Annotated in this window: 85 protein-coding genes, 3 tRNA genes and 3 pseudogenes (1 of these 91 only partly in view); 45 read left to right on the top strand and 46 right to left on the bottom strand. The window is 71.2% G+C overall.

All coding sequences use genetic code 11. The features are described from left to right. From AC1DW8_RS20965 to AC1DW8_RS20975, 3 genes are all read right to left on the bottom strand, one after another. Positions 1-2,236: the 5' portion of a DNA cytosine methyltransferase gene (locus AC1DW8_RS20965; RefSeq protein ID WP_478095761.1), read on the bottom strand. 746 nt of this gene lie to the left of the window's left edge; the window shows 2,236 of its 2,982 coding nt (coding positions 1-2,236); its start codon is at positions 2,234-2,236; its stop codon lies beyond the left edge, outside the window. A 177-nt stretch (positions 2,237-2,413) separates the two neighbouring features. After that, complete coding sequence (locus AC1DW8_RS20970) at positions 2,414-3,913, bottom strand: DNA cytosine methyltransferase (RefSeq protein WP_478095762.1); 1,500 nt, start codon at positions 3,911-3,913, stop codon at positions 2,414-2,416. 418 nt (positions 3,914-4,331) lie between these two features. Then, a tRNA-Phe gene (locus AC1DW8_RS20975) sits at positions 4,332-4,405 on the bottom strand. Positions 4,406-4,643: 238 nt separating this feature from the next. On the opposite strand from AC1DW8_RS20975, the gene AC1DW8_RS20980 reads away from it, so the two are divergent. Next, positions 4,644-5,210: a YceI family protein gene (locus tag AC1DW8_RS20980; protein ID WP_056771795.1), complete on the top strand. Its 567-nt coding sequence runs from the start codon at positions 4,644-4,646 to the stop codon at positions 5,208-5,210. Positions 5,211-5,314: 104 nt separating this feature from the next. Here AC1DW8_RS20980 and AC1DW8_RS20985 read toward each other — a convergent pair whose 3' ends face one another. After that, positions 5,315-5,836, bottom strand: a complete 522-nt coding sequence (locus tag AC1DW8_RS20985; protein ID WP_043647959.1) for a hypothetical protein — start codon at positions 5,834-5,836, stop codon at positions 5,315-5,317. A gap of 159 nt (positions 5,837-5,995) precedes the next feature. After that, entirely contained in the window at positions 5,996-7,018 is a 1,023-nt protein-coding gene (locus AC1DW8_RS20990) for a M12 family metallopeptidase (RefSeq protein ID WP_478095763.1), read from the bottom strand. A gap of 190 nt (positions 7,019-7,208) precedes the next feature. Here AC1DW8_RS20990 and AC1DW8_RS20995 point away from each other — a divergent pair, with 190 nt between their 5' ends. Further along, complete coding sequence (locus tag AC1DW8_RS20995; RefSeq protein ID WP_478095764.1) at positions 7,209-7,790, top strand: dihydrofolate reductase family protein; 582 nt, start codon at positions 7,209-7,211, stop codon at positions 7,788-7,790. A gap of 99 nt (positions 7,791-7,889) precedes the next feature. On the opposite strand, the gene AC1DW8_RS21000 is transcribed toward AC1DW8_RS20995, so the two are convergent. Beyond that, positions 7,890-10,028 (bottom strand): MMPL family transporter, encoded by a 2,139-nt coding sequence (locus tag AC1DW8_RS21000; protein WP_056822447.1) that lies wholly within the window; start codon positions 10,026-10,028, stop codon positions 7,890-7,892. Between the two features lie 199 nt (positions 10,029-10,227). Here AC1DW8_RS21000 and AC1DW8_RS21005 point away from each other — a divergent pair, with 199 nt between their 5' ends. Further along, the gene (locus AC1DW8_RS21005; protein ID WP_056771780.1) at positions 10,228-11,664 is read left to right on the top strand and encodes a GuaB1 family IMP dehydrogenase-related protein; all 1,437 of its coding nucleotides are present in this window, start codon (positions 10,228-10,230) and stop codon (positions 11,662-11,664) included. Positions 11,665-11,803: 139 nt separating this feature from the next. Here the strand turns inward: AC1DW8_RS21005 and AC1DW8_RS21010 are convergent, their stop codons facing one another. The 3 genes from AC1DW8_RS21010 to AC1DW8_RS21020 are packed head-to-tail and all read right to left on the bottom strand — an operon-like array spanning position 11,804 to position 14,874. Beyond that, positions 11,804-12,514 carry an HAD family hydrolase gene (locus AC1DW8_RS21010; RefSeq protein ID WP_235508505.1) on the bottom strand — a complete coding sequence of 237 codons (711 nt, stop codon included), beginning with the start codon at positions 12,512-12,514 and terminating at the stop codon, positions 11,804-11,806. Further along, entirely contained in the window at positions 12,504-13,790 is a 1,287-nt protein-coding gene (locus AC1DW8_RS21015) for a fatty acid desaturase family protein (RefSeq protein ID WP_478095765.1), read from the bottom strand. Before AC1DW8_RS21015 ends, AC1DW8_RS21010 begins: the two co-directional genes overlap by 11 nt. A gap of 13 nt (positions 13,791-13,803) precedes the next feature. Continuing rightward, on the bottom strand, positions 13,804-14,874 hold the full coding sequence (locus AC1DW8_RS21020) for a ferredoxin reductase (RefSeq protein WP_056822441.1): 1,071 nt from the start codon (positions 14,872-14,874) through the stop codon (positions 13,804-13,806). A gap of 99 nt (positions 14,875-14,973) precedes the next feature. On the opposite strand from AC1DW8_RS21020, the gene AC1DW8_RS21025 reads away from it, so the two are divergent. After that, on the top strand, positions 14,974-16,164 hold the full coding sequence (locus AC1DW8_RS21025; protein ID WP_056771772.1) for a PucR family transcriptional regulator: 1,191 nt from the start codon (positions 14,974-14,976) through the stop codon (positions 16,162-16,164). 119 nt (positions 16,165-16,283) lie between these two features. Here AC1DW8_RS21025 and AC1DW8_RS21030 read toward each other — a convergent pair whose 3' ends face one another. The 11 genes from AC1DW8_RS21030 to AC1DW8_RS21080 all read right to left on the bottom strand — a co-directional run bounded on the left by AC1DW8_RS21030 (position 16,284) and on the right by AC1DW8_RS21080 (position 24,186). Continuing rightward, positions 16,284-17,240, bottom strand: a complete 957-nt coding sequence (locus AC1DW8_RS21030) for a D-2-hydroxyacid dehydrogenase family protein (protein WP_478095766.1) — start codon at positions 17,238-17,240, stop codon at positions 16,284-16,286. 117 nt (positions 17,241-17,357) lie between these two features. After that, positions 17,358-17,430: transfer RNA gene (locus AC1DW8_RS21035), tRNA-Glu, on the bottom strand. A gap of 116 nt (positions 17,431-17,546) precedes the next feature. Further along, positions 17,547-18,593: a PHP domain-containing protein gene (locus AC1DW8_RS21040; protein WP_478095767.1), complete on the bottom strand. Its 1,047-nt coding sequence runs from the start codon at positions 18,591-18,593 to the stop codon at positions 17,547-17,549. Between the two features lie 39 nt (positions 18,594-18,632). Beyond that, entirely contained in the window at positions 18,633-19,514 is an 882-nt protein-coding gene (locus AC1DW8_RS21045; RefSeq protein ID WP_478095768.1) for a hypothetical protein, read from the bottom strand. Beyond that, positions 19,511-20,014, bottom strand: coding sequence for a SigE family RNA polymerase sigma factor (locus tag AC1DW8_RS21050; protein ID WP_235508504.1), 504 nt, complete (start codon positions 20,012-20,014; stop codon positions 19,511-19,513). The genes AC1DW8_RS21045 and AC1DW8_RS21050 overlap by 4 nt, the downstream gene beginning before the upstream one ends. A gap of 171 nt (positions 20,015-20,185) precedes the next feature. Further along, positions 20,186-20,734, bottom strand: coding sequence for an NUDIX domain-containing protein (locus AC1DW8_RS21055; protein WP_478095769.1), 549 nt, complete (start codon positions 20,732-20,734; stop codon positions 20,186-20,188). 105 nt (positions 20,735-20,839) lie between these two features. Further along, complete coding sequence (locus AC1DW8_RS21060; protein ID WP_478095770.1) at positions 20,840-21,319, bottom strand: nitroreductase/quinone reductase family protein; 480 nt, start codon at positions 21,317-21,319, stop codon at positions 20,840-20,842. A 118-nt stretch (positions 21,320-21,437) separates the two neighbouring features. Next, complete coding sequence (locus tag AC1DW8_RS21065; protein WP_478095771.1) at positions 21,438-22,046, bottom strand: methylated-DNA--[protein]-cysteine S-methyltransferase; 609 nt, start codon at positions 22,044-22,046, stop codon at positions 21,438-21,440. Beyond that, positions 22,039-22,539, bottom strand: coding sequence for an RNA polymerase sigma factor (locus AC1DW8_RS21070; protein ID WP_478095772.1), 501 nt, complete (start codon positions 22,537-22,539; stop codon positions 22,039-22,041). The genes AC1DW8_RS21065 and AC1DW8_RS21070 overlap by 8 nt, the downstream gene beginning before the upstream one ends. A 106-nt stretch (positions 22,540-22,645) precedes the next feature. Then, entirely contained in the window at positions 22,646-23,158 is a 513-nt protein-coding gene (locus AC1DW8_RS21075; RefSeq protein WP_056822422.1) for a methylated-DNA--[protein]-cysteine S-methyltransferase, read from the bottom strand. Then, positions 23,155-24,186, bottom strand: a complete 1,032-nt coding sequence (locus AC1DW8_RS21080; RefSeq protein WP_200961747.1) for a cation diffusion facilitator family transporter — start codon at positions 24,184-24,186, stop codon at positions 23,155-23,157. The genes AC1DW8_RS21075 and AC1DW8_RS21080 overlap by 4 nt, the downstream gene beginning before the upstream one ends. A 135-nt stretch (positions 24,187-24,321) precedes the next feature. Here AC1DW8_RS21080 and AC1DW8_RS21085 point away from each other — a divergent pair, with 135 nt between their 5' ends. Both AC1DW8_RS21085 and AC1DW8_RS21090 read left to right on the top strand, forming a co-directional pair. Beyond that, the gene (locus AC1DW8_RS21085; RefSeq protein ID WP_056771749.1) at positions 24,322-24,516 is read left to right on the top strand and encodes a CsbD family protein; all 195 of its coding nucleotides are present in this window, start codon (positions 24,322-24,324) and stop codon (positions 24,514-24,516) included. A gap of 191 nt (positions 24,517-24,707) precedes the next feature. Beyond that, positions 24,708-27,113, top strand: a complete 2,406-nt coding sequence (locus tag AC1DW8_RS21090; RefSeq protein WP_478095773.1) for a phosphoketolase family protein — start codon at positions 24,708-24,710, stop codon at positions 27,111-27,113. Between the two features lie 63 nt (positions 27,114-27,176). Here the strand turns inward: AC1DW8_RS21090 and AC1DW8_RS21095 are convergent, their stop codons facing one another. The 3 genes from AC1DW8_RS21095 to AC1DW8_RS21105 are packed head-to-tail and all read right to left on the bottom strand — an operon-like array spanning position 27,177 to position 30,380. After that, the gene (locus AC1DW8_RS21095) at positions 27,177-27,965 is read right to left on the bottom strand and encodes a DeoR/GlpR family DNA-binding transcription regulator (protein WP_056772691.1); all 789 of its coding nucleotides are present in this window, start codon (positions 27,963-27,965) and stop codon (positions 27,177-27,179) included. Between the two features lie 10 nt (positions 27,966-27,975). Next, the gene (gene pdxA, locus AC1DW8_RS21100; protein WP_056771742.1) at positions 27,976-28,983 is read right to left on the bottom strand and encodes a 4-hydroxythreonine-4-phosphate dehydrogenase PdxA; all 1,008 of its coding nucleotides are present in this window, start codon (positions 28,981-28,983) and stop codon (positions 27,976-27,978) included. Beyond that, positions 28,980-30,380 (bottom strand): four-carbon acid sugar kinase family protein, encoded by a 1,401-nt coding sequence (locus AC1DW8_RS21105; protein ID WP_478095774.1) that lies wholly within the window; start codon positions 30,378-30,380, stop codon positions 28,980-28,982. The genes pdxA and AC1DW8_RS21105 overlap by 4 nt, the downstream gene beginning before the upstream one ends. 248 nt (positions 30,381-30,628) lie before the next feature. On the opposite strand from AC1DW8_RS21105, the gene AC1DW8_RS21110 reads away from it, so the two are divergent. The 9 genes from AC1DW8_RS21110 to AC1DW8_RS21150 are packed head-to-tail and all read left to right on the top strand — an operon-like array spanning position 30,629 to position 39,612. Continuing rightward, positions 30,629-32,257, top strand: coding sequence for an ABC transporter substrate-binding protein (locus tag AC1DW8_RS21110; protein ID WP_056771736.1), 1,629 nt, complete (start codon positions 30,629-30,631; stop codon positions 32,255-32,257). Between the two features lie 28 nt (positions 32,258-32,285). Next, positions 32,286-33,218, top strand: a complete 933-nt coding sequence (locus AC1DW8_RS21115; protein WP_056771735.1) for an ABC transporter permease — start codon at positions 32,286-32,288, stop codon at positions 33,216-33,218. Beyond that, positions 33,215-34,168, top strand: coding sequence for an ABC transporter permease (locus AC1DW8_RS21120; protein ID WP_056771732.1), 954 nt, complete (start codon positions 33,215-33,217; stop codon positions 34,166-34,168). The genes AC1DW8_RS21115 and AC1DW8_RS21120 overlap by 4 nt, the downstream gene beginning before the upstream one ends. Next, on the top strand, positions 34,165-35,004 hold the full coding sequence (locus tag AC1DW8_RS21125; RefSeq protein WP_478095775.1) for an ABC transporter ATP-binding protein: 840 nt from the start codon (positions 34,165-34,167) through the stop codon (positions 35,002-35,004). The genes AC1DW8_RS21120 and AC1DW8_RS21125 overlap by 4 nt, the downstream gene beginning before the upstream one ends. Next, positions 34,997-35,845: an ATP-binding cassette domain-containing protein gene (locus AC1DW8_RS21130; RefSeq protein ID WP_478095776.1), complete on the top strand. Its 849-nt coding sequence runs from the start codon at positions 34,997-34,999 to the stop codon at positions 35,843-35,845. The genes AC1DW8_RS21125 and AC1DW8_RS21130 overlap by 8 nt, the downstream gene beginning before the upstream one ends. After that, a complete protein-coding gene (locus AC1DW8_RS21135; RefSeq protein WP_478095777.1) occupies positions 35,842-36,834 on the top strand; it encodes an aldo/keto reductase in 993 nt (330 codons plus the stop codon). The genes AC1DW8_RS21130 and AC1DW8_RS21135 overlap by 4 nt, the downstream gene beginning before the upstream one ends. Next, on the top strand, positions 36,831-37,634 hold the full coding sequence (locus AC1DW8_RS21140; protein WP_478095778.1) for an HpcH/HpaI aldolase family protein: 804 nt from the start codon (positions 36,831-36,833) through the stop codon (positions 37,632-37,634). The genes AC1DW8_RS21135 and AC1DW8_RS21140 overlap by 4 nt, the downstream gene beginning before the upstream one ends. Further along, positions 37,631-38,872, top strand: a complete 1,242-nt coding sequence (locus tag AC1DW8_RS21145) for a sialidase family protein (protein ID WP_478095779.1) — start codon at positions 37,631-37,633, stop codon at positions 38,870-38,872. Before AC1DW8_RS21140 ends, AC1DW8_RS21145 begins: the two co-directional genes overlap by 4 nt. Then, on the top strand, positions 38,869-39,612 hold the full coding sequence (locus AC1DW8_RS21150; protein WP_478095780.1) for an SDR family NAD(P)-dependent oxidoreductase: 744 nt from the start codon (positions 38,869-38,871) through the stop codon (positions 39,610-39,612). The genes AC1DW8_RS21145 and AC1DW8_RS21150 overlap by 4 nt, the downstream gene beginning before the upstream one ends. A gap of 204 nt (positions 39,613-39,816) precedes the next feature. On the opposite strand, the gene AC1DW8_RS21155 is transcribed toward AC1DW8_RS21150, so the two are convergent. From AC1DW8_RS21155 to AC1DW8_RS21170, 4 genes are all read right to left on the bottom strand, one after another. After that, a complete protein-coding gene (locus tag AC1DW8_RS21155) occupies positions 39,817-41,010 on the bottom strand; it encodes a thiolase family protein (RefSeq protein ID WP_478095781.1) in 1,194 nt (397 codons plus the stop codon). Between the two features lie 73 nt (positions 41,011-41,083). Next, positions 41,084-41,156 (bottom strand) — tRNA-Lys (locus AC1DW8_RS21160). Positions 41,157-41,281: 125 nt separating this feature from the next. After that, the gene (locus AC1DW8_RS21165; RefSeq protein WP_156415412.1) at positions 41,282-41,908 is read right to left on the bottom strand and encodes a hypothetical protein; all 627 of its coding nucleotides are present in this window, start codon (positions 41,906-41,908) and stop codon (positions 41,282-41,284) included. Positions 41,909-42,030: 122 nt separating this feature from the next. Then, on the bottom strand, positions 42,031-42,966 hold the full coding sequence (locus AC1DW8_RS21170; protein ID WP_478095782.1) for an LPXTG cell wall anchor domain-containing protein: 936 nt from the start codon (positions 42,964-42,966) through the stop codon (positions 42,031-42,033). Positions 42,967-43,121: 155 nt separating this feature from the next. On the opposite strand from AC1DW8_RS21170, the gene AC1DW8_RS21175 reads away from it, so the two are divergent. Further along, complete coding sequence (locus AC1DW8_RS21175; RefSeq protein WP_056822401.1) at positions 43,122-43,643, top strand: YbhB/YbcL family Raf kinase inhibitor-like protein; 522 nt, start codon at positions 43,122-43,124, stop codon at positions 43,641-43,643. A gap of 94 nt (positions 43,644-43,737) precedes the next feature. On the opposite strand, the gene AC1DW8_RS21180 is transcribed toward AC1DW8_RS21175, so the two are convergent. Both AC1DW8_RS21180 and AC1DW8_RS21185 read right to left on the bottom strand, forming a co-directional pair. After that, complete coding sequence (locus tag AC1DW8_RS21180; RefSeq protein ID WP_478095783.1) at positions 43,738-44,526, bottom strand: sigma-70 family RNA polymerase sigma factor; 789 nt, start codon at positions 44,524-44,526, stop codon at positions 43,738-43,740. 125 nt (positions 44,527-44,651) lie between these two features. Continuing rightward, positions 44,652-44,966, bottom strand: a complete 315-nt coding sequence (locus tag AC1DW8_RS21185) for a pyridoxamine 5'-phosphate oxidase family protein (RefSeq protein WP_156415408.1) — start codon at positions 44,964-44,966, stop codon at positions 44,652-44,654. Positions 44,967-45,050: 84 nt separating this feature from the next. Here AC1DW8_RS21185 and AC1DW8_RS21190 point away from each other — a divergent pair, with 84 nt between their 5' ends. From AC1DW8_RS21190 to AC1DW8_RS21200, 3 genes are read left to right on the top strand one after another with little or no spacing between them, the layout of a single operon-like run. Next, positions 45,051-45,803, top strand: a complete 753-nt coding sequence (locus tag AC1DW8_RS21190; RefSeq protein ID WP_478095784.1) for a (Fe-S)-binding protein — start codon at positions 45,051-45,053, stop codon at positions 45,801-45,803. Next, a complete protein-coding gene (locus tag AC1DW8_RS21195; protein ID WP_478095785.1) occupies positions 45,800-47,290 on the top strand; it encodes a lactate utilization protein B in 1,491 nt (496 codons plus the stop codon). The genes AC1DW8_RS21190 and AC1DW8_RS21195 overlap by 4 nt, the downstream gene beginning before the upstream one ends. Next, the gene (locus AC1DW8_RS21200; RefSeq protein WP_056771699.1) at positions 47,287-47,907 is read left to right on the top strand and encodes a LutC/YkgG family protein; all 621 of its coding nucleotides are present in this window, start codon (positions 47,287-47,289) and stop codon (positions 47,905-47,907) included. Before AC1DW8_RS21195 ends, AC1DW8_RS21200 begins: the two co-directional genes overlap by 4 nt. Here the strand turns inward: AC1DW8_RS21200 and AC1DW8_RS21205 are convergent. Next, positions 47,900-48,751: a hypothetical protein gene (locus tag AC1DW8_RS21205; RefSeq protein ID WP_235509521.1), complete on the bottom strand. Its 852-nt coding sequence runs from the start codon at positions 48,749-48,751 to the stop codon at positions 47,900-47,902. The genes AC1DW8_RS21200 and AC1DW8_RS21205 overlap by 8 nt on opposite strands. A gap of 52 nt (positions 48,752-48,803) precedes the next feature. Between AC1DW8_RS21205 and AC1DW8_RS21210 the strand changes: the two genes are divergently transcribed. The 4 genes from AC1DW8_RS21210 to AC1DW8_RS21225 all read left to right on the top strand — a co-directional run bounded on the left by AC1DW8_RS21210 (position 48,804) and on the right by AC1DW8_RS21225 (position 51,681). Beyond that, positions 48,804-49,415: a hypothetical protein gene (locus tag AC1DW8_RS21210; RefSeq protein ID WP_056771694.1), complete on the top strand. Its 612-nt coding sequence runs from the start codon at positions 48,804-48,806 to the stop codon at positions 49,413-49,415. Between the two features lie 260 nt (positions 49,416-49,675). Continuing rightward, positions 49,676-49,876, top strand: a complete 201-nt coding sequence (locus AC1DW8_RS21215; RefSeq protein ID WP_478095786.1) for a hypothetical protein — start codon at positions 49,676-49,678, stop codon at positions 49,874-49,876. Positions 49,877-50,048: 172 nt separating this feature from the next. After that, the gene (locus AC1DW8_RS21220) at positions 50,049-50,669 is read left to right on the top strand and encodes a DUF47 domain-containing protein (protein ID WP_056771690.1); all 621 of its coding nucleotides are present in this window, start codon (positions 50,049-50,051) and stop codon (positions 50,667-50,669) included. A 7-nt stretch (positions 50,670-50,676) separates the two neighbouring features. Beyond that, complete coding sequence (locus AC1DW8_RS21225) at positions 50,677-51,681, top strand: inorganic phosphate transporter (RefSeq protein ID WP_056771687.1); 1,005 nt, start codon at positions 50,677-50,679, stop codon at positions 51,679-51,681. 132 nt (positions 51,682-51,813) lie between these two features. On the opposite strand, the gene pstB is transcribed toward AC1DW8_RS21225, so the two are convergent. The 5 genes from pstB to AC1DW8_RS21250 form a co-directional block, all read right to left on the bottom strand. Then, positions 51,814-52,590, bottom strand: coding sequence for a phosphate ABC transporter ATP-binding protein PstB (gene pstB, locus AC1DW8_RS21230; RefSeq protein WP_056771683.1), 777 nt, complete (start codon positions 52,588-52,590; stop codon positions 51,814-51,816). Positions 52,591-52,610: 20 nt separating this feature from the next. Further along, complete coding sequence (gene pstA, locus AC1DW8_RS21235) at positions 52,611-53,576, bottom strand: phosphate ABC transporter permease PstA (RefSeq protein WP_056771680.1); 966 nt, start codon at positions 53,574-53,576, stop codon at positions 52,611-52,613. Beyond that, positions 53,573-54,562, bottom strand: coding sequence for a phosphate ABC transporter permease subunit PstC (pstC, locus tag AC1DW8_RS21240; protein ID WP_478095787.1), 990 nt, complete (start codon positions 54,560-54,562; stop codon positions 53,573-53,575). The genes pstA and pstC overlap by 4 nt, the downstream gene beginning before the upstream one ends. A 130-nt stretch (positions 54,563-54,692) precedes the next feature. Continuing rightward, positions 54,693-55,814 carry a phosphate ABC transporter substrate-binding protein PstS gene (gene pstS, locus AC1DW8_RS21245; protein ID WP_056771675.1) on the bottom strand — a complete coding sequence of 374 codons (1,122 nt, stop codon included), beginning with the start codon at positions 55,812-55,814 and terminating at the stop codon, positions 54,693-54,695. A gap of 260 nt (positions 55,815-56,074) precedes the next feature. Further along, entirely contained in the window at positions 56,075-57,022 is a 948-nt protein-coding gene (locus tag AC1DW8_RS21250) for an NUDIX hydrolase (protein WP_056772684.1), read from the bottom strand. Positions 57,023-57,157: 135 nt separating this feature from the next. Between AC1DW8_RS21250 and AC1DW8_RS21255 the strand changes: the two genes are divergently transcribed. Beyond that, positions 57,158-57,556, top strand: coding sequence for a nuclear transport factor 2 family protein (locus AC1DW8_RS21255; RefSeq protein ID WP_056771672.1), 399 nt, complete (start codon positions 57,158-57,160; stop codon positions 57,554-57,556). 93 nt (positions 57,557-57,649) lie between these two features. Here AC1DW8_RS21255 and AC1DW8_RS21260 read toward each other — a convergent pair whose 3' ends face one another. Next, entirely contained in the window at positions 57,650-60,022 is a 2,373-nt protein-coding gene (locus AC1DW8_RS21260; protein WP_478095788.1) for an RNA degradosome polyphosphate kinase, read from the bottom strand. A 44-nt stretch (positions 60,023-60,066) separates the two neighbouring features. Beyond that, positions 60,067-61,038 (bottom strand): mycothiol synthase, encoded by a 972-nt coding sequence (gene mshD, locus AC1DW8_RS21265; RefSeq protein WP_478095789.1) that lies wholly within the window; start codon positions 61,036-61,038, stop codon positions 60,067-60,069. Positions 61,039-61,305: 267 nt separating this feature from the next. On the opposite strand from mshD, the gene AC1DW8_RS21270 reads away from it, so the two are divergent. Further along, on the top strand, positions 61,306-63,147 hold the full coding sequence (locus AC1DW8_RS21270; protein ID WP_478095790.1) for a bifunctional metallophosphatase/5'-nucleotidase: 1,842 nt from the start codon (positions 61,306-61,308) through the stop codon (positions 63,145-63,147). A gap of 57 nt (positions 63,148-63,204) precedes the next feature. Here the strand turns inward: AC1DW8_RS21270 and AC1DW8_RS21275 are convergent. Next, positions 63,205-63,810 (bottom strand): annotated as a pseudogene (locus tag AC1DW8_RS21275) (winged helix-turn-helix domain-containing protein); the annotation flags it as partial. A gap of 66 nt (positions 63,811-63,876) precedes the next feature. Between AC1DW8_RS21275 and AC1DW8_RS21280 the strand changes: the two are divergent. Together AC1DW8_RS21280 and AC1DW8_RS21285 are read left to right on the top strand one after the other, a co-directional pair. Next, positions 63,877-64,167 (top strand): MoaD/ThiS family protein, encoded by a 291-nt coding sequence (locus AC1DW8_RS21280; protein ID WP_478095791.1) that lies wholly within the window; start codon positions 63,877-63,879, stop codon positions 64,165-64,167. Positions 64,168-64,173: 6 nt separating this feature from the next. Next, positions 64,174-65,010, top strand: a complete 837-nt coding sequence (locus AC1DW8_RS21285) for a hypothetical protein (RefSeq protein WP_478095792.1) — start codon at positions 64,174-64,176, stop codon at positions 65,008-65,010. Between the two features lie 39 nt (positions 65,011-65,049). On the opposite strand, the gene AC1DW8_RS21290 is transcribed toward AC1DW8_RS21285, so the two are convergent. Next, on the bottom strand, positions 65,050-65,421 hold the full coding sequence (locus tag AC1DW8_RS21290; protein WP_056771650.1) for a DsrE family protein: 372 nt from the start codon (positions 65,419-65,421) through the stop codon (positions 65,050-65,052). 23 nt (positions 65,422-65,444) lie between these two features. Here AC1DW8_RS21290 and AC1DW8_RS21295 point away from each other — a divergent pair, with 23 nt between their 5' ends. From AC1DW8_RS21295 to AC1DW8_RS21335, 9 genes are all read left to right on the top strand, one after another. Continuing rightward, positions 65,445-65,942, top strand: coding sequence for a heme-binding beta-barrel domain-containing protein (locus tag AC1DW8_RS21295; RefSeq protein ID WP_030199640.1), 498 nt, complete (start codon positions 65,445-65,447; stop codon positions 65,940-65,942). Between the two features lie 28 nt (positions 65,943-65,970). Further along, positions 65,971-67,014, top strand: coding sequence for a CAF17-like 4Fe-4S cluster assembly/insertion protein YgfZ (gene ygfZ, locus AC1DW8_RS21300; RefSeq protein ID WP_056771648.1), 1,044 nt, complete (start codon positions 65,971-65,973; stop codon positions 67,012-67,014). A 35-nt stretch (positions 67,015-67,049) separates the two neighbouring features. Then, entirely contained in the window at positions 67,050-67,904 is an 855-nt protein-coding gene (locus AC1DW8_RS21305; protein ID WP_056771646.1) for a beta-keto acid cleavage family enzyme, read from the top strand. Between the two features lie 192 nt (positions 67,905-68,096). Next, positions 68,097-68,585 (top strand): helix-turn-helix domain-containing protein, encoded by a 489-nt coding sequence (locus AC1DW8_RS21310; protein WP_056822376.1) that lies wholly within the window; start codon positions 68,097-68,099, stop codon positions 68,583-68,585. A 1-nt stretch (position 68,586) separates the two neighbouring features. Next, positions 68,587-69,612, top strand: coding sequence for a hypothetical protein (locus tag AC1DW8_RS21315; RefSeq protein WP_478095793.1), 1,026 nt, complete (start codon positions 68,587-68,589; stop codon positions 69,610-69,612). Positions 69,613-69,721: 109 nt separating this feature from the next. Then, a complete protein-coding gene (locus tag AC1DW8_RS21320; protein ID WP_478095794.1) occupies positions 69,722-70,714 on the top strand; it encodes an asparaginase in 993 nt (330 codons plus the stop codon). A 30-nt stretch (positions 70,715-70,744) separates the two neighbouring features. After that, positions 70,745-71,170, top strand: coding sequence for a D-aminoacyl-tRNA deacylase (dtd, locus tag AC1DW8_RS21325; protein WP_478095795.1), 426 nt, complete (start codon positions 70,745-70,747; stop codon positions 71,168-71,170). Positions 71,171-71,256: 86 nt separating this feature from the next. Next, positions 71,257-71,571, top strand: a complete 315-nt coding sequence (locus tag AC1DW8_RS21330; protein WP_478095796.1) for a DUF2516 family protein — start codon at positions 71,257-71,259, stop codon at positions 71,569-71,571. Positions 71,572-71,646: 75 nt separating this feature from the next. Continuing rightward, positions 71,647-72,111, top strand: coding sequence for a phosphomannose isomerase type II C-terminal cupin domain (locus AC1DW8_RS21335; RefSeq protein ID WP_082619379.1), 465 nt, complete (start codon positions 71,647-71,649; stop codon positions 72,109-72,111). A 109-nt stretch (positions 72,112-72,220) separates the two neighbouring features. On the opposite strand, the gene AC1DW8_RS21340 is transcribed toward AC1DW8_RS21335, so the two are convergent. Beyond that, positions 72,221-73,156, bottom strand: a complete 936-nt coding sequence (locus AC1DW8_RS21340; protein WP_056771634.1) for an MEDS domain-containing protein — start codon at positions 73,154-73,156, stop codon at positions 72,221-72,223. 150 nt (positions 73,157-73,306) lie between these two features. Further along, a complete protein-coding gene (locus tag AC1DW8_RS21345) occupies positions 73,307-74,107 on the bottom strand; it encodes a class I SAM-dependent methyltransferase (RefSeq protein ID WP_478095797.1) in 801 nt (266 codons plus the stop codon). 96 nt (positions 74,108-74,203) lie between these two features. On the opposite strand from AC1DW8_RS21345, the gene mshA reads away from it, so the two are divergent. From mshA to AC1DW8_RS21360, 3 genes are read left to right on the top strand one after another with little or no spacing between them, the layout of a single operon-like run. Further along, complete coding sequence (mshA, locus tag AC1DW8_RS21350) at positions 74,204-75,553, top strand: D-inositol-3-phosphate glycosyltransferase (RefSeq protein WP_235509520.1); 1,350 nt, start codon at positions 74,204-74,206, stop codon at positions 75,551-75,553. After that, a complete protein-coding gene (locus tag AC1DW8_RS21355) occupies positions 75,550-76,092 on the top strand; it encodes a type III secretion system chaperone family protein (protein ID WP_056771629.1) in 543 nt (180 codons plus the stop codon). The genes mshA and AC1DW8_RS21355 overlap by 4 nt, the downstream gene beginning before the upstream one ends. 23 nt (positions 76,093-76,115) lie before the next feature. Continuing rightward, positions 76,116-76,859 carry a phosphoglyceromutase gene (locus AC1DW8_RS21360; protein WP_442276279.1) on the top strand — a complete coding sequence of 248 codons (744 nt, stop codon included), beginning with the start codon at positions 76,116-76,118 and terminating at the stop codon, positions 76,857-76,859. 49 nt (positions 76,860-76,908) lie between these two features. On the opposite strand, the gene AC1DW8_RS21365 is transcribed toward AC1DW8_RS21360, so the two are convergent. The 3 genes and pseudogenes from AC1DW8_RS21365 to phoU form a co-directional block, all read right to left on the bottom strand. Next, positions 76,909-77,733, bottom strand: coding sequence for a hypothetical protein (locus AC1DW8_RS21365; RefSeq protein ID WP_478095805.1), 825 nt, complete (start codon positions 77,731-77,733; stop codon positions 76,909-76,911). Between the two features lie 42 nt (positions 77,734-77,775). After that, positions 77,776-77,868 (bottom strand): annotated as a pseudogene (locus tag AC1DW8_RS21370) (hypothetical protein); the annotation flags it as partial. Between the two features lie 97 nt (positions 77,869-77,965). Beyond that, positions 77,966-78,625 (bottom strand): annotated as a pseudogene (gene phoU, locus AC1DW8_RS21375) (phosphate signaling complex protein PhoU); the annotation flags it as partial. 278 nt (positions 78,626-78,903) lie between these two features. Between phoU and AC1DW8_RS21380 the strand changes: the two are divergent. Both AC1DW8_RS21380 and AC1DW8_RS21385 read left to right on the top strand, forming a co-directional pair. Beyond that, a complete protein-coding gene (locus tag AC1DW8_RS21380; protein WP_478095798.1) occupies positions 78,904-80,199 on the top strand; it encodes a sensor histidine kinase in 1,296 nt (431 codons plus the stop codon). A 62-nt stretch (positions 80,200-80,261) separates the two neighbouring features. Beyond that, positions 80,262-80,945, top strand: a complete 684-nt coding sequence (locus AC1DW8_RS21385; protein WP_020145710.1) for a response regulator transcription factor — start codon at positions 80,262-80,264, stop codon at positions 80,943-80,945. A 79-nt stretch (positions 80,946-81,024) separates the two neighbouring features. Here the strand turns inward: AC1DW8_RS21385 and AC1DW8_RS21390 are convergent, their stop codons facing one another. Next, positions 81,025-81,546, bottom strand: coding sequence for a hypothetical protein (locus AC1DW8_RS21390; protein ID WP_478095799.1), 522 nt, complete (start codon positions 81,544-81,546; stop codon positions 81,025-81,027). 308 nt (positions 81,547-81,854) lie between these two features. On the opposite strand from AC1DW8_RS21390, the gene AC1DW8_RS21395 reads away from it, so the two are divergent. From AC1DW8_RS21395 to ispF, 4 genes are all read left to right on the top strand, one after another. Continuing rightward, entirely contained in the window at positions 81,855-82,337 is a 483-nt protein-coding gene (locus tag AC1DW8_RS21395; protein ID WP_020145708.1) for a CarD family transcriptional regulator, read from the top strand. A gap of 49 nt (positions 82,338-82,386) precedes the next feature. Continuing rightward, positions 82,387-83,058, top strand: a complete 672-nt coding sequence (gene ispD, locus AC1DW8_RS21400; protein ID WP_478095804.1) for a 2-C-methyl-D-erythritol 4-phosphate cytidylyltransferase — start codon at positions 82,387-82,389, stop codon at positions 83,056-83,058. 112 nt (positions 83,059-83,170) lie between these two features. Continuing rightward, positions 83,171-83,968, top strand: coding sequence for an SDR family oxidoreductase (locus tag AC1DW8_RS21405; protein ID WP_478095800.1), 798 nt, complete (start codon positions 83,171-83,173; stop codon positions 83,966-83,968). Then, the gene (gene ispF, locus AC1DW8_RS21410) at positions 83,968-84,486 is read left to right on the top strand and encodes a 2-C-methyl-D-erythritol 2,4-cyclodiphosphate synthase (RefSeq protein WP_478095801.1); all 519 of its coding nucleotides are present in this window, start codon (positions 83,968-83,970) and stop codon (positions 84,484-84,486) included. Before AC1DW8_RS21405 ends, ispF begins: the two co-directional genes overlap by 1 nt. A 30-nt stretch (positions 84,487-84,516) precedes the next feature. Here the strand turns inward: ispF and AC1DW8_RS21415 are convergent. Next, the coding region (locus tag AC1DW8_RS21415) for an IS30 family transposase (protein WP_478095802.1) at positions 84,517-84,749 on the bottom strand (233 nt) is incomplete at its 5' end.

An 84,749-nucleotide genomic window follows, 5' to 3' on the forward strand; every position in this document is an offset into this window, starting at 1 on the left:
CCGCACCTTCCTCCTCAGGTGTGCCCAACAACATTGCGCGAGCGACTCCCAGCTTTCCGAGCTGACGCTCCGCTCCGGCCAGGAGGATGTTCAAACCGATGAGCGAGATCGTCTCTCCAGTCGATTCACATTCGGCCGACCACGGCGCGTCGAAGACATCCGCCAGGGCCGCACCGAGCTTCGTCTTGGAGAGCCGAGTGTCAAGTTCAGGAGCAAGGCCGTGCGCCAGGTTGATGAGCACGCGCTTGTGCTCCTTGCTCCCGGGCCCGAGCCATTCAGGTCCGGACTTGGTCAGCGCGCTGATCCTGTTAACGGCCTCGATCTTCGACTGTGCTGGCTGGAACGCCAGCCACTCAGGTCCGCCTAGCTTCCCTGGTCGCTGTCCAGCCAACCGCCGGAGGGAGTTCTCGTGATAGGCCTCGGTCGCGCCTTCGAGCAGTGCGTTAAGACCGTCGAGGTTCACCCTGTTGAGGTCCTCGTAGGAGGGTCGCCACTCGACGCGGAGCACTTCCGCGATCTGCTGAGCCATGCGGGCGTTCGTGCGGGCGACGTCGATGTCAAGCGCGAGGGCATCCCGCAGTGCGAGGATGGCGCGCTTCTCACCCCGTGTGCCACCTTCTGCAGCGCCCGTCAGCGAGAAAATCCGCGTCACTGCCTCCGCGACCGTCGCCGCGGGCAGAAAGAACATCGGATCAGCGGGCGCGGCGCGCCCTCGCTCGATGTAGGACCAGCTGGGCGGCGGCGGGGAAGCGTGAGCGAACTGTGTGCGATGGACTGTTGGAGGACGTGAACGGGAAAGAGCCTTTCCAACTGGGGGCTTCGCCTTACTTGGCCCAATTGTCGTGACTGTTGCGGACTTGGGCTCATGAAGCATGGCTGCTCTAGCGAGCGCGTCGCCCGTCGGATTGAGAGGCGCACTCAAGACGGCGCGCACCAGGCCACGGGGCAGGTCGGACGCGTCGCGCTCGACGTGCGTGCGGAACACGTGCCACGCCGCTCCCACTGCGACGCTATTGCCCACCTGCCTGTACGAGGCAGAGTCCCGCTGGCCAGCGAAGGAGAAGGTACGACTGAAACCTTGAAGGCGCGCTGCCTCGTGAGGAGTCAGTCGGCGGCGACGGCTGCCGATGACCGAGTTCTGCGTGATAGCCACAGGAGTGGCGAGGTAGGTAGGCGCCTTGGCTCGGATCCCGGAGGGCCGGAAGTGCATGACCGTTCCCCACAGGGAGCCTGTGTCGTGAGCCTGCCATTCGAGCTTGCGTCTTGACTCGGGGAACGTAGCGAAGATGGGGTTCGCGCGCTTCCATTCCCGCATCACGTCCCGGTGCTCGTCGTAGAAGCGGGCGTTCTTGACCAAAATCTGCGACTTCCAACTAGGCAGTTCTTCAAGGTCGAACGGATCTAAGCCACGCTCCGGGATCCAGGCGTCAGCCCATAGTGGGAAGCCAGGGAGGCGGACGCCCCGAGACGACCACATCCGCTGGACGAGGTCGTCCCACACATCAACCCACGTTGTCTCTTCGGCGGTCAGCTGGTACCTGGAGAGCTCTGCGATGGATGAGTCGTCGTCCAGGATCCATTCGGCACTCCAGTCGTGGACGTTCCAGTCCTCGACGGGGGCACGGACCACTGTCGGCGGAACGTCCGTCTCGCTCAGCGCACGCTCCCGGCCGACGTAGGTGCCCAGGATGAAGACTCGTTCCCGGACCTGCGGCGTCCCTCCGAGAGAGGGTGGGAGGAGATGTGGGGAGAACACCGATGGTGTCGATGAGACGCGGTAACCGATCTCGCGCAGCGTCTGGATGATGACGTCCCACTCATGCGTGTGCCGTGGCCCAGCGATGTTCCGCACGTTCTCGAGAAGGACAACAGCCGGCGTGCGGTCCTCGAGGACGCGGGCGATGTTCCAGAAGAGCGTCCCCCGTACCTCGTCCATGCCCCGCTGGTAACGAGACCCCGAAAACGGTTGGCACGGAAACCCTGCGGCGAGGACGTCGTGTGCCGGGACGTCGACCGGGCCGTCATCGGGAGTCGCCATGGTGATGTCGGTGTTGACCACAGGGTGCCGCGACTCGGGCAGCGGTTCTACCCAGTTGCGAAGGTAGGTACCGCGCGCCTCTCGGTCGCTCTCGGACACGTAGACGCACCGTCCGCCGGCGTGATCCAGCATGGCGTGGAAGCCGCCGATGCCCGCGAAGAGGTCTGCGTAGGCAAACGGTGCGGAGTGTGTCGCCATGTCGGCAAACGTAGCCGAACTCAATCTCGTGCGCGCAGGTGGTCAGGTCAGCGCAGGCGAACGTTGCGTCAGGCACGTCGAGGACTTCTAGATGGGTGGTATGAGAAGTTCCATCTTCGGGAAGCCTTGACGCCTACCCAGCAACCGACCCGTAGCCGGCATCTGTGGCGAGCCCGGTTAGTTTGTGGCTCCCCGCGCTGGGACGTGTCTAGCAAGAATCTCATTTGGCCGCAACGGCGCTGTCTTGGCCGCCTTCAGAATCCGGCGGCCCTCGGGCGTCCTGCTCAGGATGCTGGCGTCCCGCTTGACGTGCTCTCGGAAGACGTGCCACACAGCGCCTACGTTCACGCCGTTGCCCATCTGCTTGTACGTCGCCGAGGCGGGCTGGTCCGGGAAGACGAAAGTGTCAGGGAGACCTTGAAGGCGCGCGGTTTCGCGGGGGGACAGTCGTCGCTCACGTGGCCCAACGATCGACGTCTGGGTGATCGCGACGAGCGCGGGAAGGTAGGTGGACTGCTTGGCTCGGATACCTGAGGGGCGGAGATGCATGACGGTGCGCCACAGATCTTTTTCACCCTGGGCTTGCCACTCGAGTTTGCGGCGGGACGCCGGAAACCTGTCCGTGAAGACACCCCAGTAGTGCGCCCACGGGATTATGGCCTCGTAGTGCCGCGCGAACATGTCGTGGTTCTTCGCGAGATGTGACTGCTTCCACGCTGGGAGGGTCCCGTCGATGACGGGGCGCGTGACCCGCGCCGGAACCTTTATCGTCTGCGCGCTCCACTTGATCCGCTTGGCCTCCGGGAAGTCAAGCCAGGCGTCTGCCCAGATCGGGTGTCCGGGCAAGTGACGGTCGCCCATCAACGGGCGCATGATCTTGACGAACTCGTTCCAGGCGTTGATCCAGTGCATCTCGGTGTCCGAGAGCTCGCAGCCGGGAACGTTGTGAGCGTCGTCAAGCAGGTCTTCGAGGTGCCAACCGTGCGTGAGGCTGCGCGCTTGGAACCAGTCTCCGTCGAACTGCCGCCGTACTTCGTCGGACCATACGAAGTCGAGTGTCGGCTCCGCGGGGAATAGGTCAGTCATCGCCGCCACGGGGGCAGGACCGCCGAGCTCGTCGTACTTGGCCGCGAGGTCGGGGGCGTGGGTAGCGGTGATGAACACTCGCTCACGCACCTGAGGCGCGCCCCCCATGGCGGGGGGCAGCAGGTGGGGCGAGAAGATCGCGGCCTCATCCGAGACGTGGTATCCCTCTTCGCGGAGGACGTCAATAATGGTGTCCCACTCATGTTGATGTCTGGGTCCGATTAGGTTCCGGACGTTCTCCAGGATCACCAGTTTGGGGTGGTGCGCACGAATGATCGAGGCGATGTTGAAGAACAGAGTCCCTCGCGTCTCATCCATCCCGCGCTGCGCTCCCGACTTCGAGAACGGCTGGCAGGGGAACCCCGCACACAGAACGTCATGTTCGGGAACGTTCATGATGTCACGGTCTTCGTCCGCGTCCTCAGTGATGTTGCCGAGCGCCGGGTGACCCCAGTTCGCTTCGTAGACGTTGGCTGCCTGCTTGTCGATCTCCACCGCGTACACGCATTCCCCCCCGTAGGCCTTCAGCGCGGCGTGGAAGCCGCCGACGCCGGCGAACAGGTCGATGAATCGGAACTTGGGGGTCGCCACGACCATACTTTAAGCCATTCGAGCTGATGTTCGACCGAAGCCGGGCGGTGTGTTGCTCGAGGCGCCACGGACGTTCGTCTGTTCCTGTGTCGCGGCCACGCCTGATCGGTTGAGCCGGCAGCGTCGAAACTGCCGAGTTGCTCCGCACGCGAGTGATGAGTCGAGCGCTCGGTCGTGATTCATGTCCAGCGTACGGTCCGGGAGGGCCGGTCACCGCGCATCGTGTAGCCCAAGCCACGCAGGGACCAGTTTCTTGACGTCAAGACGTCGTGCGATGAGTCGTGCGATAACTCCGGGCGAGCGTCGGCGTGTCGCGGTCATTCACGGTCATTGGCGACCGCCCGGAGGCGACCCGCCAATGAGTCACAGGAACGGCAAAACCGCAGGTCAGAGGCTTCTGACCTGCGGTTTCGGGTAGTGGCCAGGGGCGGGGTCGAACCGCCGACCTTCCGATTTTCAGTCGGACGCTCGTACCAACTGAGCTACCTGGCCGCGACAACGAGTGGAACTATAGCCGACCCCTCGGGGCATCAGGCAAACCGCCCGCGGCTGGCGCATCGCGTGCGTGTGCGGGATCGTCGGGGGGTATGGGAAGGACGGCCGGCGGGGGCTCAGGGCCGGGACTCCGTGCTCCGCACTTGCCAACGAACGAGGCGATAGTGAAAGATTCAAGCACCCTGGGTCGTGAGAGGATGCCGCGACTCATCCATCGACCTGCAGGGGAGAGACCATGACCGACCACGGATCCGCGTTGAGCGGGGACTGGGACTTCGACCCGGCCCACACCCGTATCGGCTTCTCGGCCCGGCACGCGATGGTGACGACGGTGCGCGGCTCCTTCAACGACGTGACCGGCCGCCTCTACGCCGACCTCGACGACATGGCCAAGTCCTACGCCGAGGTCGTCCTCAAGGCCTCGAGCGTCGACACCCGCAACCAGCAGCGTGACGACCACCTGCGCAGCGCCGACTTCTTCGACGTCGAGAAGTGGCCCGACATCCGCTTCGAGAGCACGCAGATCGAGGAGGTCGAGGAGAACGCCTACATGGTCTCCGGCAACCTGACGATCCGCGACGTCACCAAGCCCGTCACGATCCCGATCGAGCTCATCGGCGTGCAGACCGACGCCATGGGTGCCCTGCGGGCCGGCTTCGAGGGCTCGCGCCGGATCAACCGTCGCGACTTCGGCCTCGAGTGGAACATGCCGCTCGACGCCGGCGGCGTCCTCGTCTCCGAGAAGATCTCGCTCGAGTTCGAGATCTCCGCCGTCAAGCGCGGCACCGACCAGCAGGCCTGATCAGCAGGGCTGACCAGCAGGGCTGACCAGCAGGGCTGACCAGCAGGGCTGACCAGCAGGGCTGACCAGCAGGGCTGACCAGCTGGGCTGACCAGCTGGGCTGATCAGGCCCCCGGACCCTTCGTGCGCACGTCGGCGACGTGCGACATCGCCTCGCGCAGCTCGCCGAGCCAGTCGCTCTCGTGCTGCCCGACGAGCTTGACGCACCAGGCCAGCGCCTCGGCGCGGGACCTGGCGACGCCGGCATCGACGAGCGTGTCGAGGACGAGTCGCTCCGGCTGACGCAGCCGGGTCATCGCCGGCGCGGCGACGTGCGTGAACAGCTCCGTGCGGTCGCCGACGCGGACGGCCCACGACACCTTGCGCTCGAAGCGGTGCTCGGCCTCGCGGGCGATCTCGATGCGACGACCGCGGGTGTCCTCGCGGAACGCCTTGGCGCGCCCGGCGCGGGCCTCGTCACGCTCGGCGTCGCTCGACCCGTCGGGCAGGTCGACGTCGGTGACGGTGAGGACGACGGTGATCTCCTCGCGGTCGACAGTGATCTCGGGCGGCGTGCTGCGCCACTCCTCGGGCAGGCGGCCGACGAACCAGCCGCGCACCCGCTCCAGTGCTTCGTTCGTAATCATGTAATCAGGATTACTCCATTACGAGCGATCGTCAACGCCTTACGCCGGAGGCAGAGCGCGAGGACGTATGCCGCCGGGTGGCGTGCAGACGGCATACGTCCTCGGTGGAGGGCGTGGCGTGGCCCGAAGGGCCGTCGGGGCTCCGTGGCGCGAACCGGCTCAGCGCCGGCGGACCCGGATCGAGTAGGCGCCGGTCCCGCTCGGCCGGTAGTGGCGCACCTGGGCGACGTAGCGGCCCGGGGTCAGCCCGGCGCGCACGCGCGCGTTGACGCCGTACCCGCTGTCGTCGTCCTCGCCGACGAGGTCGGTGTCGCTGTTCGGTCCGAAGAGCGAGAGGTAGACGTCGGTCGAGCCGCGGGTCGTCACCTCGTAGAGCCCGTCGCTCGCGACGTCGAAGGCGTAGAGGTCTTCCTCGCCCGCGGCGCCGATCGAGCCCTCGACCTTCGGGCCGTCGACCGTCAGGGTCGCGGCGTCGGTGACGACGGGAGCACCCTTGGGGTACATGGCTGCTCCCGCGACGAACGCCTTGTCGAGCGACGACAGGTCGTCGTTGGCGTGCGTCGCGACGCCGTTGAGGGTCCACGTCGCCGGGAACGCGTAGAGCATGATCGAGTCGGGGTCGAACTGCGTCCCCTTGATCTGGTCGACGGCGTACTTCATGAAGACGTTGTGGCGCACCTTCGCCTCGTCCCAGCGGTTCGGGGGGCCCGCGAGGGCCGCGATGACGACCGGCTCGTTCCACTGGATGCCACCCTCCGGGTTCGAGTGCTCGTGGGCGAGCCCGATGGCGTGGCCGAACTCGTGCCCCGCGGTGCCACCGTCGAGGAAGCCGAGGTTCATCGTCGCCTCGTTGCTCGGGATGCCCTTGTTGTCGGTGCCGACGTAGGACCACGCGCCGTCGGTCGGGTCGAAGGAGATGCGAAGGTCGGCGTTCGGGTGGTTGCCGAAGTCGAAGGAGATGTTGCAGGCGGCCTGCCACCACGCGGCCTGCTCACGGGCCTTGGTCTGCTGCGCGGGCGTGCCCTCGAGGAAGCGGACGGTGAGCGTCGTGCCGTTCATCCACGCCTTGCCGATGGGCGAGATCGCGCGGTCCGCGCCGTCCGGGCCACGCTCGCGCCGGTGAGGGCGCATCAGGTCCTTGGGAAGGATCCGGTCGAAGCACACGTGCGGTGCATCCGTCATGGCGTTCCCCCAATCGGTCCGGGGCGCAGTCGCGTCCATCGTCCATCGTCCTCCCGCGCGCGCTCGCGCACAGCCGAACGGGCGTATGCCGTGTGGTTGCCCTGGGGGGCCGCTGCGGGCCGGTTGACTCCTGCACGAGCGACAGCCCACGATGGATGATTTGGGGCACCTCAGAGCAGAGGAGAGCGCCGTGGGCACGGTGGTCATGTACGGCTCGGTGTCGGTGGACGGCTTCGTCGCGGACGAGAACGACCAGCCCGGACCGCTGTTCGACTGGTTGTCCGACGGTGACGTCCCGTTGGACGAGAGTGGCGAGCTGCAGGTGTCGCAGACGTCCTACGACTACATCCGGCCGTACTGGGACCAGATCGGGGTGACACTCGTCGGCCGCCACGTATTCGACCTGACGGACGGCTGGGACGGGAAGCCTCCGAGCGGCATCGACCACGTGGTCGTCGTGACGCACCGGCCGCCGCCCGACGGCTGGGACCCCGAGGCGCCGTTTCACTTCGTCGACGGCATCGAGGCAGCCATGGCCCAGGCGCAGGAACTTGCGGGTGACCGCATCGTCGAGGTCGCCGCTGGTGACGTCGGGGGCCAGATGCTCGCCGCGGGCCTCGTCGACGAGGTGCGCATGGACGTCGTACCCGTCGTGCTCGGGTCCGGCAAGCGCTACTTCGGCTCGGTCCACGCCCAGCACCTGCTGGAGGATCCCGACGTGGTGATCCAGGGCGACCGGGTGCTGCACCTGCGCTACCGGGTGCGCCGTTGACCGATCCGAGCGGGTGACACCGGATCGGCCTCCGGCTGCGCCTGCGCGTCGCTGCCCCGTGCCCGACGCGCCAGCCGACATCCAGCTGGCGACGACCGCTCAACCCTGAAGAGCCGGTTCGGCGGCGGGCTCGGGACGCTCTGCTGCTGCGGTGGTCGCGGCATCGGTGCGGGCGAGCCGGCTCGGCCACCACATCCGTGCCCCAATGTCGAGGTTGAGGGCGGTGACGAGGACCGAGCGGACGATCAGCGTGTCGAGCAGGACGCCGAGTGCCACGGCGAAGCCGATCTCGGCGAACGCGACGATCGGCATCGTCGCGAGCACCGCGAAGGTGCCGGCCAGCACGAGCCCCGCCGACGTGATGACCCCGCCCGTCGCAGCGAGCCCCACGAGCGACCCGCGCCACGTCCCGACCTTCTTCGCCTCCTCGTGGACTCGGGTCATGAGGAAGATGTTGTAGTCGATGCCGAGGGCGACGAGGAAGACGAAGACGAAGAGCGGGAACGAGGAGTCGGCGCCGGCGAACCCCAGCACGTGCCGGAAGACCAACGCGGACAAGCCGATTGCCGCTCCGAAGGAGAGCAGGACCGTCCCGATGAGGACGAGTGGTGCGGTGAGGGCGCGTAGCAGGAGCACGAGGATGAGCAGGACGACGCCGAGGATGACGGGGATGATCCGCTCGTTGTCGTCGGAGCTGGCCCGGAGCGTGTCGACGCGGGTCGCCGTGTCACCTCCCGCGATGGCGTTCGCACCCGGCACGGCCGCGATGGCCGTCCTGATCCGGTCGAGCGCCGCGGTCGCCGCGTCGGAGTCCGGGGCCGAGGTGAGGGTGGCCTGGATGAGCGAGCGGCCGTCCCGAGTCACCGGGTCGGTGACCGTGTCGACGCCGTCGACCGCCTCGAGCGACGACCGCACCTGGGCGGCGGCGGCCTCGTTCGCGAGGACGAGGACCGGGGACCCCCCGCCGGCGGGGAAGTGCTTCGCGACGATCTGCTCGCCGATCACCGACGGCGGCGTCGTGTAGTAGGAGTCCTTGTTCTGCAGCCCGACCGCGTTGAGCTGGAGCACCCCGAGCGACGCGATCGCGAGCAGGAGCGACGTCACCACCCAGGTGCGTCGCGGTGCCCGGGCGATCCGGGCGCCGACGCGGGCCCAGACCCCGTCGCGGGTGCCGTCGACGGAGCCCAGGGTCGGGCGGACGGGCCAGAAGACCCACCGGCCCAGGACGACGAGCAGGGCCGGCAGCAGCGTCAGCATGACGAGCAGGGCGACGGCGATGCCGATCGCGGCGACGGGGCCCAGTCCCTTCGTCGAGCTCATCGACGCGAAGAGGAGGCAGAGCATGCCGGCGACGACCGTGGCACCCGAGGCGAGGATCGCCGGGCCGGCGCGGTGCAGGGCAACCGCCATGGCCTCGTGCCGGTCGGCGTGACGGCGCAGCTCCTCGCGGTAGCGCGCCACGAGGAGCAGCGCGTAGTCGGTACCGGCGCCGAAGACGATGACCGTGAGGATGCCGGAGCTCTGTGCGTTGACCGTGAGGGTGTCGCCATCAGCGAGGAAGTAGATGACGCCCTGCGCGACGAACAGGGCGGTGCCCGCCGAGACGACGGGAAGGAGCCAGAGGATCGGGCTTCGGTAGGTGATGAGCAGGATGAGGATCACGACGGCCATCGCGCTGTAGAGCAGCTTGCCGTCGATGCCGGAGAACGCCTCCGACGAGTCCGCGCCGTAGCCGACCGGCCCGGTGACGTGCATCGAGAGACCGGCGGGCCCGTTGGCGGCGATGTCGCGCATCTGCGTCGCCGTGGTGCTGAGGGAGTCCCAGCCGGCTTCCCCGGCGTCGACCGGGACGATGACCTGGAGCGCCTGGCCGTCGGCGGACGGGATCGGGCCGACCGAGTCGCGCTTGACCGGCTCGAGGGCGTTGAAGCGCACGACCTGCGCGGTCACGGCAGCGAGGTCGGCCGGCGTGACGCCGCTCGGCCGCTCGTAGACGATGACGGCGGGGAACTCGTTGGTGCTCTGGAATGCCGAGATCTGGTCGACGACCTGGGTCGACTGGGCGTCCGCGGGAAGCCAGGACGCGGCCTCGTTGTTGAGGACCGACTGCAGCTTCGACGACGGGCCGGCGAGGAAGCCGACCACGACGATCCAGAAGCCGACGACGAGCCACTTCGTCACCCGGGAGGACGGGATTCGCGCAAGCCGCCCGACATCGCCGATCCTGTTGTCATTCATGGCATTTGCCCCCTACCGGAGTCTGCCGCGCAGTCGCGGCCCCATCAACGCTAGGGCCGCCGACAGCCGCGCGAACAGGGGTTGGGGCCAGGTTGGGGGTCCACTTCAGGGTCAGGTGGGGGAGGACCCTGACCCCCGGGCCCCGTCAGGGGCGGGTGCCGACCGCCGCTCGCACCGGAACCGCCTACCATGGGTTCCCGTGCAGTTCCTCAACGGTCTCCAGCCCCAGCTCGACCTCACCTACGACGACGTCTTCATGGTGCCCAGCCGCTCGTCGGTCACGAGCCGCCTCGACGTCGACCTGTCGTCGGTCGACGGCTCGGGCACGACGATCCCGCTCGTCGTCGCCAACATGACCGCCATCGCCGGTCGGCGCATGGCCGAGACCGTCGCCCGACGTGGCGGCATCGCCGTCATCCCGCAGGACATCCCCGTCGAGGTGGTCCGCGACGTCGTCGGCTGGGTCAAGCAGCGCCACCTCGTCCACGACACGGCGATCACCCTCGAGCGGCACATGACCGCCGGCGAGGCGCTCGTCCTCATCGGCAAGCGGGCCCACGGTGCCGCAGTCGTCGTCGACGGTCCGAAGCCCGTGGGCATCGTCACCGAGAAGGACCTGACCGGCGTCGACCGCTACACGCAGGTGCACGACGTCATGCACGAGGACATGGTCGTGCTGCCCGACTCCATCGACCCGCAGGAGGCCTTCGAGCGGCTCTCGGCTGCGCGGCGCAAGGTCGCCCCCGTCGTCTCCGAGCACGGCGAGCTCGTCGGCATCCTGACCCGGGGTGGTGCGATCCGAGCCGGTCTCTACCAGCCGGCCGTCGACGACAGGCAGCGCCTGCGCGTGGCCGCCGCGGTCGGCATCAACGGTGACGTCGCGGCCAAGGCCGCCGAGGTGCTCGACACCGGCGCCGACGTCCTCGTCATCGACACCGCCCACGGGCACCAGGACAAGATGATCGACGCGTTGCGTGCGGTGCGCGCGCTCGACCCGCAGGTGCCGGTCGTCGCCGGCAACGTCGTGTCTGCTGCCGGCACACGTGAGCTGATCGAGGCGGGTGCCGACGTCGTCAAGGTCGGGGTGGGCCCGGGGGCTATGTGCACGACCCGGATGATGACCGCGGTCGGTCGGCCACAGTTCTCGGCCGTGCTCGAATGTGCCGCGGCCGCAAGGGAGCTCGGCAAGCACGTCTGGGCTGACGGTGGAGTGCGGCACCCGCGCGACGTCGCCCTCGCGCTCGCGGCAGGCGCGTCCAACGTCATGATCGGTTCGTGGTTCGCAGGCACGCTCGAGTCGCCCGGGGACCTCTACACCGACAACGACGGGCGCCAGTACAAGGAGTCGTTCGGCATGGCGAGCAGCCGGGCCGTGCGCAACCGCACCGCGACCGACACGGACTACGACCGCGCCCGCAAGTCCCTCTTCGAGGAGGGCATCAGCACGGCGCGGATGTACATCGATCCCGCGCGCCCCTCCGTCGAGGACGTCATCGACGAGATCGTCGCCGGGCTGCGCAGCAGCTGCACGTATGCCGGTGCGCGCACGCTCGAGGAGTTCCACGAGCGGGCCGTCGTCGGGCTCCAGAGCACGGCCGGCTTCGCCGAGGGGCGCCCGCTCCACACCTCCTGGTGACGCCGGCGCCCGACGGCGCCCGACGGCGGCGGACGATCGGCGCGAGACCTGCCGCATGATCCGCCGTCCGGTGTGGTGATCACCCCGCCGAAGCGCGGACCTTCACGCGGTCACCGCTCGGAGGCGACGGCATACACGATCAGTGGCGCTTGCGGCCGACCTCGACGATGCGCCAGCCACGCTCGCGCGCGAGCTCTCGCAGCTCACGATCGGGGTTGACCGCGACGGCCTCGCCAACGCGCTCCATCATCGGCAGGTCGCTGACCGAGTCGCTGTAGGCGACGCACCGCGCGAGGTCGTAGCCGCGCTCGGCAGCCAGCTTCTCGATCTCGATGACCTTGCCTGCGCCGTAACAGAACTCGCCGGTGAGGTGCCCGGTGTAGCGGCCCTCCTCGTCGAGCTCGCTGCGCGTGGCGACGGCGCCCTCGAGCCCTAGCGCGGCCGCGATGCGGCTGACGAGCTCGATGGGGGAGGCTGACACGACGATGCGGTCGTGGCCGGTGGCGCGCGCCTCGGCGAGCAGGCCCATCGAGGCCGGGATCGCCTTGCGCACGATGCCCGGCGTGATCGCGTCGGTCAGGTGGATGATGTCGGACTGCGGGATGCCGGCCACCGCCCGGAGGATGCGCTCGCGCAGGGCCTCCGAGCCCTCGTCGGTGGATCCCTTGCGGTGGAAGGAGATCGCGTTGAGGGTGTCCTTGACGAGGTCCTTCCACGGCACGTGACCGCCGCGGAAGGCGGCGATCGCGAGCGGGTAGTTGGCAGAACCTCTGATCAGGGTGCGGTCGAGGTCGAAGAAGGCGGCCGTCGGCACCGGTCGTGCCGACGACACGGCAGCCTCAGCCGACACGGGCCACCATCGGCAGGGCGGGACGCCGCGGCGGGACCGGGGCGTTGACGGCGCGGGCGGCGTTCTTCGGCAGCGGTCGCGGCCGGTTCGGCAGGGCGAGGCGGAAGACCTTGGCCCACGCCTGGTAGACCTGCTTGGGCAGCGGGCCGGTCGTGTACGGCAGGCCGTAGCGCTCGCAGATCTCACGCACCTCGACCGCGACCTCGTGGTAGCGGTTGCTCGGCAGGTCGGGGAAGCAGTGGTGCTCGATCTGGTGGCTGAGGTTGCCGGTCATGAGGTGCATGAGCTTGCTGCCAGAGATGTTGGCCGAGCCGAGCATCTGGCGGATGTACCAGTCGCCGCGGGTCTCGCCCTCGATCTCCTCCTCGGTGAACGTGTCGACGCCGTCGGGGAAGTGGCCGCAGAAGATGACCGAGTGCGCCCAGACGTTGCGGATGGCGTTGGCCGTGAAGGTGCCGATGAGCGCCTGCTTGCCCGAGCCGAAGGGGACGGCGGCGAGCGGGGTCGCGGCGTAGTCCTTCGTGAACTGGCGAACGACCTTGCGGCCCATGGCCTTGAGGTCCTTCTTGAGGTCGTCCTTGGACTTCTCGCCGTCCTTGACCGCTTCGAGCTCGAGGTCGTAGATGGCGATGCCCCACTCGAAGAACGGCGCGAGGATCATGTTGTAGAGCGGGTTGCCCAGGTTGCCGGGGTGCCACGGCTGGTCCTCGTCCATGCGCAGGATCGAGTAGCCGACGTCCTTGTCCTTGCCCAGCACGTTGGTCCACGTGTGGTGCAGGTCGTTGTGCGTGTGCTTCCAGGCGGCCGCCGGGGTGACGAAGTCCCACTCCCACGTCGTGGAGTGGATGTCGGGGTCGCGCATCCAGTCCCACTGGCCGTGCAGGACGTTGTGGCCGATCTCCATGTTCTCGAGGATCTTCGCGACGCTGAGCATCGCGGTGCCGGCGACGAACGCGGTGCGCTTCTTCGAGAAGAGCAGCGTGGCGCGGCCGGCGACCTCGAGGGTGCGCTGGACGCGGATGACGCGGCGGATGTAGGCGGCGTCGGCAGCACCACGCGTCGCGATGACGCGGTCGCGCAGGGCGTCGAGCTCCTTGCCGAGCTGCTCGACGTCGGCGTCGCTGAGGTGCGCGGCGGCGCTCGGCCGCTTGGCGGGTCCGCCGGACGCCGCGAGGACCGGCTTCCGGTTCCGGGTCGTCGGGGCGGTGCCCTCGGCGGCGCCGGTGGCGGCGGCCTCGAGGGGCGTCGTCGTCGGTCGGTTCGTGGTGGCTGTCATGGTGGTTCCCTTCTCAGATGTCCAGGTGGACGGGTCCGGCGGCCGCGTTGACACAGGTCTGGATGAGCTCGCCCTCGTCACCGTGGACCTCGCCGGTGCGCAGGTCGCGGACCTTGCCCGCGACGAGCGGGACGAGGCAGCTGCGGCAGATGCCCATGCGGCATCCGCTCGGCATGACGACGCCGCAGTCCTCGCCGGCTTCGAGGAGGGGGACGTCGCCGGCCGCCTCCACTTCCTTGTCGGACTTCTCGAACGTCAGCAGCCCGCCCTCGCCGCCGGAGCCCTCGAGCAGGACGGGCGCGAAGCGCTCGATCGTGAGGCCCGCGTGCGTCGCGTCGTCGCCGTCGCGCTCCCACAGCTCGGTGGCCGCGTCGAGGAAGTCCGTGGGTCCGCAGGCGTATGCCGCCCGCTCGCGCCAGTCGGGACAGAGCGTCTCGAGGTCGGTGACGTCCGACAGGTCGAGGCGGCGCCCGCCCTCCTCGCGCGTGAACCAGTGGCGGACCGTGAGGCCGGGGAACTGGTCGGCGAGCTCGAGCAGCTCGTCGTGGAAGAGCGCGTCGTCGCGGGTGCGCGCCGAGTGGACGAGGACGACGTCGGCGTCGGGCCGGCGGGGCACGAGCGTGCGGATCATCGACATGACGGGCGTCAGACCGCTGCCGGCCGTCAGCATGAGGAGCGGGCGGGGGTGCTCGGGGAGCACGAAGTCGCCCTGCGGGGTGTCGAGGAAGAGGATGTCGCCGACCTTGGTGCTGCGGGCCAGGGCCGTCGAGACGAAGCCGATCGCGGTGACGGTGATGGCGGGGTCGTGGCCGACGGCGGCCGACAGGGAGTAGCTGCGCCACTGGCGCACGCCGTCGATCTCGACGCCGATGCGGGCCCACTGGCCGGCGGCGTGGGGGTTCCAGCCGCGGCCGGGACGGAAGTGGATCGTCGTCGAGTCGGGGGTCTCGCGGACCACCTTCGTGACGACTCCGCGCAGCTGTCGGGCCGAGGCCAGCGGGTTGACCAGATTGATGATGTCCTCGGGCGCGAGCGGGGTCGTCAGGATCGACGCCACACGCCGGAGAGCTCTGATCTGGGTCATCCTCCTATGGTCCTCGCCGAGGGGCTTCCGGATCTTGGGGTGGCGCGTACTCTTTGGGGTAGGAAACTGTTGCGTGACGACAAAAGGCAGGAGGCCGAAGTGGCGTACGCCACGTCCGACCCGCCGTGGTTGTCTCTCCCCGCCGAAGTGACGACCGTGCTGCGTCCCGTCGTGACCGACATCGTCGAGGCGATCATCGAGGGCATCCCGCGCGACGTCCCGGTCTACGCGATGCCGATGGAGGGCCGTTTCGGGCAGGGCGTCCGGCGCGGTGTCACGGTCGCCCTCAACCGCTTCCTCGACCTGCCGGGGACCCGCCTGCAGGCGCTGTCCGAGGACGGCAAGTGGGTCTACGAGAACCTCGGTCGCGGGGAGGTGCGCTCCGGGCGGAGCCTCGAGTCCCTCCTCGCCGCCTACCGCTACGGCGCGCGCGTCACCTTCCGCGCGATCTCGCGCACCGTCGACGTGTCGCAGCTGCCGCCCGACGTGCTCCTCTCGCTCGGCGAGTCCCTCTTCGCCTACATCGACGAGCTGTCCGCGGCCAGCGCGCAGGGCTACGCCCAGGAGCAGTCCGAGCGCGCCGGTGAGCAGTTGCGGCTGCGCGGCGAGCTGCTCGAGATGATCCTGCGCGGCGACTCGAGCGACGGGGGCGTGGCACGTCTCGCGGCGGCCGTCGGCTGGACCCTCCCGGAGGTCGTCGTCGTCGCCCTCGTGCCCTTCCCGCACGTCGACGGGCTGCGCGGTGCGCTCGGCCCCGACGGCCTCGTCACCGAGCGAGGCACGGACGTCCTCATCGTCTTCCCGTTCCTCAGCCGCAAGGCGCGTCGTCGCGACCTCGAGCGCGCGCTTCGGGGCCGGCGCGCCATCGTCGGGCCGGCGCGCCCGTGGCAGCAGGCGGGTGAGTCGCTGCACCTCGCGACGGCGGCGGGGGCCCACGGCGTCGCGCCCGGACCGGACCGGCCGGACGCCGACGGCGCCCCCGTGTGGGTCGAGGACCACCTCGCCGAGCTCGTCGTCCTCGCCGAGCCGCTCGCCACGGACGATCTCGCCCGCACCCGCCTCGCGCCCTTGGACGGCCTGCGACCGGCCGTGCGCGAGCGCCTCACCGAGACGCTCCTGTCCTGGCTGCGCCACCAGGGCCAGCGTGCCCCGATCGCGGCCGAGCTGTTCGTCCACCAGCAGACCGTCGGCTACCGCGTGGCGCAGCTCAAGGAGCTCTTCGGCGAGGCGCTCGACGACCCCGAGGTCCGCTTCGAGCTCGAGCTCGTGCTGCGCGCCGGCCACCGCTGAGGTCACGGGCGCGGTCGGGCCGGCCGGACGGCATACGCCGTCGGGCAGGTCGTGCGCGCGATCGCGCGGCTCGGGTCGCCGGGGCGCAGCCGCCGCGCGACCTCGCGCCCGACGAGCGGTCAGAGCGTGCGGATCGGGGAGCCGTCGAGGTATGCCGTCACGTCCTCGACGACGCCGGCCCAGAACGTCGCGTAGACGTCACGCGTCACGTAGCCGAGGTGGGGCGTCAGGAGCGTGCGCGGTGCGGTGCGCAGCGGGTGGCCGACGGGGAGAGGCTCCTCGTCGAAGACGTCGAGGCCGACGCCCCCGAGGTGACCGCGCCGGAGGGCCGCGAGCAGGGCTCGCTCGTCGACGATCGGGCCACGGGAGGTGTTGACGAGCAGTACGTCCGGGCGCAGGAGCGCCAGCTCGCGCTCGCCGACGAGGCCGCGGGTCCCCTCGGCGAGGACGAGGTGGATCGAGACCACGTCGGACCCGGAGAGCACGGCGTCGAGGGAGGCCGCCCGGACTCCCGCCTGCTCGGCGCGCTCAGCCGTGAGGCTCCGGCTCCAGGCGACGACGTCCATCCCGAAGGCGCGGCCCACGGAGGCGACCTGCGTGCCGATGCGGCCGAGCCCGAGCAGACCGAGCGTGTGCCCCGCGAGGTCGCGGCCGACCGTCGTCTGCCAGCCGCCCTCGCGCACGGCGGTGGCCTCGGGGACGAGCTGTCGTGCCAGCCCGAGGACGAGGGCCCACGTCAGCTCGGCAGGGGCGGTGGCGAGGCTCTCGGTGCCGCAGACGGTGATGCCGGCGGCGGTGGCCGCGGCGACGTCGATGCTCGGGTTGCGACGGCCGGTCGTCACCACGAGCCGCAGGCGGGGGAGCGAGGCGAGCACGGCGGCCGGGAGCGGGGTGCGCTCGCGCATGACGACGACGGCGTCGTAGCCGGCCAGTCGCTCGACGAGGGCGCCGACCTCGCTGACGTGGTCGCGGAAGACGTCGACGGTGCACGGAGAGCTGGGGTGGTCCGTGACCGGAGACCAGTCGGCGCTGGACAGGGCGACGCCCTGGTAGTCGTCGAGCACCGCGATCCGCACGGTCCCCAGCGTACGAGGCGCCGGACATGCGAGAAGCGCCGCTCTCTGATGAGAGCGGCGCGCTAACCAACTGCGCTACGGGGCCTTACTGGGTGGTGCGTGTCGAACTGTACTGCGTATCCCCAACGGGATTCGAACCCGTGCTGCCGCCGTGAAAGGGCGGAGTCCTAGGCCGCTAGACGATGGGGACCTGCCCGACCTATCCGTTGGGACGTCGAAACTATATGGGAGATTCTGGCACCGTCCAAATCGGCTCCGAACCCCCGTCCTGGGGCGGCCGGATCGCCTCCGGGACAGTCTCTCCGATCAGCCCTTGGCCCACGCCCGGACCTCGTCGACGGGCCACGTCGTGACGATGCGCTCGGCCGGGATGCCGAGGCGCTCGGCGCGCTCGCAGCCGAGCGACTTCATGTCGAGCTGCCCCGGGGCGTGCGCGTCGGAGTCGATGGTGAAGAGGCAGCCGAGGTCGCGCGCCAGCTCGATGAGCTCGTCGGGCGGGTCGCACCGCTCGGGACGCGAGTTGATCTCGACGGCCACGTCGTGCTCGAGGCAGGCGCGGAAGACCTTCTCGGCGTCGAACTGCGACGGCGGACGCTTGCCGCGGTTGCCCGTCACGAGCTGGCCGGTGCAGTGGGCGAGGACGTTGGTGTGCGGGTTGCGCACGGCGGCCACCATGCGGGGCGTCATCTCGAACGAGGGCTGCCGCAGCTTGGAGTGGATCGAGGCGGTGACGACGTCGAGCTGGTCGAGCATGTCGTCGTCCTGGTCGAGCGTGCCGTCGAGGTGGATGTCGACCTCGATGCCCCGAAGGAGCGTGAACGCGTCGCCGAGGCTCGCGTTGATGGCGTCGACACGCTTCAGCTGGTCGGTGAGGCGGGCCCGGCTCAGGCCGTTGGCGACGGTGAGGCGCGGCGAGTGGTCGGTCAGCGCCATCCACTCCTGCCCGAGCTCGACGGCGGCGAGCACCATCTCCTCGATCGGGCTGCCGCCATCACTCCAGTTGGAGTGCGCGTGGAGGTCTCCGCGGAGCGCGGCGTAGAGCTCGGCGCCCCCGGTCGTCAGCGGCGCGCCGTGCTTCTCCTCGGCCGAGACGAGGTAGGCCGGCAGGACGCCGCGCACCGCCTGGCCGATGATCGCGGCGCTCGAGTCGCCGATTCCCTTGATCTGCTTGAGGGTTCCGGCCTCGACGCGCTCCTTCAGCTCATCGTCGCTGATGAGCGTGATCGCCTCGATGGTCTTGCGGAACGCGTCGACGCGGTAGCTGCTCTCGCGGCCGCGCTCGAGGAGGAAGCAGATGCGTCGCAGCGCGTCGAGCGGGCTGATCGGTGCCTGCGGAGGGGTCGGCTGCTCCATGTCGAGCAGCCTAATCGCGGCGGCCGACGCCGCGCCCTGCTACTGCTGCAGGGGCGGCAGCGTGCTCCCGTCGGGGAACTTGCCCGGGGGCGTCTGGGTCGCCGGGACGACCCGGACGATGTCGCCGTACTGCTGCGCGATGACGCCGGCCGAGGAGCCCTCGTCGGCCATCACGAGCACCCGGTCGGTGCGGGCGTCCTGGGTGACGGCGATGATCTCGATCCCCTTGGAACGCCAGAGCATTCGCTGGTCGACGATCTCCTTGGCGACCTTCTCCTTCTCGGCCAGGGTGTGCTTCATGACGATGAACTCCACATCGGTCGGTGACGGCATCGCGGCGGTTACGAAGGCCTCGAGCTCGGCGTCGTGCCGGGTGACGACGACGGCCACACGGGCACCGGCGGCGTCGGCGGCATACGCCCCCGAGAAGACGTCGGGCCAGCGCGCGGCCACGGTGGGTTCGACGGCGGTGAAGGCGTTCGTCTGCCGCGTCGAGAGGGTGCCGAACCAGCGCGTGGTGTCGCGGGCGGGCGGCGCCGACGGCACGAGGTCGACGGCCGTCGGAGGCAGGCTGCCGCTGAGGGTCCCGGGTCCGCGAGCGCCGTTGTCGGCACCTGCGCTCCCGGTCGCGTCCTTCATGACCTCGGGCGCCGAGCCGGCGCTCGCGGTGCTCGACGACGCGCCGTGGTTGCCGGCCGCCCAGGAGGCGCCGACGGCACCGACGACGACGAGTGCGGCAGCGGCGCCGAGGAGCGTCGAGCGCCGGCGTGAGGTGCGCGCCCGTCCGCGCATCAGGGCGCGCTGGGCGAAGAGGTCGTCGCGGGGTGGTTCGAGGTCGTTCATCGTGGACAGCGCCTTTCGCAGCTGCAGCTCGCCTTCCTCCGGCGCAGCGCCGGGTCCGCTCGTGGTGTCGTCGCTCATGGAAACGCTCCCGCCCCGGTCAGTGGTGGTTCGGCGAGCCGGTCGCGCAGGGCGGCGAGCCCGCGCGAGATCTGGCTCTTGATGGTGCCCTCGGCCACGCCCGTGCACTCGGCGATCTGGGGCACCGTGAGGTCCTCCCAGAAGCGGAGGACGAGGACGGCACGCTGCTTCTCGGGGAGGTCGCGCAGCAGGTCGGTGAGGGTCATCGCGAGCTCGCGGTCGTGGTCGGTCGTCTCCGGCTCGGGCGCCTCGTCGGTGAGGACCTCGCGCCGCCGTTTGCGCTGGTCGTTGAGGTAGAGGTTCATCATCGTGCGTCTCGTGTAGGCGGTCTCGGCCCCCGTGGCGATGCGAGGCCAGGCGACGTAGACCCGCGCCAGGGCCTCCTGGACGAGCTCGTCGCCGTCGGCCCAGTTGCCGCAGAGCAGGTAGGCGCGTCGGCGCAGCATCGTCTGCCGCTCCTCCACGAAGCTGCGGAACGCCGCCTCGTCCCTCCGTCTCATGTGCTCCCGCCGGTCCCGGTCGTCATCGGTGGTGCCGATCGTCTGGCTGTCAGTGTCGTACACCCCCTAGACACAACGGCACGGCGAACCGTTGCACTCGGGTCTCGATCCACCGCGATGGCGTATGCCGGGTGGCCCGGTCGTCGGGGCGTCGCGGGCTCGCGGGAGGGTTCAGGAGACCCGCCCGAGGGCGACGAGCGCGAGCATGAGCGCGGCGATCGTCTCGCCGTCGGTGATCGCGCCGTCCCGGACGAGACCGATGACCTCGCGGACCGGGACGCGCCGGACGTCGCGGATGCCCTCCTCGGCGCGGGCCGCGCTGGCGGGGGCGCCGGGGACCCGCGCGAGCCCGGTGGCGAGGTAGACGACCTCGGGCGCGCGGCACACGCCGTTGAGGGCGTTCATCGTGCCGATCTCCCTCCAGTCCCGGGCCACGAGCCCGGTCTCCTCGGCGAGCTCCCGCCGGGCGGCCACGAGCGGGTCCTCACCGTCGGTGCCGCCGGCGGGCACCTCGACGGAGGTGCCGACGGTGTGCCGGTCGACCGTGACGAGGACGACCTCGTCGGCCTCGGTGAGGGCGACGACGAAGACGGCGGGGCGTTGCAGCTCGACGACCCCGTAGATGCCGTCGGTGCCGTCGGGCCGGGTCACGGCGTCCTCCCGGACCCGGATCCACGGGTTCTCGTAGACGACCGTCGTCGCTCGCACGGGCCAGCTCACGACGGGTCTCCGAGGCGCATGCCCCGATCGTGCCACCCGTTCCCCTCGAGTGAGCGCCCCGTCCCACTCGAGTGAGCGCCCCGTCCCGGCGGGTGGGGTCGAGCCTCAGTCGAGGAGCGTGATGAGCACGATGGCGCGGCCCGCCGTGCCCGCGCGCACCTCGTCGAGCGTCGGGGGCCGGTCGACGTTGACCTTGAGGGCGACGCGGTTGGCACGCTTGGGTCCGAGCTCCTTGAGGAGCCGGTCGAAGATCTCCGCCACACGGTCGGGGTCCTCCTCGAGGACCGCGTGCGCACGGCGTCGACGCCCGTCGATCGTCACCTCGAGGTCGGCCCCGCCGCGCAGGTTGGCGCGCCAGGCGCCGCCCCCGTAGGTCATCAGCTGCCCGTCGAGCTCGTGGCGGCCGACGGGGACGTCGTAGACGCGGCCAGAACGCCGTCCGGTCACGTGCAGCACCAGCAGGCCCTTGCTCGCGATGCCGTGCAGCGGAGACGAGAGAAGCCCGCGCAGCACCGGGTTGACGATCTTGACCATCGCGGCGGGCGCCAGGGCCTCCTCGACCGCGGGCTTCGGCGTGTCGGTCACGGCCTCAGCATGACACCGCGGACGCCGACTCCGAGGCCGATCGCCGAACCCGCCCCCAACCCACTCGAGCGAGCGCCCCGTCCCACTCGAGTGAGCGCCCGGTCACGGCAGACGCAGGTCAGGCGGCGTGCTCGAGGGCGAGGAGGCGCTCCTTCGTCTGGAGACCGCCCAGGTAGCCGCCGAGGGACCCGTCCGACCGGAGGACGCGGTGACACGGAACCACGATGGGCAACGGGTTCGTCGCGCACGCCGACCCCACGGCCCGCACGGCCCGTGGGCTGCCGGACGCCACGGCGACCTCGCCGTAGCTCTCGGTCGAGCCGTACGGGATCTCGCTCAGGTGCCGGAGCACGGTGAGCCGGAAGCCGCGTGCCAGCCGCAGGTCGAGCGGGACGTCGAAGCCCTGCCGTCGTCCCGTGAAGTAGTCGTCGAGCTCGCGCGCCAGCGGATCGAGTCGGTCGCCGCCGCGGAGGATCCGCGAGCCGACCGACGACCCGAGCGACTCGAGGACCCGGTCGTGGTCCTCGATCTCGAAGGCCAGGCGTACGACCCCGAGCTCTGTCGCGGCGAGCAGGAGCGACCCGACGGGCGAGTCGACGAGGCGGTAGGTCACGTCGACGGCGGACTCCGCAGAGGCGCGGTCGACGAGGGCTGCGTGGAGGACGGTGAGGCGCTCGGCCTCTCCGGAGGCGGCCTCCGTGAGGAGCTGGATCGGGTTGTCAGACATGGTTGCTCACCCTTCCGTCGGTGGCGTAGGTGGACCGGAGCCGCGCGATGCCGTCGGCTGCCGCGCGGCGCGCTGCCGCGGGCGTGCCACCGACGATGCGGGCGACCTCGGGGTGGGGCAGGCCCGCGACGTGGTGGTAGGCCACGCAGAGGCGCTGCTTCTCGGGGAGTGCGGCGACCGCCGTCCAGAGGTCCCCGTCGGGCAGGGCCTCCTCAGGCTGGTCGACGCGTGGGGCCGCGGTGTCGGGCACCGCCGCGACCGGGACCGCGTGACGGGCGCCCGCTCGGGCGACGTCGACGGCCTTGCGGTGCGCGATGGTGACGAGCCACGCCCGGACGTTCGCGTCGTCGGGGAGGTCGGGCCACGCGCGCAGGGCCGAGAGGAAGGTCTCGGACCACGCGTCGTCGGCCTCGATCGGGCCGAGCACGGCGCGGCAGACGCGCAGCACGACGGCCCCGTGCTCGGTGACGGCCTGCTCGAACGGTCGCTTCATGCCCTGTAGACGCTCCGGCCCGCGGAAGTGTGAGGTCCCAGTGTGACGGACGGGGCGGCCCGCTCACTCGAGTGGGGCGGGGCGCTCACTCGAGTGGGGGGAGGGGTCAGAAGAGGCGGCCGGAGTCGGCGGCGGGGGGCTCCTCGAGCGCGAGGAGGAAGCGCTTGCGACCCAGCCCGCCGGCATACCCCACGAGGGAGCCGTCGGCGCCGATGACGCGGTGGCACGGCACGACGACGGCGATCGGGTTGCGTCCGTTGGCCGTGCCGACGGCCTGGGCGAGGTTGCGGTCGCCGAGCGCCCGCGCGAGGTCGCCGTAGCTGCGCGTCTCGCCATAGGGGATCTCGCGCAGCAGCGCCCACACCTTCTGGTGGAAGACGTCGCCGCGCGGGGCGAGCGGCAGGTCGAACTCGGTCAGGGCACCGGTGAAGTACGCGGCGAGCTGCACCGCGGCCGCCGCGAAGGGCTCGTCGGCCGGGTCACCGGCCTCGCCGAGGACGTCGGGGTCGTCAGGGCGGTACTTCGCGGCGTCCATGAGCAGGTGCGTGATGGCGCCGTCCTCGGCGACGACGGTCAGCTCGCCGATGGGCGAGGGGAGGACGACGTGCGCACGGCTCATGCCTGCTCGTCGCCTCGCGTCGCCGCCCCGTGGGACGCGACGATGTCGTCGTGGGTCGGGATGGGGAACTCGGCCGCGTAGTCGCCGTAGGCACGCGGGTCCTCAGAGGGCTCGAGGTGGCAGGTCAGGGCGATCTCGCCGAACTCGCGGTGGACGGCCTCCTCGACCTCCTCCATGAGGTCGTGCCCCTGCTGCACCGTCCACGCGCCGGGCACGAGCACGTGCACCTCGGCGAAGCGGTGGTGGCCCGAGACGCGGGTGCGCAGCGCGTGGAAGTGGACCTCGCGCGTGACGAACCGGGCGAGGATCTCGGCGATCGCGCTGTTGTCCTCCTTGGGCATCGAGATGTCCATGAGGCCCTCGGTGGACTCACGGATGAGCTTCCAGCCGGTCCAGATGATGTTGATGCCGACGAGGAACGCGATGACCGGGTCGAGACGTGCGATCCCCGTGAGGGCGACGAGCACGACACCGATGACGACCCCGGCGGACGTCCACACGTCGGTCATGAGGTGCTTGCCGTCGGCCGTCAGCGTCAGCGAGCGGTAGCGGCGCCCGGCGCGCAGCAGCACGACGGCCACCGCGCCGTTGACCGCCGAGGCGACGACCGAGATGGCGAGGCCGATGCCGACGTTCTCGATCGGCTGCGGGTGCAGGAAGCGCTCGACCGCGGTGTACATGATGACGAGCGCGGCGACGAAGATCATCATCCCCTCGACCGCCGCCGAGAAGTACTCGGCCTTGGTGTGGCCGAAGTGGTGGTTCTTGTCGGCCGGCATCGCGGCGACCTTGAGCGCGATGAGCACGGCGATGGCGGCGACGAGGTTGACGACCGACTCGGCCGCGTCGGACAGCAGGCCCACCGAGCCGGTGATCCGCCACGCGATCACCTTGAGCGTGATGGTGACGATCGCGGCCGCGATGGAGAGGTAGGCGAACCGGCTCAGGTCGCGGGTCTGGGGCGCGCGACCGGACGGCGTGGACGCTTCGGGCTGGTCCGCCGCGGGACTCGGGTTCGCTGACACCACCCCAGTGTCGCAAAAGGTGCCGACGCCCTGTGACGTGCGACGCCCCGCTGGACGTCGGTGGTCCGGATCTGGTGGCGATCGACGGCGACCGGGTAGGGGGAGAGGTATCTGATCTACGGCGAAAGGAGCCCTGACATGGGTACCGAAGACAAGGCCAAGAACATGGGTGAAGACCTGAAGGGCAAGGCCAAGGAAGCCACCGGAAAGGTCACCGACAACGAGCGACTCGAGGCCGAAGGCAAGACTGATCAGGCCTCGGCGGACCTCAAGCAGCGGGGCGAGCAGCTCAAGGACGCGGGCGAAGACGTCAAGGACGCCTTCAACCGCTGACCTTCCGGAGCGGGGTGGGCCGGTCCCGACGGGGGCCGGCCCACTGCTCTGTCCGGCCGCGCCGGTCGACGAGGGCGTATGCCGTCCCGCCCGGTCGCGCGGTCGCGGGACCTTCGACCCCTTGTCAGCAGGGCGCCCGTCGGTGAGGCTCGTGGGGACGCACGATCGCCGACCCCTCGAGAGGCCCTGCCGTGACGACGAGCCAGACCCCCACGACCGCCACCGTGCCGGCCCCGACCGTCGACGAGATCGCGTCGATGGACGCGTGGTGGCGGGCCAACAACTACCTGACGATCGGGCAGATCTACCTCCAGGACAACGCGCTCCTGCGTCGGCCGCTCGTGCCGGACGACATCAAGCCACGCCTGCTCGGACACTGGGGCACGAGCCCCGGGCTGTCCTTCGTCTACGCGCACCTCTCGCGCATCATCCGGCACACGGGTCAGCAGGCGATCTACCTCACCGGCCCCGGCCACGGTGGTCCCGCGCTCGTCGCGGCCGGCTACCTCGAGGGCACGTACTCCGAGATCTACCCCAAGGTGACGTGCGACGAGGACGGCGTGCGCCGCCTCTTCCGCCAGTTCTCGGCGCCCGGCGGCATCCCGAGCCACGTCTCCGTCACGACGCCGGGCTCGATCCACGAGGGTGGTGAGCTCGGCTACGTCCTCGGCCACGCCTTCGGTGCCGTCATGGACAACCCCGACCTGCTGGCGCTCGCCGTCGTCGGTGACGGGGAGGCCGAGACGGGCCCGCTCGAGGGCTCCTGGAAGGGCATCTCGTTCCTCAACCCGCGGCGCGACGGTGCGGTGCTGCCGGTCCTGCACCTCAACGGCTACAAGATCGCCGGGCCGACGGTGCTCGGCCGCAAGGACCCGGCCGAGGTGCGCAGCCTCCTCGAGGGGCACGGCTACGACGTGCTCGAGGTCGAGGGTGACGACGTGCCGGGCATGCACGAGCGCTTCGCGGAGACGCTGGCGACGGCGTACGGCCGGATCCGCGCCATCCAGCAGGACGCACGGGCGGACGGCTGGACGATGGGGGAGCGGCCTCGGTGGCCACTCATCGTGCTGCGCACGCCGAAGGGGTGGACCGGGCCGGAGGAGGTCGACGGCATCCCGGTCACGGGCTCGTGGCGCTCGCACCAGGTGCCGCTCTCGGGTGTCAAGGACAACCCCGAGCACCTCGCGGTCCTCGAGACGTGGCTGCGCTCCTATCGGCCCGAGGAGCTCTTCGACGAGTCGGGCAGGCCGACCGACGTTGTGCTGCAGACCAACCCGGAGGGCGACCTGCGGATGAGCGCCTCCCCGCACGCGAACGGCGGGGTCCTCACCACCGAGCTCGACATCCCCGACTTCCGCGACTTCGCACGGGACGTGCCCTCGCCGGCGGCGGCCCGGGAGGAGTCGACGCGGGCCCTCGGCGAGCTGATGCGCGAGCTCTACGTGCGCAACCCGACGACGTTCCGGCTCTTCAGCCCCGACGAGACGAACAGCAACCGGGTGGGCGCCGTCTTCGACGTGTCCGACCGGATGACGGCCGAGCGGGTGCTCGAGCAGGACGAGAAGCTCTCGCACGACGGGCGGGTCATGGAGGTGCTCTCGGAGCACTCGTGCCACGGTTGGCTCGAGGGCTACACGCTGACCGGCCGGCACGGGCTCTTCGCGACGTACGAGGCCTTCGCGATGGTGAGCGCCTCGATGACGGTGCAGCACAGCAAGTGGCTGCAGGAGGCCAACAAGCTCGACTGGCGGGCCAAGGTGCCGAGCCTCAACATCCTCCTGACGTCCACGGCGTGGCGCAACGACCACAACGGCTTCTCGCACCAGGGCCCCGGCCTCATCCAGACGGTGCTCAACGCGCGCGGCGAGGTGTCGCGGATCTACCTCCCGCCGGACGCGAACTGCCTTCTCTCGGTGGCCGATCACTGCTTCCGGTCGAAGAACTACGTCAACCTCGTCGTCATCGACAAGCAGCCGCAGCCGCAGTGGCTGACGATGGACGAGGCCGTCGCCCACTGCGCGGCCGGGGCGGGCATCTGGGACTGGGCCGGCACCGACGACGGCGACCGCGACCCCGACGTCGTGCTCGCCTGCGCGGGCGACGTCGTGACGATGGAGGTCGTCGCCGCGGCCCAGATCCTCAAGGAGAAGCTGCCGCAGCTGCGCGTGCGCGTCGTCAACGTCGTCGACCTCATGACCCTGCCGCGCGTGCGCAGCCACCCGCACGGCATGGACGACGTGCGCTTCGGTGAGCTCTTCACCGACCACGTCGACGTCGTGTTCGCCTTCCACGGCTACCACGGCGCCATCCACCAGCTCGTCCACGGGCGGCCCGACGCCGACCGCTTCCACGTGCGCGGCTTCAGCGAGGAGGGCACGACGACGACGCCGTTCGACATGGTGGTACGCAACGGCGTCGACCGCTACTCCCTCGTCATGGATGCCATCAACAACGCCGGTCGCCAGGTGCGTGGGTCGAGCGAGGTCAAGGCCTGGTGCCAGGCCGAGCTCGACAGGCACCACGAGTACATCGTCGAGCACCTCGAGGACATGCCGGAGGTGCGTGACTGGGTCATGACGACGGTCGTCGAGGACTGACCGCCCGCCACGACCCCAGAGGGCGTATGCCGCCCACCCGGCTGGGCGGCATACGTGGCCTCGTCAGTCGCGTCGGGGTGCGATGACGACCTCGATGCCGTTGTCGCGGAAGGCTCGCAACGCCACGGGATCGGCGGACTGATCGGTGACGAGGGTCCACGTGCGGGGCATGACGGCCCACGCGTGGAACGGTGACTGGCCGAGCTTGTCGGCGTGCGCGAGGACGTAGGTGTGCTCGGCGCGACCCATCATGAGCTCCTTGAGCCGGGTCTGCTCGAGGTCGGCCTCGCAGATGCCGCGCTCGGCGTGCACGCTGTCGGCGCCCATGAACGCGCGGTCGAAGGACAGTCGCTGCACGGCGGCCTCGGCGAGCGGTCCGACGAAGGCCTGGCTGAGCGGGCGCAGCCGGCCGCCCAGGGCGATGACGTCGATGCCGACGCTGTCGGCGAGCGTACCCATGGCGCTGATGCCGGCCGTGACGACGGTCAGCTCGGTCAGCTCGGGCGTCTTGGTGATGGCGTCGGCGAGCGCGCCCATCGTCGACCCGGCGTCGAGGAGCACCGTCTCGCCGGGCTCGATCTGGTCGGCGGCCCAGCGGGCGATGTCGCGCTTCGCCGCGTGCGCCTCCCCGAGACGCTGGCGCAGCGAGGCCTCGGGATGGTGGGCCAGGCTCATCACACCGCCGTAGGTGCGGGCCAGCTTGCCCTGGGCGGTCAGCTTGGCGAGGTCGCGCCGGATCGTCGACGCGGTGACGCCGAGCTGGTCGGAGAGCTCCTCCACGCTCGCGAGCCCACTGGTGGTGGCGAGGCGGACGATCTCGCCCCGACGCGTCTGTGCGGTGTGCTTCGCCACGCTGGGCACCTTAGGCGTCCACGGGCCGTGGCGCCATCTCCGCGCCGAGGCGCAGCGCCTCGATCATCGAGCGGTGGTCGGCGATGCCGGTGCCGGCGATGTCGAAGGCCGTGCCGTGGTCGACCGACGTGCGGATGACGGGCAGACCGATCGTCACGTTGACGCCCGCCTCGAGGCCGAGCACCTTGACCGGCCCGTGGCCCTGGTCGTGGTACATCGCGACGACGAGGTCGTAGTCGCCGCGACCGGCGAGGAAGAAGAGCGTGTCGGCCGGTAGGGCGCCGTGCACGTCGATGCCGTCGGCGCGGCAGACCTCCACGGCGGGGTCGATCTTCTCGGCCTCCTCGCCGTAGCCGAAGAGGCCGTTCTCGCCGGCGTGCGGATTGATGCCGCAGACGCCGATCTTCGGGGTCGGGTTGCCGGCGTCGACGAGGGCCTGGTGGCCCCGACGGATGACGCGCTCGACGAGACCGGGCTCGATGCGGTTGACGGCATCGATGAGGCCGATGTGGGTCGTCACGTGGATGACCTTGACCCTCTCGGTCGAGAGCATCATCGAGACCTCGGGCGTGCCGGTGAGGTGGGCGAGCAGCTCGGTGTGGCCGGGGAAGACGTGGCCGCCGGCGTGCAGCGCCTCCTTGTTGAGCGGCGCGGTGCAGATGGCCTGGACCTTGCCGGCCATCGCGAGCTCGGACGCGACGCGGATGTAGTGGTAGGCGGCGTCGCCGGCGACGGCCGACAGCTGCCCGAAGGGGAGGTCCGCCGGCAGCAGCGCGAGGTCGATGACGTTGATGCGCCCGGGGATCTCGCTCGCCTCCTCGACGTCGTCGATGGTGACGATGTCGACGGGGACGCCGGCGATGTCGGCGGCCTGCTTGAGACGCAGCGCGTCACCGACGACGACGACGCGCGCCATCGTCGCCACGTGCGGGTCGGCCAAGGCCTTGACGATGATCTCGGGGCCGATGCCGGCGCCGTCTCCCATGGTCACGGCGATGCGGGGAAGGGCGACGCTCATGAGTTCTCCTCGGTGGTCGCGCCGGGGGTGGCGCGGGGTGCGGTGGTGGTCGATGAGGTGCGGTGGTGCGGGGCCTGCGGCGGCACGGTGGTGGGCCCCAGCAGGTGCTCGACGACGCGGACGAGCGAGGTCGGGTCGCCGAAGCTGCCCGGGCGCGTGACGACGAGCCGCCCACCGGGGCGCCGGCTCACGACGGTGCCGGTCTCGACCTCGGCGACGACGTCGAGAGCGGGCACGTCGAGGCGGTCGAGGACGGCGCGGGCGGTCTCACCGCCGGAGAGGAACGCCGCGTCGAAGTGGTCGAGCACGGGCGAGACCGCGGCGGCGAGGGACTCGGTCAGGGCACGCGACCGGCTCGGGTCGGCGGGGGCAGCGGGGTCGAGCGCCACCACGACGACGCCCTCACGGGCGCGCTCGGCGAGCTGGACGCATACGGCCCCCGGGTCGGCCAGGAGGCGGTCGGGCTGCAGCAGCACCGTGTGCGCGGAGCGCGCAGCCGAGAGCCGCTCGAGCTGGGCCGGGAGTCCCGGCGCGCGCGAGCCGAGCACGAAGAGCACCGCCGCACCGTCGCCCAGGGCTGGACGTTCGCCATGGTGCAGTTCCAGGGCGGAGTCGGGGCTGTCGGTCGCTGGAAGTGCGCCATGGCGCGGTTCCCGGGGCAGGGCCCGCACGGCCGCGTCGGCCAGGGCTCCGGAGCCGACGAGCAGCGTGTCGGAGCCGAGGGCCGCGCTCGCCCTGACGGCGGCGGCGTGGACGACATCGAGGTCGGCGTCCGTCACGGCGTCGCAGACCGCGACGAAGCCGGTGCGGGTGGCCTCGTCGAGGGCCGCCGTGACCGCCTCGACGCCGCGCAGCACGGTGGTGTGCGGGACGAGCACGGTGGCCAGCGGGTGCAGGGCCGCGGCCACCCGGTCCGGCGCCGGGGTCGGCTCGACGGCCCAGAGGTCGGTGTGGTGCAGCGGCGTGCCGCCGACGTGGAGCACGCCGTCGACGACGACGCGCTCGAGCGCGGGGTTGGCGACGGCCACGACCGGTGTGCGCTGCAGCTCCTCGGCGAGGGCGGCGACCTCCGCGGCGACGTGTCCCCGGAGCAGCGAGTCGACCTTCTTGACGACGACCGGTGCCGTCGTGACGAGGGCTGCGGCTGCGCGAACCGCGCGCACGGCCTCCGCGTGGGGGAGACGGCGCGAGTCGGTGTCGACGGTGAGGACGGCGAGTGGGTCGTCTGCTCCGCCCGGGGTGCGCACGTCGGGTCGGAGACCGGAGGCGGGTGCGATGGGCGACGACGAGGCCGAGAGAACGACTGTACTGCGCGAAACGCGCATGAGAGCGTGGGATGCGCACTCTGCGGCGCCGCTCAGATCATCGGCGACGATGCCCAGGGCGAGTGCCTTCACGTTCTCCTCCTCACGGTGTTTCCTGTGCGTTTCGTGCTGTGCGACAAGGAGATTGGCGACCCTGCCGATGGGGATGAAGGGTGCCGCGGCGTGCTCCGGGAGCGCACCGGACGGCATACGAACAACCGTCCCTTCACAAAAAACGCTACAGGTATTGCGCGAATCGCGCAATGGTGCGAAGGTGGTCCAACCCGAGGGGCGCAGCGTGCGCCGCCGACGGGGAGGCCACCGCTCAACGAGGAGTCCCGATGCCCCAGCAGCCCGCTCTGCTTCCCACGTCTGACCAGCCGACGCGGGAGGTCTCGCGTCGCTCGATCCTCAAGCTCGCCTCGCTGGCCGGCGCCGGAGCGCTCTTCGCTCCCGCGCTCGCCGCCTGCGCCGGGCCCAAGTCCGCCACCACCGCGAGCACTGCCGGGGCAGGGGCTGCGGGGGGCACACTGAGCATCGTGCTCAACCGCAACCTGGTCAGCCTCGACAACAAGCTGAACCAGTACGACGCGGCCGTCACCGTGCAGCGCGCCGTGCGTGAGGCCCTGACGAAGATCGGCGACAAGCTGACCCCCGAGCTCGTCCTCGCCGAGTCGTTCGAGCAGACCAAGCCCACCGAGTGGACGGTCAAGCTGCGCAACGACATCCACTACTCCGACAAGTCGAAGGTCACGGTCGAGGACGTCGAGACCGCGCTCAGGCTCTACTTCGAGGTCAAGGCCGGCTACGTCGCCTCGCAGTTCCCCGAGCAGCCGACCTTCACCAAGGTCGACGACACGACCTTCACCCTGACGACCAAGAGCCCCGTCGTCTCGCTCAACTCGCTGATGTCCAACATCCTCATCACGCCGGCCAAGGACAACAAGGCCGAGGAGCTCGGCACCGGCCTCGGCACCGGACCGTTCACCATCGCGAGTGCCGACTCCGGCACCGGCACCTACCGCCTCGTGCGCAACGACAACTACTGGGGCACGCCGGCCAAGCTCGAGACGGTCAACGTCGGCTACCAGGAGGAGGAGGGCGCGCGCGTCATCGCCATCACCTCCGGCCAGACCGACGTCATCGACACCATCACGCCCGAGTCCGCGACGTCGCTCAAGACGAACGCCGACATCGACGTCATCGAGACCCCGGGCACGCGCCTGATCCACCTCTTCTACAACTTCCGCAAGCCGGCCGGCAGCCCGCTCGCCAACCCCAAGGTGCGCGAGGCGCTCACCTACGCCGTCGACCACGAGTCGCTCATCAAGGCGCTCATGAACGGCCAGGTCAACTCGGCCGAGGGTGTCGTCCCGACGACCCTCGCGGGCTTCGCGAAGACCGGTGAATACACGTACGACCCTGCCAAGGCCAAGCAGATGCTCGCCGACAACGGCGCGTCCGGGCTCAAGGTGCGGATCATCTGGGAGGACTCCGAGTTCGCCGGTGCCTCGCGCGTGCTCGAGGCCATCTCGCAGATGTTCGCGGCCGTCGGTGTCACCGCTGAGCTGAAGATGATCCCCAAGGGCGGCGAGATCAACGCCTGGCGTCGCGGCGAGGCCGGTGACTGGGACATCCTCGCCAACGGCTACGGCAACCAGACCGGGCTCGCGCTGACCAACCTGCAGGGCCAGTACGGCGGCACGGCGGAGAAGGAGAAGACGCGCGACACCTACCACGGCTTCGTCGTCCCCGAGATCACCGCCCTGCTCGACCAGGCCGCCGCCGAGAGCGACGAGGCCAAGCGCAACGACCTGCTCAAGCAGGCCCAGGAGAAGATCTGGGCGCAGTGGCCCGCAGTGTGGGCCTGGACGCCGAACAACGTCCTCGCCAAGCGCAAGCGCGTCCAGAACCTCAACCTCCGGGCGACGAACTCCTACGACCTCGCCGCCGTGACCGTCTCCGGCTGATCCCAGCCGACCAGACCAAGGTGATCCCATGCTCACGTACGTCCTCAAACGAGTCGGCCAGACGGTCCTGACGGCCTTCCTGGCCGTGGCGACCGTGTTCGTCCTGCTCCGCATGGCCCCGGGCGACCCCGCGGCCAACTATGCGCCGCCGAACCCCAGCTCGGAACAGCTCGAGGCGATCCGCCAGCAGTTCGGGCTCGACCAGCCGATCCCCGTGCAGTTCTGGACGTTCCTGCAACACCTGTTCCAGGGCGACGTCGGCACGTCGTTCTTCTTCAAGCGCCCCGCGCTCGACGTCGTCCTGGAACGCCTGCCCTACACGATCACCCTCGCGGTCGCGGCGATCGTCGTCACGTCGGTCGTCGCGATCCCGTTGGGGGTGTGGATGGCGCGCCGCAACAACACGGCTCCCGAGCTGGGGGCCAACATCGGCACCATCGCCGGTCAGTCGATGCCGGACTTCTGGATCGGCTTCGTACTGCTCATCCTCTTCGCCGTGAACCTCCACTGGTTCGCACCGTCGGGGTTCGACTCGGCCGCCTCGATCATCCTGCCGACCCTCACGATCGCGATCCTCCAGATCGCGCTCATCTCCCGGCTCGTGCGCCGGGAGATGGTCGTCAACCTCGCGTCGCCCTACCTGACCGTCGCCCGGTCCCGCGGCGTGTCCGAGCGTGCGCTGACCTGGCGCTACGCCTTCGCCAACGCCGCCTTGCCGGTCGTGACCGCGCTGGGCACCCGCTTCGCGGCGATGCTCAACGGCGTCGTCATCGTGGAGGTCGTCTTCAACTGGCCGGGCGTCGGCGAGCTCGTCGTCAACGCGCTCAAGCAGCGCGACTTCCCGCTGATCCAGGCGACCGTCCTCGTCACCGTGCTGCTGGCGCTCGCCGTGCAGCTGCTCGTGGACCTGCTCTACCCGCTCATGGACCCGCGGGTCCGACTCGGAGAGGCCAGCTCATGACCACCTCGACGAACCTGCCCGGCCACCCGCAGGTGCCGAACCTCGCCGAGGTCCCCGGCTCCATCCTCGGCCGCGAGTCGGCCGTGACGAAGGTGCTGCTGCGCCGGTCGGCGGCGGCCCGCCGGGCCCGCTACAGCACCGTGAAGATCTGGGTCGGGGCGATCTGCGCCGGTGTCGTCGTCATCCCCGTGGTCCTGGCCAACGTCCTCCCGCTGCCCGACCCGATCGTCGGTCGGCTGAGCGAGTCGTCGCTGCCACCGTTCAGCGCGGGCCACCTGCTCGGCACCGACCCCAACGGACGCGACCTCCTCTCGCGCATCCTCCACGGTGGCCAGACCTCCCTCGTCATCGGCTTCCTCGCGATCTTCGTCTCGGGGCTCTTCGGCATCGTCGCCGGCGCCGCGGCCGGCTACTTCGGCGGCTGGGTCGACACGATCATCTCGCGACTGCTCGAGGCGCAGATGGCATTGCCGCTGCTGCTCATGCTGCTCCTCGTCGTCGCGCTCTTCGGCCCGTCGATCCCCGTCATCACGCTCGTCATCGCCTTCGCCCAGTGGCCCGAGCCGGCGCGCATCACCCGCGCCCTCGTGCTCGTCGAGCGGGAGAAGCCGTACGTCGCGGCCGCGCGGGTGCTCGGACTGCCGAAGCTCTCGATCCTCAGCCGGCACGTCGTCCCCAACATCCTCCAGCAGGTGCTCGTCGTCGTGCTCCTGCTGCTCGCCCAGGCCGTGCTGCTCGAGAGCGCCCTGTCGTTCCTCGGAGCGGGCGTCCAGCGGCCGTACCCCACGTGGGGCGGCATCATCTCCGACGGACGCGAGCTCTTCGTCACCGGCAAGCCCTGGCTCGTCACCGTGCCCGGCGTGGCCATCGCGCTGCTCGTCGTCGGCGTCAACCTCGTCGGAGACGGCCTGCGCGACCGGGTGCGCCGCGCGAAGGGAGACCAGACATGAGAGTCCTCGAGGTCACGGACCTGCAGGTCGAGCTGCTGACCGGGACGAGCGTCGTGCGTGCCGTCGACGGCGTCAGCTTCCACATCGACCAGGGCGAGACGGTGACGATCATCGGCGAGTCCGGCTCGGGCAAGTCGACGACGGCGATGGCGATCCTGCGCCTGCTGCCCGACGACCTCGCGGTCATCTCGGGCGAGGCCCGCATCGGCGGCCAGGACGTCACGGGCAGTCGGAAGGTCATCGACAAGCTCCGCGGCCGGGCCGTGGCGCTCATCCCGCAAGACCCCATGACGGCCCTCAACCCGATCCGCACCATCGGCCGGCAGATGACCGAAGCCGTCCGGATCAAGTATCCCGACCTCGGCCGGGCGGAGGCGAAGGCGCGGGCCCTGTCGCTCATGGAGCAGGTGCACATCCGCGACCCCGCCAAGCAGTTCGACGCCTACCCGCACCAGCTCTCGGGCGGCATGCTCCAGCGCGTCCTCATCGCGATGGCGGTCTCGACCGACGCCGACCTCATCGTCGCCGACGAGCCGACGAGCGCGCTCGACGTCACGGTGCAGGCGGGCATCCTCGACCTGCTCCTCGAGCTGCAGGAGCAGACGGGCATCGCGCTGCTGCTCATCACCCACGACCTCGGCGTGGCGAGGCTCATGAGCGACCGCGTGCACGTCATGAAGGCGGGCGCCTTCGTCGAGGGCGGCCCGGTCACCGACGTCGTCGACCACCCCCAGCACCCCTACACCCAGAAGCTGCTCGGAGCGATCCCCGAGCTCGGCCCCTGGGAGGACCCGGGCGCCCGCGAGCCGCTCGTCAAGGAGGCCAGCCATGGCTGAGGACCTGCTCACCGTCAGCAACCTCGTCGTCGAGTACGGCACCGGCAAGGACGTCTTCCGCGCCGTCGACGACGTGTCCTTCAGCGTCCCGCGCGGCGGCACCCTCGCCATCGTGGGGGAGTCCGGCTGCGGCAAGTCGACGATCGCCAAGGCGCTCGTCCGGCTGCTGACGCCGACCTCCGGTGTCATCGACCTCGACGGCACCGACCTCGCCCGGCTCTCCGAGAAGCAGCTGCGCCCGATCCGCCACCGGGTGCAGATGGTCTTCCAGGACCCGTACGGCTCGCTCGACCCCCACCTGACGGCGCAGGAGATCGTCGCCGAGCCGATCCGGGTGCGCGGGGAGAAGTCGCGCAAGGCCCAGCGCGACAAGGCGGCCGCGCTCATCGAGCGGGTCGGACTGCCGCGCACGGCCCTCGAACGCAAGCCCCCCGAGTTCTCCGGCGGGCAGCGCCAGCGCATCGGCATCGCCCGGGCGCTCGCGTCCGGTCCGGAGCTGCTCGTCTGCGACGAGGCGACGAGTGCGCTCGACGTCTCCGTCCAGGCACAGGTCCTCGAGCTGCTCGCCGACATCCAGGCCGAGACGGGCCTGACCTACCTCTTCATCTCGCACAACCTCGGCGTCGTCCGTGCCATCTCGCAGGACGCGGTCGTCATGCGCGCCGGCCGGATCGTCGAGAGCGGGCGCACCGACGACCTCCTCTCGCGGCCGCAGGAGGAGTACACCCAGCGCCTGCGCCGCTCCGCGCTCGAGCCGGGGCTCATGACCGGCATCAAGCCGCGTCACCTCATCCGCCACATCGCCGCCTCCCGCACGGCCGAGACCGAGAAGGCCTCATGACGACCGCAGCCCTCCCGACCACCGACCTGCCGGGTCTCGACCGACCGCTCTCGCGACTCGTCCTCGGGACCATGACGTTCGGCGACACCGTCGACGTCGACACGGCCCGCACCATGGTCGACACCGCGCTAGACGCCGGCATCACCTCGATCGACACCGCCAACGGGTATGCCGCCGGGCGCAGTGAGGAGATGCTCGCCGAGATCCTCGTCGGCCGGCGTGACGCCGCGACGATCGCGACCAAGGCCGGCATCTACCCCGGCGACGCGGGTGACGCCCCGCTCCTCTCGGCCGCAGGCCTGCGGGCCTCGCTCGAGGCCAGCCTGCGCCGGCTGCGCACCGACCACGTCGACGTCTACTACCTCCACCAGCCCGACCGCTCAGTGCCGATCGACGAGACCGTCGCTGCCCTGGGCGAGTTCGTCAAGGAGGGCACGGTCCGCGCGATCGGTGTCTCGAACTTCTCGGCCTGGCAGATCGGCGACGTCTTCGCGGCGTGCGACGCCCTCGGCACGCCACGACCGATCCTGGCCCAGCAGCTCTACAACCTCGTCGCCCGTCGGATCGAGGCGGAGTACTCCGAGTTCGCGACGAGCAAGGGCCTGGCGACCATCGTCTACAACCCGCTCGGCGGCGGCCTGCTCACCGGTCGCCACTCCTTCACCGAGTCGCCGGGCGAGGGGCGCTTCGGCTCGTCGACACTCGCGGCGATGTACAAGGACCGCTACTGGAACGCCGAGACGTTCGCGGTCATCGAGGCCCTCGGCGCCATCGCGTCGGAGGCCGGCATCACCCTCCCCGAGCTGTCGCTGCGCTGGCTGCTGAGCAAGCCGGTCGTGACGTCGGTGCTGCTCGGGGGATCCAAACCACACCAGTTGGAGGCCAACATCACTGCTGTACAAGCCGGTCCGCTCCCCGACGACGTCATCGCAGCGTGCGACGAGGCAGGCCTGGCGATCGCCGGGTCCATGCCGGGGTACAACCGATGAGCGGCGGAGACACGGCGATGGGGCGCAGCCGCGAGCGGGTGCTCGACTACGCCCGGCGGGTCCGGGCCCGCGAGACGATCCTCGGCTACTGGGTCATCATCGACTCCCCGGCGTCGACGGAGCGGCTCGCCCGTCTCGGCTACGACTACGTCTGCTTCGACGCCCAGCACGGTTTGCTCGACTACAAGGGCATCCTTGCCGGCATGACGGCCATCGACGCGGGCGGCGAGTCCGTCGGCATGGTCCGGGTCGGCGCCAACGACCCCTTCCTCATCGGGCAGGCCCTCGACTCAGGCGCAGCCGGCATCATCGTGCCCCTCGTCAACACGGCCGAGGACGCGGCCCGCGCGGTGTCGTTCGCGAAGTACCCGCCGCTGGGCATCCGCTCCTACGGCCCGATGCGGTCGCAGCTGCGGATCGGCCCGAACCCCGCAGACTCCAACGCGGCGACCGTCGTGCTCGCCATGATCGAGACGCCCCAGGGCCTCGAGAACGTCGAGGCCATCGCGGCGACACCGGGGATCGACGGGCTCTACATCGGGCCCTCCGACCTGCGCATCGCCGTGGGTGGGGCGACGTCGACCGACCCCGCCGTCGACGAGGCCTTCGAGGCCGCTGTCGACCGGATCCTAAGCGCTGCCAAGGCTGCCGGCATCGCCGCCGGCTTCCACACGCCGAGCGGTGAGGTCGCCGCCAAGCGCCTCGGCCAGGGCTTCACCCTCGCCACCGTCTCGTCCGACCTCATCCACCTCGAGCAGGCCGCGACGGCCCACCTCAAGGCGGCGCGGGGAGAGTCGTGAGCGTCTCCAGTGCGTCCGCCGAGGTGCTCCCGACCGACGGCGTGCTGCGCCCGCGCGACGGAGGCGGCCACACGGCATACCTCCCCACCCCGACGGTGCAGTGCCACGCCGCCAACCTCGCGTGGCTGCCGAACGGCGACCTCGCGTGCGTGTGGTTCGGCGGCACCCAGGAGGGCGTCAGCGACATCACCGCTTACCTCAGCCGTATGCCGTCCGGCGCGGACACCTGGCTCCCCCCGGTGCCGCTGAGCGACGACCCGACGCGGTCGGAGCAGAACCCGGTCCTGTTCACGGCGCCCGACGGCGACGTCTGGCTGCTCTACACCGCGCAGCTGGCCGGCAACCAGGACACCTCCGAGGTGCGCCGCCGCGTGTCGCGCGACGGCGGGGACACGTGGGAGGAGCCGACGGTGCTGCTCCCGGCGACCGCGGCCGGTGGGGTCTTCGTGCGCCAGCCGCCCGTCGTGATCGCCGGCGGCCGCGTCCTGCTGCCCGTCTTCAACTGTGTCACCGTGCCCGGCGAGAAATGGGTCGGCAACGAGGACACGTCGAGTGTGTGGTGGAGCGACGACGGTGGCGCGAGCTGGTCCGAGGCTCCGGTGCCCGGCTCGCTCGGCTGCGTGCACATGAACATCGTTCAGCGACAAGATGGTTCGCTCTGGGCCTGCTTCCGGAGCCGCTGGGCCGACCACGTGTGGGAGACGACGTCGACCGACGCCGGTCTGACGTGGGCCGAGCCGACTCCGACCGCGCTGCCCAACAACAACTCCTCGATCCAGGCCGTCGCCGTCGGTGGCGGCGAGGTCGCGCTCGTCTTCAACCGGAGCTCGGCGCTCGACGCCACCGAACGCCGGGTGTCCCTCTATGACGAGATCGACGACGAGGGTGTCGTCGACGGCCTCGACGGTCCGGTCGTCGCGGAGCCGGCGCCCGAGGCGGCCGAGGCCGCAGGTCGACGGACGGCGTTCTGGGGGGCACCGAGGGCGCCCATGACGCTGGGCCTCAGCCCCGACGACGGGCGCAGCTGGCCCGTGCAGGTGGACCTCGAGACCGGCGACGGCTACTGCATGTCCAACAACTCACGTGACGGGCTCAACCGCGAGCTGTCCTATCCCTCGGTGCTGCCGGGCCCGGACGGTGACCTGCACGTGGCCTACACCTACCACCGGCGTGCCATCAAGCACCTGCACCTGCCCGCCGACGTCGTCGACCGCCTCCGCCGGGGCCCATCCCGGTGACAGCGCCGACGCGGCCCGAGCTGGCCGCCACCCCACCCGACGGGTGCGCGACACGCACCGCGGTCGTCACGGGGGCCAGCTCGGGCATCGGTCTCGCCATCGCCCACGACCTCGTCGGTGCCGGGTGGCACGTCCTCGGGCTCAGCCGCTCGCGCGGTGCGCTGTCGGACGCCGCCACGTGGGTGCCGTGCGACCTGGCCGACGTGATCTCGGCCGACGAGGCCGTGCGCGCGGTGCGTGGGACCGCGATCGGCGGCGTGGACGCCATCGTCCACGCCGCCGGTCTGCAGTACTCCGCCGGCGTCGGCGACCTGCGGCCCGAGCAGGGAGAGCGCATGTGGGCCGTGCACGTGCGCGGCGCCGAGCTCGTCGTGGGCGGGCTCATCGGCGTCCTCGGCGACGGGGGCCGGGTCGTCCTCGTCGGCAGCCGCACCATGACAGGGGTCCCCGGCAAGAGCCAGTACGCCGCGACGAAGGCCGCCCTCGCGGCCATGGCGCGGGCCTGGGCGTCGGAGCTCGCCCCGCGACGGATCACCGTCAACGTCGTCGCGCCGGGGCCGACGCGGACGGCGATGCTCGGCGACCCCAACCGGGCGTCGGTGCCACCCGTCGTGCCGCCCCTTGGCCGGCTCGTCGAGCCGTCGGAGGTCGCGGCCCTGACCCGCTTCCTGCTCGAGCCGACCGGCGCGATGGTGACGGGTCAGACCATCGTCATGTGCGGGGGCGCGTCCTTGCCGTGAGCCGCGCCGGCGCGTGGGGCGGACGTCCGCGGGTCGCGCACGCGTGCACGTTCCCCGCAGGGGTGCGCGCTGCAACCCGCACCACCGAGGTGAGGGCGCACTTCTGGGGAGAGGCCGCACTCGCCGCGCGTCCGCAGGTCGCGCGCCCCGGGCGTCTGCCGCGTGGCCGGGTCGCGCTCGACGTCCGGCCGGGGCTGCGAGAGCTCAGGCGCTGACGTTCTCGAGGACGACGGCGAGTCCCTGACCGACGCCGATGCAGATGCACGCGACGCCCCAGCGACCCCCGGAGCGCTGCAGGTCGCGCGCCAGTGTGCCGAGGATGCGGCCGCCCGAGGCTCCCAGCGGGTGGCCGATGGCGATGGCCCCGCCGTGCCGGTTGACGATGTCGGGGTCGATGTCCCAGGCGTCGACGCAGGCGAGCGACTGCGCGGCGAAGGCCTCGTTGAGCTCGACGGCCGACACGTCGGCCCACGTGATGCCGGCACGGGAGAGGGCTCGCTCGGCGGCCTCGACGGGCGCGAAGCCGAAGTACTGCGGGTCGAGGGCGCTCGCGCCGCGACCGGCGATGCGTGCGATCGGGGCGAGCCCGAGGCGCTCCTGGGCGCCGGCACTCCCGAGCAGCACCGCGGAGGCGCCGTCGTTGAGCGGCGAGGCGTTGCCGGCGGTGACGGTGCCACCCTCGGTGCGGAACGAGGTGCGCAGCCCGGCGAGGCGCTCGGCCGTCGTGTCGGCGCGGATCGACTCGTCGCGGGCGAGCTCGACACCGGGGACCGGCACGACGAGGTCGTCGTAGAAGCCCTCGGTCCACGCTGCGTCCGCGAGTCGGTGCGACCGCGCGGCGAACGCGTCCTGGCGCTCACGGGTCACGCCGTGCCGCTCGCGCAGCTGCTCGGTGGCCTCACCGAGCGACACCGTCCACTCCGACGGCATCCTCGGGTTGACGAGGCGCCAGCCGAGGGTCGTCGACGAGAGCTCGAGATTGCCCACGGGATAGGGCTTCTCGGTCTTCGGCATGACCCACGGTGCTCGCGTCATGGACTCGACGCCGCCGACGAGCACGACGTCGGCGTCACCCGTCTCGATCTGCCGCGATGCGATGATCGCCGCGTCGAGGCTCGAGCCGCAGAGGCGGTTGACCGTCGTGCCCGGGATGCTCGTCGGCAGGCCGGCGAGCAGGGTCGCCATGCGCGCGACGTTGCGGTTCTCCTCGCCGGCGCCGTTCGCGTTGCCGAAGACGACCTCGTCGACGAGACCGGCGTCGGCGGTGAGGCCGGGGGACCGGTCGACGACCGCGCGTACGACGAGCGCCCCGAGGTCGTCGGGGCGGGTCGCCGCGAGGGCGCCACCGAAGCGGCCGAACGGGGTGCGTACGGCGTCGTAGACGAACGCGTCGTTCACGGTCGTGACTTCCTGTCGGAGCGGACGGCACACAGGGGGCGCACGCCTGTCGTATGCCGTGGCGTCACGCTCGTGGGCCCCGTCGGGCTCGAACCGACGACCGGCGGATTAAAAGTCCGATGCTCTACCGACTGAGCTAGAGGCCCGTGGTCCGACTCGGCGCGTCCGCACCGTTCCGAACCCGCCGTCAGTATGCCCGACCGCCCGACCCCAGCCGAACCCGCGACCCGCCGAGGCGCGATCGTCCGGCCCGGGTGGTCGGGCGCGGGAGTCAGGTGTGGCGGCCGCGCACCCAGTCCTCGAGGGTCCCGTCGACGTGGTCGCGCATCACGAGGGACCACACGAGCACGGAGGCCGCGAACTCCCCGACGGGCGCGGCGGCGGCGACGTCGTCACGCAGGGCCGCGAAGCCGGGACCGTCTGCAGGCCGACGGAAGCGCAGGCGCGGGGAGTCGAGCACCACCGCGCGGGCGCTCTCGGGGAGGCTCTCGACGGTGGCCGGTCGGGCCGCGGCCACGGCGCGTCGCGCGCGGATCGCCCTCACCCGGAGCAGGCCGCCGATCGTCACGCCGACGGCGGCGGCGGCCAGAACGACCGCCAGACCCAGCCCGAGGTCGGACTCGCCGACCGGCCAGCGCCACGCCACGACGGCGGCCCCGGCCGCGAGCCCGAGCGCGACCGCGAAGGGCCAGGCGAGGCGCCCCCAGGCCGCGTCCCGCTCGAGCCGCTCCTGCTCGTAGTACCGCGAGGCCCACTCGCGCACGGCGAAGACCGGGAAGCCGGACGCGGCCTGCGGCGCCGCCTCGCCCGCGGACGGCGGAGTCGTCGGCCCCGTCATCCGGTGCGTGGGCCCGCGTCGCACCGCGTCGGTGCTGTGCGCTTCTCGTTGCTCGCGCATCGGACCCCTGTCTGCTTTGTCACGATTCGTGACCTTCAGCGTAACGAGGGATCGCGTCGGACGTGGGACCTCCACGCCGGGCGGGCTCCGCGACTCCGTGGCGCCAGCGCCGTCGGAGCGCGTCAGGCGCCGGTGTCGGGCCGGTCCGGTCCCGCTGCGGCGGCCGGACTCTCGACGGGGCCGAGGGTTGCCCGCAGCTCGCGTCTGGCGGAGTCGATGTTGGCGCGACGGGCCCGGAACTGGTCGGGGTCGGCGGTGGGGGCGGTCGCGAGGTCGGCGCCGACGGCCTCCACGAGGCCCCGCAGGAGCCCCCGGATGTCGGTGGCTCGTTCGGCGCGGGCTCCGTCCGGCGCCTCCGTGGCGAGGGTGTGGAAGGCTTCGTCGATCTCCAGCAGTCGGGGCTGGGCGGCCGTCCAGATCGGCAGCGCCTCGGCGGCACTCCGCCGCTCGAGGACCTGGGTGGTGAGCGAGTCCTCGACCCAGGACGCCTCCTTCTCCGCGGCAGCCAGTCGGTCGTCCCAGGCCTGGAGCTCCGCCTGTGCCTGGCGCCGCCGGATCAGGAACCAGGCGAGGGCGCCGAGCAGGAGGAGCAGCAGCAGCCACGGCCACCAGGTCGTCCCCTGCTCCGAGGTGGGCGCCGCCGGCGCGGCCTCGGTCGGGGTCGGCGTGGGGGACTCGCTCTCCGATGGTGTCTCGGTCACCGTGGCCGTCTCGGTCCGGGTCACCGTGGCCGTCTGGGTCCTCGTCTCCGTCTGCGTCTGGGTCTGGGTCTGGGTCTGGGTCTGGGTCTGGGTCTGAGTCTGCGTCTGGGTCACGGTCTGGGTCTCGGCCGGGACGGTCCGGGTCGGCAGCTCCGGGAGCGTGACGGCCGGCGCGCTGGAGGTCGGCGCTTCTGCCGGCGCGCTGGCCGCCGGCTCGCTCGCGGAGGGCAGCGCCGAGCGGCTGATGCTCGGCAGCGTCGTCGGCAGGGTCACCGACCCGCTGCCGGAGCACGCGGCGAGAACCGCGATCACGACGAGGGTGGCCAACGCGCTGACCAGGGCAGGAATGCGTCTCATGGCCGATTGTCCGCGCACGACCTATGGCGCGGGCGTCACCCGCGCGGGGTGAGATGGCGCCAGCCCGCGGCGGTCACGGGTGCGCGCTCCGAACGGGACGGCATACGGACTCGGTGGGTATGGTGCAGACGTCAACGACTGAGCAGGAGGACCGCATGAGCCTGGACCGACCGGTCGCCCCGAACCCGTACGACCTGCTGCCGCAGGTGCCCTCCTTCACGGTGACGAGCACCGACGTCGCCGACGGGCAGCCACTCGAGGACGAGCAGGTGGCCGCCGAGGGCAACACGTCACCGCAGCTGTCGTGGAGCGGTGCGCCGGAAGGGACGCAGAGCTACGTCGTGACGTGCTTCGACCCCGATGCCCCCACCCCGTCGGGCTTCTGGCACTGGGTGCTGGTCGACGTGCCCGCCGACGTCACGTCACTCGACACGGGTGCGGCGTCGGCAGCCTTGCCGGGCAAGGCATTCCACGTGCGCAACGACGGTGGTGAGGCGGCCTTCATGGGCGCAGCCCCGCCCGAGGGAGACATGCCGCACCGCTACTTCTTCGTCGTCCACGCCGTCTCGGAGCCCGCGCTCGGCGTCGACGACTCGGCGTCACCGGCCGTCGTCTCGTTCAACCTCGCCTTCAAGACGCTCGCCCGAGCCGTCATCCACGGCACCTACCAGCACTGACGCCCAGCGGCGCCGGACGACGGCGCAGCCCGCACCGCCGTCGTCTGCGGTGCGGGCTGCGTGCTGCGTACTCCGGGACCGGGAGGTCCGCCCGTCAGGCGCTCATGAGCTCCGCGGACTCGAGGTGGCCGCGCAGCTCGGCGAGGACCCGACGCAGCAGCCGGCTCACCTGCATGGCGCTGAGGCCCATGGTCTGGGCGATCTCGGCCTGCGTCATGTCGTGGGCGAAGCGCAGCTCGACGATCTCCTGGTCGCGCGGGGGCAGCCGCTTGAGCGCTGTCCGAACGACGATCCCGTCGTCGAGGCTCGGGTCCGAGTGGTGATCCGCGCGGGCGTCGACGAGGTCGAGAACCGGACGGCCGCCCTCGGTCGTGGTGGCGTCGAGCGAGGCCGGCCGAAGGTTTGTCGAGGCGACCTGCGCCTCCTTGACCTGCTCGAGGGTCAGCTCGAGAGTCGTGGCGAGGTCGTCCTGGGTGGGCTCGTGGCCGAGCGTCTGCTCGAGGCGCGTGCGGGCGTCGGTGACCAGCTGGCGCCGCTCCTGCAGGCCGCGCGGGGGCCGGACGAGCCAGCCGTGGTCGCGGAAGTGGCGGCGCAGCTCACCGGTGATGGTGGGCGTCGCGTAGGCGCCGAACTCGGTCGCCTGGGAGAGGTCGAAACGCTGGATCGCCTTGAGCAGAGCGAGGAATGCGACCTGTTCGAGGTCATCCCGGTCGAGGCCCTTCCCGGCGTAGCGGTGGGCGAGGGACCGGGCCAGTGGCATGTGCAGCCGGGTCACCGTCTCGAGGGCCTGCGCCTTCTCGGTCTCGGAGTGCGAGGTGCGGACGGTGGTGATGAGGTCACGGGTGCGGGCGTCCTTGCGGGGACCGCGCGAAGGGTCGGTCATGTCTGCTCCATCCAGGGATGTGGGTGGCGGCGCTTGCTTGACCGACGTGAGGAACCTTAGACAAAGTCTCAACATTGCACAAGGGCTGAACAGATCAGCCCGGCCGGACCGGGCGGGGCAGACCCTCAGGCGGGGCGGTGGAGCACGGCTCCCTCGGGCGTCACGACGAGCTCTCCGTCCCCGATCTCGGCGACCGTGCCGTCGACGAGGAGCGACCGGTCGCCGGCCTCCCGCGGCGGGAAGACGAACGTGACGCCGCGGTGCTCGCCGACGAGGCGCGTGGCCGTCGAGCCGATGCGGTCGACGAGCAGACGGTCGCCGTCGAGACGTGGCCGCACCCCGAGCACGTGCGGCCGCTCCTCGCCGAGACACACGAGGAACGCGTAGTCGTGGTGCCCCATTGCCTCGCCCAGCTCCGACAGCTCCACCTTGACGCTCATGACGACCTCCACCGTCCGGGTCCGCGCCCAGGTGGCGCGGACGACTCACCTCATCGTCCACCTGCGCTGTGCGAGGGTGTGGGTATGCGTGTGGCGTTGATGGTGACCTGCCTCAACGACGCGATGTTCCCTGACGCCGGCAAGGCCGTCGTGACGCTGCTGCGCCGTCTGGGCGTCGACGTCGAGTTCCCCGCGGCCCAGACCTGTTGCGGCCAGCCGATGGTCAACACGGGCTACCTCGACGAGGCCGTCCCGGTCGTGCGCACCTTCGTGCGGGCGTTCGAGGGCTACGACGCGATCGTCACGCCGTCCGGGTCCTGCGCCGGTTCTGCCCGCCACCAGCACTCGATCGTCGCGCGCCGTTCGGGCGACGAGGGCCTCGTGGCCGCCGTCGCCGAGATCTCGCCGCGGGTGCGTGAGCTGTCCGAGTTCCTCGTCGACGACCTCGGGGTGGACGACGTCGGCGCCTCCTTCCCGCACTCCGTCACGTACCACCCGACGTGCCACTCGCTGCGGATGCTCGGCGTCGGTGACCGCCCCGAGCGGTTGCTGCGCGCGGTGCGCGGCCTCCGGCTCCTCGACCTCCCGCGGGCCGAGGAGTGCTGCGGCTTCGGAGGCACCTTCGCGCTCAAGAACGCCGACACCTCCGTCGCCATGGGCGCCGACAAGGCTCGGCACGTGCGTGAGTCGGGAGCCGAGGTCCTCGTCGCCGGCGACAGCTCGTGCCTCATGCACATCGGTGGCCTGCTGACGCGGCAACGAGCCGGGGTCCGCGTCATGCACCTCGCCGAGGTGCTCGCCTCGACGGAGGGCGTGACGCACGGGGGCGCCCGATGAGCCGCACCTTCGTCGGTATGCCGCCGTTCCCCACCGCCGCTCGCGCCGCCCTCGCCGACACGCAGCTGCGGGCCAACCTCGCCCACGCGACGACGACGATCCGGGCCAAGCGCGCGGCCGTCGTCGCCGAGGTCGACGACTGGGAGGCGCTGCGCCTCCGGGCCGCCGCGATCAAGGACGACGTCCTGCTCCACCTCGACGAGCACCTCGTCCGGCTCGAGGAGTCACTCACCGCACGAGGCGCCATCGTGCACTGGGCACGCACCGCCGAGGAGGCGTCCGAGGTCGTGGCGCAGGTCGCCCGGGCCCACGGGGTCGACGAGGTGGTCAAGGTCAAGTCGATGGCGACGCAGGAGGTCGAGCTCAACGAGTACCTTGCGGCACAAGGGATCTCGGCGTGGGAGACCGACCTCGCCGAGCTCATCGTCCAGCTGGGCGACGACCTCCCGAGCCACATCCTCGTGCCCGCCATCCACCGCAACCGAGCAGAGATCCGCGCCGTCTTCGAGCGCGAGATGGGCCGCGTCGGCCGGGCCGCCCCGGCCGACCTCACCGACGACCCGGCCCGCCTGGCCGAGGCGGCCCGCCTGCACCTGCGCGAGAAGTTCCTCCGCGCGAAGGTCGGCGTCAGCGGCGCCAACTTCGCCGTCGCCGACTCGGGCACCCTCGTCGTCGTCGAGTCCGAGGGCAACGGCCGCATGTGCCTGACCCTCCCCGAGGTGCTCGTGTCGGTCGTCGGCATCGAGAAGGTCGTCCCCACGTGGACCGACCTCGACGTCTTCCTCACCCTGCTGCCGCGCTCGTCGACGGGGGAGCGGATGAACCCCTACACCTCGACGTGGTCCGGGGTGACGCCCGGCGACGGGCCGCAGGAGGTCCACGTCGTCCTCCTCGACAACGGCCGCACGCGCGCGCTCGCCGACGAGGTCGGCCGCCAGGCGCTGCGCTGCATCCGGTGCTCCGCGTGCCTCAACGTGTGCCCTGTCTACGAGCGCACCGGCGGCCATGCCTACGGCTCCGTCTACCCCGGCCCCATCGGCGCCATCCTCAACCCGCTCCTCAAGGGCGTCGGCCACGACGACCAGACCGACTCCCTGCCGTATGCCTCGTCGCTCTGCGGTGCGTGCTTCGAGGCCTGCCCCGTGCGGATCGACATCCCCAGCGTCCTCGTCGACCTGCGCGCCCAGGTCGTCGACGCCCACCGGTCGGGGGTGCCCAAGCCCGAAGCCCTTGCCATGCGCGCGGCCGCCGCGACCTTCGGGTCCGGGGAGCGTCTGGCCGCAGCCGAGCGTGCCTCGGGGCTGGCCGGTCGAGCCCACGACGCGATCTCGCGGATCGCTCGTCGTGACAGGCGCGCCGGTGGCCGACGGCTCCTCGGTCGCCTGCCCGGCCCCGGCGCCGCATGGACCGACGCGCGCGACCTGCCCGCGCCGCCCGCGGAGTCGTTCCGCGCCTGGTGGAAGCGCACCGACGGCGGCACGCGGTGAGCGCCCGCGACGAGATCCTCGGTGCGGTCCGCGACGCCATCGCGTCGGCGCGGCGTCCCGTCGACGTCCCGGCGCTCGACCGGCCCGAGCGCGACGGTGACGTCGACCTCTTCGCCGAGCGGGTGGCCGACTATCGCGCCACCGTCGTGCGGTGCGGCCCGGACGGTGTCGACGCCGCCATCGAGGCAGCCCTTCCCGAGGGCGCCACCGTCGTCGTCCCCGACGGGATGCCGTATGCCGTCCCCGGCGCGGTCCCGGACGCGGCCCTCAGCGCGGCGGACCTCGACGCGACGACGGCCGTGGTCACCACGGCGACCGTCGCGATCGCGACGACGGGGACGATCGTCCTCTCGCACGGGCCGGGGGAGGGGCGGCGGGTGCTGACGCTGGTGCCCGACCTCCACGTCTGTGTCGTCCGCGCCGACCAGGTCGTCGACGACGTCCCGGCCGCCTTCAGGCGACTCGACCCGTCACGCCCGACGACGTGGATCAGCGGGCCCTCGGCGACGAGCGACATCGAGCTGAGCCGCGTCGAGGGCGTCCATGGCCCGCGCACCCTCCACGTCGTCCTCGTCAGCGGGGCGGACGGCATGCTCCCGGCTGACGGTGTCAGCTGACGCGGGTCAGCTTGTAGTGCAGGCGAACCGCGGTGGCCGACCACATCCTCAGCTCGTGGTCGGTGCGGAGAACGCCCTCGCCGTCGACGTAGACGCGGAAGCGCTCGTGGACGGGCGCCCGCGAGGCGTGGGCGCGGCGGTCGTCGGTGACCACGACGTACGCGCCGTCGCTGCCGAACGGCCCCGGGGGCGAGTCGAGCTGCAGCGACCCGTCCGGGAGGGCCGTGGGGCGCAGGAACACCTGCACGTTGCCGGCCTCGAGCGGGAAGGTCACGTGGACGCTCGGGCGGTCGGCGCCCGGCAGCACCCGGCTCGCGTAGCACCCGCTGTAGACGTACTCGCCGGTCGAGCGCAACGAGCGGATCCAGCCGGCGGCCCGCTGCCGACCGCTGTCGTCGGAGATGACGGCGACCCGGCTGTCCATCCCGTGGGCGACGTCGAGGGGGCGCATGGGCAGCGCCAGCTGCTGGACGCGTCGACCGAAGAAGCGCGACACGAGCTCGCCGCCGGGCTGGAAGGCCGCGGTCCACTGCGTCCACACCTCCATCCGCCAGCGCGACGTGTGCTCGTAGAAGTCGCGGACGTCGGGATGCAGGGCTGCGGCGCGGAAGCCCGGCCCGTCGAGCACGCCCAGGTCGGGGAGCAGGCCGGCGCCGTCGACGTCCTCGCGCACCTCGCCGCCCCACCGTGCCGCGGCGCTCGCCAGCCACGCGTCGCCGACGACGGCACCGTCGTGGACCGGCGCGTCCAGCCAGGCCTGCGCGCCCGCTAGCTCGACGGGCCGACCCGTCGTGCGCCAGAACGTGCGGGTGACGCGGTCGAGGCGCGGCATGAGGGAGCTCACGAGCGCAGCGTGCCAGACCGGCGCCGTGGGTGCCGGGGGTTAGCCTGCTGGGATGAGTGAGAGCGACCACCGCGCCCCCAGGCGGCCCGCCTTCTTCAGCGAGGCGGCCCTCGAGGCGCACGGTCCTGCCTACGACCCCACCGAGCAGATCCACGTCGCCCACGAGACGGCCCTCGCGCTCGTCCACGCCGGACGCGCGGCGTCCGACCCCGCCGTGACGCAGAAGCTCGTCGCACTCGTCGACGACATCGGCCTGTCGACGCTCGCCGAGCTGTGGTCCCAGCGCCCGGCCCGCTCCCTCCCGGGCGCGCTGTGGCGCCTCTACGTGCTCCGTGAATGGGTGCAGCGGGCGCCCGACGAGGCGAGCCGGGAGTACGCCGCCGGCATCCGTTTCACCGGCCCCAACCACGCCGTGGCCGGTGCCGCCGAGCCCCCCGGACCCCAGGAGATGGGTCGCGTCATCGACGAGGTGCTGCGCGGCGTCTTCGAGGGCGACCTCGCCGTCGCACTCGAGCGGGCCTCGGCGTTCTGCCGCGTCGTCTCCGCCGGTCGCGCCGACATCTCGTCGGGCGACGAGTCCGCCGAGCAGGCGGCCAACGTCCTCGTCATGGCCGAGGACCTCACCGTCTGCGCTCGCCTGTGGCGCGCCGACGCGCTCGACTGAGCCGGCGACCGACGGGTCTTGCGCCCGCACCTCTTTGGTGATCCGTTCGGGCGGCTTTATCCTTGACGCGCGTCGGGTCGCGGTAGCCCCGGGTCCCAAATTCAGCCGCTACGAGCGGCCCTGTGCCGAGAGGCGCTCCCGACCCGACGCAACCTCCTCGCCCGAGCACGCTCGGCGTCGGTCCACCGCAAGGGGTCACGCCCCCATCTCGTTTGGGCCTTCGCCCCACCGACCACCAGGCAGACGCCTAGATTGGACCCATGACGCCCGAGGAGGAGCGGTCCGGTGACCTGCTCGATGTCGCACTCGCCGACGAGATCGAGCTCGTGAGCGACCTCGTGGTGGCTGCATCCTCCAGCCCGCGTCACTTCACTCCCGACGAGGTCGACGAGCTCCTCGGCATCCCGGGTGACGTCTCCGGCACCCCGTCGGACGTCCCGCCGACGCCGCCGGGGGAGTGACCCGTTCCCGTCCGCACGCACGACCGGATGCTGCGGCATGCTCCCGGCTCGTCGCCCCGGCCGCAGCCAGGCAGGTCCGGATGAACACCGGATCGACGCCGGGTTGCGCCGGAGTGACTTCTACGCCGTAGCATCTTCCCCGGACCAGACCTCGATCGACCGGAGCGCCCCCGTGGGTTTTCGCCTCACACCCCAGGACACGAGCTTTTTCTCCCTCTTCACCTCTTCCGCCCAACTCCTCGTCGAGGCGACCCGGGAGCTGACCCGCTTCCTCGAGGTGGAGCCCGCCAAGCGGCAGGCGGTGGCTGACCGACTCAAGGACCTCGAGCACGCAGCCGACGACGCGACGCACGAGCTCATCAACAAGGTCAACAGCTCGTTCATCACGCCCTTCGACCGCGAGGACATCCACAACCTCGCCGCGTCGCTCGACGACTGCATGGACTACATCGAGGAGACCGCCGACCTCATCGTGCTCTACCGCATGGGTGAGATCCCCGAGGGTCTTGCCGAGCAGTTCGAGATCCTGGCCCGCATGGCCGAGGTGACCGCCGAGGCGATGCCGCGCCTGCGCTCGATGAAGGACCTCAAGAGCTACTGGATCGAGATCAACCGTCTCGAGAACCAGGCCGACTCCCTCCACCGCAAGATGGTGGCCGCCCTCTTCAACAACTCGCCCGACCCGGTCAACGTGATCAAGGTCAAGGCCATCGTCGACGGCTTCGAGAACGCCGCCGACGCGTTCGAGAAGGTCGCCCACGTGGTCGAGGGCATCGCGGTCAAGGAGTCCTGACCCGCTGATGGACACCACCATCCCCGTCCTCGGGGTCGCTGCGGTCATCGCACTGGCCATGGGCTTCAATTACACCAACGGCTTCCACGACGCCGCCAACGCGATCGCGACCTCGGTCTCGACCCGGGCCCTGACGCCTCGCGTGGCGCTTGCCATGGCCGCCATCGCCAACCTCTTCGGGGCCTTCTTCGGCTCCAAGGTGGCGGCAACCATCGGCTCGGGCATCATCGAGCAGCCCGAGGGCGTCGACGGGCTCTGGCTCGTCGCCGCAGCCCTCATCGGCGCCATCGGCTGGAACCTGCTGACCTGGTGGTTCGGCCTACCCTCGTCCTCGTCGCACGCCCTCATCGGCGGTCTCGCCGGCGCCGCGCTCGTGGCCGGCGTCGCCGTGAAGTGGGCCGTCATCTGGGAGAAGGTCATCATCCCGATGATCGCCTCACCACTCATCGGGCTCGTCGTCGGCTACCTCTTCATGACGGCCATCTTCTGGATCTTCCGCAACGCCAACCCGGGCCGGGTCACGCGCGGCTTCCGCCTGGCGCAGACCGCGTCCGCTGCCGCGATGGCCTTCGGCCACGGCCTCCAGGACGCCGCCAAGACCGCCGGTGTCGTGCTGCTCGCCCTCAACATCTCCGGCTACCACAACAGCACCACCGTCCCGATCTGGGTCCTCGTGCTGTCGGCCCTCGTGATCTCCGCGGGCACGTATGCCGGTGGCTGGCGCATCATGCGCACGCTGGGGCGGCGCATCATCGACCTCACGCCGCCCCAGGGGTTCGCGGCCGAGACGACGGCGGCCTCGATCCTCTACGTCGCGGGTCTCGCACTCGGTGCCCCGATCTCGACGACGCACACGATCACCTCGGCGATCATGGGCGTCGGAGCGACCAAGCGGCTCTCGGCCGTGCGGTGGAGCGTGGCCGGCAACATCGTCGGCGCGTGGGTGCTCACCTTCCCGGGCGCCGGTCTCGTCGCCGTCCTCGCCTGGTACGCCAGCTCGATCTTCCGCTGACCGCCGCGCGCGACCGCGCCCACGGCACACGACCGCGCCCACGGCATACGACAGTGCCCACCTGACCTCGACGGTCAGGTGGGCACTGTCGTGCGTGGAGCGGTCCGCCAAACGGGCCGGTGGTCCCGCGGCTCAGCCGAAGCGGCCGGAGATGTAGTCCTCGGTGGCCTGCTCGGTCGGGTTGTTGAAGATCCGCGTCGTGTCGTCGATCTCGACGAGCCGACCCGGCTCCCCGGTGGCCTTGAGGTTGAAGAAGGCCGTGCGGTCGGACACGCGCGCCGCCTGCTGCATGTTGTGCGTGACGATGACGATCGTGTAGTCGTTCTTCAGCTCGTTGACGAGGTCCTCGATGGCGAGCGTCGAGATCGGGTCGAGGGCCGAGCACGGCTCGTCCATGAGGAGCACCTGCGGCTGCACGGCGATCGCCCGGGCGATGCACAGGCGCTGCTGCTGGCCACCGGAGAGGCCGGCACCCGGCTTGCTCAGGCGGTCCTTGACCTCGGTCCAGAGGTTCGCTCCCTTGAGCGACTGCTCGACGATGCCGTCGAGGGTCTTCTTGTTCTTGACACCGTTGAGCCGCAGGCCCGCCGCGACGTTGTCGTAGATCGACATCGTCGGGAAGGGGTTCGGCCGCTGGAAGACCATGCCGACCGTGCGCCGCACGGTCACGGGGTCCATCGAGCTGGCGTAGAGGTCCTGGTCGTCGAGCATGACCTTGCCCTCGACGCGACCGCCGGGGATCACCTCGTGCATCCGGTTGAGGGTGCGCAGGAAGGTCGACTTGCCGCAGCCGGACGGCCCGATGAAGGCCGTGACGGAACGGGGCTCGACCGTCATCGAGACGCCCTCGACGGCCTTGAAGGAGCCGTAGTAGACGTTGAGATCGGTGACGTCGATTCGCTTAGCCATCGTTCAGATATCGCTTTCTCTTACTTCTTGACGGCGCCGAAGTGCGCAATGACACGGCCGATGACGTTGAGGAGCAGGACGAGCAGGATGAGCGTGAGGGCCGCGCCCCACATCCGCTCGGCTGCAGTCGCGAGCGCGAAGTCGCCACGGTCCTGGTTGATCATCATCGGCAGCGTCGGGAAGTTGCCGTTGAACAGGTCGCGCTGGAAGTTCTTCGTGTACGGGGCGAGGATCAGCAGTGGCGCCGTCTCGCCCATGACGCGGGCGATGCCGAGGAGCACTCCGGTGACGATGCCGGAGAACGCCGTGCGCAGCACGATCTTGACGACCGTGGCCCACTTGGGCACGCCGAGGGCGTACGCCGCCTCCCGCAGCTCGTTGGGCACGAGCTTGAGCATCTCCTCGGTGGACCGCACGATGACCGGGATCATGAGCAGCACGAGCGCGAGCGCGGCGGCGAACCCCGAGCGGCTGAAGCCGAAGGCGGTCACCCACACGGCGTAGATGAACAGCGCCGCGACGATGGACGGGACGCCCGAGAGGATGTCGACCGTGAAGCTGATCGCCTTGGCGAGGCGCCCGCGGCCGTACTCGACGAGGTAGACGGCGGTGAGGATGCCGATGGGCACGGCGATGAGGGCGGTGAAGCCGACCATCTGGAGGGTGCCCTCGATCGCGTGCCGCGCTCCGCCACCGAAGTCGTCGGAGTTGATGTTGCGCTGGTTGCCGGTCCACCACGTCGCCGTCGTGAGCATGTGGAAGCCCTTGGCGACGACCGTGCCGAGGATCCACACGAGCGGGACCATGGCGAGGAAGAAGGCGGCCCACATGACGACCTTGGCGACGACGTCCTTGACGGCGCGAGCCCGGTGGGGGTTGCTCATCTCGGACAGGGCCTCCCGGCCCGAACGGCCGCCGGGTGGCGTCGACGTCTCCCCGGGGACGACCTGGTCGTCGGGGACGCGGCGGTCGGTGGCGGTGCTCATTCGGTGAAGGCCTTCCTGCGCTCGATGACCACGCGGGCGATGCTGTTGACGACGAAGGTCAGCACGAAGAGGACGAGCCCGGCGGCGATGTAGGCACCGGTCTTGTTCGGGTTGCTGAACTCAGAGGCGTTGTTCGCGATCTTCGACGCGAAGGTCTCGCCGCCGTTGAAGAGCGACCACGACCACGGGTTGCCGTCGGCGAGGGCCGACACGAGGAACGTGACGGCGATCGTCTCGCCGAGGGCTCGGCCCAGGGCCAGCATCGACGCGGAGATGACGCCGGGTCGGCCGAAGGGCAGCACGGCTGTGCGGATCATCTCCCACTGGGTCGCGCCCAGCGCGAGAGCGCCCTCCTTGTGGGCCGTCGGCGTCTGGTCGAAGACCTCGCGCGAGAGCGCCGTGACGATGGGCAGGACCATGATGGCGAGGACGACGCCGATGAAGCAGATGGTCCCGCCGCTGATGCCGGTCGGCGCGAAGAGCGGGAACCAGCCGAGCTTGTCCTGGATGAACGACTGCACCGGCTTGAACACGGGCGCGAAGGCGATGAGGCCCCAGAGGCCGTAGACGATCGAGGGCACGGCGGCGAGCAGGTCGACGAGGCCCGCTGCGGGCCTCCGCATCCACGACGGGGCGTACTGCGTGAGGAAGAGCGCGACCGCGACGCCGACGGGGACCGACAGCGCCATGGCGATCGTCGACGCGGTCACCGTCGTCCAGAGGAACTCGAGGATGCCGAACGCGGGCTGCTCACCACCCGGCGCCCAGACGCGGCTCGTGAAGAAGTTCGCCGAGTTGTCCATCAGCGCAGGCACGGCCTGGACGATGAGGAAGATCGCGATGAGGGACACGAGGACGATGACGAGGACGCCGGAGACGGTGGCGGCTCCGCCGAAGAGCCGGTCGCCGACGCGACCGGTGGAGGCCTGGTCCGCCTGCAGGGGTCGGCGCCCGTCGGGCCCGGGAGTCTGGTCCGCGGCGGACACACCCGTCACTGTCGACACGTGGAGGCCTCTTCCTTCGGTTGCGGGGCACTGGCACAGGGGCGGGCGCCGAGTGTGGCGCCCACCCCTGCGTGGACGACCCTGCCGGATCGCTCCGGCCGGGTCAGGCGGTTCAGGAGATCGCGTCGACCGCGGCCTGGACCTTGGTCGCGACCTCGGTCGGCAGCGGGGCGTAGCCCTTGGCCTCGAGGCCCTTCTGGACCTCGTCCGAGGCGAAGGTCTTGAGGAAGCTCTTGACCTTCTTGCCCGTCTCGGCGTCGGCGTACTTCGAGCAGACGATCTCGTAGGTCACGAGGACGATCGGGTAGGCCCCGGCCTCCTTCGTGGCGTAGTCGATCTTGAGTGCGAGGTTGTTGCCCATGCCCGTCTGCTTGGCCGTGGCGATCGTCTTGCCGGCCGACTCGGCGGTCAGCTCGACGGGACCGGAACCCGTGTCGATCTGGGCCATGGGGAGCTGGTTCTGCTGGGCGTAGGAGAGCTCGACGTAGGTGATGCCGCCGTCCTGGCCCTTCGTCGCGGTGGCGACGCCGGCCGACTTCTCCTTGCCCTCGCCCTTGCCGGTCCACTTCTTGCCGGTCTCGTAGGACCAGGCGTCGGGAGCGGCGGCCTTGAGGTACTTCGTGAAGTTCTCGGTCGTGCCCGACTCGTCGGAGCGGAAGAAGACCTTGATCGGCGTCGCGGGAAGCGTGACGCCCTTGTTGAGCGCGGCGATGGCCGGGTCGTTCCAGGTCGTGATCTTGCCGTCGAAGATCTTCGCGGCCACCTCGGCGTTGAGCACGAGCTTGTCGACGCCCTTGACGTTGTAGGCGATCGCGATGGGGCCGGTGACCATGGGCAGGTTCCAGGCCTCGGTGCCGCAGGACGCCTTGGCGTCGTCGGCCTCGATCTTGCCGTCCTTGGGCTCGGTCTTGAGCGCCGAGTCGGACCCGGCGAAGTCGACCTGCTTGGCGATGAACTGCTTGATGCCGGCACCGGAGCCGGTGGGCTGGTAGTCGATGTTGGCGTCGGCGCAGGCCGTCTGGTACGCCTTGATGGCCTCGTCGATGGCGTTCTTCTGGGCCGAGGAGCCCTCGGCCTTGAGGTCGCCGCTGAAGCAGTCGCCGGCGGCGGTCGAGCCAGCAGCGGTCGAGCCGGCACCGGGGGTGGCGCCGTTGTTCTCGGACGCGCAGGCCGAGAGCGCAAGAGCGCCGGACAGGGCGATGGCGCCGAGAGCGCTGATACGCGAAACAGACACGAGTGTGATCCCTCTCGATGGGGTGTACCTGGTGGTCGTTCGGTCAGATCCGAGCGACGTTGCTGGACGTTGATCCACCGCGAACATAGGTGGGCCGGATGACGAGTCGTCCACGTGCGGTTAACGCAGGGTGAACGCGGGGCGACGTCTTGGGGTGGGGTGCCGGCTCGAGATGCGGGGCGGCCCCGGCCGCCCGACGATGAAGGATTCGGCAGGCCCGAAAGTGGCCGAGAGGGGTCCTCGAAGCTCCGGCCGGCGCGTCAGGTGTCGATGCGCTCGACGTCGACGACGCGCGCGTCCTCTCCTCGCCCGACCAGGTGGCAGACGAGCACCTCGCCCTTGTGCATGGCCTCCTCCGCCGCGGCGTGCAGCAGCTCCGCGACGCCGACGCGCTCCAGGGAGTGCGCGACTCGGGTGTGGAGCAGGCCCAGGAGGGTCGGCAGCACGGGCCCGTGGCTGCAGAGCGCGGCCGGGTCACCGCGCTCGAGCAGACGCTGCACCTGGCCGACGGCCCCGACCTGGCTCTCCGCGAAGCCCTCCTCGGACAGCACGTCACGGGTGCGCAGGCGCAGTCCCCGCCCGGCGGCATACGGCTCGACGGTCGAGACGCAGCGCGCGGACGACGACGAGACGACACGGGTGACGCCGTAGGCCCCGAGCACGGCGGCGACGGTGTCCGCCTGGGCGCGCCCCACGGCGTCGAGCGGCCGTCGCCGGTCGTCACCCTGCCATTTGCCCCGCGGTGTCGCCTTGGCGTGCCGGACGAACACGAGCGGCCACGTGCGCAGCTCGTCGGCACGCTCGGCGCGCACGAGGGCGAGCAGCTGCTCACGGTCGCGGGCGTAGTCGAGCCGGTCGTGTGCCGTGCGCACGTCGACCCAGGCGACCTCGTCGATCTCGTGCTCGAGCGCGCCGGTGCCGCCGGTGACGCGGGCCGACCAGTAGTGCACCTGCTTCGTGGCCGGGCCGCCGGTCGGGTCGAGGACGGGGTACTCGGCCGAGGGCAGCGGGACGCCGAGGCGCACGACGAGTCCGGTCTCCTCGAGGGTCTCGCGGGCCGCCGCGACGCAGGGATGCTCGCCGGGGTCGAGCTTGCCCTTGGCCCAGGACCAGTCGTCGTACTTCGGGCGATGCACGAGGGCGACCTCGAGACGTCCGTCGCGACGCCGCCAGGGCAGCGTGCCGGCGGCGGGGATCACTGAGGCCACGCGCGCCAGTCTGCCTGATGCCGGGGCGCTGGGCGCCCCGAGCGCCACAACCCGCCCGTACGCGCGTCGGCCCAGCAGGTCCTTGAGGCGGACAAGGCGCGGCGCCTTGGCGCGCGGCCGGCGCATCATGGATGGATGAGCGACGACGACGACTTTCTGACGTGGGTGAAGACCGAGCTGTACGACGCCGAGGTGGCCCTGCACCACGGCGACCCCACGCCCAGACGGGCGCTGTGGTCGCGCCGAGAGCCGGTGAGCGTGCTCGGTGCCTGGGGGAATGCACGGGGGCAGCAAGAGCTCGACGAGCTGTTCGCCTCGCTCGGCAGGTCGTTCTCCGAGTGCACGTCGTACGCGTTCGAGCTCGTCGCACACGACGTGACGGGCGACATGGCCTACACCGCAGGCTTCGAGCACACGTCGGCCTCCGTCGACGGGCAGCCGCGGACATACACCCTGCGAGCGACACAGGTGTACCGACTCGAGGACGGCCAGTGGCGCGTCGCCCATCGCCACGGTGACACCGTGACCGGCTGAGCGGCGCGCCGGTTCTGCACAGCCACGCGGGCTGACTCCCGAGCCGTCGCGCCGTCGCGCCGTCGCGCCGTCGAGCCGTCGAGCCAGAGGTGCTCAGCGGCGGCGGGCCTTGCGGCGGCGCTTGTCGTGGCGCTCGATGAGCCTCTCCTGGAGGTCGTCGAGCGGCTCGCCGGACTCGGACAGGTGGTGGCGCACCCAGCGGCCGTCGGAGCCGAGGTCCCAGCGCGAGGTGGTCTCGGCGAAGGCGAGGTCGATGAGGTCGGCGAGCTCGACGACGTGGCTCGGCTCGACGATGCGCACGAGTGCCTCGACGCGGCGGTCGAGGTTGCGGTGCATCATGTCGGCGCTGCCGATGTAGACCTGCGGGTCGCCCCCGTGGTCGAACCAGAAGACGCGCGAGTGCTCGAGGAAGCGGCCGAGGATGGAGCGCACCCGGATGTTCTCGGACAGGCCCTCGACGCCGGGACGCAGCGCGCAGATGCCGCGCACCCAGATGTCGACCCTGACCCCGGCGATGCTCGCCCGGTAGAGCGCGTCGATGAGTGCCTCGTCGACGATCGAGTTGGCCTTGATGACGATCCGGCCGTCCGGCGCGCCGTCGCGGCGCGACTGGTGCAGCTCGATCTCCTCGTCGACGAGGTCGATGAGGCCCGAGCGCACCGACCGCGGCGCGACGAGGAGTCGCTTGAACTTGCTCCGGGGCGCGAAGCCCGAGAGGAGGTTGAAGAGGCGCGAGAGGTCCTCGCCGACCTGGGGGTCGGTGGTGAAGAGGCCGAAGTCCTCGTAGACGCGGGCCGTCTTCGGGTTGTAGTTGCCGGTGCCGATGTGGCAGTAGCGCACGAGCCCCTCGGACTCCTGGCGCACGACGAGGCACAGCTTCGCGTGGGTCTTGAGGCCGACGACGCCGTAGACGACGTGGACACCGGCCTGCTCGAGCTGACGGGCCCACGAGATGTTGTTGACCTCGTCGAAGCGGGCCTTGATCTCGACGACGGCGAGGACCTGCTTGCCGGCCTCGGCGGCGTCGATGAGGGCGTCGATGATCGGGGAGTCACCCGAGGTGCGGTAGAGCGTCTGCTTGATCGCGAGGACCTTCGGGTCGTTCGCGGCCTGCTCGATGAAGGCCTGCACCGATGTCGAGAACGAGTTGTAGGGGTGCTGGACGAGCACGTCCTTCTGGCGCACGGCGGTGAGCAGGTCGATCGCCTTCGCACTCTCGGTCGGTGCGAAGTCCGGGTGGGTGCGCGGGAAGAACTTCGGGAACTCGAGGTCGCTGCGGTCGACGTCGGCGATGGTGAAGAGGCCGCGCAGGTCGAGCGGCGTCGGCAGGCGGTAGATCTCGCGGTCGCTGATCTGGAGCTCGCGGGCGAGCATGTCGAGGACCTTGGGGTCGATGTCGTCCTCGACCTCGAGCCGGATGGGCGGACCGAAGCGGCGCCGGGTCAGCTCCTTCTCGAGGGCGGTGAGGAGGTTCTCGGCGTCGTCCTCCTCCACCTCGAGGTCCTCGTTGCGCGTGACGCGGAAGCTGAAGTGCTCCTGCACGAGCATCCCGGGGAAAAGCTGGTCGAGGTGGCTCGCGATGACGTCCTCGAGCGGCACGAAGCGCTTGCGCACCACGTCGGCGTCGAGGTCCTCCTCGACGAGGATGAAGCGCGGCAGGCTCGGCGGCACCTTGACGCGGGCGAAGTGCTCGGTGCCCGTCTTGGGGTTCTGGAGCAGCACCGCGAGGTTGAGCGACAGTCCGGAGATGTAGGGGAACGGGTGCGCCGGGTCGACGGCGAGCGGGGTGAGCACGGGGAAGACGCGCTCGGCGAAGAAGTAGTGGAGGGGCTCGCGGTCGTCCTCGTCGAGGTCGTCCCAGCGCACGACGGTGATGCCCTGCTCCTCGAGCGACGGCCGCACGTCGTGCTGGAAGACGCCGGCGTGCTGCTGCATCAGCTCGTGCGCGAGCCGGGCGATGCGCTCGATGAGCTCGCGCGGCTCGAGGCCGGCGGCGGTGCGCACGGCCAGCCCCGTGGCGATGCGGCGCTTGAGGCCCGCGACGCGGACCATGAAGTACTCGTCGAGGTTGTTGGCGAAGATCGCGAGGAAGCGGGTGCGCTCGAGGAGCGGCACGGCGGGGTCCATGGCGAGCTGGAGCACCCGCTCGTTGAACTGCAGCCAGGACAGCTCGCGCTCGAGGTAGCGGTCTGCCGGCAGGTCGTCCTCGTCGTCGCCCTGCGTTCCGGCGCCGACGAACCGTCCGTTCGGGGCGCGGGCCGGGATGCGCCGGTTGGGGACGGTGCTCGTGAACGAGCTGACCTCGGCCGACTCGCTGGCCGACTCGCCGGCCGACTCGGTCGCACCCTCGGTGACGCCCTCGGTGACGCCCTCGGTGGAGGCCTCGTCCGGTCTCGCGTCGCGGGCGTCCGCCGTGGCGACGTCCTGCTCGTCCAGGTCGGTGGAGGTGAGGCTGCCGGTGCTCATGCGACCATCGTGGCACCGAAAGGCGACGTGGGGGTGAACTCGTCTCAGCCGACGGCGGGCGAGGAGACCCCACCCACCTGGTCCGCCGCGTCGCCCGCCTCGCTCGCCCGAGCGAACTGCCGGTGCACCTCGACGTCCTCGAAGCCGAGGGCGGCGTAGGTGCGCACGGCCGCGACGTTGTCCTCGTCGACGTAGAGCACGACGCGCGCCAGGCCGAGCGAGCGCAGGTGGTCCAGGCCCAGCACCGTGACCGCGCGCCCCAGCCCTTGGCCCTGCCGGTCGGGTGAGACGGCCACGACGTAGACCTCGCCGACGTCACCGTCCGGCGGGTCGACCTTGGTCCAGTGGGAGGCGGCGAGCACGTCGGGGTCGGCGGCCTCGACGACGAGGACGAGCCCGGCCGGGTCCCACCACGGCTCGGCCATCCGCTGGTCGAGGTCGGCCCGACGCAGCGAGCCCTGCTCCGGGTGGTGCGCGAACGCCGCCGCGTTGAGGGCCAGCCACGCGTCCTCGTCACGTCCGGGCTCGAAGGAGCGGACGGCATACCTCGGGTCGAGCGACGCGGCCGGCCACGCGGGCCCGTCGCGGAGCGACCGGCCCATGACGTGGAGCGATCGCACCGGCACGAGCCCGGTGGCGCGGGCGAACGCCGTGGCGGCGTCGGCCGCCGCTCCCGTCGCGTGGCTCCACAGGCGTATGCCGTCCGGCAGGCGCGCGAGCAGCGCCGTGCCCACCCCGGACCGGCGCGCCCCCGGCGCCACGACGAGCTCGCCCGACGGTGGTCGCTCGCCCGAGCGCGACTGGGCGTAGCCGACGAGCGTCCCGTCGGGCCCGAGCGCGAGGAGGTGACCGACCCCCTCGTGCTCCCGGGACCGCGCGGACAGGCGGAACTGCTCCGAGAGCGGCTCCGACCCGTCCGCGTCGGCGGCATCCGCGGCCAGCGCGAGGACGGCGGCGGACTCGTCCGGGGTGAGCGGGTTCGTCGTGTCGAGCAGGGCGACGGTCGGGCGCGGCATACGGCGATTCCACCACAACGACCCGGCGGGGGACTCCCGCCCGTCGCCCGCTCCGGCTAGGGTCCGGTCAGGGCTCGGGGGCCCTGCACGCAGCTCACGGCACCGGTTCTGCACTCGAGTCGGCACTCGAGTCGGCACCGGGGCACCTGGCCGTGCCAGCAGTTCACAACACCGTCACGCAGCAAGCCCCTCCCGGCACTCTCCTGGCACTAGCCTCCCGTGGGTGCCGATGGGCACGCGATCCACACCGCTGATCAAGGGGAAGACATGTCCCGTACCACCCGCCGCACCATGGGCGTCGCCGTCGCAGGGATCTGCGCCGCGGCCCTCGCGGCACCGGCCCTCGCCGCCGCACCGGACGCGAGCAACGCACCGGGCAAGACGCAGATCGACATCCAGATCCTGTCGTTCAACGATTTCCACGGGAACCTCGAGACGCCGAGCGGCTCCAGTGCTCGTGTCGTCACCGGTCACTTCGTCGACTCGGCCGACACCGACAAAGACGGCAACGTGACCGAGATCCTCGAGTCCGGGCCGAATGCCGGAGGTGTGGAGTACCTCGCGACCCACCTCAAGGCGGCTCGTGTCGGGCACGAGAACACCGTGACCGTCGCCGCGGGTGACCTCGTGGGTGCCACGCCGCTGCTGTCGGCGGCCTTCCACGATGAACCGTCGATCGAGGCGATGAACGAGCTCGGCCTCGACGTCGCGGCCGTGGGCAACCACGAGTTCGACGAGGGCTACCGCGAGCTCCAGCGCCTCGACGCGGGCGGCTGCATCGACGACGGTGACGGCCTCAACAACCAGAACTCGTGCCCCGACGGCTCCTTTGCCGGCGCGTCCTTCCCCTACCTCGCTGCCAACGTCATCGAGACCGCCACGGGCAAGCCGATCCTGCCGGCCTACACGATCAAGAAGTTCAACGGTGCCAAGGTCGCCTTCATCGGCATGACGCTCGAGGGCACCCCGAGCATCGTCACGGCCGCCGGCGTCGCCGGGCTCTCCTTCAAGGACGAGGCCGACACGGCCAACGCGCTCGTGCCGGTCCTCAAGGCGCAGGGCGTCAACGCGATCGTCGTGCTCCTGCACGAGGGCGGCAACCTCAGCCGGATGCCGTGGACCGACCCGGCGACCGGTGTCACGTCGCAGGTCAGCGCCGACTACGACTACGTGTGCGGTCGCGGGGGCACGCTCTCGGGCCCGCTCCTCGACATCAACAGTCGACTCGACCCGGCCATCGACATGATCGTCTCCGGCCACACACACCAGCCCTACGTCTGTGCACTCCCCGACAAGGCCAACAAGCCGCGCCTCGTCACCTCGGCCTCGTCGTTCGGTCGCCTCTACACCGAGACCAACGTCAAGTACGACCGCCGCACGTCCGACATCATCCGCCCGACGATGGCAGACTCGGTCAACCGGATCGTCTCGCGGGACGTGGCGAAGGACGCCGGAGAGACCTCGCTCATCGCCAAGTACAAGACGCTGGTGGCCACCATCGCCAACAAGGTCATCGGTCAAGTGGCAGGCTCCTCGGTCAGCCGCACGGCCAACGACGCGGGCGAGTCCCCTCTCGGTGACCTCATCGCGGACGCCCAGCTGGCGGACCCTTCGACGATCCCCCCGGGTGGCGTCGCGCCGGTCGTGTCGTTCATGAACGCGGGCGGCATCCGCGGCGACCTGCAGGAGAACTCCGCGGGCGACGTGACCTACGAGGCCGCCTTCACGGTGCAGCCGTTCAACAACTACCTCGTGTCGCTGAGCCTGACCGGCCAGCAGCTCGTCGCCGTGCTGAACCAGCAGTTCGTCAACTCCGCGGGTGCACCGACCCGTCCGTACGTCCTCGCGACGAGCGCCGGTCTGACCTACACGCACAATCGCGTGTCGGTCAGCAACGTCAAGATCAACGGCGTCCCGGTCGACCCGGCCGCCACCTACCGGGTCGTGACCAACAACTTCCTCGCCGACGGCGGAGACGGGTTCCCGGCGTTCCGGGACGGGACCGGCAAGTACTTCGGTGGGCTCGACATCGACGCCTTCGCGAACTACCTGACGGCCAAGTCGCCCTACACCCCGCCGCCGCTGGACCGGGTCACCTACACCCCGTGACCGTCTGACGCGTCCGTGAACGGAGAGACGGGCCCGCGCCAGGTGGTGGCCGGCCCGCCCGAGCTTGGCGCGGAGGCGCCGCACGTGCACATCCACGGTGCGGGTGCCGCCGTAGTAGTCGTAGCCCCAGACCTCCTGGAGCAGCTGGGCGCGGGTGAAGACGCGTCCCGGGTGCTGCGCGAGGTACTTGATGAGCTCGAACTCCTTGTAGGTCAGGTCGAGCGGGCTGCCGCGGAACTTCGCGGAGTAGGAGGCCTCGTCGATGACGAGCTCGCCCGAGGTGATGGGCAGGTCGAGGTCGGCGTCGTCGTCCTGACCCTTCGTCATGGCGAGGCGCAGGCGGGCGTCGACCTCCGCGGGCCCGGCCGTGTCGAGCAGCACGTCGTCAAGGCCCCACTCGGCCGTCAGACCAGCGAGGCCGCCCTCGGTGAGGACGGCCAGCAGGGGGGTGCCGATCCCCGTCGTACGCAGCACCCGGCACAGGGAGCGTGCGCTCGCCAGCTCCCGTCGCGCATCGATGATCACGACGTCGCAGTCGGGCGAGTCGACGAGGGCGGTGGCCTCGGCGGGCAGGATGCGCACCGTGTGGCTCAGCAGCCCGAGGGCAGGCAGCACCTCGGCGCTGGGGGCCAGCGCGTTGGTGAGCAGCAGCAGTCGGGCCATCTCATGCAGGATAGGCGAGACTGGTCACCAGCGGATGAGACCGCACCAACGATGAGACGGAGTGAGATGGCCCCGAGTGGACCCGAGTCGCGCACGGTCGGGACGACCGGGCCGGCTCTCGCGACCGTCACCGTGCGCTACTGGGCCGCGGCCCGTGCGGCGGCCGGCGTCGACAGCGAGGCGCGCACCGGCGCGACGGTGGGCGAGGTCGTCGACGCGGCCGTCGCCGACCACCCCGACCTCGCCCGGGTGGCGCGCGTCGCGAGCTTCCTGCTCGACGGGCGGAAGGTGGGTCGCGACGCGCGGGTGACCGACGGCGGCACCGTCGAGGTGCTGCCGCCCTTCGCCGGCGGGTGATGCACAATGGCCCCCGTGCCTGAGGACAACGCGGCCCTCCGCGAGCCCGGTCCCGACGCCTCCGACTCCTCGGTGGCCGCCGGGTCGCTCCGCCTCCCGCTGTCCCCCGCCGGCGCCGACCGCATCCGCTGGGTCAGCGTCGGCGCGACGCTCGTGGCCGCCGTGGCCCTCCTCGTCGCCCAGGGCACGGGGTATGCCGCCACGCTCGGTGTGACGCTCGCGCTCGCTCTCGCGGTGGCCTGGGGCTGGCCGCTCCTCACCGGGTCGTGGACCCCGATGGCGACGACCGTCGTGCTCGCGGTGGCCTCCGTCGCGATCGTGCTCAGCGCGCTGCGTCAGGACCTGCTCTGGGTCCCGGCCGCCGTCGCGTTCGGCATCCTGCTCGCCTTCTCCGGTCAGCTCGTCCGTCGGACGGGCCGTGAAGGGCTCGTCCTGACGCTGCTCTCGTCGTTCGGCGGCCTCGTCGTCGTCGCGTCCGGCACCACGGCGGTCGTCGCCGCCAACAGCGACCGGGGCCAGGCGGTCGCGGTCGTGGCCATGGCGGCTGTCGGGGCGGCCGTCGTCACCGACCTGCTCGTCGGGGTGCGTGGCGCGACGCCGTTCCTCGGGTTCGTGGCGCTCGCGGCCGCGGTGCTGGCGGCCGTCGTCGCCTCACGCGGCTCCGAGGTCGGCACCCTCGAGGCGCTGGGGATCGGTGCCGCCGTCGGCACCGTGTCGTGGTCGTTCCGCCGGGTGCTCGCGCTGCAACCGGCGATGCTGACGGTCCGGGGCCAGGTCGGCGCCGGAGCCGGGTCGGTGCTCGCCGTCGGCGCCGTCGTCCACCTCTTCTCCGTCCTCACCTGACTCCCCACCCCCAACCGTCGAGGGGCCACGTTCTGCGGGTCAGTAGACGAGGGCCTGCACCCCCGGGGCCATGACCTCCTCGACGAAGACGGCCGCGCCCTTGATCACCGCACCGTCGACCAGCTGGTCCTGCGTCAGGTCGCGCCGGGCCGCGCACTGCGTGCAGACGGTGAGCCGGCCACCCGCGAGCACGGCGTCGCGCAGGTCGACGAGCGGGGCGGCATACGCCAGCTCGAACTCCTCGGCGCGTCCGGGGACGGCCATCCACGTGGACTCGCCCGTGAGCCACAGCGAGACGTCGACGCCGCTCGCGACGGCCGTCGCGGCGACGGTGAAGGCCTGCGAGAGGCGCTCGGGAGCCTCGGTGCCGGCGGTGACCTTGACGACGAGCGAGCGCGCGGGGGTGTCCATGGGATCAGGCTACGATCGGGCGCATGTTCAACCTCGACCAGGACATCCCGGAGCCGCTGCGACCCCTCGCCTGGCTCATCGGACGCTGGGAGGGCGCGGGCGTCGTCGGCTACCCGACGATCGAGTCCGCGCACTTCGGCCAGGAGGTCGAGGTGACGCACGACGGGCGTGGCTTCCTCAAGTGGGAGAGCCGGGCGTGGATCCTCGACTCCGAGAACGGCGCCAAGGTGCGCCCGGCGGCGGTCGAGTCCGGCTTCTGGCGTCCGCTCGAGAACGGCGAGGTCGAGCTGCTCCTCGCGCACCCCACCGGCATCCTCGAGCTCTACTACGGCAAGATCGAGCCGGCCAAGATCCAGCTCAAGACCGACGGCGTCCTGCGCGCCCCGGGAGCCAAGGAGTACAACGCCGCGACCCGCATGTACGGCCTCGTCGAGTCCAACCTCCTCTGGGTCATGGACATGGCCGCCGTGGGCCAGGAGCTCCAGAGCCACGTGTCGGCCACCCTCAAGCGCGTGGAATGAGGTAGACGCCGTGAGCGTTCCACCGGGCATGAGCGACCTGGAGCTGCCGACCCGCCCGACGACGAGGAGCCCGCTCCTGTCGCGCCCGGGTGCCGTGGCCGGCGAGGGTCTCGAGGCGGGGGTGGCCCTGCACCACGGTGACCCCATGCGCGAGCAGCGCCTCCTCGAGGAGGGCCTCGCGGTCGTCGATCTCTCGCACCGCGACGTCGTCACCGTCACCGGACCCGACCGGCTCAGCTGGCTCCACTCCCTGACGACCCAGCACCTCCTCGGCCTCGAGCCGCGCCAGTCGCGCGAGGCCCTCATCCTCAGCCCCAAGGGCCACGTCGAGCACTCGCTGCACCTCGTCGACGACGGCACGACGACGTGGATCACGACCGAGCCCGGCGCCGGTCCGGCCCTCGTCGAGTGGCTCGACAAGATGCGCTTCATGCTGCGCGTCGAGGTCGCCCTCGTCACCGACGACTGGGCCGTGCTCGGTGAGCCGCACTCCAGCGAGTCCGTCGACGGCGAGCCCCTCGCCTGGCGCGACCCGTGGCCCGACCTCGTCGGCGACACGACGGCATACGGCCCGGTCGACGGGCACCCCGGCACCGACCGCGCCTGGCGCGAGGTCCTCGTCCCGCGCGCCGATCTCGTTGCGGCCGTGGGGGATCGGCCGCTGGCCGGACTGTGGGCCGCCGAGGCGCTCCGCATCGCCGCCTGGCGTCCCCGGCTCGGTCTCGAGACCGACCACCGCACGATCGTCCACGAGCTCGACTGGCTGCGCACCGCGGTGCACCTGCAGAAGGGGTGCTACCGCGGCCAGGAGACCGTGGCGCGCGTGCACAACCTCGGGCGACCGCCGCGCCGCATCGTCTTCCTCCACCTCGACGGCTCTGGCCACGTCCTGCCGGCGCAGGGGAGCGAGGTCCGGGCGGGCGACCGCGTCGTCGGACGTGTCACCTCCGTCGGGCGCCACCACGTCGACGGGCCCATCGCCCTCGCCGTCATCAAGCGCAACACCGACCCGACCCTCGAGCTGCTCGTCGACGACCTCTCGGCCGCGCAGACGACGATCGTCGCCCCCTGACCGACGGCGCTCCGGGCGCTGGCAGGATGTGCGGCATGAGCACCGCACGCACCGCCGCGAGCACCCTGATCACCGTCGCGCCCACGGGCGCCGAGACCGCCAAGTCGGACGTCGCCGCGCTGCCGACGACACCGGAGGAGCTCGTCGAGACCGCCGTCGCGTGCGAGCGTGCGGGCGCGGCCCTCATCCACATCCACGTGCGCGACCGCGAGCACCAGCCGACGCTCGAGCCGGCCTTCCTCAAGGAGGCCGTCGACGGTGTCCGTGAGGCCACCGACCTCATCGTCCAGCTCTCGACCGGCGGCTCCATCACCGACCCGCTCGAGAAGCGCCTCACCGTCCTCGACGCCGACCCCGACTCGTGCTCGCTCACGTGCGGCACGACGAACTTCGGCGACGGCGTCTTCCTCAACCCGTGGGGCTTCATGGTCGACCTCTACCGCCAGGCCCAGGAGCGAGAGGTCGTGCCGGAGTTCGAGCTCTTCGAGCTCGGCCACGTGCACGCGCTGCGCCGCCTCATCGACGAGTGCGGCCTGCCCTTCGGCGGCAAGGTCCACGTCGACTTCGTCACGGGGGTGCCGGGCTCGATGCCCGGCACGCCGCAGGCGCTGCTCGCGGGCGTCGCGATGCTCCCGCCCGAGGTGACGAGCTGGTCGGCCACCGGCATCGGGCGCGCGCACCTGCCGATCGTCGCGGCCGCGTTGTCGGCCGGCGGTCACCTCCGCGTCGGCATGGAGGACAACCTCATGTATGCCAAGGGTCGCCCGGTCGCGCACAACAGCGAGCTCGTGTCCCGAGCCGCCGAGATCGCCACGGTCATGCAGCGCCCCCCGATGTCGACCACCGAGGCGCGTGAGGCCCTGTCGATCAAGGATCGTCGCACCCGCTGACGCCGCGACGCGCGGGCGGCCTCGTTTCGCGCGCTCCTGATCCGAGCGCGCGACATGTCCCTCCAGCGCGCACTCCTTCCCGCGCCCGGTCCTCTGGTCTCGCGCTTCTGGTCGGAGCGCGCGAACCGGTGTGGGACGTCTCACGCTGCCCAGAGTTTGCATTCTGCTTGCTGTAGTTAGCACAATGGAGGCATGAGCAAGCTTCCGCTACCCGACCTCGGGGCCTACTTGCGCGAGCAGCGCGAGAGCGCCCAGCTGTCGCTGCGGCAGCTTGCCGAGATGGCCGGCGTCTCCAACCCCTACCTGTCGCAGATCGAGCGCGGGCTCAAACGCCCGAGCGCCGAGATCCTGCAGCAGATCGCCAAGGGGCTGCAGGTCTCGGCCGAGTCGCTCTACGTCCGGGCCGGCATCCTCGACGAGCGGGTCGCCGACGACCCTGCCGCCGTGCCCGACGTCCTCTCCGCCATCGCGGTCGACCCGGTCCTGACCGACCGGCAGCGCGCGGTGCTCGTCGACATCTACCTGTCATTCGTCGGCGATGACGAGACGACGCCCGAGACCACGCGTCCTGCGCGACGCCCACCCAGCCCACCGCCTACGCCGGCTGCAGCACCTCGCCGGCGCCCGTCGCGCAGCACGACCGCTGCCGCGACCCCCGAGCTCAACGAGAAGGAGAACTGAGATGGCACTCAGCAAGAAGATCACCAAGGCCGTCAAGGACGCCCAGAAGCAGGCCGAGGCCGCCGTCGCCGACGTGCGCGGCCAGCTCGTCCAGGTCGAGGACCGGATGCCCGATGTCCAGGTCGACCCGACGCCGTTCTACGCCGTCGTCGGCGCCGCGAACATCGCGATCGACACCGTCCGCACGGCGGGCGAGCAGCTCGAGGTCGCACGCAAGCAGGCCAAGTCCGTCGACCTGCGCAAGGGTGCCAAGAAGGAGGCCGACCAGATGCAGAAGGACCTCCAGAAGCGCATCATCGACCTCCAGGGCCGCACGACCGAGCTCCAGAAGCTCGCGACGACGTATGCCGAGCGCTTCGTCACGCGGGCCCAGGACCTCCCGGCGCGCGTCCTCAACGAGGGCCTCGTCATCGCGAGCAACGCCAAGGACCAGTACGACGCCGCCGCGGCTCGTGGCGAGAAGGTCGTCACCGACCTGCGCGCCCAGGGTGAGCGCACGGCCTTCGGCCTCGCCGAGCGTGGCACCGCCACGGTGACCCGTGGTCGCCGCGTCGCCGAGACCGCCGTGAGCGAGGGCGAGAAGGTCGCGAAGACCCTCAAGGGCGCCGTCGTCAAGGACGCCTCGAAGCTCGGCTCGCAGGTCTCGGCCTCGGTCGACGCCGTCGAGTCGGCCGCCGCGCCGGTCCCGGCCAAGCGCACCGCCGCCCACCAGACGGCGATCCGCAAGTCGGCGGCCCAGAAGTCCGCCGCGACGCGCAAGGCCAACGAGGTCGAGGCCACGACGACCCGCAAGGTCGCTGCCCGCAGCTCGGCCACGACCGACGACCCGCAGGCCACGGTGGCCCGCAAGGTCGCCCCGGCCAAGAAGGCGGCCAGGAAGACGGCCACCAAGACGGCCACCAAGACGGCTGCGGCGACCAAGAGCGCGACGAAGACCGCCGCCAAGAAGGCCACGCCGGCCAAGAAGACGGCCCGGAAGGCGTCGACCGCCCCGAGCACGACGTCGACCACGGCTCCGAGCGCCTGACCGGCCGCGCCCTCCAGCCGGGTCCCCCCCGGCGCCACAGGCACGACAGGGCCGCCACCCCGCACCCGGGGTGGCGGCCCTGCTGCGTCGCTCCGGCATACTGCGGGGCGTGTCCCATCTCCTGGCCCCGTCCTCCACCCATGTCAGCGCGGCGCTCGCCGACGCCCCGGTCGTCGCGCACGTCGTGCGGGCCGGTTTCGTCGAGTCGGTGCACCACGGCACGGCCGTCGTCACGGCTCCCGACGGCACGGTCGAGCTCGAGGTCGGCGACGCGAGCGGTGCGGTCTTCCCGCGCAGCTCGAGCAAGCCCCTGCAGGCGCTCGCGATGGTCCGCAACGGGCTCGCGAACGACGGCCGCCTCCTGTCGCTCGCGTGCGCCAGCCACTCCGGCGAGGACTTCCACGTCGAGGCGGCCCGCGAGATCCTCGCCGGCGCCGGCCTCACCGAGGCCGACCTGCAGAACACCCCCGACTACCCCTACGACGAGTCCGCCCGCATCGGCTGGATCTCGAGCGGCCGCCCGCGACAGTCGATCGCGCAGAACTGCTCGGGCAAGCACGCCTCGATGCTCGCGACGTGCGTCGTCAACGGGTGGGACCTCGCGACCTACCGCGATCCCGAGCACCCGCTGCAGGTGGCCGTCACCGAGACGGTGCGTGAGCTGACCGGCGCCGAGCCGAGCGCCGTCGCCGTCGACGGGTGCGGCGCACCGATCCATGCCGTCCCGCTCCGCGCCCTCGCGCTGTCGTTCGGCCGGCTCGCCGCTGCCACCGAGGGGCCGGAGGCCCGGATCGCGACGGCCATCCGGGACTTCCCGGAGTACCTCGGCGGCACCCACCGCGACGTCACCGCCCTGATCCGCGGCGTCAACGGCCTCATCGCCAAGGACGGCGCCGAGGCCGTCTACGCCGTGGGCCTGCCCGACGGCCGCGGCATCGCCGTCAAGGTCGCCGACGGCTCGTCGCGCGCCCGCAGCGTGCTGCTCGCCGCGGTGATGCGGCGCATCGGCGTCGGCAGCGACGACGTCCTCGCCGTGCTCGAGCACCAGCCGGTGCTCGGCCACGGCCAGCCCGTCGGGTCCGTCGTCGCCGTCGGCGTCTGAGCCGGATCGAGACGGGCCCGTGAGGTCGAGATGAGGGCGGTGCTCCAGCGCGTCACGAGCGCGCGGGTCGAGGTCGACGGCGAGGTCGTCGGCGCCATCGACCGCCCCGGCCTGCTGGCCCTCGTCGGTGTCACCCACGACGACGGGCCCGAGCAGGTCGAGCGGATGGCCCGCAAGATCGCCGAGCTGCGCATCCTCCGCGACGAGGCGAGCCTCACCGACGCCGGGGCGCCCGTCCTCGTCGTCAGTCAGTTCACGCTGCACGCAGACACCCGCAAGGGTCGCCGTCCCTCGTGGAGCGCGGCCGCATCGGGGACCGTGGCCGAGCCGCTCGTGGCCGACCTCGTGGCGGCGCTCCGGGGGAGGGGCCTCGAGGTCGCGACGGGTCGTTTCGGCGCGATGATGCAGGTGTCGCTCGTCAACGACGGCCCTTTCACCCTCGTCGTCGACGCCTGACCGGCGCACCGCAGCAGCCGACCTCGCGGGAGTCTGGGAATCGGCTGGGAGGGGTCGCGCGACCGTCGCCGGGTTACGCTTCCACCATGCAGCTGTACTCGGGGTTCCAGAACGTCGTCCTCCTCGTGCTCGGAGTCGTCGCGCTCGGGTGCGAGGTCTTCGCGTTCGTCGACGCGCTGCGCTACCCCGAGAAGGCCTACGTCGCCGCCGGCAAGCGCACACGGACCTTCTGGCTCGTGCTGCTCGGGGTCGCCCTCGCGATCGGCTTCGTCACGCTCTTCAACCCGCTCAGCCTCTTCGGTCTGCTCGCCTTCGTGGGTGCCGCCGTCTACCTCGCCGACGTGCGCCCCGCGCTGCGGCAGGTCAGGGGCATCGGGGGGCGCTCCAACACCGGGTGGTGACCCTCACGCGCCCGCTCGGGACACCGGGCCTTGCGCGTACGGCACACTGGTGCACTCACAACCGATAGGAGAACCATGTCCGACCAGCAGCCTGCTGCTGCCGTCGTCGACCACGAGCTCGACGCCCACCAGCACCAGAACGTCTCGTCGCCGCGTCACACCGCGGACGAGTACGACCTGGGCAACCGCAACCCGACCGAGGACATCTTCGTCGCCGAGCGGCCGTGGGGCGAGTTCCAGCAGTTCGTCTCCAACGAGCAGGTCACCGTCAAGATCATCACGGTGCAGCCCGGTCACCGGCTCTCCCTCCAGCGGCACGACCACCGCGGTGAGATGTGGCAGGTCCTCGACGTGCCGATCGACGTCACCGTGGGTGACCGGACGTGGAGCGCCAAGCCGGGCGAGACGGTCTGGGTCCCGCGCAACTCGATCCACCGCATGGGCAACTCCGGCGAGCACCCGGGCCGCCTCCTCGAGGTCGGCTTCGGCCACTTCGACGAGTCGGACATCGAGCGCCTCGAGGACGACTACGTCCGCTGAGGACGCACGCAGCACGACACACGGACGGACGTATGCCGCCGGGCCCGGCCCGGCGGCATACCGCTGTCCGCGGACGGTCGGCAGTGACGGACGCCGCTTTCCGGCGGGCTCAGCCGGCGCGTGACCGGCTCGGGTCGAGCAGCAGCTCGGCCCACACGACCTTGCCGCCGGGCACGGGGCTGTAGCCCCACCGCTCGGACAGCGCCGCCACGATGTCGACGCCGCGTCCGCTGACGTCGTCGGCCTCGGCGGCGCGTCGCTGGAGCGGGGTGAGGGCCGCGTCCTCGACACCGATCCGCAGGCCGCCCCGACGCCGGTCGACGACCGCTCGGAACGGGGAGGCTGCGTGCGTCAGGGCGTTGGTCGCGAGCTCCGAGACGATGAGCGCGGCGTCGGCCGTGAGGCTGTCGTGGCCCCAGGCCCGCAGCACGTCGACGACGAAGTGACGGGCCGCCGGCACCGACTCGGCCGTCGGCAGGTAGACGCGCGAGCACGCGTGGCCGGCCGCGAGCTGGGCGCCATCGGTCGAGGACGCACCGCCGACGGGCATGAGGTCGGTGTGCAGGTCGCAGACCCGGCGCACGTCGACGAGCTCCGCGTGCTCGAAGACCCCGGTGGGGTAGGCGCACAGCAGCGAGAAGTCGTACTCGCGGAGCAGCTGGTTCCACAGCAGCTCGAGGTCGATGGCCACCTCGACCTGTCCGCGCTGCCAGAGCAGTGCGACCATCTCGCCGAAGGCGCGGATCGGCCGCCCCGCGACCGAGGCCTCGGTGACGACCTCGCCGACACGTCGCATGAAGTGGTCCGCGTCCAGGTGGCCGTCGACGACCAGCTCGGCCAGGGTCTCCTCGGCGTCGAGCGTGAGGTAGCGGCCGGCGGTCTCCCGCGCGGCGGGGTCGTGGCCCATCCCCACCAGGAGCGCCTCGACGGCGACGCGGTGCGGAGCGGTGGCGACGACGACGACGCACTCGTCCCGGTCCCACCCGTCCGCGACGAATCGCGCGACGGCGCCGAAACCCTCACTGTCGAGCGTGTAGAAACTCACTGCATGACCTCGCCCCCACGCGGTCATGCCGCCGTGCGACATGGTGCCGAGCGTACGCCGACGGCACGGCCGTCGGTGGCTTGCGTTTCCTGTGAGTCCCCCGCGGGGGGCGGCGCCACGGCCAAACGGGCGCAAACCTCCCGAACCGCCTCAGCGGCCGAGCGGGGCCACCGCTGTCCAGTCGACGGTGAGTTCGCCGAGCCGCCAGCGCGAGGGGCCGTCGAGCAGCGGCCAGCGCTCGCGGACCTCCGTCGCAGCGGCGAGGAAGCGCTGACGTGCGCCCCACGACGACTGCGGCGCGCTACGGGCCCACGCCCGGTCGAGGTCGGCGAGGAAGGCGTGGACGGGCTCGCCCGGCACGTTGCGGTGGATGAGCGACTTGGGCAGCCGCTCGGCGACGTCGGACGGGCGCTCGAGGCCGCCCATGCGCAGCGAGATCGTCAGGCTGACGGGACCGGCTTTGTCGACCGCGACCCACGATGCGCGGCGGCCGATCTCGTCGCACGTGCCGTCGACGAGGAGCCCGTCCGGCGCCAGGCGCTCCTGGACGAGGGCCCAGGCGGCCGGCACCTCGTCCTCGGCGTACTGCCGCAGCACGTTGAAGGCGCGCACCACCGTGGGACGCTCGCCGTCGTCGAGCGGCACCTCGAAGCCGCCGAGCCGGAAGGTCAGGCCGTCCCGCTCGAGCGGCTTGCCGGCGGCCACCCGAGCCGGCTCGATCTCGATGCCGACGACCCTGACGTCGGCGCGCACCTGCCGCAGCCGTTCGTGCAGCTCGACCGCCGTGATGGGCGAGGCGCCGTAGCCGAGGTCGACGACGACCGGGGGTGTCGGGCTGCGCCGGAGGCGCCACGCCTGCGGTCCGGCGATCCACCGGTCGCACCGCCTCAGCCGGTTCGGGTTCGTCGTCCCACGGGTCACGGTGCCGACGGGGCGCTGGCGTGGGGGCACCTCCGCAGCCTAGCCAGCGCCGGTCGGAGGTGTTCCGGGGTCGCCGGCGACCGCGGAATACATCGAATCGCGCGTGTGGTTGAGTCGAGGAAGAGCATGACGACGAACGACGCGCAGGACGAAGGGATGCCGATGGCGGCCGATCCGAGACGGGTGGCGATGATCAGCGTGCACACCTCGCCCCTCGAGCAGCCCGGTACGGGTGACGCCGGGGGCCTCAACGTCTACGTCGCCGAGACCGCGAAGGAGCTCGCCGCGCGCGGGATCGAGGTCGACATCTTCACCCGCCGCACCACCGGCGCGACGCCGATCGAGTCCGACCTCGTGCCGGGCGTGCGCGTGCGCCACGTGACCGCGGGCCCCTACGAGGGCCTCGCCAAGGAGGACCTGCCGGGCCAGCTCTGCGCCTTCTCGGCCGGCATCATGCAGGCCGGGCTCTCGGTCCCCGAGGACCACTACGACCTCGTCCACTCGCACTACTGGCTCTCGGGTCAGGTCGGCTGGCTCGCGGCCGACCGCTGGCGCGTCGCGCTCGTCCACACGATGCACACGATGGCGCGCGTCAAGAACCTCCACCTCGCCGAGGGCGACCCGCCGGAGCCCCGCGGCCGCGAGATCGGTGAGGTCCAGGTCGTCGAGGCGGCCGACCGCCTCATCGCCAACACCCAGGACGAGGCCCGCGAGCTCATCGAGCTGTATGCCGCCTCGCCGGCCAAGGTGTCCGTCGTCCCCCCGGGCGTCGACCTGACGACCTTCACCCCCGGGGACCGCAGCGAGGCCCGGCGCGCCCTGGGCCTGCCCGTCGAGGGTCAGCTGCTCCTGTTCGTGGGGCGCATCCAGCCGCTCAAGGCACCCGACGTGCTGCTCCGGGTCGCCGGCGAGCTGCTCCGCCGCGACCCCTCCCGCCGCGAGCGCCTCACGGTCGCCGTCCTCGGCGGCCCCAGCGGCAGCGGCCTCACCCGGCCCCACGAGCTCGAGGAGCTGGCCCGCTCGCTCGACATCGACGACGTCGTCCGCTTCGTGTCACCGGTCGACCGCCAGGTGCTCGCGCAGTGGTATCGCGCCGCCGACCTCGTCCTCGTGCCGAGCCACTCGGAGTCCTTCGGTCTCGTCGCCATCGAGGCGCAGGCCTGTGGCACCCCCGTCGTCGCGGCGCACGTCGGCGGCCTCCCGACCGCCGTCGGAGACGCCGGCGTCCTCGTCGACGGTCACGCGACCCCCGACTGGACCGACGCCGTCGAGTCCCTGCTGCGCGACGACGACCGCCGTCTCGCGCTGGGCTCCGCGGCGGTCGCGCACGCGGCGCAGTTCGGCTGGGGAGCGACCACCGACCGGCTCCTCGAGGTCTACCGGCAGGCGATCCGTGAACGGGCCGACGGCGGCAACGAGTCGCCCATCGACGAGGGCCAGAGCCTCGTCGGGGTCCCGACGGCGGTGATCCCGTGAGCGCCGAGCCGCAGGAGACCGCCCCCGCTGATGACTCACCGGGCGCGGCCGCCGAGGCCCGCCTCACGGCATACCTCGACTCCGTCGGGCTCGAGTGGGAGCTCGGCGGGCGCCCGGGGGAGTACGTCGTCACCCTGCCCGGCGAGAAGAAGCTCAAGACCGTCGTGTCGGTGCTCGTGCGCGACCGGACGACGAGCGTCAGCGCCTTCGTCATCCGCAACCCGGACGAGAACCACGAGGCGTTCTACCGCACCCTCCTGCGCAAGAACCTCCGGTTGCAGGGCGTCGCCTACGCCGTCGACACCGACGGCGACGTCTACCTGCGCGGCGAGGTGCCGACGGTCGCGGTGGAGCCCGAGCACCTCGACCAGCTCTTCGGGATCGTCCTGTCGGCGAGCGACGACGTCTTCAACGAGCTGCTCGCGCTCGGCTTCCTCGGCTCGATGCGCAAGGAGTGGGCCTGGCGGGTCTCACGCGGCGAGTCGACGCGCAACCTCGACGCCTTCCGTCACCTGCTGGACGACGGCTCGGACGCGTGATCGGCCGTCGCTAGGCTGGCGCCATGACCTACACGCTCGTCCTCGTCCGCCACGGCGAAAGCGACTGGAACGCCAAGAACCTCTTCACGGGGTGGGTCGACGTCGACCTCACCGACAAGGGCCGTGCCGAGGGCGTGCGCGCCGGCGAGCAGCTCAAGGCCGCCGGCATCCTGCCCGACATCGTGCACACCTCGCTCCTGCGCCGGGCCATCACGACCGCGAACCTCTCGCTCGACGCCGCGGACCGCCACTGGATCCCCGTCAAGCGTGACTGGCGCCTCAACGAGCGCCACTACGGCGCGCTCCAGGGCAAGGACAAGAAGCAGACCCTCGAGCAGTACGGCGAGGAGCAGTTCATGCTGTGGCGCCGCTCCTACGACGTGCCGCCGCCGCCCATCGAGCAGGACGACGAGTTCTCGCAGCATGGTGACGCGCGCTACGCCGGCCTCGGTGCCGCGATGCCCGCGACCGAGTGCCTCAAGGACGTCGTGACCCGTCTGATGCCCTACTGGGAGAACGAGATCCAGACCGACCTCGCCGACGGCCTGACCGTCATGGTCGCCGCCCACGGCAACTCGCTGCGCGCCCTCGTGAAGACGCTCGACGGCATCTCCGACGACGACATCGCCGGCCTCAACATCCCGACCGGCATGCCGCTCGTCTACGAGCTCGACGAGTCGTTCCGCCCCGTCACGCAGGGTGGGCGCTATCTCGACCCCGAGGCCGCTCGCGCCGCCGCGGAGGCCGTCGCCAACCAGGGCCGCTGACCGGCCCAAGCCTCTGCCTGCCTGGAGGGTTGGCGCTGCTCCGGCAACGTCAACCCTCCATGCGCCGGCGGACCGCGCAGTCCCGACGGCGGCATGGACGCGCTCGTCCGGACCATCCGCGGCTGCGGAAGATCGCCTCGAGCTCGAGTGCCGTCTCGCACGGCGTCACCGCGACGTCGGTCCAGTAGACCCGAGCCGTCAGCCAGTCGTCGGCGGCGTTGCGTCGGTCCCGGCGGCCGTCACGCTGCTGGTTCGCCCAGCCGGCGTGACCGAGTCTGCCGTCGACCTCGACCTTGACGCGAAACGGCTCGTAGTCGTTGTCGCACCGTGTGTCTCCGCGACCGGCGGACTGTCGGTGCGCTGACGGGAGCCCGTGCGCCTGCTCCACGTCGCGGGTGTAGCGACGTTCGGCGGGGCTCTCGGCCCCGTCCTCGACATCGCCCAAGACCTCGAGCAAGAGGGTCCTGTGCGCCTGGCCGGGCCGCTGCTCCAGCGCGTTTCGGAGGTTGCGCAGGGTCGTGCGGCGCGTTTGGACGGCCTTGGCGATGAGGCCGACGGCGCGGTCCACAGGCCGGCCGGCGGCCAGGTCAAACACCGTGTGGTCGAGGCTGATGCGGTGGGGCCACGCACGCTCGTCGGTACGTTGGTAGGCGTACTGGCTCCGGGTCACGACGATCCCTTCGGTTGCCTCCGGCCTTCGGTCGACCGGGACGGCGACGTGGATGTCCGGTCCCGGGTGCGGGATGAGTCCCCAGAGGAAACCGGCGCTCGGTCCGCACAGGGCTGCGGGGATGCCGATCCTCAGCAGGGCGGCCAGGGCCCGCGACTCCCAGTCGTCACGGCCCGGCGTCGTGGAGTAGACGCCGCGCTGCACGGCGACCCAGCGTCCGGACTCGACACGCCATCTGACCGCTGCCTCGGTCAGGCCCGCCCCGAGGGCCTGGGTGCGTGTGACGAGGCCCAGCTGCGCCGCAGCGTGGGCGGCAATGGTGCGCTGCATGACGCACATGCTCGCCGTAGGCGGGGCCCGCTGGCCGTGGTTGTCCCCAGCGTCCGGCGCACGCAGACGCGGGTGGAGGGTTGGGGGGGGGGGGGGGGGGGGGGGCGTGGTCGTAGCTGACCTCGGAGTCGTACTCACCCGTGACGAGGTAGATGACGCGGCGAGCGACCGACACGGCGTGGTCGGCGAAGCGCTCGTAGTACCGGCCGACGAGCGTCAGGTCGAGGATCGAGCTGCGCGACCACGACGTGTTCTCGTCGAGCAGGGCGGCGAAGAGCTCGCGGTGGAGGTCGTCCATCGCGTCGTCGTCCTTCTCGAGCGCGATGGCCGCAGCGACGTCCTTGCTCGCGATGATCGACCCGCACTTGGCGACGATCGACTCGGCGACCTGGCCCATCTGCAGGATGTGCGAGCGCAGCTCCGGCGGCACCGCCGAGTCGGGCGTGCGCAGGCGGGCGACCTTGGCGACGTGACGGGCGAGGTCGCCCATCCGCTCGAGGTCCGAGCTCATGTGCATCGCCGTCACGACGATGCGCAGGTCGGTGGCCACGGGCTGCTGGCGGGCCAGCAGGTCGATCGACAGCTCGTCGAGCTCGATGCGGATGTCGTCGAGCTTGCGATCGGCCTCGATGACCGACTCCGCGAGGTGGACGTCGGCGTCGAGGAGCGCGGTCGTGGCGCGGGAGATGGCCGACCCCGCGAGCCGGGTCAGCTCGACGAGCTGGTCCGAGATCGTGTCGAGGTCCTCGTGGAACTGGTCGCGCATGGTCTTCCTGTCAGTTGCCGGTCGTGCGTGGTCGTGCGTGGTCGTGCGTTGCCGTCTGCACCGGTGTGACGTGCGGCTGCGCCGTGTCGGGAGCCAGCCTGCCACTCGCGACGCGCGCGGGACGGCATACGTTCGCGGTGTCACGTCCCCCGCTGGTGCAGAGGTTGGCAGGGCTTCGTGAATGGGTGGGGACGCCAAGGTGAACAGTGGGTTCGCGCTCCGCACGCGCGTGTCCCGCGTGGTCCGAGTCTGTCGGCGTGATGCGTACGCTGAGTGTCGTGGACCCGACGACAGCGGCAACGCTCGGTGGCATCGCCGGCCTCGCCCTGGGCGGCGTGGCGATGGTCGCCGTGCGCCTGTCGGACCGCTCGACGGCGGCCGAGACGCCCTCGCCGCCCGCTCCGCCGCTGCCCCCCGGCGTCGGTGAGGTCATCGCCGTGCTCCGCTCGAGCGGCATCCTCGTCGACTCGTCCGACCGGGTCGTCAACAACTCACCCGCCGCCGTCGCCCAGGGCCTGGTGCGCGGCCAGGAGCTCGTCCACCCGGAGCTGCTCCACCTCGCCCGCGCCGTGCGCCGCGACGGTGTCATCCGCGAGGCCGAGCTGACCCTGCAGAAGGGCATCGGCGACGGCCGTCTCGTCGTCGCCGCCCGGGTCGCGCCCCTCGGCGCCGACCACGTGCTCCTCCTCGTCGAGGACCGCTCCAAGGCGGCCCGCGTCGAGGAGATCCGCCGCGACTTCCTCGCCAACGTCAGCCACGAGCTCAAGACCCCGGTCGGCGGCATCTCGCTGCTCGCCGAGGCCGTGCTCGACGCGCACGACGACCCCGAGGCGGTCGCGCGCTTCGCGAAGCGGATCAGCGTCGAGTCCGAGCGGCTGACGCGACTCGTCAAGGAGATCGTCGAGCTCTCGCGCCTCCAGGGCGCCGACGTCATCAAGGACCCGACGGTCATCGACGTCGGTGCGTGCGCGCGAGACGCCGCCGACCGCAGCCGACTCATCGCCGACGAGCACCGCATCGAGATCGTGACGGCCATCGACGAGGGCTGTGAGGTGTGGGGTGACGCCGAGCTCGTGACCACGGCCATCAGCAACCTCGTCGGCAACGCCATCGCCTACTCCGACGGCGGCACCCGTGTCGGCGTCATGGTGCGTCGAGGTCGCCCGGGTGTCATCGACGTCTCCGTCACCGACCAGGGACTCGGCATCGCGCCCGACGAGCAGCAGCGCATCTTCGAGCGCTTCTACCGCGTCGACACGGCCCGGTCGCGGGCCACCGGCGGCACTGGGCTGGGCCTGGCCATCGTCAAGCACGTCGCCGACAACCACGGCGGCAACGTGTCGGTGTGGTCCGAGCCGGGCCGGGGGTCGACGTTCACCATCGAGCTGCCCGCCGCCAACGCCTCCGCCGCGATCGCGCCCGCCGATCCGACGACGTATGCCGCCCTCCCGCCGTCCGAGCCCGACGTCCCCTCCGAAACCCAGACCGAGGCCGAGGTCGACGCCGGGCGCGGCGGCGCGCCTGAGGCCGAGCCGTCCCGCGGCGCCGGCCCGACCCCGTCCGTCAACGCCTAGTCACGTCCCCACTGCCTGAGCAGCCCACCAGCCCCACGCTGCCCGACCCCGAGAGGCCCGTAGTGAGTCGCATTCTCATCGTCGAGGACGAGGTGTCGTTCTCCGACCCGTTGTCCTACCTGTTGAAGAAGGAGGGCTACGACGTCGCCGTGGCCGAGACCGGGCCCGACGGCCTGGCCGAGTTCGACAAGAACGGCGCCGACCTCGTCCTGCTCGACCTCATGCTGCCCGGCCTCTCGGGGGTCGACGTGTGCCGCGCGCTGCGCCAGCGCTCCTCGGTGCCGGTCATCATGCTGACCGCCAAGGACAGCGAGATCGACAAGGTCGTCGGCCTAGAGATCGGTGCCGACGACTACGTCACGAAGCCCTACTCGAGCCGTGAGCTGCTCGCGCGCGTCAAGGCCGTGCTGCGTCGCCTCGCCGAGCCGGAGGACCTGCTGCCCTCGACGCTCGAGTCGGGACCGGTCCGGATGGACGTCGAGCGCCACACCGTGAGCGTCCAGGGGCGGTCGGCGTCGCTGCCGCTCAAGGAGTTCGAGCTGCTCGAGATGCTGCTGCGCAACTCCGGTCGCGTCCTGACCCGCATGCAGCTCATCGACCGCGTCTGGGGCAGCGACTACGTCGGCGACACGAAGACGCTCGACGTCCACGTGAAGCGCCTCCGCGCGAAGATCGAGCCCGACCCGGCCAACCCGGTGCACATCGTCACCGTGCGCGGGCTCGGCTACAAGTTCGAGGCCGGCTGAGCCGAGCGGTGTGCCGGCGGCCGTGCCCCGCACACCTGCTGCGGTCTGACGATCGGGAGCAGTCTCCCGACGGTGGGGCTCAGCTGCCGGTGGGCGCGGGCGTCACCGTGGCGTAGTAGCCGCTCGCCGTGAGCACGGGCACCTTGACGACGGTCGTGCCACCGGCGCTCGACGTGATGGTGACGGGGACGAGGCCGCCCGGCTTGGTCTTGACGTCGGTCAGCTGCAGACCCTTGCCGGCGAGGTTCACCTGCTCGCGCGGGCCGAGCTGCACCTCCGAGCCGCTGGGCGCGCTCGTGGCGTTGGGGTCGGCCTGAGGCGCGATTTGGACGGTCATGTCCTGCTCGCCGAGGTTGATGGCCGAGCCGGAGATCACGACCGTCCCGCTGCCGTCACCGACGAGCGCGAGGTCGCGCACGGCGAGCTCTCCCACGTCGGCGGGGACGCCGTCGGCCGGGACGTAGGGCGTGTTGGTCTGGACGGGCGAGTTGACCTGGCACCCGGTCGTCACGACGGCGAGGGCGACACCGGCGAGCATCGTCGACACCCGGCGGGTGGACGAGCGACGCGCGGGGGTCAGGGCGGGGTATCGACGCTTCACGGGCGACAGCCTACCGGCGTACGACTCGTCGGACCCGTGCACCCGCCGTCACGGCTCGGCGGGCGCGCCGAGCCGACGTCGGCCGCGGCTCCGACGCGATGTCCACCGGCCGCCGACGGGTGCCTCGGCCGCCCTGATCCGTCCCCGAGAGGCTGGCGCGAAGCATGCCGAACGGCGTTCTGTCAAGACGTCACATATCGCGTCCCGGGCCTCGACTGTGGCTCTGACCTGCACAGATGCCGGATCCTGAGATCGCGATGTGCACAGCTTCGTGATAATCTGGAGGTCGCGAAAGGGGAAAACAGCAGATGGTTTTCAAGGTCGGCGAGACGGTCGTGTACCCCCACCACGGGGCTGCACTCATCGAAGAGATCAACACACGCACGATCAAGGGAGAGGACAAGCTCTACCTCAAGCTCAAGGTCGCCCAAGGTGACCTGACGATCGAGGTCCCCGCCGAGAACTGCGACCTCGTGGGTGTCCGCGACGTCGTCGGCAAGGAAGGCCTCGACCGCGTTTTCGAGGTGCTCCGCACGCCGCACACCGAGGAGCCGACCAACTGGTCGCGTCGCTACAAGGCGAACCTCGAGAAGCTTGCGTCGGGTGACGTCATCAAGGTCGCCGAGGTCGTGCGCGACCTGTGGCGTCGTGACCAGGACCGTGGTCTGTCGGCCGGCGAGAAGCGCATGCTCGCCAAGGCCCGCCAGATCCTCGTCTCCGAGCTCGCGCTCGCGGAGAAGACGAACGAGGAGAAGGCAGAGACCATCCTCGACGAGGTCCTCGCTTCCTGATCAGGGCAGCACACTGAACAACGAGACCGGAGCCGGTCGCGTCGGCGTCATCGTCGTCGCGGCCGGCTCCGGCTCGCGTCTGGGGGCACGTGTGCCCAAGGCGTTCGTGCCCCTCGCCGGGCTGCCCCTGCTCGGGCACGCCCTGCGGGGGGTCCTGTCGTGCGCCGCGGTGGCCCAGGTCGTCCTCGTCGTCCCCGACACCCACCGGGCGCAGGCCGACGAGCTCGCCGAGGGCGTATGCCGTGAGCTCGGGTCCGCGACGCCGGTGACCGTCGTGCCGGGCGGGGCCGAGCGGGGCGACTCCGTCGCGGCCGGTCTGCGGGTGCTTGGCGGGGACGTCGACATCGTCCTCGTCCACGACGCCGCCCGGTGCCTGACGCCGGTCGACGTCTTCGACCGGGTGGTCGCCGCCGTCGCGGCAGGCGCCGTGGCGGTCGTGCCCGGCACCGCGGTCGTCGACACGATCAAGCAGGTCGACGGCGACGGGTTCGTCGTCGCCACCCCCGACCGCTCGGGCCTGCGCGCGGTGCAGACGCCCCAGGGCTTCCGCCGTGACGTCCTCGAGCGCGCCCACGCCGGGTCGAGCGACGCCACCGACGACGCCGGGCTCGTCGAGCGGCTGGGGGAGCGGGTCCTCGTCGTCGAGGGTGACCCCCGGGCCCTCAAGGTCACGACGCCGAGCGACCTCGAGGCCGCGGCCCGCCTGCTCGGCGCCTCCTGACCTCGGACCCGACCGCGGACCCGAGCTCGGGCCCCACCGTCGTTCGAGGTGTTCCGCGGTCACGGGTGACCGCAGCACACATCGAACCCGGGAGTTGCCTATCCTCGGCAGCGTGACGACCGACCCCAGCACCGCCCTGTCCCGACCGACGGCTCTCATCACCGGTGGTGGCACCGGCATCGGTGCGGCCATCGCGCGGCGGCTGTCGCGCGACGGCTTCGACGTCGTCGTCGCCGGCCGTCGCCGCGAGAAGCTCGACGAGGTCGTGGCCGACATCGAGGGCGCCGGCCGCTCGGCCCGTGCGCTCGTCATGGACGTCACCGACCCGGCGTCGGTGACCGAGGGCGTCGCGTCGCTCGGTGGGTGCGACGTCGTCGTCAACAACGCCGGCGGCGCGCTCGGGGTGACTCGCGTCGAGGACGGTGACCCCGAGGAGTGGGAGCGGATGTTCGCCTCGAACGTCGTGGGGACCCTGCGCGTCACCCAGGCCGTGCTGCCGCTGCTGCGACGCTCCTCCCGGGCCACGATCGTCGACATCAGCTCGATCGCCGGTGAGCGCGTCTACGAGGGTGGCGCCGGCTACGTCGCGGCCAAGCATGGCACGTCCGTCGTCTCCGAGACCCTGCGCCTCGAGCTCAACGGCGAGAACATCCGCGTCGTCGACATCCGGCCCGGCATGGTCCACACCGAGGAGTTCTCCCTGACCCGGCTCCACGGGGACCGCGCCGCGGCCGACAAGGTCTACGACGGGGTCGACCGTCCGCTCGTCGCCGACGACGTCGCGGAGTGCGTCGGTTTCGTCGTCGGGCTGCCGCAGCACGTCAACATCGACACGATGGTCATCAAGCCGGTGGCGCAGGCCGCCCCGCACAAGATCCACCGCGGCCCGATCGACTGGAAGGACGCCTGATGACGTCGCTCCCGCGCGTCGGGGTCGGCGTCGACGTCCACGCGTACGCCCCCGAGGGGACCGACCGCGAGCTGTGGGTCGCCGGGCTGCACTGGCCGGGGGAGCGGGGTCTCGACGGCCACTCCGACGCGGACGTCGCGGCCCACGCGGCGTGCGACGCGATCTTCTCGGCGGCCGGGATCGGTGACCTGGGCGCGCACTTCGGCACGTCGCGCCCCGAGCTCGCCGGAGCCTCCGGCGTCACGCTGCTCACCGAGGCCGCACGGCTCGTGCGCGAGGCCGGCTTCGAGATCGGCAACATCGCGGTCCAGGTCGTCGGCAACCGGCCCAAGCTCGGCACCCGCCGCGCAGAGGCCGAGGCAGTGCTCACCGCCGCCGCGGGAGCGCCCGTGTCGGTGAGCGGCACGACGACCGACGGGCTGGGCCTGACCGGCCGCGGCGAGGGCGTCGCCGCCGTCGCGACGGCTCTCGTCGTCCCCACCTCCCCGTCGAGTGAGCGCTCCGCACCAGTCGAGTGAGCGCTCCGTCCCAGGCGGGGCACGGCGGTTTCAGGGCGTGTGCGCAACGTTGAGTAGTTCGTTGAGTTTATGGGCGGGGGTGTGGAAGCCGAGGGTGGCTCGGGGGCGGGTGTTGAGCAGTTGTTCGACGTGGGCGATCTGCTCGTCGGTGACGGTGGTGAAGCTGGTGCCTTTGGGGAAGAACTCTCGGATCAGGCCGTTGGTGTTCTCGTTGGTGCCGCGTTGCCAGGGCGAGTGCGGGTCGCAGAAGTAGACCTTGCAGT

The organism is Terrabacter sp. P2_E3 (assembly GCF_056403915.1).

Bases quoted from the DNA above. Each gene is read 5' to 3' on its own strand.
- AC1DW8_RS21165 (WP_156415412.1), bottom strand. From the start codon at position 41,908: ATGCGCGAGCAACGAGAAGCGCACAGCACCGACGCGGTGCGACGCGGG.
- AC1DW8_RS21190 (WP_478095784.1), top strand. From the start codon at position 45,051: ATGCGTGTGGCGTTGATGGTGACCTGCCTCAACGACGCGATGTTCCCT.
- AC1DW8_RS21315 (WP_478095793.1), top strand. From the start codon at position 68,587: ATGGCACTCAGCAAGAAGATCACCAAGGCCGTCAAGGACGCCCAGAAG.
- AC1DW8_RS21120 (WP_056771732.1), top strand. From the start codon at position 33,215: ATGACCACCTCGACGAACCTGCCCGGCCACCCGCAGGTGCCGAACCTC.
- AC1DW8_RS21045 (WP_478095768.1), bottom strand. From the start codon at position 19,514: ATGAGCGACGACACCACGAGCGGACCCGGCGCTGCGCCGGAGGAAGGC.
- AC1DW8_RS21295 (WP_030199640.1), top strand. From the start codon at position 65,445: ATGTTCAACCTCGACCAGGACATCCCGGAGCCGCTGCGACCCCTCGCC.
- AC1DW8_RS21360 (WP_442276279.1), top strand. From the start codon at position 76,116: ATGACCTACACGCTCGTCCTCGTCCGCCACGGCGAAAGCGACTGGAAC.
- AC1DW8_RS21125 (WP_478095775.1), top strand. From the start codon at position 34,165: ATGAGAGTCCTCGAGGTCACGGACCTGCAGGTCGAGCTGCTGACCGGG.
- AC1DW8_RS21180 (WP_478095783.1), bottom strand. From the start codon at position 44,526: ATGACCGACCCTTCGCGCGGTCCCCGCAAGGACGCCCGCACCCGTGAC.
- pdxA (WP_056771742.1), bottom strand. From the start codon at position 28,983: ATGAGCGTCGCCCTTCCCCGCATCGCCGTGACCATGGGAGACGGCGCC.
- AC1DW8_RS21115 (WP_056771735.1), top strand. From the start codon at position 32,286: ATGCTCACGTACGTCCTCAAACGAGTCGGCCAGACGGTCCTGACGGCC.
- AC1DW8_RS21000 (WP_056822447.1), bottom strand. From the start codon at position 10,028: ATGAATGACAACAGGATCGGCGATGTCGGGCGGCTTGCGCGAATCCCG.
- AC1DW8_RS21135 (WP_478095777.1), top strand. From the start codon at position 35,842: ATGACGACCGCAGCCCTCCCGACCACCGACCTGCCGGGTCTCGACCGA.
- pstA (WP_056771680.1), bottom strand. From the start codon at position 53,576: ATGAGCACCGCCACCGACCGCCGCGTCCCCGACGACCAGGTCGTCCCC.
- AC1DW8_RS21210 (WP_056771694.1), top strand. From the start codon at position 48,804: ATGAGTGAGAGCGACCACCGCGCCCCCAGGCGGCCCGCCTTCTTCAGC.
- ispF (WP_478095801.1), top strand. From the start codon at position 83,968: ATGACGTCGCTCCCGCGCGTCGGGGTCGGCGTCGACGTCCACGCGTAC.
- AC1DW8_RS21225 (WP_056771687.1), top strand. From the start codon at position 50,677: ATGGACACCACCATCCCCGTCCTCGGGGTCGCTGCGGTCATCGCACTG.
- AC1DW8_RS21070 (WP_478095772.1), bottom strand. From the start codon at position 22,539: ATGAAGCGACCGTTCGAGCAGGCCGTCACCGAGCACGGGGCCGTCGTG.
- AC1DW8_RS21050 (WP_235508504.1), bottom strand. From the start codon at position 20,014: ATGAGACGGAGGGACGAGGCGGCGTTCCGCAGCTTCGTGGAGGAGCGG.
- AC1DW8_RS21280 (WP_478095791.1), top strand. From the start codon at position 63,877: ATGGCCCCGAGTGGACCCGAGTCGCGCACGGTCGGGACGACCGGGCCG.
- AC1DW8_RS21290 (WP_056771650.1), bottom strand. From the start codon at position 65,421: ATGGACACCCCCGCGCGCTCGCTCGTCGTCAAGGTCACCGCCGGCACC.
- AC1DW8_RS21110 (WP_056771736.1), top strand. From the start codon at position 30,629: ATGCCCCAGCAGCCCGCTCTGCTTCCCACGTCTGACCAGCCGACGCGG.
- AC1DW8_RS21305 (WP_056771646.1), top strand. From the start codon at position 67,050: ATGAGCACCGCACGCACCGCCGCGAGCACCCTGATCACCGTCGCGCCC.
- AC1DW8_RS21170 (WP_478095782.1), bottom strand. From the start codon at position 42,966: ATGAGACGCATTCCTGCCCTGGTCAGCGCGTTGGCCACCCTCGTCGTG.
- AC1DW8_RS21020 (WP_056822441.1), bottom strand. From the start codon at position 14,874: ATGACCCAGATCAGAGCTCTCCGGCGTGTGGCGTCGATCCTGACGACC.
- AC1DW8_RS21195 (WP_478095785.1), top strand. From the start codon at position 45,800: ATGAGCCGCACCTTCGTCGGTATGCCGCCGTTCCCCACCGCCGCTCGC.
- AC1DW8_RS21285 (WP_478095792.1), top strand. From the start codon at position 64,174: ATGGCCCCCGTGCCTGAGGACAACGCGGCCCTCCGCGAGCCCGGTCCC.
- AC1DW8_RS21185 (WP_156415408.1), bottom strand. From the start codon at position 44,966: ATGAGCGTCAAGGTGGAGCTGTCGGAGCTGGGCGAGGCAATGGGGCAC.
- AC1DW8_RS21330 (WP_478095796.1), top strand. From the start codon at position 71,257: ATGCAGCTGTACTCGGGGTTCCAGAACGTCGTCCTCCTCGTGCTCGGA.
- AC1DW8_RS21130 (WP_478095776.1), top strand. From the start codon at position 34,997: ATGGCTGAGGACCTGCTCACCGTCAGCAACCTCGTCGTCGAGTACGGC.
- ygfZ (WP_056771648.1), top strand. From the start codon at position 65,971: ATGAGCGACCTGGAGCTGCCGACCCGCCCGACGACGAGGAGCCCGCTC.
- AC1DW8_RS21040 (WP_478095767.1), bottom strand. From the start codon at position 18,593: ATGGAGCAGCCGACCCCTCCGCAGGCACCGATCAGCCCGCTCGACGCG.
- AC1DW8_RS21175 (WP_056822401.1), top strand. From the start codon at position 43,122: ATGAGCCTGGACCGACCGGTCGCCCCGAACCCGTACGACCTGCTGCCG.
- AC1DW8_RS21015 (WP_478095765.1), bottom strand. From the start codon at position 13,790: ATGACAGCCACCACGAACCGACCGACGACGACGCCCCTCGAGGCCGCC.
- dtd (WP_478095795.1), top strand. From the start codon at position 70,745: ATGAGGGCGGTGCTCCAGCGCGTCACGAGCGCGCGGGTCGAGGTCGAC.
- AC1DW8_RS21270 (WP_478095790.1), top strand. From the start codon at position 61,306: ATGTCCCGTACCACCCGCCGCACCATGGGCGTCGCCGTCGCAGGGATC.
- AC1DW8_RS21085 (WP_056771749.1), top strand. From the start codon at position 24,322: ATGGGTACCGAAGACAAGGCCAAGAACATGGGTGAAGACCTGAAGGGC.
- AC1DW8_RS21255 (WP_056771672.1), top strand. From the start codon at position 57,158: ATGAGCGACGACGACGACTTTCTGACGTGGGTGAAGACCGAGCTGTAC.
- AC1DW8_RS21065 (WP_478095771.1), bottom strand. From the start codon at position 22,046: ATGTCTGACAACCCGATCCAGCTCCTCACGGAGGCCGCCTCCGGAGAG.
- mshA (WP_235509520.1), top strand. From the start codon at position 74,204: ATGACGACGAACGACGCGCAGGACGAAGGGATGCCGATGGCGGCCGAT.
- AC1DW8_RS21075 (WP_056822422.1), bottom strand. From the start codon at position 23,158: ATGAGCCGTGCGCACGTCGTCCTCCCCTCGCCCATCGGCGAGCTGACC.
- AC1DW8_RS20990 (WP_478095763.1), bottom strand. From the start codon at position 7,018: ATGACGGATGCACCGCACGTGTGCTTCGACCGGATCCTTCCCAAGGAC.
- AC1DW8_RS21215 (WP_478095786.1), top strand. From the start codon at position 49,676: ATGACGCCCGAGGAGGAGCGGTCCGGTGACCTGCTCGATGTCGCACTC.
- AC1DW8_RS21260 (WP_478095788.1), bottom strand. From the start codon at position 60,022: ATGAGCACCGGCAGCCTCACCTCCACCGACCTGGACGAGCAGGACGTC.
- AC1DW8_RS21310 (WP_056822376.1), top strand. From the start codon at position 68,097: ATGAGCAAGCTTCCGCTACCCGACCTCGGGGCCTACTTGCGCGAGCAG.
- AC1DW8_RS20980 (WP_056771795.1), top strand. From the start codon at position 4,644: ATGACCGACCACGGATCCGCGTTGAGCGGGGACTGGGACTTCGACCCG.
- pstB (WP_056771683.1), bottom strand. From the start codon at position 52,590: ATGGCTAAGCGAATCGACGTCACCGATCTCAACGTCTACTACGGCTCC.
- AC1DW8_RS21140 (WP_478095778.1), top strand. From the start codon at position 36,831: ATGAGCGGCGGAGACACGGCGATGGGGCGCAGCCGCGAGCGGGTGCTC.
- AC1DW8_RS21395 (WP_020145708.1), top strand. From the start codon at position 81,855: ATGGTTTTCAAGGTCGGCGAGACGGTCGTGTACCCCCACCACGGGGCT.
- AC1DW8_RS20985 (WP_043647959.1), bottom strand. From the start codon at position 5,836: ATGATTACGAACGAAGCACTGGAGCGGGTGCGCGGCTGGTTCGTCGGC.
- mshD (WP_478095789.1), bottom strand. From the start codon at position 61,038: ATGCCGCGCCCGACCGTCGCCCTGCTCGACACGACGAACCCGCTCACC.
- AC1DW8_RS21335 (WP_082619379.1), top strand. From the start codon at position 71,647: ATGTCCGACCAGCAGCCTGCTGCTGCCGTCGTCGACCACGAGCTCGAC.